Origin of the sequence: Pseudomonas sp. NPDC087342, from assembly GCF_044744265.1 — a bacterium.
GTDB classification, from domain to species: Bacteria; Pseudomonadota; Gammaproteobacteria; order Pseudomonadales; family Pseudomonadaceae; genus Aquipseudomonas; species Aquipseudomonas nunensis.
In genome coordinates, this window is record NZ_JBIUXZ010000002.1 from 40,832 (window position 1) to 156,174 (window position 115,343).

Here is a 115,343-nt window from a genome sequence, read left to right on the forward strand (position 1 = left end):
TTTGATCCAGGGTGACTTCGCCCGTGGCCCCCGTGAGGTGAACATTGCCTTCAAGCACCGATTGGTCTTGCAGCACGACATTGGCGGATGAGCCGTTATCTGCCAGTACGTCACCGGTCATGGTGCTTTGATCCAGGGTGACTTCGCCCGTGGCCCCCGTGAGGTGAACATTGCCTTCAAGCACCGATTGGTCTTGCAGCACGACATTGGCGGATGAGCCGCTGTCTGCCAATACGTCACCGGTCATGGTGCTTTGATCCAGGGTGACCTCCCCCGTGGCCCCCGTGAGGCGAACATTACCTTCAAGGACCGATTGGTTTTGCAGCACGACATTGGCGGATGAGCCGCTGCCTGCCAGTACGTCACCGGTTAGACGGGCCTGATCCAGGGTGAGGTTTACAGTGCTGTTACCAGCGACTTGAACGTTGCCTTCTAGGGTGCTGCTGGCCACGAACAGATTAGCGGTGGAGGCATCCAGCACATCGAGCAGGATGCCGTTGCCGCTGAGCAGGGTCGAGTTGTTCTGGACCTGAATCGTGGCCTCGATGCCTTGGTCGACAACAATCGCTGAGCCCGCCCGCCCTTCTACACTGGAAGCGTCCAGCACCAGACGACTGATGCCCAGTCGTGCGCTGTCTTCATCCATCCGTACACCGTTCTCACCGCCGCTGATAATCGTATTCTGGCTGGCGCGCAAATCCCCCCCGAAAAACTGGAGGCCGACGCTGTCCGCCAGATTCGCCGTGACCCGAGTATCGATCAGCTCGACGCTGCTCATCCCGCTAAGGGAGATACCCGCGCTGTCACCACTGACAATACTGCCCGTCACACGTCCCGTTGACCCCGTCACACTGGTGCCCTGTCGGTTGAATGTCAGGCCCGACACGCCACCGCTCACGATGATGTCGGTAAGAGTTGCCTGACTGTTGGTAACAGTGATGCCTCGCGCTCTATTGCGTCCGGCATAAGTACCGCCCACCGCTTCAAGGGTAGAACCCGATTCAACGGAGATTTCGAACGTTTGCGCGCTGTTGGCACGCAGCACTCCCCCGTTGCGAACCAGATAATTGTCCGGCGCGGTGGTTCCCGCGATGTTTAACGTTTGTCCTGGCCCCACAATTGTCACTGCCAGACCGGGCGAACTAATGACCAACACCGGAGACAATACCAGCCAGTGCGACCATCGATACTGATTAAAAAATAAAAATAAGCTTCGCATAATTACTGACTCCCAAACCTATCCATTAATGGCTTGACCGTAAAGGTGCGTATGCTAACGAGTTATACCGCCTCGTTATGTAGGAAAAATCCTGAAATGCGACTACAACTCCATAAAATCAATTCGAACAATTACCCCCTCTATACCGACACATAAAACACCGTAACAATCAACCCAAATAAAAAGGGGAAGACACCAGCCCTCCCCTTTTCAATTTTTCTCTTCTGACGTTTAAGTTATCGGGCAGGAGTTCCCGGCGCCGTCACGCACCACGACCTCCACATCATGGGAATCAGAGGGTTCATCTCGTCCGTTAACTTCCACGGTGTATTTAATACTGCCGCTACCGTCTCTGATTCGCTCAAGTATTAGCAGAGGTATATATACAATAAAACCTTCCAAATGCTCATTACCAATCAGTGTTTTTGTAAACTCATAAGGAGTAACAGGCATAGGACTACCAGAACTATCGTACGTATTCCCGGTCCATTCAAACGTCAGCACCATGTCCCTCTGCAACGGCCCCCCTCCGTTCACACTGACAACTGCCGCACGGCCCACATTGGGAATAGTCCTTAACGAAGAACAATTCAAAAACTCTGTACCTTGTATAGTTACCGTGTAATTGATGACGGGAGGAGGCAGATTTACCGGCAAAACGTACACATTAACTTTCTGACGCAAAGACGGATTGGGGTTGGACGGGAACGCCGGATTAGTTATTTCATAATGAACAGGTAACTCACTATTATTTCCTGCGTCCTCAACATCATCCCACGGTATTACAAATTCAATTTCATAATCATCCGGCTCAGAAAGATCATCAAGAAATGTTCCGTCAGGACCGCTGACAGGAATTCCATTCCAGAACAGGGTATAGAGATCCCCAGCATTACGGATTACATCAATCTCTACCTTGGCCGTGGCCGGTTGCCCCGCATCGTCTGGAAGGAGTGTATTGACTGGAGTTGTTGTTACGGCGCCATATACATTCACTGGTTTCAAGTTTGGGTTTCCCACTTCCGGATCCGTCGGATCAGGTGGTGGTGGTGTTCCAGGGCTGCGCAAGTCCACATTAACGGTTATCCCGGTTCCTTCGGGGTACTCAAGGCCGGAGCGCCAGACAGAATAGGTAACCGGCAAACCGTTAATAGGTCCTGGCCCGCCAAAACTCACCTCGGAATAGGGCACCTCAACAAACACCGGATCATTGTTGCCCACTTGTTTCGGCGACTGTTCCCGGGTCCCCCATGTCACAACAATAGTGTCTGTCGCCTGGTGATCGTCATACAAGGGAATGACAACCGTCGTCGTAGGAAATGCGTCTTTCACATCGATGACCGGGTCTGCAACAGGCACCTGCGGCGCCATCAGGTTACTCGGCTCCGCACGGTGTATAGATTTGACTTTCGTTTCGTAGGAGTGAGGCCCTATGTTACCGACACGATCGCGCCAAACGTAATAGATGATTTTGGCGCCCTCTCCTGCAAGAACAAACTCGGGATAAATCAACGTCACAAATATTTCCGGGTCCCGATCTACCGGAACTTTTACTGTATATCGTCCTATGTTTTTTGCGGGATCGCTGTCACCGTAGAAGACCTCCACTACGTCTCCCGTCTTCGTGTCCGTAGGAATGGGAATCTGGATCTTCAATCCATTGTTAGCCTGCACATATTCGGCGGTCACACGCCCATCGACTATGGCAGGTGGAAGTATTGCGGACGGACTTGGCAGCCCCCTATCCGGGGGTTCTTTGTCGATATAAATTGGAATGGGCGGATACCAATCGGTTTGATTTCCCCCATAGATCATCCGATAGCTCAGATTGGATCTTTTTTGTGTAAACGTCTCGGCGGCAGGCAATGTCAAGGAAACAGGTAGTGTTACTGGCGTTACAGTTTCCACAAGGTCCCCGACAAGTGCACCACCCCACAAAAGTTGAAAAGATATAGCCCTTCCGGTTGATGTATCTGGAAGGTCTGTTATCAAAACTTCGTTATCAACATTAGTCAGTTCCAATGGTAGCTTATTCGGTTCATCCCCATCTACATTAGATAGTAAGCCTTGCAGTTCGGGTGGCGAAAAAGCCGTCACCGACCTGGAAGACCGTATGGCCCTCAGTGCGGCACGGCCCGGATCATTATCCACAACTTTCTTATACCGAGTCATCTCGTCAATCTCCTAAGTAACAGAATACGATTTAATATTAAGTATTTTTTCAAACAAACACGCAGCCGCACACGTCAAGCTCACTTCAAACTCAAAAGCACTGCTTATATCTTAAAAACTGTCATCAGCTCCCGCCCCGTCGGCGTCACACCACACTTCATGAGTTGGCGAACATATTTCTCCGCTGGGCATCGTTCTATTGATAATCACATCATTATCAGGTGACGTTCCTATCCCTCCGTTCTTTTTAAACAGCTCATAATAAACAAGCGCAGAACCTCTATTTACCATTGGTGCAATCAACGTCTCGTAGTCGGTGATAACTAAATCAAATCCGTCGTTAACGTCGTCATCATTGAGTGTCCTGGGTATCGCTGCATATGTCCCGTCTATAGGATCACTTCCGTTCTCGCTTCTGCACCCCTGCCAATGCACGATCACCTCATCATCCGTTTCAAAGGCAGGATGGCTGGGGATACGCACGGTCACCCCATTCCATATTCTTGGCACCGAACAGCAATGAAGCACCCGCTGTACTCCAGCATGAGGAAACGTCGGCTCTTTGAGGTCATCGATAGTGACAATGGACACATCGACTTCGGTCCGCTGCGACTCCTGCAGGTTCACGCTATTGCTGGTGGTGTAGTACACCGGCACATGCGGGTTGGACTTGTCTTGATCAATGGCGCTCCACGGTATTTCGAACTCCAGCGGCTTTCCGGCTATATCCCCGAATTGAACTTCGTAGCTGTCCACCGCATCGACAACCCGCCCCCAGTACACTTTGATCTCGTCGTAAGGTTCTGGACCGTCAAAGAGCGTCAGCGTCGCCTTCGCCGGCAAGCCATAATCGATGCCGAGCAAGGTGTTGGGGATATCGGAGTTCTGGCCACGGATCTCCAGTTTCGCCAACCGATCATTGATCAACGCTGGGGCACCTGGGTGATCCGGCCCCGCAACAGTCAGGTTGACCGGTACCGAGATCGACGGTGACGGCGGCCCCAGGCCGGGAAAGCGGATCCGGTAGCTGACCAGTGCGCGCAATGGCCCGTCACCCAGGGCATGCAACGTCGACCACGGGACAGGAATTTTTAACGGGAAACCCGCCGGATCGACCGGGAAGTCAGGCAGTGTGGTGGCGTTCCAATCAACAACGATCGATTGCGCCGAGCTTGGAAAATCGTATGGATCGATTTCCACCCACACATCGTCCCGCGCATGTTGACGGTCAATCAAACCGCGAGGGGACAGTGGCACCCTGGGTGGCAGCAGCGCCCCCGGTAGCGGTGTACGGTCGACAGTAATCGGCGACATTCTCGATCTGGGCCCGATATTCCCCGCCCGATCCCTGAGAAAGTAATACATGAAGCACGGGCCCGGCGGCCAAGCGCGAATCTCATCGGCGTATACCGTGATGGCCAGAAAGTTGTTATCAATGTCTTGCTGGCTGAACTCCTGTTCACGAATCGGCGTTTCGGTGTCAGGGGGAATTGCTTTGTCGGTCCAGTAGTACAAAGCCCGGTCAGTGGCCGTGACATCGCCATAAAAAGGCACTTCGACGATCACTTGCCCGTGTGTGTTCAGGTAGTCTTCGGTGATAGTGCCGTTCAACTCCAGAGGAAATATCACGGCGTCGGGCATGTTGCCGAAGTTGGGTTTTGTCAGGTCGATGGTGATTTTTCTTCGACGTGACTCTTTAGGATTGACCATGCTGGGAGAAACCCTGAGCGACACTTCATACACCCCTCCCTGCAAAAGCCCACGCGGAACCGTGAGGGTTTGCGGTAATGGAACAGTGATCAGGGAGGGGTATAAGCGCTCATTGACCATAACGAAGGTTGAACCGAATGGAGTGAATCCCAGCTCCACGCGATCGATACGGTTAGGCACCGTAGTGAAGTCCCACCCCATGAACTCGACATTCAAATCACGCCCCAATGCCCTGATCGGCAGTAACCCTTCCGGATCACTCGGGTCCAAAACTGCCGGCACCTGCGGCGCGTCCATATCAGCACTGGGCGAGTCTTCAAGTGCCTGTGGATCGATGGGTTTTTTGGGCGTGGACATCTTGAGCCTTCCCTGATGAGGGTTGATACCAGTCGTATGGGCCTTATCGCGACACTGCGCGAAGGTTGAAGAACTGGGTTCATTTAAGGCTCTGAGAAGCGGTGTTGCCTACTGTCAGAAATTACAGGTTTTGCTACCGCTCGTCGGGATTCCCCGTTTGCGTCAGGTTGCTTTGAGGGAAACATAAACACGGCTGTTTAACCGGCATTTCCAGACACAGAAGTCGGCTACACATCCTTGCGTCGCTGCCTACAGCTGCGCCAGAATCCGCCGCTTGTGCGCCATGGGGTCGGACTTTATCGTTGCCGGGTCGCTGAAATCAGCGACCGGACTTGACCGTCCGACTCAATCAAGGCGCACAAGCGTCCGAACCTGGTTCAGGTTGCCTGAACTATCGTGTTGCGGTGGCTGTGCGTGGGACACCTTCGGGTGTGCCGGATCCCTTGATTTCCGGTCGGTCAACCCGCGTACAGCTGCCACCCTGACTCGTTTGACCGCGAACGGTGGCAGCTCCAGCAATCAAGGAGCTTCACATGTTCAAAGCCACGCCCAATCCCCCGCGTAAACCCAGTCCATTCTTCTTCGTCTCTCCCGATATCAAAACCGAATCCCTGTTGGCCCACGCCTGCGAATCACTGGCCTCGGCCAATGTCATGGCCAGTGACCTCTTGAAGGCCCACACAGCAACACACTGCTTGGCATCACGCAGATCATCATGCTGGGTGAGCTGACGGTTAATCGGGCGCTGGATAACCTCGACCCGCAAGGCTAGCGCGTTCCAGTGGTTTACCAGCGACACCGCGTTATCGTTCTTCGCGAGCAGGCTCGCTCCCACAGGGGGGAATGAGATCAACTGTGGGAGCGAGCCTGCTCGCGAAGGTGGTGGGTCAGCCGACATCTCTATCAACTGACATGGCCTCTTCGCGAGCAAGCCCGCTCCCACAGGGAAATGAGATCCACTGTGGGAGCGAGCCTGCTCGCGAAGGCATTCCTGCAGCCACCGCATGACTAAAAGCCAGACCACAAAAAACCCACCACTCCCTTTCGGGAATGGCGGGGTTGGTCGTTTCTGCCCTACTGCATCAAACCGTGTCCACCTTCAACGAGTGGTCATTGAGCATGCCGGTGATGATGGTCGCCGTGTCATGCCCGCCTGCGACCACCCCGCCCGCGCCCGGCGTGACGCCGTAGTGGCTGGCCAGGTTGACGCCGGCCAGGTCGATGGTCTGGGTTGGCGTGGCGCCGGCCATGGCGCTGACGTCGATGCTGGTGACCAGGCTCGCACCGCTGCCGGTAACGGTGAAGTGCAGGTAGTCATCCAGCGAGGCGGTGGTGCCGTTTTCGCCTTGCAGCAGTTGTGACAGGTCGAGTTTGTCGGTGCCTGGAGTGAAGTCGGTGACCACGTCGTGGCCGCTGTTGCCGGCCAGCCACTGGAAGGTGTCGGCACCCGCACCGCCGGTGAGGGTGTTGTTGCCCAGGCCGCCGATCAGCAGGTCGTCGCCGCCACCGCCATTGAGCGTGTCGTTGCCCAGGCCGCCGTTGATCACGTTGTTGTTACTGTCTCCGGTCAAGGTGTCGTTGAAGTTGGAACCCACCAGGTTTTCGATGCCGGTGAGGGTGTCGGTGCCCGCGCCGAGGGTGTTCTGCGCAGTGAGCAGGCCCAGGTTGACAGTGACGCCCGCCGTGGCATGGGCGTAGCTCGCGGTGTCGATGCCGCTGCCGCCGTCGAGCAGGTCGTTGCCCGGTCCGCTGTACAACAAGTCGTTGCCGGCGCCGCCGTGCAGTTCGTTGTTGCCGCTGCCGGCGGTGAGCACGTCGTTGCCGTCGCCCGCGTTGAGGATGTTGTTGCCGGTGCCGGCCACCAACACGTCATCGCCCGAAGTACCGGTGAGGGTGTGGCCGTCCTGGTAGCTGATGGTCACGTTCGCCGTGTCGCTGCCGCCATGGTTGTCGTTGGCGGTGTAGGTGCCGTGGTAATCCGGGGTGAGGTCGTGGGCCCCGGCGTAGTTGACGGTCATGGTCAGCTGATAGTTCTCGGACCCCGTGGTGTTGCTGCCACTGGTGTTGGTGATGTTGGTGACGTGGATCTGGTAGGTGCCATCGGACGTCGCCGTGATGGTCCCGCCGTCGGCGATGCTCACGAACGCACCGCCATTGAGCGAGTACTCCATGGTGACGTGACCGGCCGCCAGGTTGTGGTCCAGGTTGAGGGTCTCACCCTGTTTCAGCTTGACGGTGATGAGGTCTTCATCGTTGGCGTTGGACGTCGTCACCGCGCCCAGGTAGCCGCTGATCACCAGCACGGCGGTCATCGCTGCCGAGTTCGCCGCGAACAAATTACGCACATCCGCCAGCGCCTGGTTGGCGGCGTTGTTGCCGGTGCCAGTGAAGCTGATGGCGCCCGTGCCGGTGAAGTCCGCGCCCTTGGCCACCCAACCGGTGTTGAAGGTGGTCGGGGTTGCCGTCATCGGGTCGCCATTGGCGTCGGTGTCGTTGGCCAGCAGCAGCTCGCCCGGCACCACAATGTTGCTCGACAGCACGTTGGTGATGATGTGGTCATCGACCGCCACCGGTGGCGCGTTCGGGATGACTTTGACGGTCAGCGTCGAGCTGGCCAGGTCGCCGTCGTTGTCGCTGACGGTGAAGCCGATGTTTTCGGTGATCACCACCGCAGTGGTTTTCTGCGAGGTGTAGGTGTACTCGCCGGTGTCCAGGTTCACTACCAGCGTGCCACTGTTGTTGGTGGCGATGCTGATGGTGTTGTTCACCGTGTTGAACGTGCCGTGGTTGGTGCCACTGAACGTCAGCGCGCCCTGATTGCTGTTGCCTCTTGGGTCATAGGTGTACGTGGTGCCATCGACCACCAGGGTTTTGATGAAGCCGCCATCGGCGCCGAACGTACCGCCCTCCAGCAGCGTGCCGGTGACCGGTGCGCCCTGCACGGTGCCCGAGAGCACCGAGTTGAGTTGATTCAGATCGGTCACCACCACCGCGTTGGTGTTGGTGTGGGTGCTGCCGTCATAGGCCAGCGGGTCGAGGTTGGCGTTGCTGACGCCATTGCCCAGGCCGATTGCATAGTTCTTGATGCCATTGGCGTCGAGGAAGTTTTTCAGCGCGGCCTCGTCCGCCGTGCCAATGTCCCCTTCGTTAGGTTTGCCGTCAGAGAAGAAATACCCGACGTTCTGCGCCCCGGTGAGTTTGCCCGACGTATTGAACGCGGTTTGCATGGTCGCCACAGCCGCGTCGTAGTTGGTGCCACCGCCAGCGGTGAGTCCGGCGATGATCGACTTGGCCGTTGCGACATCAACCCACACGGTGGTTTTGTCGGTGGCGCTGCTGCTGAAAGTGACGATCTGCACTTTCACATCGCCCAGGTCGTCGTATTTGTCGAGCAAGGCACTGATCGCCTGCTTCGCCAGCGCCAGCCGCGACAGGCCTGGGACCCCGGAGGCGTCGGCCATACTGCCGGAGACGTCGATTACCAGCAGCAGGTTGGAATCGACTTCCACCGCGGTTACCGAACGGTCCGACGCCACGGCTTTTGGCACGTCATCGACGATGTTCACCACGATAGTGCTGGTGGTGCTATTGCCCAGCGCATCGGTGGCTTTGTAGGTGAAACTTTCGCTCAGGGTATTCGGCCCGTCGTTGGCACCCGGCGAGGTTTTCGGCGCCGAGGTCAGGGTGTAGGTGTAGCTGCCGTCCGGGTTGATCAGGATTTGCCCGTAGGTCCCGGTGGCACTGCCGACCAGGCTGTAGGTAAACGTGCCAGTACCGCCGGTGACCGAACCGACCAGCGTACCGGTGGCGGTTTCGCCCGTGCTGGTCGGGTCGCTGCCGGTGACCGTGCCGGGTGCCAGGTCCAGGCCATCCTTGCTCAGGTCGAGGGCTTTTTCGAAGACCGTCACGTCCTGATCGACCACCGCTTTGAGGGCGCTGTCGGTGACGTTGATGGTGATAGTGGTGGTGCTTTCATCGCCGTCGGAATCACGCACGGTGTAGACGAACGTGTCGGTGGCCCCCGCCACGCCAACCGAGTTCGGGTTGCTGTGGTAGACGGCGTTGCCCGCCGCATCCAGGGTCAAGTAACCGTAGGTGCCGTTGATATTGGTGCCCAGGCCGCCCACCGCCGAAGTGGCCGTGTTGCTGCCAGCGCGCACGCCGATCACTGCACCGCCGGCTGCCGCGCCGTCGGCACCGAGCACGTCGTTGCCGAGCACGCTGATGTTGATGGTCGAGCCTTCAATGGCGGTGCCGGTATCGGGTGCCGCCGTCGGCAAGTCATCGACGATGTTGACGTTGATCTGCCCCGACGCGGTGCTGCCGTCGGTGTCCGTCGCTACCACATTGAAGTTCTCGGTGAGGCTGTTGGCACCGTTGGCGGTCGGATGGGTTTCGTTGTCCACCAGGGTGTAGCTGTAGCTGATCACGCCGGTGCTCGCGTTGTAACCGGTGATGGTCAGCGTACTGCCCAACGGCGTCACGATCGATTGCGGGAAGCCAGCCGCCACGCCGCCCGCGACCACATGAATGCCGCCGACATCGAGGGTTTGCAAACCGTCCAGCGCGGTGACGGTGAAAGTGCCGCTCTGGGTCAGCGCCGGGGTGTTGGGGCTGGTGCCGTCACTGAGGTTTTTCTCGTAGACAGTCAGCTCGCCGCCATTGACGTTGAGGCCGTTGAGCACGACCGGATCGTCGTTGTTGTGGATGTTCAGCACCAGGTTGGCGGTGCTGGTGTCGCCGTCCGAATCGGTGATGGTGTAGGCGAAGGTTTCCGTGCCGTTGCCGCCGCCGTGCAGGTTTTTGAAGTCAGCATCATTGGCGTTGAGGGTGTAGGTGTAGGTGCCGTTGGCATTCAGGACCAGCGTGCCGTACGTCCCGGTGAAGGTGCCGGGGGTCACAGGACCGGCGTTCGGTCCGGTGGCGACAAGGTCCGCGCCCTGAATGTCGTTGGTCAGCACGTTGCCATTGAGCGTCAACGCGGTCTCCGACGCCGCACCGACGTTGCTGTCGTTCACGGCTTTTGGCACGTCATCGACGATCTGCACGACGATGGTGCTGGTGCTGATGTTGCCCAGCGAATCGGTGGCCTGGTAGGTGAAGCTTTCAGTCAGCGAGTTGGCGCCGTCATCGGCATGCGGCGTGGTACTCGCCGGCGAGGTCAGGGTGTAGGTGTAGGTGCCGTTGGGGTTGAGCTGGATCTGGCCATAGTTGCCATTCGCGCTGCCCACCAGGGTGTAAGTGATCGCGCCGATGGCCCCGGTGACCGAGCCGACCAGCGTGCCACTGGCGGTTTCGCCGGTGCTGGTCGGGTCGCTGCCGACCACGGTGCCGGCCGCCAGGTCCTGGCCATCTTTGCTCAGGTCCAAAGCTTTTTCGTAGACGGTGACGTCGGTATCGCTGACCGCTTTGATGCAGCTGTTCGAGACGTCGATGGTGATGGTGGTGGTGCTTTCATCGCCATCGGCATCGCGCACGGTGTAGACGAAGGTATCGGTGGCGCCCGGTGCGTTCACTGCGTTGGGATTGCTGTGATAGACCGCGTTGCCGTTGGCATCCAGCGTCAGGTAACCGTAGGTGCCATTGATGTTTGAGCCCAGGCCACCGATGGCCGAGGTCGAGGTGTCGCTGCCGGCACGGACGCCCACCACGGCACCGGTGACCGCCGGACCGTCGGCCCCGCCGATGTCGTTATCCAGCACGTTGCCCGAGACCGTCCCGCCTTCGGCCACCGACGCGCTGTCCGGATGAGCCGTCGGCAAGTCGTCGACGATGTTGACGTTGATCTGATTGGTTGCCGTGCTGCCATCGGTGTCCGTGGCCACCACGTTGAAGTTTTCAGTGATGCTGTTCGCACCGTTGGCGGTCGGGTGAGTTTCGTTATCCACCAGGGTGTAGCTGTAGCTGACCACGCCGGTCGTCGCGTCATAACCGGTGACGGTCAGCGTACTGCCCAGCGGCGTCACGATCGATTGCGGGAAGCCGGCCGCCACGCCGCCGACCACCACATGAATCCCGCCCACATCAAGGGTCTGCAAACCGTCCAGTGCGGTGACGGTGAAGGTGCCGCTCTGGGTCAGGGCTGGCGTGTTGGGGCTGGTGCCGTCACTGAGGTTTTTCTCGTAGACGGTCAGCTCGCCACCGTTGATGTCGAGGCCGTTGAGGGTCACCGGGTCGTCGTTGTTGTGGATGTTCAGCACCAGATTGGCGGTGCTGGTATCGCCGTCGGCATCGGTGATGGTGTAGGTGAAGGTTTCCGTGCCGTTGCCATTACCGTGCAACGCTTTGAAGTCGGCGTCGCTGGTGTTCAGGGTGTAGGTGTAGGTGCCGTTGGCATTCAGCACCAAGGTGCCGTAAGTGCCGGTGAAAGTGCCGGCGGTGATCGGGCCAGTGGTTGGTCCGGTGGTTACGCGGTCGGCACCTTGCACGTCGTTGGTCAACACGTTGCCATTGAGGGTCAACAGGCTTTCCGAGGCGGTGCCGGCGTTGCTGTCGTCCAGCGCTTTTGGCAGGTCGTCGATGACGTTGACGTCCAGGGTCGCGTTGGCGGTGGTGCCGTTGTCATCGACCACGGTGACGGCGAATTGCTCGGGCAGGTTGTTTGCACCGGCTGCGGTTGGATGCGCTTCGGTGCCGTTCAACGTGTAGCTGTAACTGACCACACCAGTGGTTGCGTCGAACCCGGTGATGGTCAGCGTGTTACCCAAACCAGTCGGAATCGATTGTGGGAAACCAGCGGCCACGCCGCCACTGACGACGGTGATGCCGCCTACTGTGAGGGTTTGCACGCCGTCCAGCGCGGTGATGGTGAAGGTGCCGCTTTGGGTCAACTGAGTGCTGTCCGGGGCGCTGCCGAGGCTGAGGTTTTTCTCGTAGACCGTGAGCTCGCCACCCTCGACGTTCAGGCCATTGATGATGACCGGATCGTCGTTGTTGTGGATTTGCAGGACGAGGGTGGCAGTGCTCGCATCGCCGTCAGAATCGGTGATGGTGTAGGTGAAGTTTTCAGTGCCGTTGCCGCCGCCGTGCAGGGCTTTGAAGTCTGCGTCGGTGGTGTTGAGCGTGTAGGTGTAAGTGCCGTTGGCGTTGAGCACCAGGGTGCCGTAAGTCCCGGCAAAAGTACCGGGCGTCACTGGCCCGGTGGCCACGCGATCCGCGCCTTGCACATCGTTGGTCAGCACATTGCCGTTCAGCGTCAGCAGGGTTTCCGAAGCCGTGTTGGCGTTGCTGTCGTCCACGGCTTTTGGCAGGTCGTCGATCACATTGACGTCCAGCGAACCGTTGGCGGTAGTGCCGTTGTCATCGACCACGGTGACGGCGAATTGCTCAGGCAGATTGTTCGTGCCACCCGCAGTCGGATGCGCGTCGTTGCCGTTCAGTGTGTAGCTGTAACTGACCACCCCCGTGGTCGCGTCGAACCCGGTGATGGTCAGCGTGTTACCCAAACCAGTCGGAATCGATTGTGGGAAACCGGCGGCCACACCGCCGCTGACCACGGTGATACCGCCGACCGTGAGGGTTTGCACGCCATCCAGCGCGGTGATGGTGAAGGTGCCACTTTGGGTCAGCTGAGTGCTGTCCGGGGCGCTGCCGAGGCTGAGGTTTTTCTCGTAGACCGTGAGCTCGCCGCCCTCGACGTTCAGGCCATTGATGATGACCGGATCGTCGTTGTTGTGGATTTCCAGGACGAGGTTGGCGGTGCTGGTGTCGCCGTCGGAATCGGTGATGGTGTAGGTGAAATTCTCGGTGCCATTACCGCCGCCGTGCAGGGCTTTGAAGTCTGCGTCGGTGGTGTTGAGCGTGTAGGTGTAAGTGCCGTTGGCGTTGAGCACCAGGGTGCCGTAAGTCCCGGCAAAAGTACCGGGCGTCACTGGCCCGGTGGCCACGCGATCCGCGCCTTGCACATCGTTGGTCAGCACATTGCCGTTCAGCGTCAGCAGGGTTTCCGAAGCCGTGTTGGCGTTGCTGTCGTCCACGGCTTTTGGCAGGTCGTCGATCACATTGACGTCCAGCGAACCGTTGGCGGTGGTGCCGTTGTCATCGACCACGGTGACGGCGAATTGCTCAGGCAGATTGTTGGCACCGCCCGCAGTCGGATGCGCGTCGTTGCCGTTCAGTGTGTAGCTGTAACTGACCACCCCCGTGGTCGCGTCGAACCCGGTGATGGTCAGGGTGTTGCCCAAACCAGTCTGAATCGATTGTGGGAAACCGGCGGCCACACCGCCGCTGACCACGGTGATACCGCCGACCGTGAGGGTTTGCACGCCATCCAGCGCGGTGATGGTGAAGGTGCCGCTTTGGGTCAGCTGAGTGCTGTCCGGGGCGCTGCCGAGGCTGAGGTTTTTCTCGTAGACCGTGAGCTCGCCACCCTCGACGTTCAGGCCATTGATGTTGACCGGGTCGTCGTTGTTGTGGATTTGCAGGACGAGGGTGGCAGTGCTCGCATCGCCGTCAGAATCGGTGATGGTGTAGGTGAAGTTTTCAGTGCCATTACCGCCGCCGTGCAGGGCTTTGAAGTCTGCATCAGTGGTGTTTAGCGTGTAGGTGTAAGTGCCGTTGGCGTTGAGCACCAGGGTGCCGTAAGTCCCGGCGAAAGTACCCGGAGTCACTGGCCCGGTAGCCACGCGATCGGCGCCTTGCACGTCGTTAGTCAGCACATTGCCGTTCAGTGTCAGCAGGGTTTCCGAAGCGGTGTTGGCGTTGCTGTCGTCCACGGCTTTTGGCACGTCGTCGATGATGTTGACGTCCAGCGAACCGTTGGCCGTGGTGCCGTTGTCATCGACCACGGTCACTGCAAATTGCTCAGGCAGATTGTTCGCGCCGCCAGCGGTTGGGTGCGCGTCATTGCCGTTCAAGGTGTAGCTGTAACTGACCACACCCGTGGTCGCATCGAACCCGGTGATGGTCAGCGTATTGCCCAACCCGGTCGAAATCGATTGTGGGAAACCAGCGGCCACGCCGCCACTGACGACGGTGATGCCGCCGACAGTGAGGGTTTGCACGCCATCCAGCGCGGTGATGGTAAACGTGCCGTTCTGGGTCAACGCCGTGGCATCGGGTGCACTGCCCTGGCTCAGGTTTTTCTCGAAAACGGTGAGCTCACCGCCCTCGACGTTCAGGCCGCCAATCGTCACCGGATCATCGTTGTTATGGATTTGCAGGACGAGGTTGGCGGTGCTTGTGTCGCCGTCGGAATCGGTGATGGTGTAGGTGAAATTCTCGGTGCCGTTGCCGCCACCGTGCAACGCTTTGAAATCCGCATCAGTGGTGTTCAGCGTGTAGGTGTAAGTGCCGTTGGCATTCAACACCAACGTGCCATAAGTACCGGCGAAGGTTCCCGGAGTCACCGGCCCGGTGGCCACGCGATCCGCGCCTTGCACGTCGTTGGTCAGCACATTGCCGTTCAGTGTCAGCAAGGTTTCCGAAGCCGTGTTGGCATTGCTGTCGTCCACCGCTTTTGGCACGTCGTCGACGATGTTGACGTCCAGCGAACCGTTGGCCGTGGTGCCGTTGTCATCGACCACGGTCACTGCAAATTGCTCAGGCAGATTGTTCGCGCCGCCAGCGGTTGGGTGCGCGTCATTGCCGTTCAAGGTGTAGCTGTAACTGACCACACCCGTGGTCGCATCGAACCCGGTGATGGTCAGCGTATTGCCCAACCCGGTGGAAATCGATTGCGGGAAGCCAGCCGCGACGCCGCCGCTGACAACGGTGATCCCGCCGACACTTAACGTCTGCACGCCATCCAGCGCGGTGATGGTGAACGTGCCGTTTTGGGTCAACGCCGTAGCATCCGGCGCACTGCCCTGGCTCAGGTTTTTTTCGAAGACAGTGAGTTCGCCGCCCTCGACATTCAGCCCGCCAATCGTCACCGGATCGTCGTTGTTGTGGATTTGCAGCACCAGGTTGGCGGTGCTGGAATCGCCGTCAGCGTCGGTGAGGGTGTAGGCGAACGTTTCCGTGCCGTTGCCACCGCCGTGCAGCGCTTTGAAATCCGCATCGTTGGTATTGAGCGTGTAGGTGTAGGTGCCGTTGGCGTTGAGCACCAGGGTGCCGTAAGTCCCCACGAAAGTACCGGGAGTGATCGGGCCGCTGGTTGGACCAGTCGGGACGCGATCCGCACCTTGCACATCGTTAGTCAGCACGTTGCCGGTCAACGTCAGCAGCGTTTCAGACGCGATGCCGTTGTTGTCATCCACAGCCTTGGGCACGTCATCGGTGATGTTGATGTCGAGCGAGCCGGTGGCGGTATCGCCATTGGTGTCCCCGGCGACCACGGTGAACTGTTCGCTGAGGTTGTTGGCGCCATCGCCAGCCGAATGGGTTTCGTTGCCGTTGAGGGTGTAGCTGTAACTCACCACGCCAGTGGCCGGGTTGTAGCCGGTAATGGTCAGGGTGTTGCCGAGTTGGGTAGTGATCGATTGCGGGAAGCCCGAAGCCGCCCCGCCACTGATCACGCTGATGCCGCCGATGTTGAGGCTCAGCAAACCGTCGGGCGCGCTCACGGTGAACGTGCCGGTCTGGGTCAGGGCCGCCGGATTGGCCGCCGAGCCGTCGGGCAGATTGGCTTCGTTGAAAGTCAGTTCACCGCCCACGGCATTCAGGCCGCCGAGGGTGACGAGATTGTTCACCGGCGGCACGACCACCGGGGTGTTGTCGTCTTGCTGAACATCGGCGTTATGCCGTTCTTCAGGAAACTCCGGGATGCCGCCAAAACCGGCAGTCGGGAAACCGATGGTCGGATCGACCCGCCCGCCGACTTCTTCCAGCAGCACGAAATTGTGACCGCCGCCCAAGGCACCGCCGGGGGCACCTGTGGAGGTCGGGCCGGCCGCGGTGGCTTCACCGGTTTGGGTCGGGTCAGCGCCGGCCGCGATGGCTTTTTGCAGCTGTTCGACATCGGTCAGTTGCGCCTGGCTCGGCGTCACGGCTTCAGCCGTGTCCACGTGGGGCGCCTGATGCGCGAGCAGTTGCGAAGTCATTTGCAGACTACTGCCACGCCCCAGTGTCAGTTCCTGGCCATTTTGCAGATGCACCGCCACCGCGCCTTCGGCCCCGGTGATCAGCTGATCGCCGGCAAACAACCGGTCGCCCTCGACCAGCGCGCGTCGAGTACCGTCGGCCGCAACCGCGAACACCTGACCAATAACCTTACTGACGATTCCGATGAGCGTAGCCATGTGCATCTCCTCCGCTGCCAACACCTGTCGGCACCTGTTTGCGCGAAGAGCGTGCTCATGGCGAAAAGCGGGCTGCCTGGCGGATCGTCTACCGGAATGCGTGTTTACCGGAGTAAACCGCATCCCTGGCGACGTTCACGCCAAGCATGTCACTCGCGGGCCATGTGTCCGGCTCGGCATAAAACCCTCTGCAATCAATGGCATCGGGCCTCTACTGCGGAACAATCTCCCTGCGAGCGATGCGTAACGGTTCTGAACCAACCGAGTGACAAAAAAATGTCGCTCTAAAACCGTCCCACTTCCCTCCCCTCCAGCACTTCTCCGCCCTATGTCGCTAAGTGGATGGAACTTTCCTCAAACCCTCTGGAGCTCCCTAAGGCTCATGAATCAAGGGCTTTCGCATTGAACAATGTGCTGGATTTTTCAGAGCGCATAAGTTTTTTTTGGCATAAACCTTATGAGAAATAGTTCTTAGGTTTTTCCCAGAATGTTCTTAGCTCTGTTGTTACAAGAGTGAAACGGTTTTACCTACAAATAGCGTCAAGTATTTGACGACAAGTAAGCACCATCAGGAAACAGGGAGAAGTACCCATGCGCCTTTTAACCCCCCTCTGCAGCGCGGTTTTGCTGGCCATGGCCTGCACTTCTCAGGCTCAGGCCATGTCGTTGACCGACGCGATCCAAAGCACCATTGCGACGCACCCCGAACTTGCGTCGCGCGTGGACGCGCGGCTGTCGGCGGATGAGCAAGTGAAAGTTGCCAAAGGGGGCTTCTATCCATCAGTCGATTTGAACGCCGCTTACGGACGCGGCTACAGCGATAACACCAACACCCGGGCCTTCGGCAATCACCACACCGAAATCCTCAATTACACCCAGTCGGAACTGCGCCTGCGGCAGATGCTGTTTGACGGTTTCAACACCGCCAACGAGGTCGAGCGCACCAAAGGCGTGTCCAACTCCCGGGCCTATTACGCCCAGGGCACCGCCCAGGATCTGGCCTTGCGCACCATCGAGGTCTACCTCGAAGTGCTCAAGCGCCGTGAACTGGTGACGCTGGCCACCAACAACCTGCAAGCGCACATGCGGGTCAACGACCAGATCGGCCTGCGCACCCAGCGCGGTGTCGGCAGCAACGCCGACTCCGATCAGTCCACCGCTCGCCGGGCACTGGCGCAGAACAACCTGGACACTGCGGAAGTGGATCTGGCGGACGCCGAGTCGAACTTCTACAGCGTCGTCGGGCGTATCCCCGACGAACTCGAAGCACCGCCGTCGACCCGTGGCGAGTTGCCGACCAGCCTGCCGGAAGCCCAGCAGAGCATGGTCGAAAACAACCCGTACCTGAAATCCGCCCAGGCTGACGTGCAATCGGCCGAGAGCCAGTACGAAGTCGCCAAGTCGCCGTTCTACCCACGCTTCGACGCTGAAGCCGCGGTGGGCGCGAACAACAACGTGCAGGGCGATGAAGGTCACGACAACGAATGGCGTGTCGGCGTGATCATGAACTACAACCTGTTCCGTGGCGGCAGCGACAAGGCGCGCCTGGCTTCCGATGCGCACCAGATCAACCAGGCGATGGACATCCGCAACAACGCCCTGCGCCAGCTCAACGAGAACATTCACCTGGCCTGGAACGCCATGGTCAACGCGAAGAAACAAACCCCGACCGCGCGTGAATACGCGGAAACCACCAAACGCGTGCGGGCGGCCTATCAGGATCAGTTCGGCCTTGGCCAACGGACCCTGCTCGACTTGCTCGACAGTGAAAACGAGCTCTACAACGCCAACCGCCGCTACACCGAAGTGCGCTACACCGAGGAGTACTCGATGTACCGCGTGCTGGCGAACATGGGTCAGTTGCTGAGCAAACAACGGGTGGTGCTGCCCGCCGATGCGATCGCCTCCTCGGAAGTGAAAAACGAAGCACGTTTGCCTGAACTGAAATGAAGTAGCTCGACATGACCAACTGTGGCGAGGGAGCTTGCTCCCGCTGGGTTGCGCAGCAACCCCAAACACCGATTGAGCATGAAGACAGTGTGGGTGCTGCGCACCCAAGCGGGAGCAAGCTCCCTCGCCACAGGCAATCAATATGACAAGCATGGAACCCGGCAACACGGGTGTCGATCCGCGCCTTAGCTTCGATGACCCGCTTCTGGACGGTCTGTTGATCCTCTGCAAACTCCACGGTGCGGCGGTCAGCCGCGCCAGCCTGAGTGCCGGCCTGCCCCTGAACAAGCAACGCATGAGCCTGGACCTGCTGCCCCGCGCAGCGGCCCGGGCGAGTTTGCAGGCGCGTTTGCTGCGTCGGGACCTGGCGGATATTTCTGCCCTCAACCTGCCGGTGTTACTGATCCTCAACGATGGCCGCACTGCTGTGCTGCGGCGCTTTGGCGATGACGGCCAGTTGCTGATTCTGCCCTGCGAAGCCGAGGGCGGTGAACAATGGGTCAGCCGTGAAGAACTGACCACCAATTACAGCGGCCAGGCGTTGTTCGCCCGGCCGCGCCATGAACTCGAAGACTTGCGCTCACCGCTCGTGCCGCGCGTCGAAGCGTGGTTTCGTGACACGCTGAAGCTGTCGAAATGGCTGTACAGCGATGCGATCCTCGCGAGTTTCCTGATCAACCTGCTGGGGCTGATGGTGCCCTTGTTCGTGATGCAGACCTACGACCGGGTGGTGCCGAACCAGGCCACCTCGACCTTGTGGGTGTTGGCCATCGGCTTACTGATCGGCACCGGGTTCGAACTGGTGCTACGGGTGGTCCGCGCGCACCTGCTGGACACCGCCGGCAAGAAAACCGACGTGATCCTTTCCGCGACCCTGTTCGAACGCATCACCGGCATGTCGATGAAAGCCCGGCCCGCGACCATCGGCGGTTTCGCCCAAAGCATCCATGACTTCCAGGGCCTGCGCGAGTTTCTCACCGCCGTGACCCTGACCAGCCTGATCGACCTGCCCTTCGCCGTGCTGATGCTGGTGGTGATCGGCCTGCTCGGCGGCTGGCTGGTGGTGATTCCGTTGCTGGCGTTCCCGATCACGATCATTTTCGCGATGGTGATCCAGGTACGTCTGCGCGACACCGTGCAAAAAAGCCTGAGCCTCGGTGCCGAACGCCAAGCGCTGCTGATCGAAACCCTCGGCGGCCTGGAAACCCTCAAGGCCTGCAGCGCCGAAAGCGAGCGCCAGCACAAATGGGAAAGCACCCACGGCGCCCTCACCCGCCTCGACAGCCATGCGCGCAACCTCTCGGCCCTGGCGACTAACGGCACGTTGTTCATCCAGCAATTTTCCGGCATGGCGACCATCGTCGCCGGGGTTTACAGCATCATCGCCGGCAACCTCAGCGTCGGCGCGCTGGTGGCGACTTACATGCTCGGCAGTCGAGTGCTGGCACCGCTGGGGCAGATCGCCGGTTTGATCACCCGCTACCAGCAAGCGCAATTGACCATGCGCAGCACCGATGCGCTGATGTCGCTGCCGCAAGAGCGCGATTCGAAACAACGGCCATTGGAGCGCACGCAACTGCAAGGCGCGATGGACGTCAGCGGCGTGACCTTCCACTACAACGGGCAGAACGCACCCGCGTTGGCCAACATCAGTTTCAGCGTCAAACCCGGCGAACGCATCGGCATCATCGGCCGCAGCGGTTCGGGCAAAAGCACCCTCGCCCGCTTGGTGATGGGTTTCTACGCACCGGAAGAAGGCCAGTTGCTGCTTGATGGCCTGGACCTGCGGCAACTCGACGTCGCCGACCTGCGCCAACAGATCGGTTACGTCGCCCATGACCTACCGCTGCTAGCCGGCAGCCTGCGCGACAACCTGACCCTCGGCGCCCGCTACGTCAGCGATTCGCGAATGCTCGAAGTCGCGGAATTGACCGGTGTCACTGAACTCGCGCGCCAACATCCCCAAGGCTTCGACCGGCCCGTGGGTGAGCGCGGGCAATTGCTCTCCGGCGGTCAGCGTCAGGCGGTTTTGCTGGCCCGGGCGTTGTTGCTCGACCCGCCGATCATGCTGCTAGACGAACCCACCAGCGCCATGGACAACAGCAGCGAAGACGTCCTGCGGCAAAAACTCCACAGCTGGGTCCAGGGCAAAACCTTGCTGCTGGTGACCCACCGCACCTCGATGCTCAGCCTGGTGGATCGGCTGGTGGTGCTGGACAACGGACGGATCGTCGCCGACGGTCCGAAAGAAGCGGTCATCGATGCACTGCGCAAGGGCCGTGTCGGCTCTGCGGCTGTCTAGGAGTTGCCCATGGCTCGTTCATCGTCCGATGTCTCAAAGGATCGCGGCTACTTCGGCAGCTTCAGCAAAAGTGCGGAAAGCGAATACATGCCGGAAACCGCCGGCGCCGCATTGCAGGACTCCCCGCGCCTGTCGCGGATCACCGTGTGGCTGGCCGCGGGGCTGCTGATTTCGGGGCTGGTCTGGGCCAAATTCGCAGTGCTACAGGAAGTGACCATGGGCGAAGGCAAGGCGATTCCGTCGAGCAAGGTCCAGGTGATCCAAAACCTTGAGGGCGGCATCGTCACCGAGATCTTCGTGCGTGAAGGGCAAATGGTGAATAAGGGCGACACCCTGCTGCGCCTGGATGACACGCGGTTTCTGTCGAACAAGGGCGAAAGCGAGGCGGATCGTTATGCGTTGACCGCGCAAGTCGAACGCTTGTCGGCGGAGGCTGAAGGGCGGCCGTTCAAGCTTTCACCCGAAGTGATCGCCAAGGCGCCGCAAGTGGCCGAAGACGAACGCTCGCTGTACGAACAACGGCAACGGCGGCTGGCCAGTGAACAACGCACCCTGAGTGAACAACTTCGGCAAAAAACCCAGGAACTGGCAGAGTTCCGCTCGAAACAGGGGCAATTCAGTTCGAGCCTGGCGTTGCTGAATCAAGAGATGAATATGTCCGCGCCGCTGGTGGGCACCGGAGCGGTGTCGCCAGTGGAAATCCTGCGGCTGAAACGCAGCGCGGTGGAAATTCGCGGCTCGTTGAATGCGACGACCCTGGCGATTCCTCGGGCGGAGTCGGCGATCAATGAGATCAAGAGCAAGATCGACGAATCGGAACAGTCCTTCCGTTCCGACGCGGCCAAAGAGTTGAATGAGAAACGCACCGACCTGTCGAAAATCACCGCGTCGAGCATTGCCATCGACGACCGCGTGACCCGCACCACGGTGGTATCGCCGGTGCACGGGATTATCAAGGTGCTGAAGGTCAACACTATTGGCGGCGTGGTTCAGCCCGGCAGCGACATGGTGGAAATCGTGCCGTTGGAGGACAACCTGCTGATCGAAGCCAAGGTCCGGCCACAGGACGTGGCGTTTCTGCATCCTGGCCAGAAAGCCATGGTCAAGTTCAGTGCCTACGACTACACGATTTATGGTGGGCTGAGCGCCAAGCTGGAATTGATCGGCGCGGACACGATTACCGATGACAAGGGCAACAGCTTTTACCTGATTCAGGTGCGCACCGATAAGAACCACTTGGGCGGGGATGTGAAACCGTTGCTGATTATTCCGGGGATGGTGGCGACGGTGGACATTATTACCGGGGAGAAAAGTGTGCTGGATTACCTGTTGAAACCGGTGCTGAAGGCGCGGACAGAGGCGATGCGCGAGCGCTAGGCATTTTCAAGGCTCGCGGTGATTGATCTGGCGCCTTCGCGGGCAAGCCTCGCTCCTACAGGAGCATGCGAAACCCTGTAGGAGCGAGGCTTGCCCGCGAAGAGGCCCTTAGTGACCCGACTATTTCGGCCCATGGTTACGCTGGAAGGTTTCCTCCCCCATCGCCGCAATCTGCCCCTCGATCAACGCCTCGAACGGTTTCAACAACGGCTCGAACGTGGTCGGCGCTTCGAGGGTCTGCAACGCCTGCACAATCGCCTCCACCGTCGACAACGCTCCCGGCCCCGGAGCCTTGCGCAACCGATAGCGCGACACACCGCCCTCCGCCAACGTCACCCGAGGCAACGCCGCCAGCAGCGGATTGAGGTGCAACATCTTGCGCGCCTTGCGCCAGGTGCCGTCCGGGACCACCAGCAGCAAGGGTTCATCGGTTGAGGTGTAAGCCTGCAACGGCTGCGCCTCTTCAGCGGGAAACAGTAATCGCGCCTGATACCCCGGTCGATTCAACAACACCGGCAAATCCTCGAACACTTCACCGACAATCAACTCGGCATTCTTCAGCCCCAACGCCGCCAGCCGCGCAGTGTTCAGCGCATGGTTCACTTCGCTGGGATGCTGCAACAGCAAGACCCGGGTGCGGCTGTCGAGGCTCGGGATCAGGGGGCACAGGCAATGGGTTTGTGGGCGCAGGCAGCGTGGGCACTGGATTCTAGACATAGTCTTAAGCCTGGTTGAGCTGTGCTTTGAGCAAATCACGGAAGGTCTGGATCAGCGGCTCGCGGCTGCGGCCACGGCGCACGATCATCGAGAACGGTGCCTGATAACCGAATGTCGCCGGCAGCAACACCCGCAAATCGCCCTTGTCGGCCCAGGCCTGGGCGTAGTGCTCCGGCAGGTAGCCGATGTAGGCGCCGGACAGCACCAGGATCAGTTGCGCTTCCATACTTTCCACGGTGGCGGCGCTGTGTTTGAAACCGTGACGCGCCAGTTCCGCCTGGCTCCAATAGCCGCGACCGACCATGCGTTGCTGGGTGATGACTTGTTCGGGAATGCGTCGTTCGGTGAACAGCGGATGCCGGCTGCTGCAATACAGCCAGTGCTGCTCGCGGTACAGCGGCATGTAGACCAACCCACTCATGCGCGTGGAAAACGCACCGATGGCCAGGTCGAGACGGTTGTCCTGTACGCCGAGTTGCAGTTCGTAGGGGCTCATCACCGACAAGTGCAAATGCACGGCCGGGTGTTCCTGGCTGTAGGCGCCGATGGCTTCGGCGAAGGGCAAGGCCTTGTCGCTGACGGTGGAGTCGATGACCCCGAGGTTCAGCGTGCCGCGCAGTTCGCCTTTGAGCGCTGCCGCGTATTGCTCGAAGCCTTCGAGTTCGCCTAATAGCCGCAAGGTTTCCTGATGGAACAACTCGCCCTTGCTGGTCAGGCTGAAACCGCCGCGCCCGCGATGGCAGAGCACCAGGCCCAGCGCGGCTTCGAGCTGGCTCATGTAGGTGCTGATCGCCGACGTCGAGAGGTTGAGTTCTTGCTGGGCGTTGGCGAACCCCTGATGGCGGACCACGCTGACGAAGATGCGCAAAAGTTTCAAGTCGGGTAAAGCGTTGGCCATGGGGCGTACTCCAGCAGAAACCGTCCGTAGCAGCTGTGGAGCACCGCGAGGCTGCGTTCGGCGGCGCAGCCGTCGTTAAATCAAACAACGCGGTGATTCAGGAGAACCTCGCGCTCAGGTTTCACGACGGCTGCGCCGCCGGACGCAGCCTCGCGGTGCTCGACAGCTGCTACGGGGAATGTCAGTTGCGAACAAAACGTCGTCAGTCTATCGCCACACTTTCCATTAGTTTAGAAAAATCTGAACTAAGTATTTGCCCGTAGCGATTCTTCTCGCCCACTACATTTCGCATGATCGGCCCACAGCGGTGCCCGTACCTTCCGTGAACGGCGTGCCGACATAAATAAAACAACGACGATGAGGCCTTACCCGTGGACAAGATTCTTCACCAACCACTGGGCGGCAACGAAATGCCGCGCTTCGGCGGCATCGCCACCATGATGCGACTCCCCCATTTGACTACTGCTGCCGGCCTGGACGCTGCCTTTATTGGCGTGCCGCTGGACATCGGTACTTCCCTGCGCCCCGGCACCCGTTTCGGACCTCGCGAAATCCGCGCTGAATCGGTAATGATCCGCCCGTACAACATGGCCACCGGCGCTGCACCGTTCGATTCGCTGTCGGTTGCCGACATCGGCGACGTGGCGATCAACACCTTCAACCTGCTCGACGCCGTGCGGATCATCGAAGAGTCCTACCACAGCATCCTCGAACACGACGTGATCCCGCTGACCTTGGGCGGCGACCACACCATCACCCTGCCGATCCTGCGTGCCATCCATAAAAAGCACGGCAAGGTCGGCCTGGTGCACATCGACGCTCACGCCGATGTGAACGATCACATGTTCGGCGAGAAAATCGCCCACGGCACCACGTTCCGTCGCGCCGTCGAAGAAGGTCTTCTGGACCCCGACCGCGTAGTGCAAATCGGCCTGCGCGCCCAGGGCTACACCTCCGAAGACTTCAACTGGAGCCGCAAACAAGGCTTCCGTGTGGTTCAAGCCGAAGAGTGCTGGCACAAATCCCTGGCACCGCTGATGGCCGAGGTTCGCGAGAAAGTCGGCGGCGGTCCGGTGTACCTGAGTTTTGACATCGACGGCATCGACCCGGCCTGGGCACCTGGCACCGGCACCCCGGAAATCGGTGGTCTGACGACCATTCAGGCGATTGAAATCGTGCGTGGCTGCCAAGGCCTCGACCTGGTCGGTTGCGATCTGGTAGAAGTCTCGCCCGCTTATGACACCACCGGTAATACCTCGCTGCTGGCCGCCAACCTGCTGTACGAAATGCTCTGCGTACTGCCTGGCGTGGCCCACCGCTGAGGATTGGTCATGAACGAACGCGATCAGGTTTTGAAAGCCGCCGCCGATCTGGTGACTGCTTTCGCCCGTAACGATCGCGAAGCCTACTTCGGCGCCTTCAGCGCCGATGCCAGCTTCGTGTTCTACACCCTCGAACAGCCCCTGCTGTCGCGTGATGCCTACCAGGCATTGTGGGACAACTGGCGCGCCGAGGATGGCTTCGAAGTGCTTTCGTGCGCTTCAAGCAACGCCTTTGTCAGCCTGCAAGGTGACGTGGCGATTTTCATCCATGACGTGGCCACCGAGCTGCGCATGCAAGGGGAGCAACACTTCAGCCAGGAGCGCGAGACGATTGTTTTCAAGAAACAAGCGTCTGGCCAAGAACAACAAGGCCTATGGCTGGCCTGTCATGAACATTTGTCCGCAATGCCGGAAGGGCTGCCATCCCCTTAGCCAAACAGGTGACGCTCACACACGATGAGCGCGCCTTTATGATCGGAGCTGATCATGAATAACAACAACAAAGACAAAGACCAAAGCCTTACGCAAATTGAAACCTACGGGGTCGAACAGATCCCGGACAGCGAACGCACCGCAGGCCCGACGGACTTGTTCCGGATGATCTTCGGCGGCTCCAACACCTTTGCCACCGCCGTGCTCGGCAGTTTCCCGGTGCTGTTCGGCCTCTCGTTCCAGGCCGGTGTCTGGGCGATCGTGCTGGGTGTGTTGCTGGGTTCGCTGATCCTCGCGCCGATGGGCCTGTTCGGCCCGATCAACGGCACCAACAACGCCGTGTCTTCCGGTGCACACTTCGGCGTGCATGGGCGGATCGTCGGTTCGTTCCTGTCGCTGTTGACCGCCATCGCCTTCTTCTCGCTCTCGGTGTGGAGTTCGGGTGATGCGTTGATTGGTGGCGCCAAACGCCTGATCGGCCTGCCGGAAACCGACCTGACCCTGGGCCTGGCCTACGGTTTGTTCGCGATTCTGGTGCTGACCGTGTGCATTTACGGCTTCCGCTTCCTGTTGTGGGTCAACAAGATCGCGGTGTGGAGCGCCAGCCTGCTGTTCTTGCTGGGCATCTTCGCGTTCGCCGGTCCCTTCGATGTGAACTACGCCGGCACCGTCAGCATGGGTCAACCAGGGTTCTGGGCCGCGTTCATCGGTGCTGCTTTGGTGGCGATGAGCAACCCGATTTCCTTCGGTGCGTTCCTCGGTGACTGGTCGCGCTACATCCCGCGCGACACGCCAAAAGGCCGGATCATGGCGGCGGTGGTCATTTCGCAGATCGCGACCTTCATCCCGTTCCTGTTCGGCCTGGCCACCGCGACCATCGTGGCGATCAAGGCACCGGATTACATTGCGGCCAACAACTACGTCGGCGGTCTGCTGGCCGTTTCGCCGAGTTGGTTCTTCCTGCCGGTGTGCCTGATCGCGGTGATCGGCGGCATGTCCACCGGCACCACGTCGCTGTATGGCACCGGGCTGGACATGTCCAGCGTGTTCCCTCGGGTGCTGTCGCGGGTCAAGGCCACTTTGCTGATTGGCGTGATGTCGATTGCCTTCATCTTCATCGGGCGCTTTGCGGCGAACCTGGTGCAGAGCGTGTCGACCTTCGCCGTGCTGATCATCACCTGCACCACCCCATGGATGGTGATCATGATCATCGGCCTGGTGGTGCGTCGCGGCTTCTACTGCCCGGATGACCTTCAAGTGTTCACCCGTGGCGAGAAAGGTGGCCGCTACTGGTTCACCCACGGCTGGAACTGGCGTGGCCTGGGTGCATGGATCCCGAGCGCACTGGTCGGCCTGTGCTTCGTGAACCTGCCGGGGCAGTTCGTTGGTGTGCTGGGTGATCTGGCCGGTGGCATCGACATCAGCCTGCCGGTGACGTTGGGCCTGGCTTCGCTGGTGTACCTGACCTTGCTCAGCCTGTTCCCGGAGCCACGGGAAGTGTTTGGGCCGCAGGATGCGCGTAGCAAGGGCACCAACGCCGTCGCAAAGCCTGAACTCCGTCAGCCCGCCTGACACAGATCCACCTGTGGGAGCGGGCTTGCTCGCGAAGACGGCGGCACATCCAACATCGATGTGACTGAAAAACCGCATTCGCGAGCAAGCCCGCTCCCACAGAGAAGCGCCCCACAGAAACACCTTTGTTTCACCATAAAAAAGACAATCGGAGACACGCCATCATGGCATTGGATTTATTCGTCGTACTCATCTACGCCGCCGCGATGCTGATACTCGGCTATTACGGCATGCGCAAAGCCAAGACCAACGAAGACTTTTTGGTCGCCGGTCGTAACCTCGGCCCGAGCCTGTACATGGGCACCATGGCCGCCACCGTACTGGGCGGCGCGTCCACCGTCGGCACCGTGCGTTTGGGCTACGTGCATGGCATCTCCGGCTTCTGGCTGTGTGCCGCACTCGGTTGCGGGATCGTGGCGCTGAACCTGTTCCTCGCCAAGCCGCTGCTGAAATTGAAGATCTACACCGTTACCCAGGTCCTGGAAAAACGCTACAACCCGATGGCCCGCTCGGCGAGCGCGGTGATCATGCTGGCGTATGCGCTGATGATCGGCGTGACCTCGATCCTGGCGATCGGCACCGTGTTGCAAGTGCTGTTCGGCCTGCCGTTCTGGGTCTCGGTATTGCTCGGCGGTGGCGTGGTGGTGATCTACTCGGCGATCGGCGGCATGTGGTCGCTGACCCTGACCGACATCGTCCAGTTCGTGATCAAGACCGTGGGCCTGATGTTCATCCTGTTGCCGATCTGCATGTATCGCGTCGGCGGCTGGGATGAGTTGGTGCTGAAACTGCCGGCAGCCGCCTTCAGCTTCACCACCATCGGCTGGGACACCATCATCACCTACTTCATGATCTACTTCTTCGGGATCCTGATCGGCCAGGACATCTGGCAGCGAGTGTTCACCGTCAAGTCCGCCAAAGTCGCGCAGTACGCCGGTACGTTCGCCGGTTTCTACTGCATCCTCTACGGACTGGCCTGCGCCCTGATCGGCATGGCCGCTCACGTGCTGATCCCGGACCTGGACAACGTCAACAACGCCTTCGCCGCCATCGTCAAACTGTCCCTGCCGGACGGTATCCGTGGCCTGGTGATCGCTGCGGCACTGGCCGCCATGATGTCCACCGCCAGCGCCGGCCTGCTCGCCGCCGCCACCACACTGACCGAAGACCTGCTGCCGAAACTGCGCGGCGGTAAACAGTCGAGCCTGCGCATCAACCGCCTGTTCACCTTGTTCACCGGCATCGTGGTGCTCGGCATCGCACTGGTCGTGAATGACGTGATCAGCGCCCTGACCCTGGCCTACAACCTGTTGGTGGGCGGCATGCTGATCCCGCTGATGGGCGCGATCTTCTGGAAACGCGCAACCACCGCCGGCGCTATCGCCAGCATGGGCATGGGCTTCGCCACCGCGCTGGTATTCATGTTCAAGGACGGTCTGGATGCCAACACCCCGATCTACTACAGCCTGGGTGTGGGCCTGGTGAGCTTTGTGCTGGTGAGCTTGCTGTCCCGTCGCCCGGCCGTGATGGCGAGTGCCGTCTAAGCTTTCTATAAAGAACTGATGCTTTCTTCGACGGGTGTGGCGTCGGTTGCCACACCCGTTTTTTTTCGTCTGAAGGAATCTGCTTATGAAGATCGTCAGCCGCGACCAGTGGTTCGAGGTCAAACAGCTCAGTGATGGCATTCGCCTGATTCACGAGCCTTACATCCGACCGTTCTACCGCTGCAACCTCTGGCACATCCAGGGTCGCGACAAGGACCTGCTGCTGGACAGTGGCTCGGGGCTGGTGAGCCTGCGCGAGCAACTGCCGTGGATCACTGAGCGGCCGCTGGTGGCGGTGGCCAGTCATTGCCATTTCGACCACATCGCCGGGCATCACGAATTTCCCGAACGGCTGGTGCACCCGGCTGAAGCGCAGATCCTCGCCGAGCCCGATGGCGAAAACACTTTGAGCACGGCGTTTGTCGGCGACGAGATGTTCGAAGCGCACCCCGACTGCCCGTTGTGTTACGCCGAATACCGGGTCAAAGCCGCGCCAGCCACCGGGATGATTGAAGAAGGCGACGTGCTGGACCTGGGTGATCGCGTGCTTCAAGTGCTGCACACGCCGGGGCATTCACCGGGCGGCATCAGCCTGTATGAAGCGGCGACCGAGACCTTGTTCAGCGGCGACATCATCTACGACGGGCCGCTGATCGAAGATGCCTACCACTCCAACCTCGACGACTACGCCCGCAGTTTGCAGCGCTTGCACGCGTTGCCGATCCGCACCGTGCATGGCGGGCATTTCGGCAGTTTCTCCGGGGAACATTTGCGCACGATGATTGACGAGTGGCAGCGCTCCCACGGCTGAAGCCTGCTGTACTCAGCCAGGGACAACAACAATAACGCCCTCGAAGAACGACCATGAAAAGAGCCGCCGTGCGTGCTGCCGTGCACCGTTTCATCAGCCGCCTGCTGGAACGTCAGGATGACTTCGACGACAACGCCAGCCTGGCGCAGTTGGGCCTGGATAAAGAAGATATCGAGGAATTGATCTTCCATCTGGAAGATGAGTTGGGGTTGACGGCGTTTACGGCGGAAGAAGACCGGATGCTCAAGGACGCCAGGACGGCGGAGGATTTGAGTCGGTTTTTAGTGAGGATCGGGCGGCATTGAATTAGCGCGGCCCTTGTACTTGTAGCACCGCGAGGCTGCGTTCGGTTGTAGCAGCTGCCGAGCCTGCGAGGCTGCGATCGGTTGTAGCAGCTGCCGAGCCTGCGAGGCTGCGTTCGGCGACGAAGTCGTCGTGAGATCAGGCGGTGCGGTGTGTCAGGGAAATAATGCATACAGGTTTTACGACTGCTTCGCAGCCGAACGCTGCCTCGCGGTGCTCGACAGCTGCTACAGGCAGCGCTCGGCAGTTGCGACAGGCGTTGCTCGGCAGTTGCGACACGCGTTGCTCGGCAGAACTTACCGGCGGCGCGGCTGGCGTCGGCGCTGTTCGTCGTCAGTGCGAATAGGCACAGGTTGCAGAGGCGGTTCGATCAAACCGAGTGCGACACCCAAGTCGTGCAGCCAGTTTTGGATTTTCTCTTTCATGGTGCCCCCTTCAGGGTAGTGCCGAGTGGCCGGAATTCTGTAGCCACTTCGCACTGATAATAGTCCGAAGTCCTACGCAATGCTCGCCCAAGATCGCAATGATCTGTTACTGAATTGATCAAAATAGCTGACCAATAGTTCAAGCCGTCGCCAACACCTGGCTCGGCACTGTCGGATAGGCCTGTTGTTGCTGCTCAAGCCAGGCATTCAGATTCGCCCCGACCATGCCTTTGCGCCACATCAGCCACGTGGTCGCGCTGGCAAATGGCTCGGCCAACGGGTGCACCGCCACGCTTTCGCGCCCCGGAAGACTAGCGAGCATCGACTCCGACATCAGCGCCACGCCAGAGCCGGCGACCACACAGGCCAACATCCCCGGATAAGACTCGATCTCTATCGCCCGCCCCATCGCCGCATGGTAATGGGCGAACCAGGCTTCCAGGCGCATCCGGTACGAACAGCCCTGGCGAAAGGTGAACACCGAGCGCCCCTGCACATCCATCGCGTTGAGAATCGGCGGGTGATCGGCCTCGCTGATCAGCACCAGCCGTTCGTCGCAAAACGGCACGCCGTCGAGGCCCGCCAGTTCCAGCGGACCGTCCACCAGCGCCGCATCGAGCCGCCCGGTGAGCAAACCTTCGAGCAATTCGCCGCTGGGGCCGGACTGCACTTGCAGGTTCACCGCCGGATAAGTGCGGTGATAACGCGCCAATAGCCCTGGAAGATGGATAGCAGCCGTGCTGTACATGGTGCCGAGCACGAAGTCACCGGCCGGTTGCCCGCCCTGCACCGCCGCACTGGCTTCGTCGTGCAGGGCAAACAGCTTGGCGGTGTAGTCCAACAGGACTTTTCCTGCAGGTGATAACTGCAAGCGCTGACGTTCACGCAGGAAAAGTTCGACGCCCAGTTGCTCTTCCAGTTGTTTAAGCCGGGTCGACAGGTTCGACGGCACCCGGTGCAGGCGTTCGGCCGCACGGGTGATGGAACCTTCCTGTGCGACTGCCTGGAAAATCCGCAATTGGCTGAATTCCACGACCTTCTCCAAATCAGAACAAGTTACTCACTATTATTCATTTTAAAAGAAAGTCAATCAGTCCTAGCCTGACGGTCATTGATCCATTGCAGGAACTCAGACCATGTCCCCTCTGATTCGCTTAACCGCCAGCTTCATCGCCTTGATGATGGCCATGGGCATCGGGCGTTTCGCCCTGACGCCGCAACTGCCGCACTTGCTCAGCGAAGGTCAGATCGACCTGACCGCCGCCGGTCTGATTGCTGCGGCCAACTACCTCGGCTACTTCGTCGGCGCGGTGGACGCGATGTTCGCTCGCCGCCATCACCACGTTCGCCTGCGCTTGCTCGGTGGTTTGTGGCTGTGCGTGCTGCTGACCCTGGCGTCGTTCTGGGCCAACGGCTTTTGGTCCCATCTGCTGCTGCGCTTCGGCACCGGCGTGGCCAGCGCCTGGGTATTGGTGATGATCACCGCGCTGAGCCAACCATTGGCTGCGGCGGCCGGTCGCCCACGGTTGGGCGCCCTTGTATTTGCCGGACCGGGTTTGGGGATTTTTCTGACGGGGTTGTTGGCCTTGGGCTCACACCTGCAGGGGCAAACTTCCGCAACCTTGTGGCTGGTGTATGCCGCCGTCGCGCTGGTGATGCTGCTGGGGATTTTGCCCTTCCTGCCGCAACCGGCCACCGCAGTTGCTGCACCGACTGTTAATACTTCAGGCAACTCGGGCATCGGTCGTTTAGGGCTGATCTACGGTTTATATGGCTTGGGCTACATCATCCCGGCCACGTTCCTCTCGCAGATGGCCAACGCGCAGTTCCACGGGCAATGGATGGCGGATCTGTTCTGGCCGTGCTTCGGCCTCGCGGCAGCGATTGGTGTGGTGTTGGTGAGTTTGCGTCGGCACAACCCCAACGCCACACGGCATTGGCTGATGGCGACGTTGTGGTTGCAAGCCGCCGGGGTCTTCGCCTGCTTGCTGGGCAGCGGCCCGGGCCTGGCGTTGGGCGTCATCCTCTGCGGCACGCCGTTCCTGGCCTGTATGCAATTGGTGATGCAACGCTCCCGGGAGCTGGCGCCCCACGCCACCCAGCGCAACGCCGGATTGCTGACCGCGTGCTTTGCCGTGGGACAACTCGCCGGGCCATTGCTGGCCGCAACCAGCAGCCATTTCAGTGGAGGTCTGCAACCCGCGCTGATCGTCGCCGGCAGCGGCTTGCTGATCGCCGGCGGTTTGCTGCTGGGTCCACTCAGTGCTGGCCGAGAGCTCTGCGCAAACGACGGCGCACCCACTGCTCAGCGCTGACAAAAGTGATGCCGAGCAACACCAGCACCGCGCCGATCACGAAGTTGAGGCTCAGGTCTTCACCCAGCAACACCACGCCAAACGTGACGCCGAACAGAGGCGTCATGAACGAAAACACCGCCAGGTTCGCCGCCAGATAGCGGCGCAGCAGCCAGAACCAGGTCAGGTAACTGAAAAACGACACCACCAGACCCTGGAACAGTACGCTGGCCACCGCCACGGTGGTCAGGCTGACGTGGGTGACCTGGCCACTGAGGACCGCGATCAACAACAGGCCGACAAAACCGACGATCAATTGATAAAACAACGTCAGGGTCACTGGTGCTTCCGACAGGCGTGAGGCGCGCACCACCACCGTGGTCGCGCCCCACGAAGCGCCGGCCAGTACGCCCAACGCATCGCCCATCAACATTCGGTGGTCGAGGTTATCCCAAGACACGCCACCAGCAAACGCGACGGCGATCCCGACAAACGCGAGAAAAATCCCCAGCCATTGCACCGGTCTCAAACGCTCGCTCGGCAACAACCAATGCACGCCCAGCGCGGTGAAGATTGGCGCGGTGTAGAGGAATACCGACATGTGCGCGGCGGTGGTCAGTTGCAAGCCTTCGGAAATGAAGAAGAACTCCAGGCCAAACAACGCGCCGGCCAGTAGTCCACCGCGCCACGTATGACTGACCTGATCCCAACCGCCCTTCCAGCAGATGAGAAGTCCTACAAGCAAAGCAGAAATGCCCGAGCGTCCGGCGGCTTGCATGACTGGCGCGATATCGGGCGCAGCCCATTTGATCATCACCTGCTGCACGCCCCAGATCAGGCACAGCCCGAGCATCACTTGCAGGGCAAACCCATCGGCGCTACGCCGGGTGGCGCTCACCGGAACACCTCGAAAATACAATCCATGGCAGTAACTCGACAGTAAAAAGCAAAGCCCCCGACTCAAGGTCGGGGGCGAAAAATTATGCTGTCGATTATTAACCAGCTGTCCAGAAAATGCCGCCTGCCAGAGACCTTTAAATTCCCGGTTGCGTCATCAGCGTCGTCGGTTGCTGGGCCTGTTCGCGCTTGGCCAGGATGAAGAACAACACGCCGCCGAGGAAGCACCCTGTAAACCAGGCAAAGTTGGCCATCGGTTGCAGCAATGGCGTGAAGGTGATCGCCACGCCCATCAGCGTTGCAGGAATCAACGCCTTGACCGCCGTCCAGTTGACCCCGCCGCTGTAGTAATACTTACCGTCCGGCCCGTCATTGAATAGCGCATCCACATCGATCTGCTGCTTTTTGATCAGGTAGTAATCCACCAGCAGAATCCCGAACAACGGACCGATAAACGCCGCGAGTACATCCAGTGTGTAATGGATCACTTCGGGGTTGTTAAACAGGTTCCACGGCGTGATGAAGATTGACGCCACGGCGGCAATCATGCCTCCGGCACGCCAGCTGATTTTGCTCGGGGCGACGTTGGCGAAGTCGAACGCCGGGGACACGAAGTTGGCGACGATGTTAATGCCGATGGTCGCGGTGACGAAGGCGAATGCACCGAGCAGCACTGCCACGCTGTTATCGATGCGCGCCACGGTGGCGATCGGGTCGTGGAGCATTTCACCGAACACCGGCAAGGTGCCGGAGACAATCACCACCGTGACCAGGGAGAAGGCCAGAAAATTTACCGGCAAGCCCCAGAAATTGCCCCGGCGCACGTCCGCCATGCTGCGGCAGTAGCGACTGAAATCGCCGAAATTCAGGGTCGGTCCGGAAAAGTACGACACCACCAGCGCTGTCGCGACGATCACTTGTCCGAAAGCTTCCCAGCCAGAGAGGGATTTTTCCGCGAGGGTGAAGCTGATATTACTCCAGCCAGCCTGCCAGACGATCCAGCCGGCGAGCACGAACATCACGCCATACACCACGGGACCGGCCCAATCGATGAAACGGCGGATCGACTCCATACCAGTCCAGAACACCAGCGCCTGGACGAACCACAGACTGAGGAATCCGAACCAGCCCAAGTAGGACAAACCGGCGAAATGCGGTTCGGCGTAGACCGCCATCGTCGGAAAAAACCGCAGCACCACGATGATCAGCGCACTGGACGCCAGGTACGTCTGAATCCCATACCAAGCGACTGCGATAAGGCCGCGAATGACCGCAGGAATATTCGCTCCGAATACGCCGAACGCCAATCGGCAGATCACCGGGTACGGCACCGCCGCTTGCTGGCTCGGCTTGGCCACCAGGTTGGCGATCAACTGCACGATGCAGATCCCGCCGAGCAAAGCGATCAACACCTGCCAACTTGCCAGCCCGAGGGCGAACAGGCTGGCGGCGAACACGTAACCGCCGACGCTGTGCACGTCGCTCATCCAGAAAGCGAAGATGTTGTACCAATTCCATTTTTGCGGCAGCGGCCCCAGGTCCTGGTTATACAGGCGGGGGCTATAGCCGTTGGGCATTTGCTCGGTCATCGCGGGCTCCTCGTTAGAACCGGAGCGCCGCACTGCGTACGGGAACCGGCGTTATTTGTATACGAGTTTCTACGCAGAATGCGTGCCATGCGGGTGAAAGGTGTGACATTTCGGGCTTTCAGGCGCGAACAGACCGAAGCGCGAACGTCATCAAGGAAGAGATATTGCCCACGAACAGGGCATCTACGCCTGCAAACAGTGCAGGCTTATCTGTATACAACTGGAATATGGGAATGCTACGCAGTCAATCGCGAGCAAGCTCGCTCCCACAGGGGACTCGCGTGAAATGAAGATCTTCAGCCAAACATAAAACCACTGTGGGAGCGAGCCTGCTCGCGAAAGCATTCGTCCAGCCAGCGAAAATCACGGCTTGGTATTGGCCACTCTGTTCGCCACAAAAAAACCAACCAAACAAGCCACACAAGTCGCAAAAGCCCCCCACGCCATATCCATCAACGCCAACCGCGCCGACCATCCATTCAGCGTCGCCCAGTTGCTCAGGTCATAAGTGCCATAAGCCACCAACCCCAACAACGCGCCCAGGCGTGCGGCCCGTTGCCAGCTCTGCGCCGGCAACACCACAAACACCACACAACCGAAGACATAAAGGAGATAGAACACCGCTGCCGGGGCCAGCAGCGGTTGGTCGAGCATCAGCGAGCCGAGCAGCGCGCGGTAGGTTGGCGCCATCAGCACGCCGAGCCAGAGGCCGTCGAGCACGAGAAACGCCAGCAAGGTGCCGACGTAAGCCAGAAGAGCCTTTTTCATCGCAGTCCAACCCCATGTCATCGATTTACATGGGGCCGGCGCGAGGTCAGCTTAGTTCAATGCGATCCGCATGAATGACGATCTGCCCGTTCTTGTACAACGCGCCGATGGCCTTCTTGAAGTTGCCTTTACTGACGCCGAACATGCTGCTGATCAGGGTCGGATCGCTCTTGTCGCTGATCGGCAGAGTGCCGTTGTTGTCGCGCAACTTGGCGAGGATCTTCGAGTTCAGGCTGGTGGCCGCTTCTTCGCCGACTGGTTGCAGGCTCAGGCTGATCTTGCCGTCGGTGCGGACTTCTTTGATAAAGCCCTTCTCTTCTTTACCGGCGCGCATGAACTTGAAGATTTCGTTCTTGTGGATCAAGCCCCAATGCTTGTTGTTGATGATTGCCTTGAAGCCCATATCGGTCGCTTCGGCCACCAGCAAGTCAACTTCCTGGCCCGGGGTGTAGTTGGCCGGGGTTTTGTCCAGGTAACGGTCCAGGCGCGCGGTCGCGGTGATGCGGCGGGTGTGCTTGTCGAGGTAGACGTGCACCACCACATACTCGCCGGCAGTCATCTGGCGCTTTTCTTCGGAGTACGGCAGCAACAGATCCTTCGGCAGACCCCAATCCAGGAACACGCCGATGCTGTTGACTTCAACGACTTTCAAACTGGCGAATTCACCGACCTGAACTTTCGGCGTTTCGGTAGTTGCGATGAGTTTGTCATCGCTGTCCAGATAAACAAAAACGTTGAGCCAATCTTCATCTTCGCTGGGAATATCTTTAGGGATATAACGATTAGGCAGAAGGATTTCCCCGTCCGCGCCACCGTCCAGATATAAACCGAAGTTAGTGTGTTTAACCACTTGCAAACTGTTGTAACGCCCGACTAAAGCCATTTCCAATACCCTCATTGCGTGGGCGGCATTCTACCCGGTTTTGCGGGCCGCGTTCGCCAGCCAGCCCGGTGGCGCGAGAAATTCCTCTGGAAGCCTTAATTTTCCTGGGCTCGTGGACGGGCCTGAGGCCGCTCGTCTGACGGATCCTGCGCCCTCTTCCAGTCCCAGCCGAGAAGAATGAGCTTTTTGACAGCCTGTCTTCTTATTTAAAACAGCAGCTTAGCCGGGCAATTCGCACAATAACTTGTGAATAATCGAGTGATGCCCTTGGTTATTTCAGGGGGATATTTACCAAGCAATTGTCAAGTATTTCCTGTACGATGCCTGGCCAAGTTAATTTTCTACAGGTTAATGGCCGCCATGCGTGTAAAAGCATCCAATAGCAAAGCAAAGCCAGCTCCAGCCGTTGAAACCAGCGAATCTATCAACAACCAGATTGCTGCTTTCCTCAAGTCCGGTGGCGAGATCCAGCAAATTGCCAAAGGCGTCAGCGGCCAGACATTCGGCCCGTCGAAGCAAATCACGCTCGGCAAAAAGTAACACCCTGCTTTAACTGGTCCGTAAGCGCTTTGAGCTTCGAAGCGCTTGGACTGGAACCTCCGCAATACCCCGCAAAATCCAATCAATATTCCAGAAATCGACGAACGGCCCTCAATGCCGAGCATTCGCCGGTATGCTTGCACACGTCTAGATTAAGCGTTTCAGCAGATTCGGTTACTGCTCCTCGCGGTCATGGAGTGACGCATGCTCAAACCCTCCTATCTATTGCTCGGCACCCTCCTCTTGTCGTGCTCGAGTGCCAACGCGCAAATTTTCCAGCGTGAATTGGGTGACTTCGACCTCAAGCTCGGCACCACCCCCAGCCGCAGCATGGCCCAAGGGCTGGTCAAGCCCGCCAGTACCGGCTCGTTCCACGGTGGTCTCGACCTGAGTCATGACAGCGGCTTCTACGTCGGCCAATGGTCGCCGAGCATGGGTTTGAGTCCAGGCAGTAACCTTGAAGTCGATTCCTACATGGGCTTTAAACAACCCTTCGATAAAACCCTCGGCTACGAAGTCGGCATGATCCATTACAGCTATCCGAAAGTGGACACCCTCGACAGCCAGGAGCTGTTCGGTGGCCTGACCTTTCTCGGCAGCCGTTTTGGCGCCGCCTTCAGCAACGACCCGGATAAACAGAACAGCACCGTGTTCGCCGACCTGGGTGGCAATCAGCCGTTCGGCATCGGTATCAGCATGAAATACACCACCCACCAGCTCAACACCCCGGTGTCCGTCGACGGCGGCGCGATCGGCAGTTTCACCGACTGGTCGCTGCAACTGTCCCGAGCGTTCATGGGCGTCGACCTGGACCTGATCTACAGCGACTCCAACCTCAGCGGCAGCGATTGCTCCGCGTACTCCGGGCACAACAGCCAATGCGACGGGCTGGTCACGCTGAAGGCCGAACGCTCCTTCTATTGATTGGCTTGAACTGCCGGGCTTATCTTGCGTTCACATAGAGACACCTTCAAAGAAGCCAGGCTTCGCAAGGACTCGCCCATGTCGCGCTGGTTTAAACGCATTGCCCTCCTCGTCACCATCACCTTGGCCCTCGGCGCTTGCAGCCGCGTGGGACTGGCTTACCGCAACCTCGACGTAATCATCCCGTGGACGCTCAGCGACTACCTGGACATGAACGGCGAGCAAAAAGGCTGGTTCAACGAACGCCTCAAGGAACACCTGAGCTGGCACTGCACCACCCAACTGCCGGGTTACCTGGACTGGCTGGACCGGTTGCAGGCGATGGTCGAGACCAATCAGGTCACCGATGAAGCGCTCAAGGCCCGCACCCAGGAAGCCAAGCAAGCCATCGCCCAGACCGCCAAGGAAATCACCCCGTCGGCCATTGAGTTGCTGCAAGGACTGAATGACCAGCAAGTGGCGGAGATGAACGACGCCTTCGCCAAGGACCAGCGCAAACGTCAGGAGGATTACCTCAAGCCGTCCCTTGATCAGCAAATCAAGGACCGTGGCGAGCGCATGGACAAACGCCTGAATGACTGGCTCGGCCCGCTCAGCCCCACTCAGCAGCAACGTGTGACGGCGTGGTCGAAGGCCTTGGGCGACCAGAATCAACAGTGGATCGCCAACCGTGTGCATTGGCAGAAGCAATTCAGCGCGGCGGTGGCTCAGCGCCAGAGTGCAGAATTCCCACAGCGGATCGAGATGCTTCTGGTCAATCGCGAGAGTTTATGGACACCGGCTTACCGCCAGGCCTACGCCAACACCGAGGATCAGGCCCGAGGGTTGCTCGTGGATTTGATGGCAGAAAGCACGCCGGAACAGCGGCAGCGGTTGTTGAAGAAGATCGATGGGGTGCGGAAGGATTTCAATGATTTGAAATGTTTGAAGGCTGTGAAGCAAGGCTAAGCCAAACACCAATCCAAATGTGGGAGCGAGCCTGCTCGCGAATGGGCCATTACATTCAACATAGATGTTGAATGTAAGACCGAATTCGCGAGCAGGCTCGCTCCCACATTAGTTTTGCAGTGTTCTTCAGGCGATCTGCGCTTTCGACGCCACCTGATCAAACGTCACTTCATCCAGCGCATCCTGCTGCTCATCCAACACCTGCCGAGGATGATCATTGCCCGGAATGCTGCTGTCGATCAGGCTCAATAAACTCGAGCCACGCGGCGTCAGAATGTAGTTCGAACCGCTGCCGCCCTGCTCTTCCGGCCGGGGCTCGATATAACCGCGTTCCAGCAGCAACTTTTCGTACTCGCCGGCCACCGCTTTCAGGTGATCCAGGTTTTCAGTCTGCTCGCCTTCCGATGCTTTCTCCGCCGCGTACTGCTCGGCATAGGCCCGAGGCGTGTAACTGCCTTCACCGTGCTGCACTTCGTGCAGTAAGCGTTCAATCAAATCCCAGTTATAAGTCGTCATCCTTTCAACCTCCAAGCCAGAGTGTGTGATGGCCTTCATAGGTTGTGACAGGCAGGTTGGGTAGCCGTTCAGCCGGGGTTTTGAACGGCACCGACCGGTGGTATGTCGAATTTCCCACAGACCAAACGACTAGGCTGTGTAAGCCAACTCCCAGCATCGCGCAGGAGAAAACCCATGAACATTCAGAATCATCCCGTCGTCTCGCGAGAAGAATGGCTCGCCGCCCGCAAGCAACACCTGGTCCACGAAAAAGCCTTCACCAAGGAACGTGACAGACTCAGCGCCGAACGCCGCGCCCTGCCTTGGGTGAGGATCGACAAGGATTACCGCTTCCAGGGTCCGAATGGCGAATTGAAACTGGCCGACCTGTTCGGCGACAACAGCCAACTGATCATCTATCACTTCATGTTCGCCAAAGGCTGGGACGCAGGCTGCACCGGCTGCTCGTTTCTGTCCGACCATATCGACGGCGCCAACCTGCACCTGGCTCACCATGACGTGGCGGTGGTGGCGGTTTCCCACGCTCCATTCGCCGAATTCCAGGCCTTCAAGCGGCGCATGGGCTGGAAATTCGACTGGGTGTCGTCAGACGGTTGCGATTTCAACTACGACTTTGGCGTCTCCGCCCGCGCCGAAGACATCGACGCAGGAACGGCGACCTACAACTACGAAAAAAATCCATGGACCGAAGAAGAACTCCCCGGCCTCAGCGTGTTTTATCGCAACCCAGCCGGCGATATCTTCCACACCTATTCCAGCTATGAACGGGGCCTGGACCTGCTGGTCGGCGCCTACAACTACCTCGACCTGACGCCCAAGGGGCGCAATGAAGAGGAGATCATGGAGTGGGTGAAGCACCACGACCAATACGACGACAAGGGGGCGTCCAGTTGCTGTCATGGGGGGTAATTCCGGGGAGTCCGGGGCGCGGCAGCCATTCGCGAGCAGGCTCGCTCCCACATTGGAATGCACTCTCCTGTGGGAGCGGGCTTGCTCGCGAAAGCGGTGTGTCAAACAACATCGATGGTGACTGACACGACGCCTTCGCGAGCAAGCCCGCTCCCACACTAGAATCAGGAATCCGGAGGCATTGGCTTCTTCACGAAATCCACAAACGCCCGCAATGCCGGGGCCATCTGCCGCTGATTCGGGTAATAAAGGTAAAAACCGGGAAAGGCCGGCGTCCACTCTGGCAGCAGATGCACCAGCCGCCCGGAAGTGATGTGCTCGCGAACCTGATGCTCAAACAGGTACGCAATGCCCGCCCCTTCAAGCGCCACTCGGGTGAGCATTTCCGGCTCGGTAACCACCAGCGGACCATTCACCGAAATCGCCAGCCGTTCACCCGCGCGCTCAAACTCCCAGCGATACAGACTGCCGTCCGTGGGCCAGCGATAGGACAGGCATTGATGCTCGCTCAAATCATGCGGCGTGTGCGGCGTACCGAACTGCTCGATATACGCCGGTGACGCCACGACCATCATTTCCAGATGCCCGCTCAACTCCACGGCGATCATGTCCTGATCGAGGCTTTCACCGAGTCGGATCCCGACATCAAAACCACCCGCGACCATGTCCACCAAACGCTCATCAGTCACGATGTCGAGACTCACGCCGGGATAAGTGTTCAGGAACGGACCAATCAAAGGCGCCAGATAATGAATCGCCGCAATCCGTGGCGCATTGATGCGCAGTCGACCACTGGGCGGCGTGCCCGGTGTTTGCGTGACCCCGGCCAGCGCTGCGTCGACCTCGTTGAGCGCCGGTTGCAAGCGCAACAACAACCGCGCGCCGGCATCGCTGGGCGACACGCTGCGAGTGGTGCGGTTGAGCAGACGCACGTCCAGCCGCTCTTCCAGTTGGCGGATGGTCTGGCTCAGCGCGGAGGCCGACATGCCCAAATGAGCCGCCGCCCGCACGAAACTGCCATGCTCGACCACCGCGACAAAGGCCCTCAGCTGGGCGTATTCACTGCCTCGCATTATGTATGGGTTCCTTAATAAGTCGGACCGATACTAACGCATTATCAAAGTAATGCCCCTTCGTGATTTTCAACCCACACACCGCCAGGGGCTCGACAGGCTGAACTTTTGACGCAATCAACCCCTCAACCGGGTAACCCGCCTTAACCGGAACTGAGGCCTGTCCTATGAAAACCCTGATGAAGCTGACCCTCGCTGCCGCTCTAGTCTGTGCCCTGCCTGCGTGGGCGTGTACCCCCGAAGAAGCCACCGCCAAGCGCGAGCAACTGGCCAAGGAAGTGACCAGGCTCACGCAACAGAATCCGCAGAAAGCCAAGGAAATAAACGACGAACTGCAGAAGATGGATCTGGGCACGGCCAGTGCCGATCTGCCGGACAAGTGCCAGTTGATTGATCAGCGGTTGAAGGAACTGGATACGGCGGATAAGAAGGCCGAAGGTTAAGAGCAAAGTCAAAAGATCGCAGCCTTCGGCGACTCCTACAGGCGTGTAAGAGCCGCCGACGGATGTGATTTTTCGCTTTGGAATTTGCATTAGTGCATTTATTTATTTGCATAAACGCATATCCACACCTAAGGTTACCTCGAGCCCGGATCGGAGCGGCCATCAAACATGGCAAACCGCATACGCCGATCGCTCGGCAACACCGCTGTACACCCACTAGCTGGACGCTAGTTTTCATTCATGGAGGATTGAAAAATGTTAACCACTGAAGCAACACGATTCACCGGCGAAACACTGCCAAGGTGCCTGGCAAATCATCTGCTCGACCCGCATCTGGTCGAGGTCGAATCGGCTGCACCACTCAGCGCACTCGCCGCTGGCAGCCTCAATTTCACGATGCAGCAACAAACCCAGACCAACTGGTGCTGGGCGGCGGCCTCCGCCTCGGTCGGCAACTATTACGGCACCGGGTCCTGGACCCAATGCGGCGTGGCCAGCGCTGCGCTGGACCGTAACTGCTGCAATCAGGCGGGGCCGTGCAACGTGTACGGCTATCTGGATACCGCCCTGCGGATCACCCGCAGTTTCAACGGGATGAATCAGGGTTCGCTGCAAATGTCGGCGATTCAGAACCAGATCAACATGGGCCGCCCGGTCTGTCTGCGTTGCGCCTGGTACGGCGGCGGTGCGCACTTCCTGGCGATCTATGGCACCAACGGCAACTACGTGCTGGTCGCGGATTCGATCTACGGCTACTCGACCCGCGCGCTGAACTCGTTCCCCGGTTCTTACAACGGCGGCGGCAACTGGACCAACACTTACTTCACCGTAAAAAACTAGGAGGGCGACATCATGCAACTGACTTATCCAAAGGCGCCTTCCAACGGCGTGCAAACCTTGCGTCCGGCGCTGCAAGCGGCGCTGCAAACCCAAGGCTTCGGCATCAATCGCCAGTTTGCCAATGCTACACCGAGCAAAATCAGTCTCAGCGAAGCCTATCGCGGTTACTCGCTCAGCCTGGAGGATTTGAGCCAGGGCAAAGGCCTGAAAGCCGCCAAGGTTGGCGACTGGCATTACCTGGTGTTTTCCGATGGCGTGACGATTGCCGATGCGCAATTGGCTGATGTGCGCGGGCATGTCGAGTTTTCCTCGCTGAACCACGGGGCCATGGCGGCCGCCACGGTCGGTGCGTTGAAACTGGCGGAACAGTCGCCGCAACTGCAGGGTAAAACCGTTGAACTGCGGTTGCTGTTTGTCTCGGCCATTCACCTAGTCGCGATCTGGCTGCATGCCGACACGGAAGACGTGCTGATTCCGATCGAGCCGACGCCCAAGGAACTGGCGGTCACTCAGCTGTACAGCGAAGCCGCCCTGCTCGCCCTGCTGAAACCGGCGGCGAATCAGGCCAAGCAACGCTTTGATGCGGACACCAGTGGGCTGTTGGGGAGCTGACAAACGCTGGACATAAAAAAACCCGGACATTGTCCGGGTTTTTTATTGGAAGACTACGGCGCTTTATTCAGCAGCCGGCGCTTCCGGCTTGCGGCGCTTGAGCGGCGCCATGCCGTCCTTGCTGACCAGCGACAGGGCGTCGGTCTTCGGGCGGTTGGCGATTTTGCGCTTGGTCGGTGCCTTGGCGCCGGTTTTCTTCTTGTCGCCTTTGGCGTCGACTTTTTTCTTCTTCACGCCAACGGCTTTCCCCGAGGCCTTGACCTTTTTCGGTCCGCCGTAGGTGCCTTTGACTTCCTTGATGGTGCGGCGCTCGAAGCTCTGCTTGAGGTAGCGCTCGACGCTCGACATCAGGTTCCAGTCGCCGTGGCAGATCAGCGAGATGGCCAGGCCATCGTTGCCGGCACGCCCGGTACGACCGATACGGTGAACATATTCGTCGCCGCTGCGCGGCATGTCGAAGTTGATCACCAGATCCAGGCCTTCCACGTCAAGACCGCGAGCGGCAACGTCGGTAGCAACCAGGATTTTCACGCCGCCCTGCTTCAGACGGTCGATCGCCAGTTTACGATCCTTCTGGTCCTTGTCACCGTGCAGCACGAACGCTTTGTATTCCTGCGCCACCAGGCGGCCGTAGATACGGTCGGCCATGGCCCGGGTGTTGGTGAACACGATGGCCTTCTGGTAGGTCTCGTTGGCCAGCAGCCAGTTCACGATCTGTTCTTTGTGCTGATTGTGGTCAGCGGTAATGATCTGCTGACGGGTGGTCGCGTTCAGGTCGCTGACGTTGTTGAGCTGCAAGTGCTCAGGGTTGTTCAGGACTTTGGCGACCATCTCGCGCAGGCCCGAACCACCGGTGGTGGCGGAGAACAGCATGGTCTGCTGGCGGTTGGTGCACTCTTCCACCAGACGCTGCACGTCTTCGGCAAAGCCCATGTCGAGCATGCGGTCGGCTTCGTCGAGCACCAGTACTTCAACTTCTTTCAAGTCGAGGTTGCCGGCGTTCAGTTGCTCGATCATCCGGCCCGGCGTACCGATCAGGATGTCCGGCACCTTGCGCAGCATGGCGGCCTGGACCTTGAAGTCTTCACCGCCGGTGATCAGGCCGGACTTGATGAACGTGAACTGGGCGAAGCGCTCGACTTCCTTGATGGTCTGCTGTGCCAACTCGCGGGTCGGCAGCAGGATCAGGGTCTTGATGCTGACGCGGACTTTGGCCGGGCCGATCAGACGGTTGAGGATCGGCAAAACGAATGCAGCGGTTTTGCCGCTGCCGGTTTGCGCAGTCACCCGCAGGTCACGCCCTTGGAGCGCCAGCGGAATAGCCGCTGCTTGCACTGGCGTTGGCTCGACAAATTTAAGCTCGGCCACGGCTTTGAGCAGGCGTTCGTGCAGGGCGAATTGGGAAAACACGGGTGCTACCTCGAAGAAATACAAAAAAACAGCTGCATAGGGTAACGGTTTCGAGCGCGAAGGCCGAGTTTCTTTATGCAAACGACAGTAAACAGTGGCTTTTTTGTTGCCTGATTTGTCTCCAAACGTCATCCGCAGCGTCTTAAATGCTCTAATCGCCCCGACGCAACCTACAGAAGAATCGTTTTCGCCCATGGATATCAAACAGCTCTGGCTCAATGCCCAAGACCTTTGGGGCGCCCTCGACCAGCATCCGCTCCTGCATTCCAGCCTGGCGCTGATCCTGCTATTAGTCGTGGCGCTGGTCCTCGGACGAGTGGCGCGCTACCTGATCCTGCACGCCACCAAGATGCTCGGCCGCCAACCGGCGCTGCACTGGGTCAACGACCTGCGGCACAACAAGGTCTTCCACCGGCTGGCGCAAATGACGCCGTCGCTGGTGATCCAGTTTGGCCTGTACCTGGTGCCGGAACTGAGCAAGACCAGCCGGATCTTCCTCGGTAACGTGGCCCTGTCGTTCACCATTCTGTTCCTGCTGCTGGCGGCCAGCGCCCTGCTCAGTGCCCTGCTGGACATCTACGCCCGCACCGAACACGCCCGCACGCGCTCGATCAAAGGCTACGTACAGCTGACGAAAATGGTCTTGTACGTGCTCGGCGCGATCATCATCGTCGCCACGTTGATCGACCGTTCGCCGTTGTTGCTGCTCTCGGGTCTGGGCGCGATGTCGGCGGTAATTCTGTTGGTCTACAAGGACACCCTGCTGTCGTTCGTTGCCAGCGTGCAACTGACCAGCAACGACATGCTGCGGGTCGGCGACTGGATCGAAATGCCGCAAGTCGGCGCCGACGGTGATGTGGTCGACATCACCCTGCACACGGTCAAAGTGCAGAATTTCGACAAGACCATTGTGTCGATCCCGACCTGGCGCCTGATGTCCGAATCATTCAAGAACTGGCGCGGCATGCAGCAGTCCGGTGGACGTCGGATCAAGCGCAGCCTGTTTATCGACGCCAGCGGCGTGCGGTTTGTGCGCGATGACGAAGAATCGAAACTGGCCCAGGTGCACCTGCTGACCGACTACATCAGCCGCAAGCAAGCCGAACTCAAAGCCTGGAACGAAGCCCAGGGCAACGTCGCGGCAATGTCGGCCAACCGCCGGCGCATGACCAACATCGGCACCTTCCGCGCCTATGCGTTGGCGTATCTGAAGAGCCACCCGGAGATTCAGCCGAACATGACCTGCATGGTCCGCCAGATGCAGACCACCGCCCAGGGCATACCGCTGGAAATCTACTGCTTCACCCGCACTACCGCTTGGGCGGATTACGAACGGATCCAGGGTGATATTTTTGATTATTTGCTGGCAGTGCTGCCGGAGTTTGGCTTGAGCCTGTATCAGCAGCCGAGTGGCGGGGATCTACGATCCGGGTTGCTGCCAGCAGTGCTCGGCGCGAGCCACATTCCCGAGCCGGAAAAACACGTCATGTAATCCTGTTCGATCCTCAACTGATCACCGCGCCCTTTGGGCCACTGGCAATCAGCGCGGCACCGCACGCGGTTTTCATCCCGTCCAGCGCCACTGCAATGCCACCGACGGTGTAAGTGCTGCTGCCCTCGGCAATCGGAAAAATCCCTTTGCACAGTGGGCAACTGACCTTGTGGCCGACACCGGCAATCGGCTTGCCGTTGAGGTCGGTCTGGAAGAAGGCCTCCAGCACCACGCCGCCGTGGCTGGTGGAGTCGCCTAATCGAATGATGTCTTTCATGATCTGATCATCCCTGTAAAAGCCGAATATCCCCTGAAAACGCTCGCGAGCAAGCGAGCGTCTTTCAGTCTAGGGAATCATATTGGCATGTGCAGCCAACGCATTCACAAACCGACTGACTTCAACCCCTCACGCACGCCCTCATCGGCGCCCTTGCACCAGGCTGCAACACCCTGAGGTGCGGCGCTTTCCACGCTCTCGTACTTTCCGTCCGGCCCCTTGCCCTTACCCTCTCGACCATAGGCTTCGTTCTTATCCCCGTCACGGGTGTCCAGATCGCCAGGCATACCCGCCGCGTACGCCACCATCTTCTTGGCGTTTTCAGTACTGTCCGACTTCAGAAAGCCTTTATCGACACAGTAAGTAATGAGACCGGAAATGTTGCGTGTGGAATCGTAGACATTCTTCAGCACTGCGGGATCAACTTCCTCTGCCTGCGCGAGGTTAAAGGTTGAAAAAGTGCTTGCGAGTACGAAGATCAATGCTGTGTTTTTCATATTCATCCTTAAATTAATAGTGCTCGGTCTACTGGACTTACTTGAACAATTTCAAAATGGCATCCGAATACAGATCAGGTACATCTTTAGCTGACTTCAGTACATTTTGACGCACCGTTTGGCCTTTCGCACTTGGATATTCGGCCACATATTCCGGTGGGAAAGCGAGAGCATCCTTATCAGCACCTGCTGCCATCAAGGCCTTGGTGCAGTCAGGATTGTGGTGGATTGCGCTTTCCAGCAAAGGTGTTCCAACAGGCCATGCCTGCTGCTGTGGCTGAAATGCATCAATCGAAGTGCCGGCCTTGTGCAGCAGGGCAATCCGTTGTGCAGCTTGCGGATCAGGTTGATCGCTCAGCCCATAGGCGCGCTCGCAAACAAAATGCAAAGCAGTTGAACCTACCTTGGTGACACCATAAGGATCGGTGCCAGCGGCAATCAATACCTTGATAACATCAAGATCAGACGCCGACTTCATGAGTGGCGAGAACCCCTGCGGGGTCACCATCTTGGCATCAGCGCCAAACTGTAAAAGTAACTTAATCAGCTCCGGCGCCGATGAGTTCTCTAGCTTCGCCGCCGCAATAAGTGGGGTATTAGTCCCGCCCTGAGCAATCACATTAGCATCGGCACCAGCCTTGAGCAGACTATGCACAATGTGCGTTGTATCTTTGAGCTCTTCTGGATCGCCCATATGCCCCAGCATGGACAACAGTACTGTTTCACCGTTATCACTAATGGGTTGATTGACATCAACCGGAAATTCAAGAAAACGATCGACCAGGTCAGGACTCTTGTAATAAGCGGCATGCCACAAAATCTGAATATCAGGTTTGGCGCCACTCTTGAGTAACCGGTTCACGGCATCAAGATCTTTCTGCTCTTTGGAATAAGCGTATTGAAGCACCGCATTATCCAGTTGCTTGGACACGTCCGCTGACTGAGCTTGCACCAGGCTCGGACCGCAGAGGAGAACCGAAGTGACGATACAGGCAGTGCGGAAACGGTTAAAGACAGGGGTTAATTGCAGCATACAGAAATCTCATATTGGGATCCCTAAACATGTCAAACGTTGTTCGACAACATAAAACCCTATAGTGCTTCACGCTACATCGTTCCTGGACACGTGAACACTTTAGCTTCTCCCTTTGGTTCTTCGCACGAGTATGAGAGAAAAAAAATAAGTTGGTCTACTTTTTTCCATCCGCTCTCCTTTTACTGAAACAATCACCAGCAGAAAATCTAGCGAGTATATCCCCGCCGCTCTAAGTTATTTTTTGCCGCACTCACTACATCTTCATCTGCATCCATTAACAGGCTCTCCAAGACCGTCCTTGGCGCCTTATTATTCGCTGCAATTTCGACCCTTACATCAGCATCCAAATCATTGGAAAGAAGCTCGAAAAGCTTAAGCGATAGCTTTCTTTTTGAGGCAATAAATCGTCTCACATCCGACGAAAAAACGCATAACTCCTCAAGAATCTCAAGAGGAACCGTCTTGTTATGCGCAACCCACTTCCTATAGTCAGGATACTCACTTATAACTTCGCGCCACACAGATATAGGAGCTTCTTCCATTGCAGCTCTATCGTATTCGTCTTTTATTTGACTACTGCGTAACGCAACAAACTCCTCCGCTGTCTCAATCATTTCGCACCTTTACATTTCATGAAACGAAAAGGGGACAGATTTATTTTTCTTATTTCCAGAGCTGATGTTTTTACCGACTGTGTAGAAAATAAATCCGTTCCCTTTCCCATTCAGGGATGACCTTCTCGTCCATTCGGAACTTCAGGTTCGTACCTTTCAAATTCGTCAAATTGGCCTGATAGCCGACCAGAGCACGCTTTCTAAAGGAGTAAACTCCACCCCTTTGATCCCTTTCGCAAGCTCTTTGAATGCGCCTGAGCAAATAAGAGTATTACTTCCTGAAATCAACCCTTTGAACTTAAAAAAATCACGTTTGAAGTCGGGAGGCAATACCAATTTCTTGAACCTAAAAATCAACCCATCCTCATCTATGAAAGTTGAAGCCGGATCAGTTTCCGAGCGTGCATCCAGCTCTTCAAAAAGAACAGCATTATAGCTTTTAGATGAGATAATCTCGCCATTTTTTGAAAGCACTTGAATTGCAACAGCGTCAGCAATACCTACATCCAATTCTTTGCAAAAAGACATAAAATCATTACTAACAATGTAGAATCTCGCCACACTGCGTATATCGAAATCATAGAACTTATCTTTAGAAATAAGCACCATACCTTCTGGATAGGGCGTATGTGTTTTGTAATGGCTCTTCTCCGCATACCACGGAAAAAACCCATACTCGACACCTTTGGTATCTGAGTAAAATTTATCGTAAAGACTTGCCTGCAAGAAGCCAGCCGGGCAACCAGATTCTTCCTTCTGAGAAAGCACGTAATGTTCCATTCCGCTCACAACCGTCGATAATGGTTGATGGCTCAGTCGCCTCAGCCTTTAATATCCCACGTCAAACTTTTATAAGCTGCCTCATGTGCAGAAAAACACATCAGCGTCTATTGGGCAGCTTCTTTATCAATATTTAACATGGCTGATTTTTTCATCCAATTTGCAACCTGGTTTTGTGCCTTTCAAACTCGTCGAATCCCAGACCAGACAACTGTTTCCAAAGGGGTAAATTCAATGCCCTTGAAATCGGTCGCCAAATCCTTGAACGACTGAGAGCAGATCAGGCTATCACTACCTGAAACAAGTCTCTTGTATTTGAAAACATCTAGCTTCCAATCATCAGGGAGAATTAATTTCTTGAATCTGATGGGCCTACCATTTTCTTCTACAAACGTGGAGGCCGGATCGCAATTTGTCCGAACATCCATCTCATCGAACAATACAGCGTTGTAATTTTTTGAAGATATACGCTTGCCCGCCTCGGAAACGACCTCAATTGCAACGCTGTCAACCATTTTCACATTAAGGCTATTACAAGCAGCCAAAAACTCATCACTTACTACATAAAAAAACCGGGAAACACTACGAATATCAAAATCATAGTGCTTATCCTTGGAGATCAAAACCATGCCTTCGGGGAACGGTGTACGTGGCCCGGGCTTCCCTTTTTGCGCATACCATGGAAAAAACCCAAACTCAACGCCCGTTGTATTGGGATAAAACTTATCAAAAAGATCGGCATAGATAATACCTATAGGACAGCCAGAGTCTTCCTTTTGAGAAAGCACAAAATAATTCATGACGTACAACTCCTTATTCATCGAACTCGACGTTGTTTTGTTCCAGGCACAGACAAACTCGCTCTTAGTCTGGATTGGATTGCTGAAATCTGGGAGCGAGCCTGTGCCTTATCGATATCGCCAGAATCATAGTCATCACGAACTTTTTCAACCATATTTTCAACCATTGGCGTATAGACCTTACCATGCGACCCACAATGGTAAAAAACACGCTTGGTTTTCTTGGCCTGATCAGCACTATCAGGCATCAACAGACCGTTTTCCTTTTTATCGCGCTCTCCACCCATCCCGATATCCGAGAAGAAGCTGGCTTGCCGTCCCCACACTTCCTCGGGGATGAGGTGATGCGCCTGCATTTTGTCATGGGCTGTGCCGCCCAATGCCCGATTGAGCGTGCTACTGCACAGTCCATTCGGATCGACCCACTGAGTCGGGCTGATCGCATACTGATAGAAGTTGATACCGCCAGCGTATCCGATTGGATCGCGAGACACGAAGCGACCGACGCCAGGGTCGTAGTACCGATGGCGGTTGTAATGCAGCCCAGTCTCATGATCGTGATACTGGCCTTGGAAGCGGATCGGGTTATTCAACCCTTGTCGCTGGGCCGAGGATGAGCGTTGTTCAATTGCTTGTCCCCACACCTTGTACTGCGCGCGCCATGCCATTTCACCCTGCTGGTCGGTCAGTTCCTGTGGCGTGCCGAGGTGATCGCACTGGTACCAAGCAATTGCACCAAACGGTTGAGGAACAGGCGCGTGATTCCACAGTGGATCCTCGTCCGGTGTGTAAACATCACCGTAAATGGGTTGAGGCAACAAACGAATAGGCTGGTGACTTAGCGCCTGTACCACTGGATTGAATGTACCGGGCTCAAAAACGTAATGAACAGTGCGTCCGGTATCACCATCCAACTGAGCGGGGCTGCTCTCCCACGCAAGATTGTCACCGTCCCAACCGAACATCGTGAAGCCGCAACCATACTCACGTTGTTTGCGTGCATGTTCATTACGATTCCACAGAGATCCGGCCTCTGGACGATGCTTGTAGTGCGCTCGGGAGTTTTTGTGTAGGCGACGACCGAGTGGGTCGTAGGCATAATCCACCGCCAGACGGTCATCTTCGAAATGCACTAGGCGATCAAACAGATCCCATCGCATCTCGCACACACTGCCATTACTCCAACGCTTGATCTGATTTCCGCGCTTGTCGTACTCGTAGTGCGTGCCTGCATACTCACGCAACAAGTTATCGAGAAGTTTGCTGCGCACGGGTTCCTGATCCAGTGGCCTGCGGATATCAAAGGCTTTTTCATCCAGAAGGTTGCCCGCTGGATCGAAAGCAAAGGTTTCGACCCCAAGCCGCGTAACGGCACTGATTAAACGACCTACAGGATCATAGCGATAGGACAGTGGGCCTCGACGACTATCATTGATATCCGTCAGTTGACCGGCTGCATCGTATTTGTAGTCGCGCTTGAGCAGCACGGACTTGTCATCGCCATGTACCAGCATCTGCTCTTGCAGTCGTCCGGCGGGATCCCATTTCTGCGTTTGCAGCAGGCGGTTACCCTGATGACGGGCGACTTCACGATGTAAGTCATCGCGCTCGAAACCGGCCAACTCATGATCGTCCAGACGCAAGCCCAGTAAGTGTCCGCTACCGTAAGTCAGCCAGCTGACACGATGTCCATCGGGGCGAACAGTGGCAACCCGTTGATTGAGTGCATCGTACTCGTGCTGCCATACGGCGACCACCGGGCTTTCCAGGCTCAGATAATGTTGGTGTTCACGCAATATGTTGCCCGCCGGATCATGAAACCACTGCAGGCGGCTGTCGGCATTGCAAGCCATGATCAGTTTGCTATTGCCGTCGTAATTGAAAGTTTCGCTCTGTTGCTGTTCACCCAAAATGGCTCGACGTTCAACCAAACGATTCATTGAGTCAAAACGAACCTCGACGCAATGCTCTCCTCTGTAGATTTTCGCAAGTCGACCGGTTTCGGGTTCATACAAGTACCGGGTTGAGTGCCCGTCAAAAGCTGTTTCTTCCAGCAAGCGACCGACCGGGTCATAGTTGAAGTGGGCGCGCCGCTGGTTCTCGTTTTCCAGTGCAACCAGACGACCGAGCTTGTCCCAGCGATAACGAACGGAATGCTCCAGCGCGTCGACACGTTCGGCAATCAATCCTGCCGCGCTGTACTTCCATGTCGTGCAACGATCTAGACCATCGACATAAGCTAGCAAACGGCCTTCCGCATCGCGCTCGAAACGCTCTTCGGTCTTGTCTGGATGTTTGATCAACATCAGTTGCCCGGCTTTGTACTCGTACTCGGTACTCTGGCCGGCAGCATCTGTAAAGCAAACCATTTGCCCGCGTTCGTTGTACTCCCAAGCACTTGTCTTGCCTGAACAGTCGACGTACTCCACCAGTTGCCCGGAAGTGTTATAGGAAAGTTTCTTTTCATTGCCGTTGGCATCTTTGACTGCAGTTGGCATCCCGACCGGGTTGTAAGCGTATTCAGTCTTGTTACCCAGTGGATCGACGCTCTCAACAAGATTGCCTGAGTCGTCATAGGCTCTTGTCCACTGCCCCCCCTCGGCATCGCTGATCTTGATCAGTTGATCGAGATCGTCGTAGGCAAAGTGCACTACCGTGTCATCTGTACGGATATGCTCAAGAAGGTTGCTTCGTTCGTCATAGCTGTAGCGATCCGAGCGACCATCGGCCCGAACGTGACGGATCACGTTCTTGGCGTCATCACGGAAGAACCAATCGGAGCGATCATCTGCGTGCCGGATGCGGTAGGTATATCCAAGGCTGTCAAAGTAGTGCCAAGTTTCGTGACCGAGCGCGTCAGTGACATACACCAGGCGAATGTTTTCATCCCATTCCAGACGCGTATCGAAACTGCCGTCGTCAGCCCACTCGCGAACAGCCTTGGCGTCGACACCGTAGCCTTGCCATTGCAAATTCATACCTCGGCCAGTGCGGTCGGTGTAACGGGTGATCAGGTGATGTTGATACTGATAACTCCAAGCAGCGCCATTTTCATCTTGTGCCTGTATGAGGTCACTCGCGCTATCGTATCGATAGGCGCAGAGTTGGCGCTGTGGCACACCGTCGCGAATTTCCCAGAGACCGGTCAAACGACCTTTCTCATCAATCATCGTGCCGAGATGAGATTGTACTTTAGTCAGATTCCCCTCATAGGTAATCAGGTCGGAGAGCACTGTTCGATCACCATGACGGTGTTCGTAATGCAGCATGATTCCGGCACCGCTGCGTAACTCGACACCAATGAGCACGAATTGCTGACCACGACGCAGGTAGGTTTCCTTGCGTTCAAAACCTCGGCAGAGCATCAATTTGTCGTCGCTGAGCCGTACTACGGTGAGATTTTCAATGGCGTCGTAATGGAACTGGTCGACCTTGGGCAGCGGGTATTCGTGACTGCGGGCGTCAGCGTCGTGGAAGAGCAAAGCGCCTTCGACCAGATCGAATCGGGTGGTGAACGCCGTGATCCAGCGCGCGCCCAACACCCCCTCATCGTAGGCTTGCAGATCTGAACTGTAGATACGGCTCCATTCGATTGGAAATACCCCGGGCAGACTGAAATCAGTGTGCACGATACTCTCCGAGCCCATTGCAAAGCTGATGCTGTCACACGTACCTGGGCAGGTGCCGTTTTTCTCGGCGTTAGGTTTTTTCTTGGCAGGTACTTCAGTCTTTCTGACCTCAACTCTGCCCTCTCCCAACTGATGTTGGGCTTTACTGGTTGCACCGACTCTGACGTTACCCGCTACGCCCCGCTTATTGCGCAGGTACCAAGCCTCAACAGCTTTGGTCAATACCGCCAGCAAAGCGCCGATTGAGAACGGCATTGCGGGGTTACTGAGTTTTTTCAGTTGAGTCCGCAGTTCAGGACCCATCGCAGTCAGCACCTTAGTCTGATCATGCACCAGCTTCTGGGCTTCTTTAGGCAACAGATACTTTGCCGCGTTATTGACCACACCCTTGCCAGCGGCTTTGTAAACATCACAAACCGCACCAAAGACGTTGTCGATTACCTTGGTGGGGTCATGCCAACCTTTGCCTCTCAGGCTACTGAGCTTCTTCTCCGCGCTACCAAGGCTGACGGCAACATCGAGGTCGCCATCGACAACGGCATTCAAACCGATTGCGATTTCCTTCAGTATCTCTTCACCCTTTTTTCCAGCGGCGTCGAGAATATCCGGCAGCGAAGCTTGAGCCGTTTTCACGAAGTCGTCGATTTCACCCACGATGGTGGCATTGAGGTGACCCGCAATCACATTAATCAAGGCATCGCCCAGTAATGTCTTGCCGGCGACCTTCATTTCCTGCCGCACCAAATAAAGCGTCGGACGCAAGCTCATGCGCGCAGCAGCCATGTTCGCCGGAATGGGGATCACGCCAATCAGGTCGATGCCCAGACTGACCCAGTCGAGCGGATCACGTACCTCGCTCTTAGACAGAACGGCGATGTCGTTCAAGACATCGACCAACGCCATGATGTTGCCCACCACGGGCAACGCCCCAGCGAAATTCTTGATTCGGTCCAGGGTCACATAACCGCCACTGACCTCCTGCAACCAGGCATCGAATTTGGCGGCATCGCGCCCTACATCTGCCACCTGAATCAAGTTGAGCGGTACGACCGTCGCTTGAGGCTCACGTTTTACAACAACAGTTTCAGTGGTCATGACAGCATCTCCCCCGCCAATAGGCCCGGGGTTTTAAAAGAAGTTTTTGATGGAATAACGGCTGGCAAAGTCGGCAACTTGCCGCTCCTGCTCGCCGCGCCGAGCAGGCTCGAGGCGCTCGGCATGGCCGCACTGGCGAGTTTCGGCAACCCGGCCACCCCGCCCTGCACTGCGCCTTTGACTTGCTGTGCGGTTTGCATGGCACCTTGGGCGGTCTGCACGGCGCTCATGCCGGTCTGCGCCAGGGCTTTGCCTTTCTCCAGCACGTCCCAGTTCTTGCTCGGCAAAACTTGGGCGACCATCGCTTGCACCGGGCCTGGGATGTCCTCGGCACTCGGCGGACTGAGCGGCCATTCCGATTTGCCGATGTAACTGCCCTCACTCCAGGTGTCCGCCGGGTCCTTGCCAAACAGCACGCGCGCCGGCCCCGGAGCCGCGCCCGCGACACTGGCGAAGCCCTTGCCGTCGAGCTTGCCCTTGATGCTTTTGCCCAAGGCATCAACCACTTCAAAGTCGCCGCCCTTGATCCCTTGAAGCCCGGCGTACTGGTTGAACAATTCCAGATTGCCCTTGCCCGGTTTCGGCGGTTCGGGAAACACGCCCGCGAGACTTTTCGCCCCGGTGTAGGCGAAGTTCGCCGCGTGCGCGGTGTACGGCCCGGTGGTGGCGTGGGTGATGCCGCCGGCGTTGTAGGTCGTGGCGCTGCCGCCGCCCTGGATCACCAGTTCGGTTTTGGCGGTGATGGTGATGCGGTCGGCGTTGGCGGTGATGTTGAGTTTGGCCAGCAGGTTGATGCTGTCCTTGAGCGCGCGGATGTCGATGTCACCGGAGGCCGCGACCAGCCGCCAACCGAGGTTTTGCACAAACAGGCGCATGCCCTGACTGGCGCTGGCGAGCAAGCGTTTGCCTATCGACAGGCTGGTGTGACCGGTGCTGCTCAACGCCAGGTGTTCGCCGGTGGCGATGTGGCTGGAGCGCGGGGTGCTCAGGGCGATGCCGGCCGGGCTGGCGAGCACCAGATGCGCTTCGGTGAATTCGGGGAATTCGTTGGCGCTCATGTTCGCTGGGCCGCTGCCCAGAATGCCTTGGTGCTGGGCGTGCAGGGCTTTGGCCACGTCGTCCTGATCGCCGGGTTCCTGGGCTTGCAACTCTTTAGCCTGAATCGCAAAACCGTCCTGCTGTTCGCTGGCCGTGGCCAAACGCTCGGCGGTTTCCGGCAGGTCTTTGTGGTGTTTGGATTCATTCGGCCGCGGCTCGGTGGTGATCAGCAAACCGGCCGCCGCACGCACCGCGCCGTGGCGGTCGGTGCGCAGTTCAAAGCCTTCGCCACGCGGTTGACCGCCGGAGGGACGCGGATGGGTCAGGTAGCCGAGGTTGATCGCACTGGCGCCGTGGTCGCTGCGCAGCGCGATGCTGATCTCACTGGTGGTGTCATCGATGCGCAGTTCGTTGGCGCGGCTGCCTTTGTATTCCTTGCTCTTGACCGTGGCCAGGGTCTTGAAATCGGGCAGTTTGTACGGCGGCAGGTTGGCGCCGTGGTACAGGCACCCGGTGATCAGCGGCTGATCGGGATCGCCTTCCAGGAAGCTGATCAGCACTTCCATGCCGACGCGTGGCAGGTTGATCGAACCGAACGTCTGCGCGGCCCAGTTCGAGGCGACACGCATCCAGCAGCTGGTTTTATCGTCGTGCTGGCCTTCGCGGTCCCAGAAGAACTGCACCTTCACCCGGCCGTACTGGTCGCAGAAAATCTCTTCGCCTTCGGGGCCGGTGACCACCGCGCTCTGGGTGCCGAGGACTTTTGGTTTCGGGTGATCAAGCGGTGGGCGGTACGGCACGTCCCACGGGGTCGCGCTGAAACGGTTGCGATAACCCTGGTGGAAATCGTCCTTGTGATCGGTGAGGTCGCTGCTGATCACCTCTTCCAGCACTTGCGGCTGTTTGCCTTCGTGGAAGATTTCGGTGAGCAGCCACAGGTCGTTCCACGCCGGGTTGGCGTGCGCGGCCAGGGCGAGGAAATGCCCGGTGACCAGCAGCGGTTGATCGCTGCTGCCTTCGGCCAACCGGTAGTCGCTTCGGTGCCTTTCGAGAGCACGATTAGCCAGGTGTTTGCCGCGTTCGCGGTCCACAAATCGGCCGGGGTAATCGTAATCCTCGAGGTCTGGTTTGGCCGCGCTTTTGGCGTCGCTTTCCAGTTCGATTTTCGGTTTGGTGAAGTCGTAATCACGCCGTGTGGTGCGGCTGGTGCGGGTGATCATGCGCAGACCGAAACGCTTGATCACCGGCTGATCGGCGACCAGCCCGGTGTCCTGCTGATAGGTCACCGGCGCGAGTTTCGGGAACACCGTCTGGTCATCGCCGAACACCAGCAGATGGCCGCTGGCACTGTGTTGGAAGTGGTAGTGAATGCCCTCTTCTTCGCACAGGCGCTGAACGAAGTGCAGGTCGGATTCGTCGTACTGCACACAGTAGATGCGCTCGGGGTACACCGCGCTGAGCTGGAACTTGTGTTCGCTGGCGAGAATGCCGTGTTCCTCCAGCACCTGACTGATGATCTGCGGCACGCTCATTTGCTGGAAGATCCGCTGATTGACCCGGTGCGCCAGGTACGCCAGTTGCGGGCGCAGCGAGATTTTATAGCGGGTCAAACGCTTGCCGGCCTCGCCCTGCGCGATGCTGTAGACCAGCCCGTGGATGCCGGAGCCGTTTTGCGTGAGCTGCAAAAACGCCAGTTTGTGCAGCAGGCTTTCGAGGTTCAGAGAAGCCTTTTCGCTGACCAGTTCCAGTTCGAACTCGAACGGCTGGTTGAGCGCTTCCCGGCCAGTAAACGACAGCACCTGGAATGGGCTGTCAGCCCCGTCGATAGTCAGGGCAAAGTGAGTCTGATTGGCCGGTGCGAACATTCCCTGTTCCTCATGCGATGTGGCGGCAGGCGTCAACGCTCGACGACTGCAAAAAATTCTTTAGGGACAACAAACCGCCTCGGCCGCTCGGGCCGAGGCGGTGCAACAGTAGACCTGAATCAGGCGACCGGCAGACGCCAGTCATCGGAACCCGAAGTACCGGATACTTCGTGGGTCCAGGTGATTTTGCGGTAGGTGAACTGCACTTCTTCCAGGTGCGTGAAGTGCGAGTTCGACGGATCCTGGCAGTTGTGCATTTTGTTGTTGATGGCGACGATGATCGCGTCTTCCAGTTTGGTGGTGTAGTAGTGCTCTTGGGTCCCTTGGGCCGAAGTGCGGTACCACTGGATAACGATTTCGCTCAGGCGCTCGCCGGAAGTCAGCGCCGCTTGCAGCAGTGGCGAAGCCTTGTCGTAGACCTTGGTGATCGCAACTGGCTTGTGCACGCGCTGGCCGGTCGGCTGGCCGGACTGTGGGTCACGCGGGATGATCACGTCGTGGCTGAACGCCTGAACCATGACCTGGTCTTCGTGACCTTCTTGATAGGTGTTGCCAACCGAGTCGGCAGTGAAGGCGCCGGCAGTGATCAGACCTTGTTTCTCGCCAGTGACGGACATGTAGGCAGGTGTTGCCATGGGGTGCTCTCCTTGCTTGAAAGACAGGACCGGACGGCGTGATTGCCTGTCCAGCTGTCGAAGGAGATATCAAAAGTTGTGCCAGCCATCATGTGGCTATTACGAAACAAAGGTTTGCGGCGCATACGGGGGCATTTTGTCTATTTTGGCCGTAGGAAACGGCGTCAAAGTGCGCAAGAAGTTGCGCAGTACTGTGCAACTTCTTGCGCACTTGCCTGTAGGCCTTTAACGGCGTGGCTTGCAGCGATTTTTCAGGCTGATTTCGCCAACTAACTGCGCAACTTCTTGCGCACTCGTCTCTACGAAGCCAGCGCAGTCCGGCGTACGCCCAACCGACTGATCCACACCGCCATCAAAATCACCGACCCACCGAGGAACAAGCGCCCCAGTTCTTCATGCTGATTCCAGATCAGCAAATTGATCAGCAACCCCACCGGCACATGCAGATTGTTCATCACCGCCAGCGTGCCGCCATTCACCAGGCATGCGCCTTTGTTCCACCAATACAGCCCCAACGCCGTCGAGACCAGGCCGAGGAATACCAGCACGCCCCATTGCAGCGGCGCTTCAGGCAGGAAGTTCTGTTTGCCGAACAGCAGGAACGCCGGTAATGCGACCGCCAGTGCGCCGAGGTAGAAGTAGCCGAAACGCCGATAGTGCGGAAGATCGCTCGGGTGCCGCGCCACCAGATGTTTATAAAGTACTTGCCCGGCGGCGTAGGTGAAGTTGGCCAGTTGCAGCAACAGGAAGCCCATGAAGAAATCCGGATTGATCCGGTCATAGCGAATCACTGCCGCGCCCGCCACCGCCACCAATGCCGCGACCAACGCCCACGGATTGAAGCGCCGGTTCAGCGCATCCTCGATCAGCGTGACGTGCAGCGGTGTAAGAATGGTGAACAGCAAGACTTCCGGCACCGTCAGCACCCGGAAGCTCAGGTACAGGCAGACGTAAGTCACGCCGAACTGTAACGCGCCGATCAGCAACATGCCGCGCATGAATGCGGGCTCCACCGAACGCCAGCGCGTCAGTGGAATAAACACCAGTCCCGCCAACAGCACCCGCACCAGCACCGCGAAGTAACTGTCGACATGCCCGGCCAGGTATTCGCCGATCAAACTGAAGGAAAACGCCTGGATCAGCGTGACAAAAAGTAGATAGCCCATGCTCGCCTCGTTTTGAATGGCGGCGACGATAGCGGGTTTTGCTGTTTATCGCGAACACTCGGCCTCACACAAAACCTTGTAGGAGCGAAGCTTGCTCGCGAAGGCGGTTGCACATCCAACATCAATGTCGACTGGCATGCCGCTTTCGCGAGCAAGCTTCGCTCCTACAGGTCCGTGTAAATCGCAGGCAAAAAAAAGCCCGATCTCGCTTAAGCGTTCAATCGGGCTACAGCACTCAGGAGCAACAAGTGCAAAGGGAGGTTCGATGCGCATGCAAACTTGAAGGGTTGCGCCAGGTCACTTGAACATCAAGGGATTATCTGGCGATTAAAGCCTCAAGCCACTTGGGAAAGCTTGGCGTTGGCCTGGTTCAGGCCCTTCTCCTGGAAGTCACCGCCCAGGTTCATGCCTTCGGCGTGGATGAAGGTCACGTCGTGGATGCCGATGAAGGCCATCACTTGGCGCAGGTACGGTTCCTGGTGATCCGCCGGGCCACCGGCGTAGATCCCGCCGCGAGCGGTCAGCACGTAAGCACGCTTGCCGCTGAGCAGGCCTTGCGGGCCGGTGTCGGTGTACTTGAAGGTCACGCCGGCACGCAGCACATGGTCGAGCCAGGCCTTGAGGGTGCTCGGGATCGCGAAGTTGTACATCGGTGCGGCCATGACCAGCACATCGGCAGCGAGCAATTCATCGGTCAACTGGTTGGAGCGGTCCAGGGAAGCCTGTTCGATGTCGTTGCGTTGTTCGGCAGGTTTCATCCAGCCGCCCAGCAAGTTGATGTCCAGGTGCGGCACCGGGTTGACGGCGAGGTCACGGACGGTGATCTGGTCGGCCGGGTGTGCAGTTTTCCATTGGCTGATGAAGGTCTGGGTCAACTGACGGGATACCGAGTCTTGCTGACGGGCGCTGCTTTCGATGATCAGAACGCGGGACATGGGATGTAGCCTCCATCTGAGAATGCTGTAAGTCGATGGAGTGGAGATTAAACAGAGTTATATCGATGAAAAAGCGCAAATAACTGCTATAAAGCATCGATAAATTCGTTTATAAGCTGAGCGAACGCTGTATTTGTAGGAGCGAGGCTTGTGTGGCGAGGGGGCTTGCCCCCGTTGGGACGCGAAGCGTTCCTAAAACCAATCACTGCAATCTTTAGTCAGAATCGCGGTGTCTGGTTTGCGACTGCTTCGCAGCCGAACGGGGGCAAGCCCCCTCGCCACACAAGCCTCGCTCCTACAGGGCTTCATTTCATTTAGGCGAGCAGCTCAGGTTAATGCGCATCTTGATAATGGTACGGGTGAATTTGGCCGTGGCGTTTTTGTGTTTGCCGGCGGGCACTTCGATGGTGCGGGTACGCGGGGATTCCGGGCCGTTGTTGAACACCACCTTGCAGACCGCATCCGTGGCGCCGTAGTTGTTCACCTGAATTGACGCGATGTCGTTATCCGTGTCGTAGGCGTTGTAGTCGATGCTCAGGCCATTAAGCTGTTTTTGAACATCGATCGGATAGGCAAACGCAGTCAGCGGCAGCATCGCCAACACTACACAACAGAATTTTCTCATTCGGCAGTCTCCAATATGGACCGCCAGCTTAGGACAAGAGGAGCTCATCATGAAAGCGCCCCGCGTGACCCTTGATCAATGGCGAACGTTGCAGGCCGTGGTCGACCACGGCGGTTTCGCCCAGGCCGCCGAAGCGCTGCATCGCTCGCAATCGTCGGTCAGCTACACCGTGGCCCGTATGCAGGACCAGCTCGGCGTGCCGTTATTGCGCATCGATGGCCGCAAAGCGGTGCTGACCGAGGCCGGCGGCGTGTTGCTGCGCCGCTCGCGGCAACTGGTCAAACAGGCCAGCCAACTGGAAGACCTGGCCCACCACATGGAGCAAGGTTGGGAAGCAGAAGTACGGCTGGTGGTCGATGCCGCTTACCCGAGCGCCCGTCTCGTGCGCGCCTTGACCGCGTTCATGCCGCAAAGCCGTGGCTGCCGGGTGCGGCTGCGCGAAGAAGTGTTGTCGGGCGTCGAAGAGGTTCTGCTTGAAGGCGTGGCCGACCTGGCCATCACCGGTTTCAGCATTCCCGGCTACCTTGGCGCGGAATTGAGCGACGTCGAATTTGTCGCCGTCGCGCACCCCGATCACGCGCTGCACCGCATGAACCGTGAACTGAACTTCCAGGACCTGGAAACCCAGATGCAAGTGGTGATCCGCGACTCCGGCCGCCAGCAACCACGGGACGTCGGCTGGCTCGGTGCCGAACAGCGCTGGACCGTCGGCAGCCTGGCCACCGCCGCGACATTCGTCAGCAGCGGCCTGGGTTTCGCCTGGTTGCCCCGGCACATGATTGAACGGGAATTGAAGGAAGGTACGCTCAAGCTGCTACCGTTGGACCAGGGTGGCAGTCGCAACCCGAGCTTCTATCTGTACTCGAACAAGGACAAACCCTTGGGCCCGGCGACGCAAATCCTCATCGAACTGCTGCGCACCTTCGACACCGCGCCGCTGGATGCGCCCTTCGCCGCCCCAGAACAAGCCTGACACGGAGTAAACGAATGGCCTATTTCGAACATGAAGGTTGCAACCTGCACTATGAGGAATATGGCCACGGCGCTCCCTTGCTGCTGGTCCACGGGCTGGGTTCCAGCACCCTGGACTGGGAAATGCAGATCCCGGCGCTGTCCGCCCGCTATCGGGTGATCGTGCCGGACGTACGCGGTCACGGTCGCTCGGACAAACCTCGCGAGCGCTACAGCATCGCCGGGTTCAGCGCCGACCTGATCGCCTTGATGGAACACCTGAAACTCGGCCCGACCCATTACGTGGGCCTGTCCATGGGCGGCATGATCGGCTTTCAATTGGCCACCGATCAGCCGCAATTGCTCAAGAGCCTGTGCATCGTCAACAGTTCGCCCGAGGTCAAATTGCGCAGCCGCGACGATTACTGGCAGTGGTTCAAGCGCTGGAGCCTGATGCGTGCGCTTAGCCTTGGCGCCATCGGCAAAGCCCTGGGTGCCAAGCTGTTCCCCAAACCGGAGCAGGCGGATTTACGACAAAAAATGGCCGAGCGCTGGGCAAAAAACGACAAACATGCTTATCTCGCCAGCTTCGATGCCATCGTTGGCTGGGGTGTTCAGGAACGACTTTCCAAGGTCACCTGTCCAACCCTCATCATCAGCGCCGACCGTGACTACACACCGGTCGCACTGAAAGAAACCTATGTAAAACTGCTGCCCGATGCGCGGCTGGTGGTGATCGCCGATTCGCGCCACGCCACCCCGCTGGATCAACCCGAACGCTTTAACCAAACCCTGCTCGAGTTTCTCACCGCAGTCGACACCACTACTCAGGATCACTGACCCATGCTGAAAAAAATCGCCCTCGTCGCCGGCTCCGTACTGTTCGCCGCCAACCTGATGGCCGCCACGCCCGCCAAGGCGCCGCATGTGCTGCTGGACACCACCAATGGCCAGATCGAAATCGAACTGGACCCGGTCAAGGCACCAATCAGTACCAAAAACTTTCTGGATTACGTCAACAGCGGCTTTTACAACAACACGATTTTCCACCGTGTGATCCCCGGGTTCATGATCCAGGGCGGTGGCTTCACGCAACAGATGCAGCAGAAAGAAACCAAGGCGCCAATCAAGAACGAATCCAAAAACGGTCTGCATAACGTGCGTGGCACGCTGTCCATGGCCCGCACCTCTGTGCCGGATTCGGCCACCAGCCAGTTCTTCGTCAACGTCAAGGACAACGACTTCCTCGACCAGGGCGACGGTTACGCGGTGTTTGGCAAAGTCGTCAAAGGCATGGACGTGGTTGATGTCATCGTCAACTCGCAGACCACCACCAAAAGCGGCATGAAAGACGTGCCTGCCGATCCTGTGTTCATCAAGTCGGCCAAAGTCATCGACTAAGCTGCACAAGGAATGTTGAGCGGTCGCCGGTGCTTTACGGCACCGCTCATCGTGCTCAAAGGAAAGCCCCTGCGCGGGCGGAGAACCAATGCTTTATCGCCGTTTTGAAAAACTGATCGACATCTTCCGCGACGCACCGACGGCAGCCCCGCCGGATCGGGTTTTCCCCTTCTATACCTATTACTTGAAGCAGGTCTGGCCGAGTTTCGCCGCCCTGCTGATCGTCGGCCTGTGTGCCTCGTTGATCGAAGTCGCGCTGTTCAATTATTTGAGCCGCATCATCGACCTGGCCCAAGGCACGCCGAACCCGAATTTCTTCCAGGATCACGCCCTCGAACTGACCTGGATGGTGGTGGTCACCCTGATCCTGCGCCCGATTTTCTTCGCGCTGCACGATCTGCTGGTGCACCAGACCCTGACCCCGGGCATGACCAGCCTGATCCTGTGGCAGAACCATCGCTACGTGCTCAAGCAGAGCCTGAATTTCTTCCAGAACGACTTCGCCGGGCGCATCGCCCAACGCATCATGCAGACCGGCAACGCCTTGCGTGATTCGGCCGTGCAAGCCGTGGACGCGCTGTGGCATGTGTTGATCTACGCGATCAGCGCGCTGGTGCTGTTTGCCGAAGCCGACTGGCGCCTGATGATCCCGCTGATGACCTGGATCGCAGGTTTTATCGGCGCGCTCTATTACTTCGTGCCACGGGTCAAGGATCGCTCGGTGCAGTCTTCCGATGCGCGCTCCAAACTCATGGGACGGATCGTCGACGGCTACACCAACATCACCACCCTGAAGCTGTTCGCCCACACCAATTTCGAACAGCATTATGCCAAGGAGGCGATCAAGGAGCAGACCGAAAAAGCCCAGATGGCCGGCCGTGTGGTCACCAGCATGGACGTGGCCATCACCAGCATGAACGGCTTGCTGATCGTCACCACCACTGGCCTGGCCCTGTGGCTGTGGACCCAGTCGCTGATCTCGGTGGGCGCGATTGCCTTGGCTACCGGCCTGGTGATCCGCATCGTCAACATGTCCGGCTGGATCATGTGGGTGGTCACCGGCATCTTCGAAAACATCGGCATGGTCCAGGACGGTTTGCGCACCATCGCCCAACCGGTCAGCGTCACCGACCGCGAGCACGCCAAGCCACTGGCGGTGGCCAACGGCGAAGTGCGCTTCGAGCACGTCGATTTCCACTACGGCAAGAAGAGCGGGATCATCGGCGGCCTCAACCTGACCATCAAACCAGGCGAGAAAATCGGCCTGATCGGCCCGTCGGGCGCCGGCAAATCGACCCTGGTCAACCTGCTGCTGCGCCTCTACGACGTGGAAGGCGGACGCATCCTGATCGATGGCCAGAACATTGCCGAAGTCGGCCAGGAAAGCCTGCGCGAGCGCATCGGCATGATCACCCAGGACACCTCGCTGCTGCACCGTTCGATCCGCGACAATCTGCTTTACGGCCGGCCCGACGCCACCGACGCCGAACTCTGGGAAGCCGTGCACAAGGCCCGAGCGGATCAATTTATCCCGTTGCTCTCGGACGCCGAAGGCCGCACCGGTTTTGATGCTCACGTGGGTGAGCGCGGGGTGAAACTCTCCGGCGGCCAGCGTCAGCGGATCGCCATCGCCCGGGTGCTGCTCAAGGACGCGCCGATCCTGATCATGGACGAAGCCACTTCGGCGCTGGACTCGGAAGTCGAGGCGGCGATCCAGGAAAGCCTGGAAACCCTGATGCAAGGTAAAACCGTGATCGCCATCGCCCACCGGCTCTCGACCATCGCCCGCATGGACAGGTTGGTTGTGCTGGAAAACGGCAAGATCGCCGAGACCGGCAGCCACGCCGAACTGCTGGCCCATGGCGGGTTGTATGCAAGGTTGTGGGCGCACCAGACGGGTGGGTTTGTCGGTATCGACTAGGTTGTGGGATCCCTTGTAGCAGCTGGCGAAGCCTGCGTTCGGCTGCGCAGCAGTCGTCATCGGTCTGCCTGAAACACTGCGCTGCCTGATTTACGACTGCTTCGCAGCCGAACGCAGCCTTCGGCAGCTGCTACAAAAACGTCGCTGATTCAACAAAAAACCGCCACAGCCCTTTAACCACGGGCTCTGGCGTTTTTTTATGCCTGCTGGATTTCCGCAGGAACCCTGCTGTACTCAGCCAAGGTTCTGGAGATGAACCTGTCGTAAATCTGCAGGAAGCATCACGCGATACAGTCTCGATAGGTCGCCTATCAAGGACGCTCTCATGTCTCTGTTCAAACGTTCAGTCACTGAGTTGTTAGGTACGTTCTGGCTAGTGTTGGGTGGGTGCGGCAGTGCGGTGTTGGCCGCGTCTTCGCCGTTGGGTATCGGGGTGTTGGGGGTGGCCCTGGCATTTGGTCTTACCGTGCTGACCATGGCGTTCGCCATTGGCCATATTTCTGGATGTCACCTCAACCCTGCCGTGTCGGTGGGATTGTTCGTCGGCGGTCGATTCCCTGCCAAAGAGTTGCCCGCCTACATCATCGCCCAGGTGATCGGCGGGATCATCGCGGCGGCGCTGCTCTACTACATCGCCAGCGGCAAGGAAGGCTTCGATCTGTCGGCAGGGCTGGCCTCCAATGGCTACGCCGAGCACTCCCCCGGCAAATACTCGATGGCCGCAGGCTTTGTCTGTGAGCTGGTGATGACGGCGATGTTCGTGCTGATCATCCTCGGCGCCACCGACAAACGCGCCCCGGCGGGACTCGCACCGATCGCCATCGGCCTGGCCCTGACGCTGATCCACCTGATCTCGATTCCCGTCACCAACACCTCGGTCAACCCGGCCCGCAGCACGGGGCCGGCGCTGATGGTTGGCGGCTGGGCGATCGCACAGTTGTGGATGTTCTGGGTCGCGCCGTTGTTGGGCGCGGTGGTTGGCGGGGTGACTTATCGCTGGCTGGGCAAGGAAGGCACCTGAGCGCTTGGACGAGGATTTGTCATGTCTCTGGGCATGGCAATCCTCGCTTCCTCGACATGTTTCAGTCACTCGGCGCAACTACTAACTACTAAGTGCGCGGCACTTTATCAATCAACTTTCATTCAAAAAACACAACTTGCAAAGCCCTCACACAAGCAGAAGCAAACATCTCTTAGGCCTTATTTAAAGCCATTGTTAATATCCCGCCCCCTTGAACCATTGTTCAATCCATCAGATAAACAACCGGAAAATATTCATGATCAAAAAGATTTTTGCCTTCAGCGTATTGCTGAACATCGGGCTGTTTCAAAGTGCGGCCTTCGCTGATCCCATTGCTACCGCTATTGAGTCTGGCCCGCTGCATCATATGGCCATCGCGCTGCCCATAAAATGCCCGCCCGGATATGACGAGACTTTCTACCAACACATCTGCATCAAATGAAAGAATGTTTATATTCTTGCTACAGCTAAATACCCAACACACCCACGACCTAAAACAACTTCAATAAAGCCAGCAAATCTATAACCTTAAAACACCGCCCCCTATCAATAGAGGGGCGGTTCATTTATATGACGAGCCAAACAATCTCAGAGATGAATTAAAACGCATTTTAATGGCTCAAACCTGCCGATAAGGCAACGCCGTTTTCGCCTCTTCCGCATACGCCAAAACCCCAACTCGCTCCTGCTGCAAGAAGTCTTTGACCGCCGCTTTCAACCCCGGATGACGCAAGTAGTGCCAGGAATGAGTGATCACCGGTTCAAACCCGCGAATCAACTTGTGCTCGCCCTGAGCGCCGGCGTCAAAGCGCTGGAAGCCGTTGGCGATGGCGTAATCCATGCCTTGGTAGAAACACGTCTCGAAATGCAAACGGTCGTACTCCGCCTGGCAGCCCCAGTAGCGACCATAAAAGCTGTCGCCACCCACCAGGCTGAACGCCATGGCCACCGGGCGTGAGCCTTGCTTCGCCAGCACCAAACGAATCGATTCCGGCATGCGCTCGGCCAACAGGCTGAAGAATTCCCGCGTCAGGTACGGCGTTTGTCGACGTACCGCGTAGGTGTTGGCGTAGCAGGCGTAGACGAAATCCCACTGCGCCTGGGTCAGCTGCGCGCCCTCAAGCCATTCGAACTCAATGCCCTGCCCCGCCACTTGCTCGCGCTCCTTGCGCATCTGCTTGCGCTTGCGCGAACTGAGCGCGTCGAGGAAGTCTTGGAAGTCCCGATAGCCGCGGTTTTGCCAGTGATACTGACAACCGATGCGCTGCAACCAGCCAGGTTGTTCGGCCAGCGCAGCGTCGGTGAACGGGTCAGTGAAATTGATGTGCGCGCTGGAAAGCCCTTCGATTTCCAGATAGCCCGGCAGGCTGTTCAGCAACTCAAAACCATCCTCCACGTTGGCCGCCAACAAGCGCGGGCCGCTGACCGGGCTGAACGGCACGGCAGTCAACAGCTTGGGGTAATACTCGATACCGGCACGGGCACAAGCGTCGGCCCAACCGTGATCAAACACGTACTCGCCGTAGGAATGCCATTTGCGGTAGCTGGGCAATGCCGCAATCAAACGATCGCCTTCGATGTGCAGCAAATGCTCGGGCTGCCAGCCGGAATGCGGGCCGACGCTGCCACTGTCTTCCAGAGCGCTGAGGAACGCGTGGCGCAGAAACGGCTGACTTTCGGGTACCAGCGCGTCCCACGTCTGGGGCGCGATTTCGGACAGATTTTCCAGACATTGCAGCGGCATCGGCATTCTCACAGTTCGTTGCGTGACAGCTTCGCGAGTATCGCCTATCGCCGCGCATCCCACACCTTTCATCCGCCGACAGCGCTCTAGAACGATGGTTCATGAAAGATTTGTATCGTCATCGAGACGCCATCACTTTGCCACTGCACTGTCATAAACCATCGCGATACTGGCGCCTGTTTTTAGAGCGCCGGGTTCTTACCCGGTCACTGTTTTCCGTCCGACAACGGTCGGTTGTGTCCTGGATGGCTCAGTCATCCCTTTCATCTTCGGAGATTGATATGCGTCTTGCTTCCACGAAAACTGCGGCGGCCCTGTGTGGCGGCCTGCTGCTGGCCATGAGTGTTCCAGCGAGCGCCGCAGTCGACGCCAAACTGCTCGACATGCTCAAGGCAAATGGCTCGATTTCCCAGGCGCAATACGCCGAACTGCAAGCCGAACTGGCACGGGATCAGAAAGACCAGCAAATCGCCCGCCAGGCTCAGCAAGAGACCAACGAACAGATCGCGGCAACCGCGAAGAAAACCAATGAACTGAGCACCTTCGACCAGAAACTGGCGTGGGCCGCCAAGACCCAGTTCAAGGGTGACGTGCGCTTCCGTGAAGAAACCGTGCACAACGATGGTGTTTCGAACAACAAAGACCAGGATCGCCAGCGCATTCGTGTACGCCTGGGTGCCTACAGCGAAATCAACCCGCAAGTCGACACCGGTATCCGTATCGCCACCGGCAACAACGACGACGCTCGCTCCACCAACCAGAGCCTGGACGGTTACTTCGACAAGAAGTCGATTTGGCTGGATCAGGGCTACGTGGACTACCACCCCGATTTCCTGAAGAACCTGCACGTGGTTGGCGGCAAGATGCCACAACAATGGGTGAGCATGGGCGACATCATCTGGGATAGCGACATCAGCCCTGAAGGTCTGGCACTCACTTATAAATACCCGTTGGGCGGCAGCACCGAGCTGTTCGGCAGCGCCGGTCACTACACCCTCAAGGACAACGTCGACGGCGACGGCGTGCAGTTCAAGCACGACCTGCGTCTGTACGCCGGCCAGTTGGGCGCGCGTTTCGCCATCACCGACAACCTGAAACTGACCCTGGGTGGCAGCGTCTACGGCTACGACAACGACGACGACATCACCGCCGGCGGCACCACCACGCCATCCATCCTGGCCACCAACGGCAACACGCCGAACGAACAATTCAAACTGTACGAAGGTTTTGGCCAGTTGGACGTCGCCGGCCTGCCACTGCCGCTCTCGGTATACGGTCAGTACGTCACCAACAAAGACGCCAGCAACGATCAGGACGCTGCCTGGTTGGCCGGTGTGAAGACCAAGCTTTACGGCTTCGCCGTGGACTACAACTATCGCGACGTACAGCGTAACGCGGTGGTCGGTGCCTTCACCGACTCCGACTTCGCCAACGGTTTCACCGGTTCGCGCGGCAGCAAGTTGAAAGTCAGCTATGAAATCGACAAGAACTTCGCCCTTGGCGCGACGTACTTCCTGGCCAAATCCGACTTCACCAACGCCACCATCCGCGATTCGGACATCAAAACCCTGCAACTGGATGCCGAAGCCAAGTTCTGATACCCCGCAATACGACCCGGGCAAGGAAGCCCGGGCGCTTCTTTACAGCCTCGCGTTGGTCTATCGGTCCCCATCATCCGTCCGATAGACCCACGCGGGGCTGTTTTCATTTCCTCGTAACACACCGCCCATTGTGGCGAGCGAGCTTGCCTGTGGTGAGGGGGCTTGCCCCCGTTGGAGTGCGAAGCGCTCCCCTACATTCTTCCAGTCAGACAGCGTCAGCAGCTTTTGCGACTGCTTCGCAGCCGAGCGGGAGCAAGCTCCCTCGCCACAAGTAATTCCCTGGCCACAAAAAATCCGGCACAAAAAAAGATCGCAGCCTACGGCAGCGCCTACAACGATCGGGTTCAACTTCACTATTGAGTTGAAATCCGATCCTGTAGAGCTGCCGCAGGTTGCGATCTTTTATGCGTTAACTCAGCGCTTGCGCAGAATCACGCTACCAATCGAATACCCGGCGCCAAACGAGCTGAGCACCGCCAGCGAGCCAGCGGCCAGATCATCCTGATTCTTGTGAAACGAAATCACCGAACCCGCGGAGCTGGTGTTGGCGTAGGTGTCGAGGATCACCGGCGCTTCTTCTTCGGTGGCTTCGCGGCCCAGCAGTTTCTTGACGATCAAGTGGTTCATGCTGAGGTTGGCCTGGTGCAGCCAGAAGCGCTTCACGTCGCTGATGTTCAGCTTGTTTTCTTCAAGGTGCGTGGCGATCAGCTCGGCGACCATTGGGCACACGTCGCGGAACACCTTGCGGCCTTCCTGCACGAACAGTTTGTCCTTGGTGCCGATGCCCTCTTCCGCCGCGCGGTTGAGGAAACCGAAGTTGTTGCGGATGTTGTTGGAGAACTTGGTCAGCAGTTTGGTGCTGACGATGTCGAACTGGTACTTGGAGGTCGCCAGGTCGGCACGTTCGATGATCACCGCAGTGGCGGCGTCGCCGAAGATGAAGTGGCTGTCGCGGTCGCGGAAGTTCAGGTGACCGGTGCAGACTTCCGGGTTGACCATCAGGATCGCGCGGGCCTGGCCCAGTTGCACGCTGTTGGCGGCGGCCTGGATGCCGAAGGTCGCCGAGGAGCACGCGACGTTCATGTCGAAACCGAAACCTTGAATGCCCAGGGCTTCCTGGACTTCGATGGCGATGGCCGGGTAGGCGCGTTGCAGGTTGGAACAGGCGACGATCACACCGTCGATGTCCGCTGCGGTCTTGCCGGCACGCTGCAAGGCTTGCTCGGCAGCGCCGATGGCCATCTGGCAGAGCACCGACCATTCGTCGTTGGAGCGCTCCGGCAGGCGTGGCGCCATGCGTTGCGGGTCGAGGATGCCTTCCTTGTCCATGACAAAACGGCTTTTGATGCCGGAGGCTTTTTCGATAAACGCTGCACTGGACTCGGTCAACGCTTCGATCTCGCCGCGCGCGATGGCGTCGGCATTGTCGGCGTTGAATTGCGCGACGTAAGCGTTGAAAGACTGCACCAGCTCTTCGTTGGAGATGCTGTTGGCCGGGGTGTACAGGCCGGTGCCGCTGATGACGACGTTATGCATGGTCGTTTCTCTAATCTGTTCAGGCAGAAAGTGCTGGCACCGACGTACCAACACACAAAGGGTCTTTTCCCATTCCGTGGAGTCCAACCTGGCATCGCTTTATTCCGATCCGCGACGCCTGCGAAGGCTCAAAATCGCGGTGACGGCGTTTATAGGCGCGAAGTTTGCCATAAACGCTGGGGTTTGGCCCTATTTGAGAGATCAAACGCCAGCCAACTGCCCTCCTCTCATCTGTAGGAGCCAGGCTTGCCGGCGAAGGCGTCCTCACTGGCGCCTCCGCCGGCAAGCCTGGCTCCTACAGAAAAGCAGTCCGCCGCTAAGGTTCGACCTGGGTCCACTGTTTGTTCAGGCGCTTATCGGAGATCGGCACCTTGGTCCCCAATTGCTGGGCGAACAGCGAAACCCGGTATTCCTCCAGCCACCAGCGATACAGTTCCAGTTGTGGATCGCGCTTGCCTTCCTGGGCGTGTTTGTTGGCGCGGGTCTGGTATTGCGTCCACAAACCGGACAACTCGCCGGCCCAGACCCGATCGCGCTGCACTTGCGCGCCAATCTTCTCGAAGCGCTGCTCGACCGCTTTCAGATAACGCGGCAGCTCCTTGAGCCACTGCATCGGGGTTTCCCGAACAAACCCCGGATACACCAGGTGACTGAGCTGCTGCTTGATGTCATTCAACGCCACCGCTTGGGCCAGGTCGATCTTGCCTTTGAAACGCTTTTGCAGACCGTGCCAGAGCTTGAGAATCTCCAACGTCAATTTGGCCAGACGCTCGGCGTGCTCGGTCCAGCCGCCGCGCTTGCGCTCCGCCAGTGAGGCCAACCCGGCACCGTCGCGTGGCAACGGGTCTTCGCCTTCGAGAATGCAGCTGTCGAGGCTGGCCAGCAGAATGTCTTCGACTAAGGCATCGATGCGCCCCAGTTCGCGGTACATCAGGCCCAGTTCAGTCAGCCCCGGCAACTTACCGCGCAAGAACTTCGCCGGCTCGGCCAATTGCTGCATCAGCAAACGCTGCAACGCACGGCGATGCTGGAACTCGGCTTCGGCGGGGGTCGAGAAACGCCCTTCCTTGACCGTACCGCTCTCTTCCACCAACGCCGGGTACACAGTCATCGACAGCCCGGCGATCTTCTGCTGGGTTTTTTCGGCCACTGCGGCGAAGACTTTTGGCTCCACCGGTTGCTGGTTTTTCGCGGTTTGCGGCACCGCCAATGCGGCTTGGCTGGCTTCGGCAAAACGCGCGGTCAGCTCGGCCAGATCCCGCCCTTCGCCAAGGAACTTGCCTTGGCCGTCGACGATTTCCAGGTTCATCCGCAAATGACTGTCGACCTGCTGCGAGGCTTCCGCCCAGGCTTCATCGCTGACCCGCGCACCGGTCATGCGCAACAGTTCGCGGCCCAACGCCAAGGGCAATGAGCCCTCGGCGAAGGTCATGCGCTGCAACGCGGCTTTGACGAAGTCCGGCACCGGCACGAAATTCTTGCGCAGGGCTTTGGGCAGGTTGCGCACCAGCGCCACGCATTTGGCTTCGATGACGCCGGGCACCAGCCATTCCAGACGTTCCGGCGGCAGCATCGGCAACAGCGGCGCCGGCACGCGCAGAGTCACGCCGTCACGCGGGTGGTTCGGTTCGAAGTGATAACTCAGGGCCAGTTCCAGATCACCGATGTGCAAGGTATCCGGGTAATGCAGCGCGGTGACTTCACTGGCCTCGCGGGCCAGCACGTCTTCTTCGCGCATGATCAGCAGTTGCGGGTCTTTCTGGCTGTTGACCCGATACCAGCTGTCGAAGGTCGCGGTCTGGTGAATCTCCGCCGGCAGGCGCGCGTCGTAGAAGGCGAACAGGGTTTCTTCGTCGGCCAGGATATCGCGCCGACGAGCCTTGGCTTCCAGTTCGTCGAGCTGTTCAAGCAACTGCGCATTGGCGGTCAGGCATTTGGCCTTGGACTGAATCTCGCCGCGCACCAAACCTTCGCGAATGAAAAACTCGCGGGACACCACTGGATCGATCGGCCCGTAATGCACCGGCCGGCGACCGACAATGATCAGCCCGAACAAGGTGATCTGTTCGAACGCCACGACCTGACCGCGCTTCTTCTCCCAATGGGGTTCGAAGTGGTTTTTCTTGATCAGGTGCCCGGCCAACGGCTCGATCCAGTCGGCGTCGATCTTGGCGACCATCCGCGCATAGAGCTTGGTGGTTTCCACCAGCTCGGCGGTCATCAGCCATTGCGGACGTTTCTTGCCCAAGCCCGACGACGGGTGAATCCAGAAACGCCGCTGACGCGCGCCGAGGTAGTCGCCGTCCTCGGTTTTCTGGCCGATCTGGCTCAGCAGCCCCGAGAGCACGGCTTTGTGCAGTTTCGGGTAGTCCGCCGGTTCTTTATTGAGGCTGAGCTGCATGTCGCGGCAGATCAGGCTCAACTGGCGATGGGAGTCGCGCCACTCGCGCAGGCGCAAGTAGTTGAGGAAATTCTTGCGGCACCAGTTGCGCAACGGACTGGCGGTCAACGCCTGGCGCTGTTCTTCAAAACCGCGCCACAGATTGACCAGCCCGGCGAAGTCCGAGTCCACGTCTTTCCATTGCGCGTGAGCCTGATCCGCCGCTTGCTGGCGTTCTGGCGGACGCTCGCGCGGGTCCTGGATCGACATGGCGCTGGCGACAATCAGCACTTCCTGCAAGCTACCGAGTTTCGCCGCTTCCAGCAGCATGCGGCCCATTCGCGGGTCCACCGGCAAGCGCGCCAGATTGCGGCCCAGCGGCGTCAGTTGGCTGTTGCGGTCGACTGCCGAGAGTTCTTGCAGCAGGTTGAAACCGTCGCTGATGGCTTTGCCATCTGGCGGTTCGATAAACGGGAAATCGGTGATCTCGCCGAGGCGCAGGTGCAGCATCTGCAGGATGACGGCGGCGAGGTTGGTACGCAGGATTTCCGGGTCGGTAAATTCCGGCCGTCCGATGAAATCTTCTTCGCTGAAGAGGCGAATACAAATGCCCGGCTCGACCCGTCCGCATCGACCTTTACGCTGATTGGCGCTGGCCTGGGAAATCGCTTCGATGGGCAGGCGCTGGACCTTGGCGCGATAGCTATAACGACTGATGCGCGCGGTGCCGCTGTCGATCACGTAACGAATGCCCGGCACGGTCAGCGAGGTTTCCGCGACGTTGGTCGCCAGCACCACGCGTCGGCCTGGATGCGACTGGAAAATCCGCTGCTGCTCGGCCGGCGATAACCGCGCGTACAGCGGCAGGATTTCAGTGTGCTTGAGCTGGGCCTTGCGCAGCACGTCGGCGGCGTCACGAATCTCGCGCTCGCCGGGCAGGAACACCAGCACATCGCCGGGACTCTTGCGCTCGCTGCGTTCAAACGCGGCGATTTCGTCGAGGGTGGCGAGAATCGCCTGATCCACGGTCAAGTCGTCCTCGACGCGGTTGCCCTCTTCGTCCTGCTCAAGCGTCAGCGGGCGATACCAGGTTTCCACCGGGAAGGTGCGGCCGGAGACTTCGACAATCGGCGCGTCATCGAAATGCTTGGAGAAACGCTCCAGGTCGATGGTCGCCGAAGTGATGATGACTTTCAGGTCCGGACGACGCGGCAGCAGGGTTTTCAGGTAACCGAGCAGGAAGTCGATGTTGAGGCTGCGTTCGTGGGCTTCGTCGACGATGATCGTGTCGTAGCGTTCGAGGTAGCGGTCGTTCTGGGTTTCCGCCAGCAGGATGCCGTCGGTCATCAGCTTGATCAGGGTGTTGGAATCGCTCTGATCCTCGAACCGCACCTGATAGCCGACCAGCGCGCCCAGCGGCGTTGCCAATTCCTCGGCCACCCGGCTCGCCACACTGCGCGCCGCAATCCGGCGCGGCTGGGTGTGGCCGATCAGGCCATGCTGGCCACGGCCGATTTCCAGGCAGATCTTCGGCAACTGGGTGGTTTTACCCGAACCGGTTTCGCCGGCAATAATCAGCACCTGATGCTTGAGCAGCGCCTCTTTGATTTCGTCGCGCTTGGCGGCAATCGGCAAACTGTCGTCGTAACGAATCACCGGCAGGCTGGCACGCCGCGCCAATACCTGGTCACAAGACGCCTGCATGCGCGTCACCCACTGGGCCAGCTTGGCCTCGTCAGGTTTCTTGCGCAGCTCAAGCAACTGCCGCCGCAGCCGGTGGCGGTCGGCAAGCATGGCGTGATCGAGGTTTTTCAGCAGTTTGTCGATGGAAGGCGATTCGTCAGTCATCAGGTACGCAATAAGTCGTCTAGTGGCGCAGGGTGCGGATTGTCGCAGATTTAGCGGATGAACGAGATCCCTTGTAGCAGCTGTCGAGCCCCAGCGAGGCTGCGTTGGCCCCGACGGGAGCTGCGTTGACCCCGACGGAGCTGCGTTGGCCCCGACGGGGGCTGCGTTGACCCCGACGCAGTCTCGCTGGGGCTCGACAGCTGCTACAAGGGCGTGGGGTTATTCGTTGTCCATGCCTTTGCGCCGATAGGGGAACACGTCGATGACTTTGCCGGCGCGAATGGCTTCTTGCAGGCTCTTCCAGTAATCGGCGTTGTACAACTCGCCATGCAACTGATCGAACAACTTGCGTTGCCCGGAATCGGCAAACAAAAACGGCGGAAACTCCTCGGGAAACACATCCAGCGGCCCGATCGAGTACCACGGCTCGGACGCCATCTCATCCTCCGGCGTGCGCGGTTGCGGGATATGCCGGAAATTCGCCTCAGTCAAAAAGCAAATCTCGTCGTAGTCATAAAACACCACGCGCCCGTGCCGGGTGACGCCGAAGTTCTTCAGCAGCATGTCGCCGGGAAAGATGTTCGCCGCCGCCAGTTGTTTGATCGCCAGGCCGTAATCTTCCAGCGCCTCGCGCACCTGCGCCTCGTTGGCGTGTTCCAGGTACAGGTTCAGCGGGGTCATGCGCCGTTCGGTCCAGCAGTGGCGGATCAGCACCGTGTCGCCTTCGACTGACACCGTGGACGGCGCCACGTCGAGCAGTTCTTCCAGGCATGCCGGTTCGAACTTGCTCAGCGGGAAACGGAAGTCGGCGAATTCCTGGGTATCGGCCATGCGCCCGACGCGGTCGACGCTTTTCACCAAGCGATACTTCTCGATCACCGTGGCGCGGTCGACGTTTTTCGACGGCGAGAAACGGTCTTTGATGATTTTGAATACGGTGTTGAACCCCGGCAGGGTGAACACGCTCATGACCATGCCGCGCACACCGGGCGCCATGATGAACTGGTCGTCGGTGTTGGCCAGGTGGTTGATCAGCGCCCGGTAGAACTCGGACTTGCCGTGTTTATAGAAACCGATCGAGGTGTACAGCTCGGCGATGTGCTTGCCCGGCAGGATGCGCTTGAGGAAGCCGATAAACTCCGCCGGCACCGGCACATCCACCATGAAATACGAGCGTGTGAAGGAGAAGATGATCGAGACGTCCGCTTCATCGGTGATCAGCGCGTCAATCTGGATGCCACGCCCTTCGCGGTGCAGCAACGGAATTACCAGCGGCCATTGTTCGTCTTGGGTGTAAATCCGTCCGACCAGATACGCGCCTTTGTTGCGGTAGAGCACCGAAGAGAACAGTTCGACGGACAGCTCCGGGTCCTTGCAGACCCAGTCCGGCAGGTTCTCGCGCAGTTGCGCTTCGAGGCGGCGCAGGTCGCCGGACAGGTCGGCGTAATCCTCGCTGAAGCGGTAGTCGGCAAAGATGCTCGCCAACATTTCCGACAAATGCCCCTGGGGCTTGTAGGTGCGGGTTTGCGCGGCACGGGCTCGGCGCAGGCTCGGCCGGGTGGTGTGGATGAACATGCAGCCGTCGCTGATCAGGTCGTGGCTGAACAGCCCGCAGAAGATCGAGTTGTACCAGGTCTCGGACAGCTCATCGTCGAAACGCAGGTCGATCAACGTGATGTAGGCGCTCTTGACCAGCGGCCAGCAGGTCACATCCATCAGCGTATCGGTCTCGAAGGCGCCCCGCAGCCGCTCGACCGTTTCGCCGACTTTTTCTTCGTACAGATTGATCCGCGCTGCCGACGCCGATTGCGTCTCCTGCCACTGGGCCTGCTCGAAACGGGCCCGGGCACCGTCGGTGATCTGCCGGAAATGTTCGCGGTAGTCATCAAAGCCATCGAGGATCAATCGGGCGATATCGGCGGCGGGCCATTGCTGCGGCATGGTGAGACCTCTGCGAAAGTGCGGAAGCCTGAGCTTAGCCAGTGAACCGGGTGCAGGAGAAGCGTAATTTTTGCCATTGATGTCGAGAGTCGAGCGAACCTCATGCTGGATTTTTTTCAGGTTATTTAATCGACCGATTGGTCAATAAACACTCCACTCGGTCATACCGACCGCGCTTAATCGATTCCGCTGAACACCCCCAATCCTCTGCGTTACGCACGCAAACAGCCCTGCGAAATACCCTTCTGAATAGGCGTTTTGGCTTCTTCTGCCCTGCAGCGCCCGGAACAGAGCCTTCAAGATTGGTCTTACCAAAATGATGGCACTTTGATATATAGCCCGCCATCACCCGCCTAAAAACAAGATCCTCGGTCCACGAGGGCTACCTCCCAAAACGCCCAAGGAGCACATTCGATGTCTATCAGAAACATGCGTATAGGTTTGCGTGCCGGTCTGAGTTTTGCCGTTTTGGCCAGTCTGCTGGTAGTGGTTGGTCTGTTCGGTCTGGTGCAAATGGCGACCCTACGCCAAAGCGCCACGGTGATTGAAGAGTCGTGGATGCCGAGCATCGAAAGCATTCATGACAGCGCGGCGAACATTGCGACTATTCGCCTGGAATCCCTGCGTTTGATCGCCAACAGCCAACCGGCCGTGCGGGAAAAGAGCAAAGGCATCCTCATCGTCCAGCGTCAGGAGTTGCTCAAGCGCCTGAACGATCACAAGACATTGGTCTCCAGTGACCAGGAACGGGGCATGCTCGCCAGCCTGAACGCGGACGTGACCAAGTACATGGCGATTCTCGACCAGATCCTCGCCCTGATCGACGCCGGCCAGTCGGAGCAGGCCTACGCCCGCCTCAATACGGAACTGGCGCCTCAAGGCAGCGTGCTGGATAAATCCCTGGAAGCCATGATCAGTTTCAACCAGCAAGGTGCCGATGCGGCGTCCGACGACGCCGCGCGGATGTATCAGCGGGCGCAGTGGATTGTCGGCACGATTATCGTGATTGCGCTGATCGCCACCCTGCTGCTGGCGTGGCTGCTGACGCGCAGTATCACCACGCCGATCAATCAGGCCCTGAACGTGGCCCGGCGGATCGCTTCGGGTGACTTGAGCGGTAAAGTGCTGAGCGAGGGCGACGACGAAGCGGCACACCTGCTCGATGCCCTGGCCGACATGCAAAGCAATTTGCGCACGACCATTCGTGGCATCAGTGACTCGGCGCAGCAGCTCGCTTCCGCGGCCGAGGAAATGAGCTCGGTGATGGAAGAAAGCACCCGTGGCCTGCAACAGCAGAATGATCAGATCGAACAAGCCGCGACTGCCGTTACCGAGATGAGCACGGCGGTGGATGAAGTGGCCGCGAATGCGGTGTCCAGCGCCGAAGCGTCCCAGGCGTCGAACGAGGACAGCAAGCACGGGCATGTTCAGGTCAGCGAAACCATTACCTCGATTCAGGGGCTGGTGAGCGAAGTGCTCGGCGCCTCGCAACAGGCGGAAGGCCTGGCCACTCAGGCCCAGGACATCAGCAAGGTGCTGGAAGTGATTCGCGGGATCGCCGGGCAAACCAACCTGCTGGCGCTCAACGCCGCCATCGAAGCGGCCCGGGCCGGTGAGGCCGGGCGCGGGTTCGCCGTGGTGGCCGACGAGGTGCGTTCGCTGGCCCAGCGCACGCAGAATTCCACCGAAGAAATCGAGCTAATGATCAGCAATATCCAGCACGGCACCGGGGCCACGGTCAGCGCGTTGCAAAGCAGCGCCGAGCAAGCCAGCCAGACCTTGCGCCGGGCCAACAGCGCCGGGCATGCGCTGGAAAAAATCACTGCGTCGATCTCGCAGATCAACCAGCGCAACCTGGTGATCGCCAGTGCTGCCGAACAACAGGCATTGGTGGCGCGCGAGGTTGATCAGAACCTGGTGAACATCCGCGACCTCTCGACCCAGACCGCCGCTGGCGCCACCCAGACCTCCGCCGCCAGCCAGGAACTGTCGCGTTTGGCTGTGGACCTGAATGGGCTGGTGACGCGCTTCATTATTTAAATCTGGTGAAGGTGCTGGATGCAGCAAGATTTACTGTGGCGAGGGGGCTTGCCCCCGTTGGGTCGCGCAGCGGCCCTGAAATTTTGTGAGCGCTGCGCACTCAAGCGGGGGCAAGCCCCCTCGCCACAGGCAAGCCCCTCCCCACAAGTAAGCTCCCTCCCCCCAGGCAAGCTCGCGCGCCACAGAAATTTAATGCCCGATTTACGGTTGCGATCCTCAGGGCTCTCGGCAACACTTCCGTCCCCATAAAGGAAGGAGTGCACCGTGAGCCCTGTCGATATTTTCCGTTTACTGTCGCTGGCGGCGATCTGGGGCGCGAGTTTCCTGTTTATGCGCGTGATCGCCCCGGTGATCGGCACCATTCCCACGGCGTTTTTCCGGGTGTCGATTGCCGCTGTCGGCTTGCTGGTGATCCTCGGACTGATGCGCATCAGCTGGGATTTCAAAGGCAAACTCAAGACCGTGATGCTGCTCGGGGTGATCAACTCCGGGATCCCGGCGACCCTGTATTCCGTGGCCGCGCAAGTGCTGCCAGCGGGTTACTCGGCGATCTTCAACGCCACCACGCCGTTGATGGGCGTGCTGATCGGCGGGCTGTTCTTCCATGAAAAACTCACGGCCGCCAAACTCGGCGGGGTATTCCTCGGCCTGTTCGGCGTCGGCGTGCTGACCCGCGCAGGCCCGGTGGCGTTCGACATGCAATTGCTGATGGGCGCCCTCGCCTGCCTGCTCGCGACCACCTGCTACGGCTTCGCCGGATTCCTCGCCCGCCGCTGGCTGGATCATGCCGGTGGCCTCGACAGTCGGCTCTCGGCATTGGGCAGCATGCTCGGCGCGACCTTGTTCCTGTTGCCACTGTTCGGCTACAGCGTGATCAGCAATCCACCCGCAAGCTGGGGCGGCTGGAGCGTCTGGTTGTCGCTGCTGGGTCTGGGCCTGGTGTGCACCGCGTTTGCCTACATCGTTTACTTCCGCCTGCTCAGCTCGATCGGCCCGGTGAAGTCGATGACCGTGACCTTCATGATCCCGCCGTTCGGTGTGCTGTGGGGCGCGTTGCTGCTGGATGAGCCGTTGTCGATGGCGCACATCTATGGCGGGGTGTTGATTGCGGCGGCGCTGTGGCTGGTGTTGAAGCCGGCGGTGGTGAAACCGGTGGAAGTGGCTACGCGCTAGTGCTGCGGTGTGGCGGATGATGCCTTCGCGGGCAAGCCTCGCTCCTACGGGTTGATCATATTCCCCTGTAGGAGCGAGGCTTGCCCGCGAAGGCGATAGAACAGCCGCCGCGGACCTAAAAGCTAGTCCGCTTTACGAAAAACAAACACCAACCCGACGATGATCAGCAGCATCCCCAGCACGCTCAACAGCGCCAGCCGATTACCAAAAATCAGATAATCCATCACCGCCGTCACCGCTGGCACCAGGTAAAACAGACTGGTGACGTTCACCAGATTGCCCCGGGCGATCAGCCGATACAGCAGCAGCGTCGCCAACACCGACACCACCAATCCCATCCACAACACCGGCACGATAAAACCCGCGCTGTGTTCAAAATGAAACGGTTGGAACGGCACGAAGATCCCGCAGACCAGCAGCCCGGCCAGGTACTGCACCGGCAACGTGCCGAGGGGATTGTCGGTGATTTGCTTCTGCATGATCGAACCGAAGGTCATGCTCGCCAGCGCCAGCAGGCCAAACAGCATCCCGGCCAGCGACATCCCGGCCAGGCCGATGCCTTGGTAAACCACCATGATCAACCCGGCCAGCCCCAGCGCCAGGCCGAACAGACGGCTGAGCGAGCGCTGACGTTCCATGATCACCACGGTGAGGATCGGCTGCACGCCCATGATCGTCGCCATCACGCCGGGCGTGACCTTCAGGTCCAGGGCCAGCAGATAGAAAATCTGATAAGCCCCCAGCAACACCACGCCCGTGGCCATCGCATACAACATCGGCCGGCCGCCCTTGGGCAGTTTCAGCTTGAGCAACGGCACCAGCAGCACCAACCCGCACAGGGCGATGACAAAGCGAAACAGCAGAAAGGCAAAGGGTGACGCGTGGGCCAGGCCCCATTTGGAGAAAATCGCCCCGCTGCTCCACAGCAGGACGAACAGGCTCGTGGACGCCGCCGCGAGCGCGGATTTTTTCGAAAGGACAAACATGAAATACCACCTGTCATCAGGCAAAAAAGCCAACTCAGCCAAAGCTGAAGTTCAGTAGTTTTTTTCCGACGGGCATGGGGCTACAGCAGGAAAGCTGATCAGCCCGAAATGCCAACGCCTGGCGGTGATACGACTGCGCACACCGGCGTGCTACTGACAGGAGGGGGGTAATGACTGATCTGCGCAGGCTGCTGAATCCCGCACGGCACGACGCCAGCGTTGACCGCTGAATCGACTACCGCGTTGATGTGGGATGCAGGCATTGGCTGATCTTTTTTTGAGGGCCGTGCTGGGAAGCAGGCGAGCGCCGACTATAACCAGCGCCCGGAGTGGATTGCAATGTGCGCTATGTCACGCCGCGCACGAAACTTTCAAAGTAGACATGTCGCAAATTGTGATTAAATACCAAAATCCATCTGCGCTGGCGAGCAATGCAGCGAATATTCATGTAAGCAAACAAAAATCACATATTGCGACAAGGAAAGCGGCTCATGCTCAACCCGGACCTTCTTGGATTGGACGCACCGGTGGTGTGGGACACACAGCTGGCATTCATTCACCTTAACCAACTCGAACACGCGGATACCAAGCGTACAGCCGAACGTCGCCTGCACGAGCTCGACCTCCTTCCCCCCGAGCTGACCGCACCCGATCTGCGCGATGAGTCCGGCCGCCAGCCGACGCCTTCGGTTCTGGCGTCAGATATTGAAAAGGCGCGTACCAAGCGTAAATTGATACTGTTCGCTCAATTGCTGCGCTCCGCTGACGGCACCGATTTTTTACATGCCAACGATGCCCGTGGCGCTCGGTACTGGCTGCCGCTGAGCACCGACCTGGTAGATGAGCAGCAGCTCACCGCTGCGCTGCAACTCCTGCAAGCACACATCGCCAAACAAATCGTCATCTTCCCGAGCGGCCGCCTGGTTGCGATATGCCGTCACGTCAGCGCACCGGACGATGTCGAGTTGGGATTATTGAGCTACCCGGCTGCGCAGAATGAAAACCTTCGAACCGGGACTGTCGGTTCATTGCGGGTGCGCACACCCCACCTCAAGCGCCTTGAAGCTGAAAGCCTGCAGATCATCCGCGAGGCTGTCGCCGAAGCCGAAAACCCCGCCATGCTCTATTCCATGGGGAAAGACAGCGCGGTGATGCTGCACCTCGCCCGCAAGGCGTTTTTCCCATCGCCACCGCCCTTCCCTCTGCTGCACGTCGATACGCGCTGGAAATTTCAAGAGATGTACAGGTTTCGCGACATCGTGGCTCGGGAAAGCGGCATGGACCTGCTCGTGCACATCAATCCGGACGCCATCAGCAAAGACATCAATCCATTCGATCATGGCTCGGCGTTGCACACCGACATCACCAAGACCGAAGGGCTCAAGCAGGCGCTGGATCAGTACCAGTTCGACGTCGTATTTGGCGGCGCGCGCCGGGATGAAGAAAAATCCCGGGCCAAGGAGCGGATTTTTTCGTTTCGCAATCAAAGCCATCACTGGGACCCGAAACAGCAACGCCCCGAGTTATGGAACCTATACAACGCCCGCAAGCGCCAGGGCGAGAGCATCCGCGTGTTCCCGCTTTCCAACTGGACAGAACTCGATATCTGGCAATACATCTACCAGGAAAACATCCCGGTAGTGCCGCTGTACTTTGCCAAAGAGCGGCCCGTGGTCGTGCGCAACGGCATGACTCTTATGGTTGACGATGAGCGCATGCCCCTGTTGCCCGGCGAAAAGATTGAAGCCAGGCACATCCGTTTTCGCACACTGGGATGCTATCCCCTGACCGGGGCCGTGGAATCGACAGCCACTACCGTGTCCGACATTCTGCTGGAGCTGCTCGGTTCCGGCAGTTCCGAGCGCCAAGGGCGAGCCATCGACAGTGACATTTCAGCCAGCATGGAAAAGAAAAAGAAGGAGGGCTATTTCTGATGGCACCTAAAGCACACACACCCGCCACCGCCATGCCCTCGACCATTGAGGCTTACCTGGAACAACAACAAGGCCAGGACCTGCTGCGTTTTATCACCTGCGGCAGCGTCGACGATGGCAAAAGCACCCTGATCGGACGTTTGCTGTGGGACGCCCGGCAACTCACGGACGATCAACTAGCCACCCTGAAAAACGAATCAAAAAAATACGGCACCCAAGGGGCCGAGATCGACTTCGCCTTGCTGGTCGACGGCTTGTCGGCTGAGCGCGAACAGGGCATTACCATCGACGTGGCTTATCGTTATTTCGCCACGGCCAAACGCAACTTCATCGTTGCGGATACGCCGGGCCATGAGCAATACACGCGTAACATGGTGACCGGTGCTTCAACCGCGGATGCCGCCGTCATCCTGATCGATGCCAGGCAAGGTGTGCTGACACAGACCCGGCGGCACGCTTACCTCGCATCGCTGATGGGCATTCGCCAAGTTGTACTCGCCGTCAACAAAATGGATCTGGTGGGCTTTGACGCTGGCACCTTTCAACACACCGTCGAGGCGTTCCAGACATTTGCCCAAACACTGGGCTTTGAAAAAATCACCCCGATACCTGTCAGCGCACTCAAGGGCGACAACATCGCACAGCGCTCGGCTAATACACCGTGGTATTCGGGCCCGACGCTGATGGGCTGTCTGGAAACAATCGAAGTCAACGCGGCCGACTCCGAGCGCCTGGTATTTCCCGTGCAATGGGTCAATCGACCGGATGCTTCGTTCCGTGGGTTCAGCGGCTATGTCGCAGAAGGGAAAGTCAGTGTTGGCGACGAGGTGCGCGTTACTCTCTCCGGCCAGTGCGCGACGGTGACCGACATCGTCAGCATGGATGGCCCGATGCAGGAAGCGCTGTGCGGCGATGCGGTGACCTTGAAGCTCAGCCAGGAAATCGACGCCTCCCGGGGCGACATCCTTGCTCTGAGCCAACGCCCACTGGAGACCACCGACCAGTTCGAAGCAATACTCGTCTGGATGGATAACGAGGCAGGCCTGCACGGTCGCAACTACGACATCAAACTGGCCACGCAATGGGCATCGGCCTCGATCACCAACATCAAGTATCGCGTCGATATCAACACCCTCGCCCATGAAGCCAGCACCCAGTTGCTGCTCAACGACATCAGCATGTGCACGCTCGCGCTCAGCAAACCGCTGGTTTACGACAGCTACCAACAGTCCAGGACCCTCGGCAGCTTTATCCTCGTCGATCGCATCAGCAACGCGACGGTAGCGGCCGGCATGATCACCCACAGCTTGCGACGTGCACAAAACGTGCACACACAAGTGCTGTCGATCACCCGCCCAAACCGCGAAAAACTTAACGGCCACAAGGGCAAAGTCATCTGGTTTACTGGCCTCTCCGGCTCAGGCAAATCGACACTGGCCAACGCGCTGGAGGTTGAACTGCACGCTAAAGGCTTCCGAACCTACCTGCTCGACGGCGACAACGTCCGCCAGGGACTCAACAAAGACCTGGGCTTTACCGACGCTGACCGCGTGGAAAATATTCGACGCATCGCTGAAGTCGCAAAGCTGATGATGGATGCCGGGCTGATCGTCATGACCGCGTTTATTTCACCGTTTCGCCGGGAACGGAAAATGGCACGCGAGCTGATTGGGGAAGAGAACTTTGTCGAGGTGTTTGTCAGCACGCCGCTGGAGGTGTGCGAGCAGCGGGATGTGAAGGGGCTGTACAAGAAGGCGAGATTAGGACATTTGCCCAATCTGTCAGGTGTCGGTAGCCCTTACGAAGCTCCGGACGCCGCAGAATTCGAAATCAACGCAGGGCAAACTGATCTCAATACTGCGATTGCTCAATTAATGCGGAGCATCCAACAATAATCTGCACCTGACCACTACCCGGTCGTGACCTCGTACCTATCGCAGGGTGGGTATGATAAACTTTTGCAAAATTATAACCAGGCCAGTATCACACATGCCCCCCTTATATATAGCCCATACACCTGAGCTTCTAGCATTACTTTCTTTTATATTTGTATGCGCCATTGCGCCCATGTTTTTCATACAAAAAGCCATTCCAACCCTGGTACCACAACACCATCCCCAGACACGCTGGATGGATGGTTTACGCGGGATTGCAGCCGTATTAGTTTCGTTGAACCATGCGCCTCTTGTTTTAATAAACCTGGCAATAGTACCTAAAGTTTTTTACTTCGACTTGGTTGATAGTTCGATACTAAAGTTCTTTGGCGCAGTGGGCGTACAGATCTTTTTTTGCATAACCGGGCTTCTCTTTGCTGGAAAAATACTTTCCGCCAAACCGATCGACTGGACTGACTTTTACGCAAAACGAGTTCGTCGTATTGTGCCAGCGTTTTTTACCGCCGCCCTCTTGGCTATTTTAATTGCTTCGTGGTTCTCTTGGCCGATTGTCCAAAGAACTGAAGACATCATTCCGTCTCTGCCGTCAATTTTCGGTTTTGGCCTGCTACCCATGCCAACAATCAATGGCTTTAACTTTGGCAGACTCCTGGGTGTCGCCTGGACGCTAGCCATTGAGTGGAAGTTTTATTTCGTATTGCCTATTGTCTATATCGCCGTGCAGAGAAACCGAAAACTAACCTTCGCGGCTATCATTCTGTTCGCAGTTATCGACCTGTTTCTCAATGGTCTGAGCGCTTGGGCTTTCTTTATTCCAGGTGCTCTCTGCTCTCTCATCAGCACACGGAAATTCAGCGACAATATTCGCAGGGTGTCGACGTTGGCCGTGGTGGTGATAGTGACTTTCATGTTCTATCGCGCCGGAGCAAAAGGCGACTATGGCCTGGAGCAATGGCTGACCATCTCAGCTCTCTTTGCAGCCCTCACTGTTTCACGTCCGGGCCTACTCGCAGTACACGCTTTCGTAGCCTTGGGAACGGTGAGCTATAGCTTCTACTTACTGCACGTAATGACTATTTTTGCGATCTTTGCACTCGTCGACCAATATGTAATCGGTGTTGGAGAACTCAGCATGATGCAGTTTGCGCTCCTCTCTGGTGCAGCGCTGGCTTTTGCTTCGATGATTTCGACGGTCTCATATATTTTTGTTGAAAGACGCTTCATGCATAAAGCGGCATCTGCCAAGCCGAACGTCTCGGTGTCCAGCCCCCTGCAGTCGGCTGTTTGATTCAGTTTTAAAATATCGCTGTACCTGAACAGTTGGAATAGCTGACTTATAAAAAAACACCTCGAATCAGTCGAGGTGTTTTTTTTTGCTAACGGGTTAGCCTTTAGCAGAATACAGATTCAGCTTTACCGGGCTGGAGCATACGTATTTCTTTGTACCTTCCTGCTGGATAATCTTCACCGTGTAAGTACCGGAAGGCACGGCGCTGACATCGACTTTCCCGACAAAGCCGGACATTTCCAGTTCAGGTTTGGAAAACGCCTTAGCGACGTCAGGTCTCGACGAACGGCTGAGCGGCGCGGTAGCAACAGCATCACCTTTCGAAGAGACGATTTGAATCGATACGTCTTTTGGTATAGCGCCAGAGGAAACGTTATAAGCCCAACCCCAGGTTTCCAGCGGCGCACTGGTCGGAATTTTTGCCTGAACGACTGGACTGTCGAAAGAGCAATAATCATTTGCAGCAACGTAGGTAAATTTGTCCCCATCGCAACCGGCCAGCAAACCCAGTACAGCCACAACAGGAACATATAGATAACGCATAAAATCTCCTTTACATTTTTCCATTTGCAAAACTGCTTAAGTCCTGAAAAGCCTTTTGAGGACGTTTCTCCAAACAATTGTTTTCTTGCCAATTATCGCGACAATTTTCGGGCGTAGTATATCGATATTGCCCGTTTGCGCTTGAAACCAGCGCCCATCAATTCCGTACTCTTCTTCAAGGACTTGGCGGTGCTTGGCACTGCCAAGCAGCCGACTGAGCTGAAGAATGCCAATCATTCTGTAAGCCTTGCCGAGCGCCTTGCTCGGCACAAAAAACAGCAGCGCCTTTTCAATATCCAAGTGGATGTCGCTTGGTATTTCAGGATATCTCAACCACTGAGCGAATCCATCCTTTAGCTGCTGCTGATTGACGTACTGAAAGAACGTATCGGCGATCAGGTAGTGTTCGTTCATGGTGCGCACAGCATTGGAAACCGTGTGACTGCTGGCACTCGCCCCCGGTAATACCCGGAAGCTTATCAGTTCCCGCTCGGAGACATGAATCGGATACCTTTTCACTAACCTGATCCACATTTCGAAATCCGGCAGCTGCCGAAGGCTGTTGCTATAGGCTCCCAGCTCCTCGTAGCATTTACGCCGGATCAACACTGTCGGATGGCAGAGGCAATTTCCGTTGAAAAAAAAGTGTCGCAGCCATTCTCCCTGGGTACGATTTTCCTGATCGAACACACGGCCGAACGACAGACGCTTCTTATTGATGCCCTCACCGCGGTTGTCCACAAATCGAGCCCGACCAAAACTGGCGGCCACCCCCGGATTCTCGCGCAGAATATTCAATTGGAACGACAGCTTGTCTTCATCGTCCCAGCAGTCATCCGAATTGATAAGCGCGATGAACTCGCCTTGGGCACGCTCAATCAATTCATTAGTGACAATGCATGCACCGCGATTGATACGATGGGGAAAAAAGCTAATTCTGGGATCATTGATCGACTCCACGACAGAGCTGGTAGCGTCGGTTGATCCATCATCCGCGATCAGAAACTCGAAATGAACATCGCTTTGCTTCAATACGCTGGCGATAGCTTGAGCCACATAACTGGCATGGTTGTAAGTTGCCATCACCACGCTGATAACAGGTGGCTTCATGGCCTTCGCATCCGGCGGGCAATCCTGGACAACACCCTCATCATCACCGGTGGCATCAGAGCACGAATGATCATCGTCACTACCGGAGGCAAGCAATCACTGACCCGCGACAGACTTGATAAAGCCAATCGCCCACCGCCTGCCGCGAAGCGCTCCCCTTGCGCCAGAATAATCGACTTGCGCAGAGCAGCTTCCAGCCGGGAAAACTCGGCCTGGAACTGTTGCAGGGTAATGCGATCGTAAGTGGGGATCAGGCTTAATTGCAGCTGGAGCTTTTCAAGCTGCTGGTAGTTCGACCAAGCCCCCGAAGAGTGAACGCGATAGACCGACATCGGCTCCTCGATAAAGCCAATCATGCTGGTTCTGGCCACACAAATATTCACGATCCAGTCATAGGACCGAACATCGAACAACTCTGCCGGTAAACTCTCCAGGGCCGCCCTCCTGTACATACAGGTAGAGAAATTGCCCACGAGGTTATCTGCAATAAGGTCACGAGCGGTCAAGAGTCGGTACCCCGTTCCGATCGTCGTACGTTCGGTGAACATGGCACTTTCTTCATAGAAAACGAGGTAATTTACGGAGCAGAGATCACACTCCCAGTGCTCGCTCAGAAAACTGGCCTGTCGCGACAGCTTCTTCGGGCTTATCCAATAATCATCGCCCTCCAAAACCGCAACATAAGGCCCCGTGCAAGCGGCAAAACCTCGTTGATAGTTCTTGGTGATGCCGTGATTCGTAACACTCGATAGATAACTGAAAACGAAACGTGTATCTCTTCCTTCGTAAGCACGGATCAGTTCCAGTGTGCCGTCTGTCGAAGCATCATCGGCGATGACCAGCTCAATAAGACCGGGATAGTCTTGATTAAAAATCGACTCCAGCGCTCGTGTGATATACGCTTCGTGATTATAAGTAACCAACAAGATCGACATGCCGAAGCCTGGATTGATATCAGACATCACTTCACCATCGGTCTGGCGGGATTACCCACTACGATGGTATTGGGCGCAACGTCCTTGGTAACCACCGCCCCCATTCCTACAACCGCCCCCGCTCCGATCATCAATGGTTTCCCGTACTGACCCTGCTTGATTAACGCGCCAGCGCCTATGTAAGCGTGATCGCCAATGGTTACATTACCATTGCATTTGACCCCGGGTGCAAAGGTTACGTAGTCACCAATCACACAATCATGTGAGATGTTGCATTGGCAATTAGCCTGAAAGAAACGGCCGATCCTGACATTGGAAGTGATGATCGTTTGCTCGGAAATCATGCAAGCGTCACCAATCTCGTTGTTATCCAACAAGATGACGCTATTTGCGATCAACGCGAAAGGCTCGATTTCCTGCGCGAGGCACACCTCTGCAATTCTTTGGCGAACGCTTGAATTACCGATCGCTATATTGAATCGCTTGGTGCCTTCCAGATCAAAAAATGCCTTGAGGCTTATCGCTCGATAGCCATTGATCTCAGTCTCTTGTTCCAGGTTCTCCACCACGAACAACAATTCGCAGTCCAGACCCGCGTTCTTTCCTTCGATCATCTTGCGCAGCATCGGCATGACCTCTCTGCCGTGGCCTCCAGCACCAATCAGACCAAAAAAGGTTTTCATAATACTCTCTGATTAATTATCAGCATTTGGGGTACGAGGGTCGACACAGTACACAGACGGAGCCGCTCACAAGATACTCTTTACCGCCCGCTTTATCCGACCGCGAGACCGGTGGGGCGAATCAAATCCGCCGGATAATTTGCCGCAAGCGGCGGACAACGCGCTTGAGTAAACGGACAAAACGGCAATCTGGCGCCGAAGGTATCTGGCTTGAATGATCCGGAGTCACAGAAGACCCTGAGGTGTTGTGAGCCGCTATCAGATAGTGGCCGAACCCTGTTTGCCCCGTCAGCCTGTAGAAATCGAACACGCTGAATATGTACTCGTCACGGAGCACCCGTTCGAACTCCGGATCAGAAAAATGCTTGATAAATGCCGAGAGGGCCGCGGACCTGCCAGACGCCTGAACAAAGGCGCTGTCGAGCAACAGGAACATCTTTTCACACTTAATACGAGTGGCTGTGGCGGGAACACCCTTGACCCTGAACTCCGAAGCGAATCCTTCAATAAAGGTCTCGTCGGATACATCGTCAAAGTACGATCCAAATATCTCTACCAGTTCAGTCAGGTTTCGAGCCGAGTTTTCTGGCGAAACAGCACTGGTGTTGTTCCCGTCCCGAAGATGCCCGACAAGGTTCTCCTGAATGATATGGATGGGAAACTTTTTCACCAGTCGGATCCACATGTCGAAATCCGGTAGCTGCTTAAGCGCCGGATTATAGAAACCCAGTTCGTCGTAGATTTCTTTGCGCGCCAATATGCTCGGGTGACACAAGCAATTGCCCTTGAAGAAGAAATACTTGAGCCATTCACCCTGGCTGCGGTTAGGCTGCCTGAACACGTCACTCCAGATGGACTCGGCGTCGGAAATTTCCTTGCCGTTCGCATCGACCATGTCGGCCCAGGTGAAGCAGGCGCCCAACTCTGGCCGCGCCTCTAAAACCCCCACCTGTTGGGTTAGCTTTGACGGATACCAGACATCATCCGAATTCAAAAGCGCAATATATTTCCCACGCGCCTGTTGAATAAGAAATACCAGGTTCCCGACGGGCCCCAGGTTTCTCTCTTGCTTAAAAGAACGTATGCGCGGGTCATTGAAGCTGGAAATAACATCCCAACTATTATCCGGCGACTTGTCATCCGAAATAAGCAGCTCAAAGTCAACGAAGTCCTGCGCCAGAACGCTATCTATCGCTTTGCTGATGTACTTGGCGTGGTTGTAGGACGGCACGACAACGCTGACTAACTTCCTCTCAGCCATATTGATCGAGACGCCAAAATCATCGGGAAACATAGTTTGACTTCCAAGTACGGTAGATTTTTTTCAATAGTGTTGGGGAAATTTTCCTCAATACCTTCCATGCAACTGAAGTCTGCTCAACCGGCGTTTCAGCAATAACTTCAGCAATTTCAACCGTTGCAGGCAGCGATGTTTCAGCCTTAAGGGGAAAGGTACCTGTAGCGGATGAGGAAACATCCAGGTTCGCGATGACGTTGAGCAACAACTTAATTCGAGGGTTGATTTGGGCATCGGCGCTGTACAGCTCACGGAGCCGGCGGAGCGTTTGCTCGCCCAACGACTTCAACTCACCAGGGGCTTCATAATAGTGCTCAATCTTGCCGACAATATCCGACAGATCATACTTAAGCAGTACGATATCTTCGCCATCAGTAAAACGCCCATTGGCCGAACCGAATTCGTCAATTACAAAAAGGGCTGTACCCCGCAAGCCGGCCGCTGTGCAACCAAACGTCGGGAAGCCTTCGAACAGCCCTTCGCCGGACTTGCCACAGATGTTCGGAGCCAGGATAAAGTCCATATTATCAAAAAAGTCATCAAATTCTTCGGACTTAATAGAACCATAGAATTTGACGCGATCACTGAATGAGCTGACGTCTAAAGCACTTTGATCAAACGGCCCCACCACGTGAAAATAAATATCATCATGTCGCTGGCGCAGTAGGCTGGCAACGTTAACAAAAACGTCATATCCGGCGTTCATGGCAGAGTACTTATCTGCCATGAAACAAATGTCTAGACGTTTTTTACCAAAGCCCCATCTGCTTTTTTCAGTGACGGGCTCCCCAGAAATTTTCGGCGTCACGGCACCAAAAATCATTTCAATTTTTTCCGACGGACACAACTGCTGACTAGTAATGTAGTTGTAGATCAACGGCTGGGTAACTATAACTTTCTGGAAGCAAGGCGAATTAAAAATACGCTTCAGCTTTGCATCGCACTCTGGATTATTCAGAACAAACCCAGCTCCCGGGTAGAGCGTAAATACAAACGGCACTCCAAACGCCTCGGCTTGCGAAAGCAAAGCATATGCGTTGGAAAGAAAATTGGCGTACAGCAATTTTCCCAGGCCTAGGGGAAACTGATCATTGCAGACTGTTAAACGATTACCCAGCGCAGGATAATTACGTTGATAAGCCCGTACTGAGTTCTTTGTCGAAGCGTTTTCTAGAGTATGTAACGCTGCGCTGCTAGTTAGAACCAGGGACCGCTTGAATTCGCCCAAGTACGAGGTGAACTCCAGATGATTGGCGTCGCTCGAAGGAAACACATCATCCACAACTATCAAATCGAACTTTTCAAAGCTATCGGAATGAACAGCATTCAGCCAAGAATACAGTCTCCAGCGATACTTCTGAAAACCTTCATCGTAGCTAAAGTCAACGAATGCATTATAAAGATCAATAAGCCCGAGCAGTGCAGTGGCTTTATCCAGCCCCTTGCGAGCGCTCCACTCGCCGCCTTCATGCTGACGATAAACCGAAAGTGGTTTATTTAAATGCGCGACGCTGCCGAATTGTGCGCAATAGATATTAAAGAACCAATCCACCGTGTAGATGCTGAATATTTCCTGGGGAATGACGTCAAGCAACGCGCCACGGTAGAAACAAGCGGTAAAGTTACCAATAACATTATCTTCAGCTAGCTGGTTACCTTCGATGGTCTCAGTGACCAGGCTGGCATGCTTTACCAGCTCACGTGATGAGCCCTCAGCATCACAGAGCTCGATAGAGTTGAAGGACATGGAGGATTGCGGGTGGCCAGCAAGAAAATCAATGTGCTCCTGAATGCGGAAGTCCGAACTCCAGAAATCATCCCCTTCGCAGAAGGTCAGGTAATCACTTCCCTTCGCCAGACGCAATGCTGTCGCCAAGTTAGCGACGACCCCTGCGTTTGTCTGGTTCGCATGGAACTCGACTTCGATACGATCGCTTTGACAACCTTCAATGACTGACCTTACAACCTGTGCAGTGCCATCGGGTGAAGTATCATCAATGATGATGATTCGCATCCGGAACTGCCCTTGCTGACGCAACACTGATTGCAAACAATCAGTAATATACGTTTCGTGCTTATACGTGAGGACAACAATTGTAACCAACGGAAGCTCGATATTCGCTGCACGAAAATCCTGGCACTTTTTGTTGAAAAACAATTTCCTGCGGAATAGGTCAATCTGGTAGCAGGTACTACGAATGGATCGCTCGCCATGGGTTCGGGCAAATACCGACAATGTCGAAGTATTGAGTACCGGTTCAAACTCCCCTCCCGGAAACAACTCCGGAACGAGCGCCGCACCACGGGTTTCAATACAAATCAATCCCTTGCGTGAAAGCAGGCCATAGAGCTTCGTAATAGACGACGTACTGTCGCCAAGGGCGGCCTCGTCCAAGAAAAGGAGGTCTATTTTGCTGTCATGAAGAGTGTACTGTTCCAATAGAAACGATGCCGAAGCACTCGCTTCCGAACCCTTCAGTATAAGAGGTTGTTTTAGACCAAACTCACGCATAAGAAAGCTGAGAATAGCAAGATTCTCTTTTTCTTCGAAACCCCCACTTTCAAAGAGTTCTATGTTCCCTACACGACCACTCAAAGCCCCGCTTTCCACAACCGACTCCCTACTCATTGAAGACCACCCCAAACTTCCCTATTAAAAAACCTATCCAACCGTCAGTTCTTGCCTGATAAAGCGACAAATCATATCCACCTCTTCCATTGAGAGCGTGTGATAGAGAGGCAGGCAAAGAATGCGCCGGGAAACATCCTCGGCAATAGGTGCACTTTGGCCTTCTACATACGGAAGGTTAGTCAGTGATGGATAGAAATAACGACGCGGGAATATATTATGTAGATTGAGCTTGTCCACAAGGTTCAGCAAAACAGTTTCGCTCTCTAGAATGACCGGAAAATAAGCATAGTTATATTCGGTTTTCGGCAAAATCTGCTGAAACTTGATTGGCAACGCTTCGAAGTTGATCAGATAACGCTCTGACAGTTTTCGGCGGACTGACAAAATGTCAGGAACGTGCTTTAGATTGCACAACCCCATTGCTGCATGAAACTCGGAGTTTTTTCCATTAATCCCTACGTCACCAAAATCGGTAGCCGAGGAATGACCGAAGTTTCTCATCATCGCCACGCGCTTCGAAAGCTCAGCGTCCTGGCACACCACGGCTCCTCCTTCGACGGTGTGAAAAAGCTTGGTCGCATGAAAGCTGCAGGTCGAGGCATCGCCGTAAGACAGTAGGGACTTGCCCTTGTACTCTGTGCCGAAGGCGTGCGCTGCATCGTAGATGACTTTCAGATTATGCTTCTGGGCAATCACACTGATAGCTTCCACGTCGCACGGATTACCAAATACGTGAGTCGCGAGAATAGCCGTCGTTTTCTCGGTGATTGCCTTTTCGATTTTGGCTGGGTCTATATTCAGCGAGTCCGGGCAGATATCTACCATCACTGGCTTACAGCGCTCCCAGACGATGCTTGAAGTCGTGGCAACATAGCTAAACGGTGTGGTGATAATCTCACCTTCCAGATCAAGCGCTCGAATGGCGATTTGAATGGCGATCGTTCCATTGGTCAGGAACAACAGATTATCGACCTCGAGGTGCTCTTTGAGTTTTATTTCCAACTCATTTAAAAGAGGACCGTTATTTGTTAACCACTCTCGCGACCAGATGCCTTCCAGATAGTTCTGAAAATCGGAGTACGGCGGCATAAATGGTTTAGTGACTGTAATATTCATAATTACTCAAACTACAATTTATAAAATCTCATTTACCGAGATATTCTTTTAGGATCCCATACCAAGAGCGCTTGTATTCATCAAGGTGCTCTTCCAACCGTTCAATCAATGCCTTCTGATCTGCAACATCCTGGTCAAGTTGGGAGTTTTTACTCGCGCTCTTAATATTTTCCGCCGAAAGAATTTCGATTTTTTCCGCTTGGGTGTTGACCTCTGACTTCAAGGCATCGATGGTCGTTGTTAACTGACTGATCAAAACTCCGCGCGCTGTCCAATCCTTCTCTAAAACTTCGGTTTGTTGCGTTTGTATCGCGAGTGCTTGCTCAAGCGTGCGTATATGCTCGGCTCGAGACTCACTCTCGAGGTTCAACGTATCGATGGTGTGACCGAGTTGCTCGAGTAATTCCCCTCGCGCTTGCCAGTCTTTTCCAACCATACCTGCCTGCTCGGCTTGTTCGGCAAGTGCTTTCTCAAGCGTATGAATATGCTCGACCCGCAACTCACCTTCCTGTGTCAATGCACCGATAGTTTTGCCGAACTGGTCGAGTAATTCCCCTCGCGCTTGCCAGTCTTTCCCAACCATGCCTGCCTGCTCGGCTTGTTCGGCCATTGCTTGCTCAAGCGTATGTATATGCTCTGCCCGCGTTTCGCTTTCATGTGTCAGCGCAACGATGGTCTCGCCGAGTTGATCGAGCAGATCCCCTCGTGCTTTCCATTCTTTTCCGACAACATCGGCTTGCTCGATTTGTTCGGCAAGTGCTTTCTCAAGCGTATGTATATGCTCGACCCGCAACTCACCTTCCTGTGTCAATGCACCGATAGTTTTGCCGAATTGATCGAGTAATTCCCCTCGCGCTTGCCACTCTTTCTCCACAGCACCGGTTTGCTCGGCCTGTCTGGCAAGTACTTGCTCAACCGCTTGTATTTGCTCGGCACGCTTATCGCTCTCTTGCGTCACCGCCTTGATCGTATTGCCAAGTTGATCAAGCAGATTCCCTCGTGCCGTCCAATCCGCCTTTAAATCCTCTGTTTGCTGCGTCTGGATGGCGAGAGCCTGCTCAAGCGCGTGTATGTGCCCGGCTCGCATCTCGCTCTCGTGCCTAAGGGTTTCAATGACACTGGTGAGTTGAATAATTAACTGACCTCGCGCTTCCCACTCACTCTCGACGTCCCCTGCTTGCCCGTTCGTGCTCACAAGTGCTTGCTCAAGCGTGTGTATATGCTCGGCACGCATCTCGCTTTCTTGCACTAACTTTGCAATCGTTCTGCCAAGTTCGTCGATCAACTCTCCACGGGCCAGCCATTCTTCCTGGACAGCATCCACATGCTCGATTTCTTTAGCCAGAGCCTGTTCAAGCGTAAGGATCTGCTCAACATAGGCAAGATTGTCCAGTTCCAGCGCATTGAAGTTATAGCCCGGCAGGTATTTAGGCGTTTGCGCTTCATCCGATACCGACTCACGAACCTCGTAGCCATAGTGGGACAACCAACAGGCAATTTCATCGGGCAAGACGTCATCGAAGCGGTTGTCAGCCCTGCGCCAGGCCTCAACGTTTTCCGAAAAAACTGCCTTATCCTTGCGCTCACGCCAAGCGGAATAAGCCTTTGAAGAAACCAGACTCATATCGAACTTACAGAACTTGTCATAATCGATGAATGTCTTTGGATCAAGCATCACCGGGTCGAAATCAATACCGAGAAAACCGCATACTCTTCTTAATTCGAACTCTGTATTAGCCACCAGATTTTCGTATCTGACTTCAAGGTAAGAATCCGAATCAAGAAAATACCCTGCATCAACGGCAATTTTCTTAATTTCGCGCTGCCATCTCGCCAAGTTCAAGCGCGCAGATCTGTGCCACCATGTTGTCCTGGCAAAAGACAAGGCGACATCGCGTCCGTCACGCACGACGTGAATAAACTTAGCCTGTGGGAACAACTGCGTAACAAGATCAAGGCGCTGCCCATACCACGGAGTTTGTTCAATTAACCAACTCTTTCCATGCTTCATGGCGATGGCGGAGTACAGTGACTGCACGAACTCACCCAACGATCTCTTTGGTGTATCGGGCCGACGGCAGAATTCGTAATAATCAAAGAAGGCGTCGAGGTTATGGGGGCAACCTCGCTCAATAACCGAAGCCAAGCGATCCCCGGTCAGCGCCTGCTGATCAGAAAGAAAAAACTCTTCGAATAACCTATTACCGTTTCCGGAGTATTCAAACAACAGCTGAATTTCCGGTGGCACGCATAATTCGGCATGGCTATTCAGCATCTGCCCAAGCCAGGTGGTACCACAACGTCCGGTACCAATGATGAATGCATTATTCATAGGGACATCCAGGAAGCATTCCAGGGATATTCTTTGCCGATGAGTGCAAAAAGTTTTTTATTAGGTTCACGATAGAGATCGTACAGCTTCAAAAATACATCGGCATGCGCGTCTAGCACCACGCCGTCATAATCTCCCTTATTGCTTGTTTTCTCAATTTGAGTACTATCAAACGAAGATTCAACGCCAAGAAATTCGCAGACTCGCGCTATGTTAACTATCGCATTCCGGGCGAAATCATCTTGTTCCAGAAACAAGAAATCCTGAAGATTAAAAAATTCCAGGTAACGCATGATCTGCTCATAATAAAAGCCGCGCCGAACAAAGCTAGGTTCTTCGACAACATCACTTTCCCGACGCCGAAGCAGGTCATCATTGACACATTGCTCGAAGGTTGGATAATTCGCAGAAAACAATAGCTCCCGCAGCCTTTCCTTCGCCCCTACATTCATATCTTTTATAAAGGTTTCGTAGATATTCTGCGCAACAAGCTGATTACTATTAAAAACCCTGAACATATTCCACGCAGAGAAACACCGCTTTACCGGATCTCTGAGCATGACAATAAACTTCATCGACCCAAAACTTTTAAATATCCGCCCGGGCGCTTCACACGAATAGATATAAGAAGGCGTCGCTTCAAATCTAAGTGATGTTTTGTCTGCACCAAAGAATCCAGAATAATGAGCCATGCCTTTCTGGTAATTATGATCATTATCAAAAAAATGAAGCTCTTTGTGCGACGAACCCGAAAAACCATCCAAATTATTCAGTACGTCGAACAACGTTGTCGTCGCTGACTTTTGAACGCCCAGGATCAAAAATTCAGGGCGATTCTGTGTTGATAAATAATTCAGATCAGGCACGTCATGCATCTCACACCTCGAACTCATGTAGCTTCAACTCGGAAAAAACATGAACTTTCGACCAAACTCTAGACTTACTCCAACGCCCCACCCTGAACACCAGAGCATCACTTACCAAATCCACAAATTCAGCAGATTCATTCTCAATGATCGCAGATGAAATATTAATCCGCAGGGAATACACGCCTTCCTGCAGAGGCAACCTAAGCGAGTATTCAGCCAGGTACTTAGCCCCGACTCTCGTTGAAAGATACGGTTGATCGACATGTGGGAAGCCGCAACCAACGATATTGTTCTTTTTATCATCAAACACGCTAAAGTTAACTGAAACTTTTTTCTCAGCGTACGCCTCAAAATACACTTTAACTTTAACATCCTGATCAAAGTCAACGAACGTTATGTCCTCTCCGTGAGCATTCAGCAGCTCCACAGCGACAACCTTTACTTCACCGCTTCCATAACGAAACTGCGCAACCCTGTTTTCAAACTCGTCTGATCGCTTAAAACCAAGTTCCTCAGGGCGGTTTGATGGTGCTACGGGAGCGACAGGGGCAGCTGGCTTTTCGTCAAAAGCAGCAGACACCCGGGCAAACTTTCTATGTTCGTCGTTCATTTCCTCGCGCATTGTACGGATATAGCGCTCCGCCACGCTGGCTGCCGGACCTACCTCAACTACTTGGCCGCGTTCAAGGTATACGCCGCGTGAGCACAAACTTTTGACCGAGCCAACATCATGACTGACGAATAATATGGTTGCGCCATTGTCCTGAATGCGCGTAAGCGCTGTCATGCACTTGGCTTGAAAGTTCATATCTCCGACAGCGAGCGCCTCATCAACAATCATGATTTCCGGCCGGGACATAATATTCGACGCAAATGCCAAGCGAACAAACATGCCACTCGAGTAAGTTTTAACAGGCTGCTCCATAAAGTCGCCAATATCGGCGAACGAAGCAATTTCTTCGAAGCGCGAATCGACTTGATCTCGAGTCAACCCCAAAATCGCCCCGTTCATGTAGACGTTTTCGCGCCCGGTAAACTCCGGGTTAAAACCCGCACCCAACTCAAGTAGCGCTGCAATTCGGCCGTGTGTCTCTATGTTGCCACTGCTGGGATTGAGCGTGCCGCAAATCATCTGCAGCAAAGTCGATTTGCCACTTCCATTACGGCCAATGATCCCGACGGTCTCGCCTTTCTTGATTTCAAAGGAAACGTCGCGCAGCGCCCAAAACTCTTTGAAATATTGGCGCCGGCCGCGCATCAACATCTGTTTCAGCCGGTCGTGCGGCTTATCGTAGATTTGATAACACTTATTTAAGTTTTCGACTTTGATAGCAAGATCAGAGGACATCTGCAAACCCCTTACGTGTCTTTTGAAACCATGCAAAGCCAAGCCACGCAAACAACGTCGAGCCTAGAAGATAACCAGACAAGACTTCCATGTCGGGTAACCGCCCCCAGTACAAAATGTCTCTGACACCTTCAACAACAGGCGTCAGAGGATTAAATAAAAGCAGATGACTGTATTCCGGAGGCAATGAGCTTGCCGGATAGAAAATGGGCGACAAGAACATTAAAACGGTTGTCAGAATTCCGATGAACTGGCTGACATCTCGTAAATAGACACCCAATGAGGCCAATCCCCATGACAACCCCAAAATTAGAAACACCAAAGGCAATACAACGATCGGCAGTAAAAGCGCGGTCACGTGGGGAAGGCCAAACAGGCACAGGTAAGCCGCAAACCAGACAGCCAGGCTTACCAGCGCATGGAACATTGCAGAGCCGAGACTTACCCACGGAAGTATTTCCAGTGGAAATACAACTTTTTTAACGTAGTTGGCGTTTGCTAATATCAAGCCCGGCGAACGATTTACACACTCTGCAAACAAGTTGAACACCATCAAGCCGGCAAACAGCACCAGTGCAAACTCGGTTTTGGAGTCGCTTCCGCCACTCCAACGCGCCTTGAAAACCACGCTAAAGACAAAAGTGTAGACAGCCAGCATAAGAACCGGGGTAAAGAAAGACCAAAAAATACCAAGTATCGAACCTTTATAGCGTCCGATAACTTCGCGCTTGATCATTGCCTTAATCAGGCTGCGATTAATCCAAAGACTGCTAATCAGCTCTTTAGGGGAAATAGAGTGAACCTGCATCAGGCAGAAACCTTTGGCTCAAACAGCGCGATGTTGGACATGGCTAATGGTGTCGTTTTCATCAGAAAATCGTCTCGTGAAGGATATGTTTGAGAGAGTGGCCGTGATCATTTTTGGAGAGTGGTACTGCAAGTCTCTCCAATCGGTCGGCGGCTATCCATGTGCGACTGACACAACCACGACGAGAGTCAGTAGGAGGCAGGCAGGCAGGCGGGATTGACCAGACGCACAAAAACGACATAAGCAACAGGGATAGAGAAGGATGATGATCGCAATACAGTGCTACAGACGAGCCCGCAGACTACGCTGTCATGCATGGGCGGAATAGTACTACAAAGAAGGAGGAAAGTTCCTACACCGCAAAAAAAAAGACCGTCTAAATACGGTCTTTTTTTCACATTTTGTTGGAGGAAGGCGCAATCAGCCGAACAACCAATACCCCAACAACGTCAACACAACCACCGCCAACACCGGCCGCAGCACGCGATACGCCTTGGGATGCCGACGCTTCCACCGTTTCACCACGCCGCTGAACTTGTCGCTGGAATTCTTGCTCCAGGCGTAGGCCTGGTTGATGCCGCCAACGCGCTCATCGTCGAGGTTTTGCGGGGCGGTGGCGCGACCGAGCAGACCACTGACCCAGCGGTTGATGCGGGTCATGATGCGGTTGCTCAGCGGTCGTTCGATGTCGCAGAACAGGATGACCCGGGTTTTCTCGGTTTCATTCTTGACCCAGTGCACGTAGGTCTCGTCGAACATCACGTCTTCGCCGTCACGCCAGGCGTAGACCTGACCGTCGACAAAAATGCGGCAATCGTCGGAGTTGGGTGTCGATAGCCCGAGGTGATAACGCAGGGAACCGGCGAACGGGTCGCGGTGCGGGTTGAGATGGCTGCCGCCCGGCAACAAGGCAAACATGGCGCCTTTGACGTTGGGGATGCTGCTGACCAGCGCCACGGTTTTCGGGCACAAGGCTTCAGCCGATGGCAAGGGTTTGTCGTACCACTTGAGGTAGAAACGCTTCCAGCCCTTCTTGAAGAACGAGCCAAAACCGGCGTCGTTGTTCTTTTCGGCGGCGCGAATATAGCCTTCGTCGAACAGGTGCATGGCTTCGTCGCGGATGACTTCCCAGTTGTCCCGAAGCACGTCCAGTTCCGGGAACTTGCTGCGGTCCAGGTACGGTTTGGACGGAACGCCGGAGAACAGGTACATCAACGCGTTATAGGGCGCGAACAGCGCTGAATGGTTGACGAACTGCCGCAGGACCGGCAGGCGTGCCTTGCCGCGCAAATGCACATAGAGCGTACTGCCGAGGAATAACAGCAACACCGACGCTTTCGCGGCCAGGGAAAAGGTCATCAACGACTCCTTGAGAATAAGCAACTTTGCACCGCGCCATTTACCCGACGTGGCAGCCGGCCATGATAACCACTACCGGCCCGGGGAAAAACCCACATAACTGAAGATTCAGTGTTAAGGATTGCGCAACAAAGCACTTATTAACATAAGGTTCCTGAACGAATGCTGACCCGCGTCAGCCTTCATCTCTGTGGCGAGGGGGCTTGCCCCCGTTCGGCTGCGAAGCAGTCGCAAAATCGGTAAACGCAATTTATCTGATATACCGAAGTGCCTGATTGGGGCCGCTCCGCGACCCAACGGGGGCAAGCCCCTCGCCACAATGGTCATCTGGTTACTGCTGGGTTTCTGCCTCCGTAAACAGATCACTGAACAACATGCTCGACAGATAACGCTCGCCAGAGTCAGGCAGAATCACAACTATAGTCTTGCCCTGCATTTCCGGGGTTTCGGCCAGGCGCACCGCCACTGCCATCGCCGCACCGCACGAGATACCGCACAAGATCCCTTCTTCCTGCATCAGGCGCAGGGCCATGGCCTTGGATTCGTCATCGGTCACCAACTCAACCCGGTCGACGATCGACAAATCGAGGTTTTTCGGCACAAAACCGGCACCGATGCCCTGGATCTTGTGCGGGCTCGGCTTGATCTCTTCACCGGCCAGCTTCTGGGTAATCACCGGCGACGACACCGGTTCCACGGCTACCGAGAGAATCGGTTTGCCCTGGGTATTCTTGATATACCGCGAAACTCCAGTAATGGTTCCACCCGTTCCGACGCCTGCTACCAACACATCAACCGCGCCGTCGGTGTCGTTCCAGATTTCCGGGCCGGTGGTTTTTTCGTGGATGGCCGGGTTGGCCGGGTTGTCGAACTGCGCCGGCATGAAGTATTTGGCCGGGTCGCTGGCGAGAATTTCCGCAGCCTTTTCGATAGCACCCTTCATGCCCTTGGCCGGCTCGGTCAGTACGAGTTCAGCCCCCAGGGCCTTGAGCACCTTGCGCCGTTCGATACTCATGGACGCCGGCATGGTCAGCATCAGCTTGTAACCTCGGGCGGCGGCGACAAACGCCAGGCCGATGCCGGTGTTGCCCGAAGTCGGCTCCACAATGGTCATGCCAGGCTTGAGTTTGCCGGTGCTTTCGGCGTCCCAGATCATGTTCGCGCCGATCCGGCATTTGACCGAATAACCGGGGTTGCGCCCCTCGATCTTGGCCAGGATGGTCACGCCGCGCGGCGCGATACGGTTGATCTGTACCAGTGGCGTATTGCCGATGGAATGGGCGTTGTCAGCAAAAATACGACTCATGGCTGGGTCCTTATGCAGCGTTGAATAAGCGCTCCAAGGTATGCCTGTTGCCGATGGTCGTCCAGTCAGGTCGAACGTCCGGTAACGCCCGTAGTCAATGGCTGTACACCGCCAAGGAATTGCCATCATGAAGCGTCGATACAGTTGGCCCCTATGGACCGTTGCCGGCCTCGTTGTATTGCTGGTTGCCCTGGACATTGCCCTGCCCTACCTGGTGCGCAATTATCTCAACGACAAGCTGGCCGACATGGGCGATTACCGTGGCCAGGTCACCGACGTGGACCTCGCCCTGTGGCGCGGAGCCTACAAAATCAACGGGCTGAAGATCGTCAAGGTCGACGGCAAAGTCCCCGTCCCCTTCGTTACCGCGCCGCTGATCGACCTTTCGGTCAGTTGGCATTCGCTCTGGTACGACCATGCTGTGGTGGCCGAGGTGCAGTTCATCCAGCCCGAAGTGAACTTCGTCGATGGCGGTGCCAACAAGCAGAACTCCCAGACCGGTCGCGGCACCGACTGGCGCGCTCAATTGAGCAAACTGCTGCCGATCACCCTGAACGAAGTGCGGATCGACGACGGCAAAATCAGCTTTCGAAACTTCAGCTCCAGCCCACCGGTAAACATGAACGCCACCCAGGTCAACGCCACCCTCTATAACCTGACTAACGTAGTCGACACCGAAGGCAAGCGCGACGCCCGCTTCGAGGGCAAGGCCCTGCTACTGGGCCACGCCCCGCTGGAATCCACCGCGACCTTCGATCCCTTGAGCAACTTCGAAGACTTCGAATTCCGCCTGCGGGCCAAGGACATCGAACTCAAACGCATGAACGACTTCGCCTCGGCCTACGGAAAATTCGACTTCAATGCCGGTCACGGCGATGTGGTGATCGAAGCCGAAGCCAACAAAGGCCAACTCAAGGGCTACATCAAACCACTGCTGCGCGACGTCGAAGTGTTCAATTGGCAGCAGGACGTCGAGAACAAGAACAAAGGCATCTTGCGCTCGGTCTGGGAAGCCATCGTCGGCAGCACCGAAACCGTATTGAAAAACCAGCGCAAGAACCAGTTCGCCACCAAAGTCGAACTCAGCGGCAACGTACACCAGCAAGATATCAGCGCGTTCCAGGCGTTTTTGCAGATTTTGCGCAATGGTTTCGTCCAGGCGTTCAATGCGCGGTATGAACAGCCGAAGCCGGATGCGGGTTAAGGTTTACGCGTGACGGTATAGCGGCCCGTTTCCTCCGCCGCCATCGTTGAAGGTTGTCGTTGCAAGGAATCCCAGCCCAGGCAGGCCAGGGCCAATGACTTTGGCACCGCTTCGCGTCCGCTGCTGTAGCGACTGATACTTCGAGCACTGACACCCAGCGCTTCGGCTGCTTGATTCAAAGGCAACCCCGTGCGGGCACGCCAGTCGATGAAAATGCGGGTGTTTTCGTCAGCCGAGTTCTGCGCGAGGGCGTCCAGATACAAAGAATCCGCGCCAATCTGAATATCCGGCTGAACCCATTCCACCGTCCAGCCATCATCGCCAAGCGCTGCACCCTCAAATACGCGAACCTCAAGCAACGGTTGCAACCCTGGATAGGCATGTAAATCGCGGCTCAAATTCAGCGTCAACTGTTGCCCATCGATAAAGGTCAACGCCAAGCGGTACTCCGGCAAAGCCTTTACAGCCTTCAACCGTGGTCGCTTCATGGGTAACATCGTTTCTGGCCTTCCGATAATCGTCATGCCACAAAGCCTATCGCCAAATCGGCGATACCTGAATGCTGGCCTTGCGCCGAGACTGAGTCAAGATGTGACGCCCCATTCAGAGACTGAATAACCCGTCTGCGTTCACAGTCGACCGGGCAGCGCGTTATAGTCGGGCATCACATTTATTCCGTCCCGCCCTGCCCGTTCAGGTCGGCGCTACCGTTCGAGGATTAGCAGATGAAGTTCGAAGGCACCCAGGCCTACGTCGCCACCGATGACCTGAAGCTGGCGGTCAACGCCGCCATCACCCTGGAGCGTCCGCTGCTGGTCAAGGGCGAGCCGGGCACTGGCAAGACGATGCTGGCCGAGCAACTGGCCGAGTCCTTTGGCGCCAAGTTGATTACTTGGCACATCAAGTCCACGACCAAGGCGCATCAAGGCCTGTACGAGTACGACGCGGTCAGCCGTCTGCGCGACTCGCAGCTGGGCACGGAGAAGGTCCACGACGTTCGCAATTACCTGAAAAAGGGCAAGCTGTGGGAAGCCTTCGAGTCCGACGAGCGGGTGATCCTGCTGATCGACGAAATCGACAAGGCTGACATCGAGTTCCCGAACGACTTGCTGCAAGAACTCGACAAGATGGAGTTCTACGTTTACGAGATCGACGAGACCATCAAGGCGAAGAAACGCCCGATCATCATCATTACCTCCAACAATGAGAAAGAGCTGCCGGACGCTTTCCTGCGCCGCTGCTTCTTCCACTACATCGCCTTCCCGGATCGCGTGACGATGCAGCGGATCGTCGATGTGCACTACCCGGACATCAAGAAAGACCTGGTCAGCGAAGCGCTGGACGTGTTCTTCGACGTGCGCAAAGTGCCGGGCCTGAAGAAGAAGCCTTCGACCTCCGAACTGGTGGATTGGCTGAAACTGCTGATGGCCGACAATATCGGCGAAGCGGTGCTGCGCGAACGCGATCCGACCAAGGCTATCCCGCCGCTGGCCGGGGCCCTGGTGAAGAACGAACAGGACGTGCAACTGCTTGAGCGTCTGGCGTTCATGAGCCGTCGCGGCTCCCGCTAAGTCTCGCTTTTTTAACAAAAGCGGAGGCGATCGCCATGCTGCTCAACCTGTTCAATGAAATGCGCGCAGCCAAGGTGCCGGTCTCGGTGCGCGAGCTGCTGGACCTGATCAACGCGCTGAAACAGCGCGTGGTCTTCGCCGACATGGACGAGTTTTATTACTTGGCCCGGGCGATCCTGGTGAAGGACGAAAAGCATTTCGACAAGTTCGACCGGGCCTTCGGTGCCTACTTCAACGGCCTGGAAAAACTCGACGACCATCTTCAGGCGTTGATTCCCGAAGACTGGCTGCGCAAGGAATTCGAGCGTTCCCTGAGCGATGAAGAGCGGGCGCAGATACAGTCCCTCGGCGGCCTCGACAAGCTGATCGAAGAGTTCAAGAAACGCCTCGAAGAACAGAAAGAACGCCACGCCGGCGGCAACAAGTGGATCGGCACCGGTGGCACCAGCCCATTTGGCTCCGGCGGCTTCAACCCGGAAGGCATCCGGGTCGGCGATGCCGGCAAGCGCCAGGGCAAAGCGGTCAAGGTCTGGGACCAGCGCGAGTACAAGAACCTCGACGATTCGGTGGAACTCGGCACGCGCAACATCAAGGTCGCCCTGCGCCGTCTGCGTAAGTTTGCTCGCCAGGGTGCGGCGGAAGAGTTGGATATCGATGGCACCATCGACCACACCGCCCGCGATGCCGGCTTGCTGAACATCCAGATGCGGCCGGAACGACGCAACACCGTCAAGTTGCTGCTGCTGTTCGACATCGGCGGCTCGATGGACGCCCACGTGAAGATCTGCGAAGAACTGTTCTCGGCCTGCAAGACCGAGTTCAAGCATTTGGAGTATTTCTACTTCCACAACTTCGTGTACGAGTCGGTGTGGAAGAACAACATGCGCCGCACCTCCGAGCGTTTTTCGACCCAGGATCTGCTGCACAAGTACGGCGCTGACTACAAAGTGATCTTCATCGGCGACGCGGCCATGGCGCCCTATGAAATTACCCAGGCTGGCGGCAGCGTCGAGCACTGGAACGAAGAGCCGGGCTACCTGTGGATGCAGCGTTTCATGGAGAAGTACAAGAAGCTCATCTGGATTAACCCGTATCCGAAAGATACCTGGGGCTATACCTCGTCAACCAACATCGTGCGGGATTTGATTGAAGACCGGATGTATCCGCTGACGTTGCGGGGGTTGGAGGAAGGGATGCGGTTTTTGTCCAAGTAGAGCGAGGACCTTGTGGCGAGGGGGCTTGCCCCCGTTCGGCTGCGCAGCAGTCGCAAAACCAGTGCATGCGGTATTTCTGAAATACCGCGGCTGCAGATTTTGGGGCTGCTGCGCAACCCAACGGGGGCAAGCCCCCTCGCCACATTAAAACCGCTGCAGATAGGCGACCTGCTCCCGATGCGCCACATCCTGCACCACCGGCCGCAACCTGACCTTCGCCCCTGGCAAACATTGCGCCAGCCGTGCCAGCGCCAACGGCGTCAACGCGCCCAATCGCGGATAGCCGCCAATGGTCTGCCGATCATTGAGCAACACAATCGGCTGCCCGTCCGGCGGCACCTGCACCGCGCCGAGCGGGATGCCTTCGGAGATCATCGGTTTGCCCTGATATTCCAGCGCCGTGCCCAGCAGGCGAATGCCCATGCGGTCGGCACGACTGTCCAGCACCCATACGCTGTTGAACGCATCGAACAGGCTTTGCCCGCTGAATGCGCCGATCTGCGCACCGAGCACCAGGTCCAGCGGCGTATCGAGCTTGAAGTCCGGGACATGCTCCTGCGGTAACTCCCGCAACAGGATTAACCCACTGCCGGAATAGCTCAACTGCGCATCCTTGGCCAACGGCCGACCCATGCCATCGAGCCCGCCGAGTTCCTCGCGGACCACCGTCGCACTGCTGCCCAACACTTTCGGCGCATCAAACCCGCCCGGTGCGGCGAGATAGGCCCGCGCGCCCAGTAACGGCTGAGTGAACTGCAAGCGCTGACCTTTTTGCAGCCGGAAGCTGCGCCACGGCGCCAATGCCTCGCCATTCACTTGCGCGCCCAGGTCCGCCCCGGCCAGCGCCAGCACGCAATCCTCCTCGGCCACCACGCTGAATCCGCCAAGGGTGATTTCGATCACCGGCGCATCCAGCCCATTGCCCAGCAACCAATTGGCCCACGACATCGAGCGCCAATCCAGCCCGCCACCCTGGGTCACGCCCAGATGCCGCACGCCGAATCGTCCCGCATCCTGCAACAGGCATAGCGGCGTACTCGCTTCAATTCTCAGTCGGCTCATGCCTGGGACTCCAGTGGCGTGTCGTCGCCGCCCAGGTTGATGAACTCGGCATGGCTGACGGCTTCGAAGCGCACCGTGTCACCGGGTTGCATCAGGCTGTAGCCGTCGCGTTCGCGGTCGAACAGTTTGGCCGGGGTGCGGCCGATCAAGTTCCAGCCGCCGGGGGACACCACCGGGTAAGCGGCGGTTTGCCGCTCGGCAATGCCCACACTCCCCGCCGCCACTTTCTTGCGCGGCGTGTTCAAACGCGGCGCGGCGAGGATTTCTTCTACCAGGCCCATAAAGGCAAATCCCGGCGCGAAGCCCAACGCGAACACCTGATACTCGCGCTCGCTGTGACGACGAATCAACTCGTCCACCGCCAAGCCGCTGCGTTGCGACAACAGGCTCAATTCCGGGCCGACGCTCAAGTCGTACCAGACCGGCAACACATGGCATTTGCCCGTGGTGCTGGCGTTAGGCGACAGATCGATCAACGCTTCAGCAATCAATTCGCGAGCCTGGGCCGGACTCAACGCGGTCAGGTCGTAATGCACCATCAACGTCGTGTAAGACGGCACCAGATCGATCAAATGCCCGGCAAACGCGGCGCGCAGACTTTCGCTAGCGGCGAGCATCCACGGCATGTTGGCTTCGGCGATTTCATCGAACAGGCGCACCATCAGGCAGTCCAGCGCCACCACTTCTACCCTTGGTTTCATGACGCGCTCTGCTGATTCAAGGCTTGGCGAATACGCTGCACAGCGGCCACCGAACTGGCGTTGTCGCCATGCACGCACAGGGTGTTGGCCTGCAAATGCAAGGCGCTGCCGTCATTGGCCGTGAGGTGATCGCCACGGGCAATGATCAGCGCCTGCTCGATGATTTTTTCCGGATCGTGATGCACCGCGCCCGGTAATTGCCGCGAAACCAGCATCCCGGCGCTGTCGTAAGCGCGGTCGGCGAAGGCTTCGAACCACAGGGTCACGCCATATTCATCGCCCAATTGCTGCGCGGCGCTGTTGTCGCGGGTGGCCATCAGCATCAGCGGTAGCGTGCGGTCGTAAGCCGCCACAGCCTGGATCACCGCACGCAATTGCGCCGGGTTGGCCATCATGTCGTTGTACATCGCGCCGTGGGGTTTGACGTAGCTGACTTTGCCGCCCTGGGCCCGGCAGATGCCGTCGAGGGCGCCGATCTGGTAATGCAGGATGTCTTGCAGTTCCTGGGCGGTGTACGCCATGGAACGCCGGCCGAAGCCGACCAGATCCTGATAAGCCGGGTGCGCGCCGATCTGGACGCCGTGGCTCAAGGCCAGGCTGACGGTCTTGCGCATGATGCTCGGGTCGCCGGCGTGGAAGCCGCAGGCGATGTTGGCGCAATCAATGAAGGGCATGACCTCGGCGTCCAGACCCATGGTCCAGTTGCCGAAGCTCTCGCCGATGTCGCAGTTCAATAGCAGGCGGCTCACGGTGAACACTCCTGTAGGCATATTCTTTTTTTACTGCCAGATAGATACGCAGCAGATTATCAGTTACTCGGCGTCCAGTTGCTTGCCACGGGTTTCCGGCAGGCTCAAGGCTGCGAGGATCACTACCCCGTAGGACACCGCCGCAAACGCCCCGATGCCGACGCTCAGCGGTACTTTCTGGCTGAGCAAACCGATCAACAGGGGAAACAACGCGGCCAGCGCCCGACCAATGTTGTAGCAAAAACCCTGGCCCGAACCGCGAATCCGCGTTGGGAATAATTCAGTCAGAAATGCGCCCATGCCACTGAAAATTCCCGAGGCAAAGAAGCCCAGCGGGAAGCCCAGCCACAGCATCACCGCGTTACTGACCGGCAATTGGGTGTAGAGCAAAACGATGGTGAACGAGCCGACGGCGAACAGGATGAAGTTCTTCTTGCGGCCGAGGATGTCGGTCAAATAGGCGCTGATGACGTAGCCGATGTAGGAGCCGACGATCACCATCGCCAGATAACCGCTGGTGTTGAGGACGCTCAAGCCGCGCTCGTTTTTCAGGAAGGTTGGCAGCCACGAGGTAATTGCGTAGTAACCGCCGAGTGCGCCGGTGGTCAGCACCGAAGCGCGGATGGTGGTGAATAGGATGCCGGGGGCGAAGATCTCGTAGAACTTCGCCGGGTTGCTCGGTTCTTGCTTGGCCTTGGCTTCGCGATAGATTTCCGGGTCCTTGACCAGGCGGCGGACGAAAATCACGAAAATCGCCGGGACGATGCCGAGGATGAATAGCGCACGCCAGGCGTCTTCCGGCGGCAACACCGAGAACAGCAGCGCATACAGAATCGCCGTCAGGCCCCAACCCAGCGCCCAGCCCGATTGCACCATGCCCACCGCTTTGCCGCGGTCCTTGGCGCGAATCACTTCGCCCATCAGCACCGCGCCGGCGGTCCATTCGCCGCCGAAACCGAAGCCCATCAAGGTGCGGCTGATCAACAGTTGTTCGTAGTTTTGCGCGAAGCCGCAGAGGAAGGTGAAGAAGGCGAACCACAGCACGGTCAGTTGCAAGGTGCGCACGCGACCGATGCGGTCGGAGAGAATCCCCGCCACCCAGCCGCCGATGGCCGAGGCGATCAAGGTGCTGGTGTGAATCAGGCCCGCTTCACCGGTGGTAATGCCCCACATGGCAATCAGGGTCGGCACCACGAAGCTGAGCATCTGGGTGTCCATGCCGTCCAGGCCATAGCCGATCTTGCAGCTCCAGAAGGTGCGGCGTTCCTGCTTGTTGATGTTGCGATACCAGTCGAAAGGTCCCGGGCGAGTCGTAGCCTTGGGGATGTCGAGGGTGTCGGGCGCACTCATGGCAAGTCTCCGTACATATTTTATTGGTATTGTTCTGAGCCCCGACGACGCCTATCGTGGGAACCGGATGGCCTGATTTTTGGGCGCCCGGCCCTGCGGCGTCCAACTAATAAAAACCCGCCCTAGACATAAGAATTCTTTATCCCCGAGCAAATCCCATGAATTTGAAGTTCCTCGAGACCTTTGTCTGGGTCGCCCGACTCAAGAGTTTTCGCCTGACTGCGGACAAGCTCTTCACCACCCAGGCGTCGATTTCCAGCCGCATCGCGGTGCTCGAAAGCGAGCTCGGGGTGAAGCTGTTCCTGCGCGATTCACGCGGTGTGAGCCTGACGCCGGAAGGCCTGAAAGTGCTCGAGTACGCCGAGCAGATGATGGACACCATGCAGGCGCTCAAGCAGTCAATCGAGACCCGCTCGAGCAAGGTCGGGCGGGTGCGCATCGGGGTGATGGACACGGTGATTCACACCTGGCTGAGCCCGTTGGTGGCGCAGATGATGGATCATTATCCGCTGGTGGAAATCGAGCTGGTGGCCGATACGTCGCTTAACCTCTGCGATCAGCTGCAAAAAGGCTTTCTCGACCTGATCCTGCAAACCGACCTGCTGCGCCAGGAATCCGTGCGCAGCCTGGAACTGGCCAGCCACCCGATGGGCTGGATCGTCGCCAGCAATTCCATCTACAACCGCGAGTATTCAGGTGTGGCCGACCTGGCCCGCGAGCGGATCATCACCTATTCGAAAAACTCCCATCCGCATCAGGATGTTTTGGCGTTGATGCAGGCAAACGGCGTGATGACGCCACGGCTGAACTGCGTGAACTCGGTGTCGGCGATTACCCGGCTGCTGCGGGACGGTTTTGGCATTGGCGCATTGCCGCCGGTTTTGGTGGCCGAGGAACTGGCGCGGGGAGAATTGACCTTGCTGGCGATCGACCAACGGCCACCGAATTTGCAGGTGGTGGTGTCGTGGCGGGTCGGCGTGGAATGGGTCGAGGAGATTGTGACGTTGTGTCAGCAGGTGCTGGAGGGGTATGCGCGGAAGGTGGGTGAAAGCTACATCGTCCTGGCCTGATACACCGCCACCCCTTGTAGGAGCGAGGCTTGCCCGCGAAGGCGGTGTGTCAGTCAATTCAATGTTGCATGACACGCCGCCTTCGCGGGCAAGCCTCGCTCCTACAGGGGGCCGCGCGCGTGGGAGGGATCACTTACAACCCGCGCACATCCCGATCTTCGATCGGCCGGCTCTGGCGCAGGCGTTTGCCGCCCAGCACCACCCAGTCGATCAACCGGAACAGGCATTCAATCCCGAACGACAGCAGCAACGCGCCGCTCATGCCCCAGATCATCGCTTCCGGAGTCAGCAAAATCTGATAGCTGTAGCCGTTCCAGGTTTCCTTGCGAATGTCCGGATCAGCGGCCAAGGCCACTTGCAGGAAGCGGATGTACCACGGGCCTTGCATCGCCTGGAACTGTTTATCGAGGGCAATCTGGCGGGTCAGCAGGTTGCTCAGGCTGTCGGCATCGCTGCGAAAGATCGGGTCTTCACTCGCCCGGTAATGCGCGACCAAGGCCTGCATATCGCCCTTGAAGAATTGATTGGCGGTGCCCTGGAAACCACTCAAACCGGTCTGCGCCTCAATCAGATGCGCTTCGACCCGCTTGGCGTAATCGCTGATGAAGCCCGGCACCTGGACACCGATCAACAGGCCCGCCGCAAACAACACCAGCCGTAGATAACTGAGCAACATGGGGGTAAGTCCTTATTCGGTCTTGCCCTGGCTGACGCATTCACCGCGTCGCCAGAGGCTCCATTGGCCCGGTTCGTAGCGGGTCCAGGTTTCGTTTTCGGTCAAAGGCTCGGTGGCGATCACCGTGACCACATCGTTGGGCGTGGTTTCGGCCTGGAAGTCGACGATTACATCGACGTCCTTAAGGCGCGCCGGGCCGAACGGTGCGCGGCGGGTGATCTGCGCCAGTTTGGTCGAGCAATAGCAGAACAGCCAGTCGCCGTCGCTGAGCAGGCAGTTGAACACGCCTTTGCTGCGGTATTCGGCGCAGGCAGCCACCAGGTCCGGCAGCAGTTCTTCGATTTCCACCGGTTCCGGGAACGCCGCACGCACGCGGTTGAGCAAGTCGCAGAACGCCGCTTCGCTGTCGGTATCGCCGACCGGGCGGTAAAAACTCTTGATCGGTTCGAAGTCCGCGAGCTGGCCGTTATGGGCGAAACACCAGTTACGGCCCCACAACTCGCGCACGAACGGGTGGGTGTTGGACAGGCAGACTTTGCCGACGTTGGCCTGGCGGATATGCCCGATCACCACTTCGCTCTTGATCGGGTAACGCTGCACCAGATTCGCGACTTCGGACTCGCAACTCGCCGCCGGGTCCTGGAACAGGCGCAGGCCACGGCCCTCATAGAAGGCGATGCCCCAGCCGTCACGGTGCGGCCCGGTACGCCCGCCGCGCTGCATCAGCCCGGTGAAGCTGAACACGATATCGGTCGGGACATTGGCGCTCATGCCCAATAACTCACACATGCTCGGACTCTCGCTGAAAGGCAGGGGCAAAGTTACAAACGCGGTTCGATTCGCGAACGCTGGGGGTTGTTCGGGATCGGTGGACGGCCATAGCGATCATCGCCGGCCACGCCGAACGGTTGCTCGTCTTCATAGTCGTCAGGCTTGATCGCGGCCTTGGCGGCGGCAGCCTGTTCCTTGCGGGCGTTGGTGGCGCGCTCGATGGGAAAGCGGATCAGCACGAAAATCAGGTACAGGCCAAAGGCAATCATGCCGTACATGAGCAGGTCGGAAATCGCCCGCCAGGCGTTGTTGCCCACTTTGAACGCGAGGTCCAGGGCAGTGATGGCGATGGCCGGGGCGACTTTTTCCTTCACCTGGTCGATGATGGTCGGGCTGAACAGCAACACCGCCATGAGCAGCCGCAGCGGCTCACGCAGGTAGCGCCACATCCAGCGGGTCAGGCGCATCCACACCAACAGGCAGCCTAAAGCGGCAAAGGCGTAGAGGCCCCAAGCGATCAGATAGTCGTTCTCGGTCATGGTGTCCATGGCAAGGCAGGCAAAGAGGCGCTTATAGTAACGACTTTTCGCCTGTCCGGCTTGTCCCAATACCAGTCGGTCAAGACACCAACCCTGTGGGAGCGAGCTTGCTCGCGATGAGGCCAGTACACTCAACATCACTGTTGTCAGGCAATCCGCCATCGCGAGCAAGCTCGCTCCCACAGGGATTTGCACAGGCATCAAGATTTGCCGGCAGCCCGCGAAACCCTTTTTCCGTATATCGTCCGAGAGCCCTTCATGCCCTTATCCGCTAACGTCACCAGCGCCCCGATTGCCCGCAAGGCCGATGGGGTCGACCCGTATGCCTGGCTCCAGGAGCGCGACACCGACGCGGTGCTCGACTACCTGAAGGCTGAAAACAGCTACCAAGAGGCGCAGACCGCCGATCAGGCCGCGTTGCGCGAAACCCTGTTCGAAGAGATCAAGGGCCGGATTCTCGAAACCGACCTGTCCCTGCCCTCCCCATGGGGCCCGTACCTGTATTACACGCGCACCACGGCGGGTGACGAATACGCCCGCCACTACCGCTGCCCGCGCCCGGCGGACGACAGCCTGGTCATCGACGAAAGTCAGGAACAACTGCTGCTGGACCCGAACGAACTGGCCAATGGCGGATTTTTCTCCCTCGGTGCCTTCAGCATCAGCCCGGACCACCAGCGCCTGGCCTACAGCCTCGACACCACGGGCGACGAGATTTACACGCTGTTCGTGAAGGAATTGTCCAACGGCCGTGTCAGCGAACTGGAATTCCAGGACTGCGACGGCAGCATGACCTGGGCCAACGACAGCGTGACGCTGTTCTTCGGCGAACTCGACGACACCCATCGCCCACACAAGCTGATGCGCTATCGCCTCGACGGCACGGCGGCCGAAGAAGTGTTCCATGAGCCGGACGGCCGCTTCTTCCTGCATTGCTATCGTTCCAGTTCCGAACAGCAATTGCTGCTGTCCCTGGGCAGCAAGACCACCAGTGAAGTCTGGGTGCTCGATGCTTTC

The 115,343-nt window shown here is 57.3% G+C and carries 87 protein-coding genes and 2 pseudogenes (1 of these 89 cut by a window edge); 36 read left to right on the forward strand and 53 right to left on the reverse strand.

Annotated elements, in window-relative coordinates; genetic code table 11:
* The 3 genes and pseudogenes from ACIOYV_RS08145 to ACIOYV_RS08155 form a co-directional block, all read right to left on the reverse strand.
* Window positions 1-1,219 (reverse strand): annotated as a pseudogene (locus tag ACIOYV_RS08145) (autotransporter outer membrane beta-barrel domain-containing protein); the annotation flags it as partial.
* 231 nt (window positions 1,220-1,450) lie between these two features.
* A complete protein-coding gene (locus ACIOYV_RS08150) occupies window positions 1,451-3,391 on the reverse strand; it encodes a hypothetical protein (RefSeq protein ID WP_401322707.1) in 1,941 nt (646 codons plus the stop codon).
* 111 nt (window positions 3,392-3,502) lie between these two features.
* On the reverse strand, window positions 3,503-5,458 hold the full coding sequence (locus tag ACIOYV_RS08155) for a hypothetical protein (RefSeq protein ID WP_401322709.1): 1,956 nt from the start codon (window positions 5,456-5,458) through the stop codon (window positions 3,503-3,505).
* Window positions 5,459-5,991: 533 nt separating this feature from the next.
* Here ACIOYV_RS08155 and ACIOYV_RS08160 point away from each other — a divergent pair.
* A pseudogene (locus ACIOYV_RS08160) lies at window positions 5,992-6,230 on the forward strand (DUF6124 family protein).
* A gap of 310 nt (window positions 6,231-6,540) precedes the next feature.
* On the opposite strand, the gene ACIOYV_RS08165 reads toward ACIOYV_RS08160, so the two are convergent.
* Window positions 6,541-16,638, reverse strand: coding sequence for a retention module-containing protein (locus ACIOYV_RS08165; RefSeq protein ID WP_401322712.1), 10,098 nt, complete (start codon window positions 16,636-16,638; stop codon window positions 6,541-6,543).
* Between the two features lie 591 nt (window positions 16,639-17,229).
* On the opposite strand from ACIOYV_RS08165, the gene ACIOYV_RS08170 reads away from it, so the two are divergent.
* From ACIOYV_RS08170 to ACIOYV_RS08180, 3 genes are all read left to right on the forward strand, one after another.
* The gene (locus ACIOYV_RS08170) at window positions 17,230-18,588 is read left to right on the forward strand and encodes a TolC family outer membrane protein (RefSeq protein ID WP_123509062.1); all 1,359 of its coding nucleotides are present in this window, start codon (window positions 17,230-17,232) and stop codon (window positions 18,586-18,588) included.
* Window positions 18,589-18,730: 142 nt separating this feature from the next.
* A complete protein-coding gene (locus ACIOYV_RS08175; RefSeq protein ID WP_401322715.1) occupies window positions 18,731-20,890 on the forward strand; it encodes a type I secretion system permease/ATPase in 2,160 nt (719 codons plus the stop codon).
* 9 nt (window positions 20,891-20,899) lie between these two features.
* Entirely contained in the window at window positions 20,900-22,267 is a 1,368-nt protein-coding gene (locus ACIOYV_RS08180; RefSeq protein WP_401322718.1) for an HlyD family type I secretion periplasmic adaptor subunit, read from the forward strand.
* Window positions 22,268-22,387: 120 nt separating this feature from the next.
* Here ACIOYV_RS08180 and ACIOYV_RS08185 read toward each other — a convergent pair whose 3' ends face one another.
* Window positions 22,388-22,984, reverse strand: coding sequence for a tRNA-uridine aminocarboxypropyltransferase (locus ACIOYV_RS08185; protein WP_163909016.1), 597 nt, complete (start codon window positions 22,982-22,984; stop codon window positions 22,388-22,390).
* A 4-nt stretch (window positions 22,985-22,988) separates the two neighbouring features.
* A complete protein-coding gene (locus ACIOYV_RS08190) occupies window positions 22,989-23,882 on the reverse strand; it encodes a LysR family transcriptional regulator (protein WP_007945995.1) in 894 nt (297 codons plus the stop codon).
* Window positions 23,883-24,253: 371 nt separating this feature from the next.
* On the opposite strand from ACIOYV_RS08190, the gene speB reads away from it, so the two are divergent.
* The 6 genes from speB (at window position 24,254) to ACIOYV_RS08220 (ending at window position 29,868) form a co-directional block, all read left to right on the forward strand.
* On the forward strand, window positions 24,254-25,204 hold the full coding sequence (speB, locus tag ACIOYV_RS08195) for an agmatinase (protein WP_054049162.1): 951 nt from the start codon (window positions 24,254-24,256) through the stop codon (window positions 25,202-25,204).
* 9 nt (window positions 25,205-25,213) lie between these two features.
* On the forward strand, window positions 25,214-25,636 hold the full coding sequence (locus ACIOYV_RS08200) for a YybH family protein (protein WP_401322722.1): 423 nt from the start codon (window positions 25,214-25,216) through the stop codon (window positions 25,634-25,636).
* 54 nt (window positions 25,637-25,690) lie between these two features.
* The gene (locus ACIOYV_RS08205) at window positions 25,691-27,208 is read left to right on the forward strand and encodes a purine-cytosine permease family protein (RefSeq protein WP_401322725.1); all 1,518 of its coding nucleotides are present in this window, start codon (window positions 25,691-25,693) and stop codon (window positions 27,206-27,208) included.
* A gap of 164 nt (window positions 27,209-27,372) precedes the next feature.
* A complete protein-coding gene (locus ACIOYV_RS08210; protein WP_163909014.1) occupies window positions 27,373-28,752 on the forward strand; it encodes a sodium:solute symporter in 1,380 nt (459 codons plus the stop codon).
* Between the two features lie 85 nt (window positions 28,753-28,837).
* Window positions 28,838-29,563 (forward strand): MBL fold metallo-hydrolase, encoded by a 726-nt coding sequence (locus tag ACIOYV_RS08215; RefSeq protein WP_054049153.1) that lies wholly within the window; start codon window positions 28,838-28,840, stop codon window positions 29,561-29,563.
* Between the two features lie 53 nt (window positions 29,564-29,616).
* On the forward strand, window positions 29,617-29,868 hold the full coding sequence (locus ACIOYV_RS08220; RefSeq protein WP_054049151.1) for a phosphopantetheine-containing protein: 252 nt from the start codon (window positions 29,617-29,619) through the stop codon (window positions 29,866-29,868).
* 294 nt (window positions 29,869-30,162) lie between these two features.
* On the opposite strand, the gene ACIOYV_RS08225 is transcribed toward ACIOYV_RS08220, so the two are convergent.
* On the reverse strand, window positions 30,163-30,291 hold the full coding sequence (locus ACIOYV_RS08225) for a PA1414 family protein (RefSeq protein WP_003184145.1): 129 nt from the start codon (window positions 30,289-30,291) through the stop codon (window positions 30,163-30,165).
* A gap of 139 nt (window positions 30,292-30,430) precedes the next feature.
* Window positions 30,431-31,324, reverse strand: coding sequence for a LysR substrate-binding domain-containing protein (locus ACIOYV_RS08230; protein ID WP_401322728.1), 894 nt, complete (start codon window positions 31,322-31,324; stop codon window positions 30,431-30,433).
* Window positions 31,325-31,427: 103 nt separating this feature from the next.
* Between ACIOYV_RS08230 and ACIOYV_RS08235 the strand changes: the two genes are divergently transcribed.
* On the forward strand, window positions 31,428-32,606 hold the full coding sequence (locus ACIOYV_RS08235; RefSeq protein WP_401322731.1) for an MFS transporter: 1,179 nt from the start codon (window positions 31,428-31,430) through the stop codon (window positions 32,604-32,606).
* On the opposite strand, the gene ACIOYV_RS08240 is transcribed toward ACIOYV_RS08235, so the two are convergent.
* The 4 genes from ACIOYV_RS08240 to ACIOYV_RS08255 all read right to left on the reverse strand — a co-directional run bounded on the left by ACIOYV_RS08240 (window position 32,551) and on the right by ACIOYV_RS08255 (window position 36,722).
* Complete coding sequence (locus tag ACIOYV_RS08240) at window positions 32,551-33,483, reverse strand: DMT family transporter (protein WP_054615797.1); 933 nt, start codon at window positions 33,481-33,483, stop codon at window positions 32,551-32,553. The two genes, ACIOYV_RS08235 and ACIOYV_RS08240, sit on opposite strands and share 56 nt — an antisense overlap.
* 136 nt (window positions 33,484-33,619) lie before the next feature.
* Window positions 33,620-35,071 (reverse strand): NCS1 family nucleobase:cation symporter-1, encoded by a 1,452-nt coding sequence (locus tag ACIOYV_RS08245; protein ID WP_401322734.1) that lies wholly within the window; start codon window positions 35,069-35,071, stop codon window positions 33,620-33,622.
* Window positions 35,072-35,434: 363 nt separating this feature from the next.
* Window positions 35,435-35,839 (reverse strand): DUF2177 family protein, encoded by a 405-nt coding sequence (locus ACIOYV_RS08250; protein ID WP_401322736.1) that lies wholly within the window; start codon window positions 35,837-35,839, stop codon window positions 35,435-35,437.
* Window positions 35,840-35,885: 46 nt separating this feature from the next.
* Window positions 35,886-36,722: a S1 RNA-binding domain-containing protein gene (locus tag ACIOYV_RS08255; protein ID WP_054049140.1), complete on the reverse strand. Its 837-nt coding sequence runs from the start codon at window positions 36,720-36,722 to the stop codon at window positions 35,886-35,888.
* A gap of 351 nt (window positions 36,723-37,073) precedes the next feature.
* Between ACIOYV_RS08255 and ACIOYV_RS08260 the strand changes: the two genes are divergently transcribed.
* From ACIOYV_RS08260 to ACIOYV_RS08270, 3 genes are all read left to right on the forward strand, one after another.
* Entirely contained in the window at window positions 37,074-37,262 is a 189-nt protein-coding gene (locus ACIOYV_RS08260; protein ID WP_017337097.1) for a hypothetical protein, read from the forward strand.
* Window positions 37,263-37,466: 204 nt separating this feature from the next.
* A complete protein-coding gene (locus tag ACIOYV_RS08265) occupies window positions 37,467-38,186 on the forward strand; it encodes a TorF family putative porin (RefSeq protein ID WP_163909007.1) in 720 nt (239 codons plus the stop codon).
* 78 nt (window positions 38,187-38,264) lie between these two features.
* Complete coding sequence (locus tag ACIOYV_RS08270; RefSeq protein WP_163909006.1) at window positions 38,265-39,134, forward strand: DUF6279 family lipoprotein; 870 nt, start codon at window positions 38,265-38,267, stop codon at window positions 39,132-39,134.
* Window positions 39,135-39,260: 126 nt separating this feature from the next.
* Here the strand turns inward: ACIOYV_RS08270 and ACIOYV_RS08275 are convergent, their stop codons facing one another.
* Window positions 39,261-39,650 (reverse strand): hypothetical protein, encoded by a 390-nt coding sequence (locus ACIOYV_RS08275; RefSeq protein ID WP_054049134.1) that lies wholly within the window; start codon window positions 39,648-39,650, stop codon window positions 39,261-39,263.
* A 174-nt stretch (window positions 39,651-39,824) separates the two neighbouring features.
* On the opposite strand from ACIOYV_RS08275, the gene ACIOYV_RS08280 reads away from it, so the two are divergent.
* Window positions 39,825-40,559, forward strand: coding sequence for a DUF899 domain-containing protein (locus ACIOYV_RS08280; RefSeq protein WP_401322740.1), 735 nt, complete (start codon window positions 39,825-39,827; stop codon window positions 40,557-40,559).
* A 164-nt stretch (window positions 40,560-40,723) separates the two neighbouring features.
* Here ACIOYV_RS08280 and ACIOYV_RS08285 read toward each other — a convergent pair whose 3' ends face one another.
* The gene (locus tag ACIOYV_RS08285) at window positions 40,724-41,632 is read right to left on the reverse strand and encodes a LysR family transcriptional regulator (protein WP_401322742.1); all 909 of its coding nucleotides are present in this window, start codon (window positions 41,630-41,632) and stop codon (window positions 40,724-40,726) included.
* 167 nt (window positions 41,633-41,799) lie between these two features.
* Here ACIOYV_RS08285 and ACIOYV_RS08290 point away from each other — a divergent pair, with 167 nt between their 5' ends.
* The 3 genes from ACIOYV_RS08290 (at window position 41,800) to ACIOYV_RS08300 (ending at window position 43,527) form a co-directional block, all read left to right on the forward strand.
* The gene (locus ACIOYV_RS08290) at window positions 41,800-42,075 is read left to right on the forward strand and encodes a hypothetical protein (protein ID WP_054049128.1); all 276 of its coding nucleotides are present in this window, start codon (window positions 41,800-41,802) and stop codon (window positions 42,073-42,075) included.
* A gap of 255 nt (window positions 42,076-42,330) precedes the next feature.
* On the forward strand, window positions 42,331-42,915 hold the full coding sequence (locus tag ACIOYV_RS08295; RefSeq protein WP_401322746.1) for a papain-like cysteine protease family protein: 585 nt from the start codon (window positions 42,331-42,333) through the stop codon (window positions 42,913-42,915).
* A 12-nt stretch (window positions 42,916-42,927) separates the two neighbouring features.
* Window positions 42,928-43,527, forward strand: a complete 600-nt coding sequence (locus ACIOYV_RS08300; protein WP_401322749.1) for a hypothetical protein — start codon at window positions 42,928-42,930, stop codon at window positions 43,525-43,527.
* A gap of 63 nt (window positions 43,528-43,590) precedes the next feature.
* On the opposite strand, the gene ACIOYV_RS08305 is transcribed toward ACIOYV_RS08300, so the two are convergent.
* Complete coding sequence (locus tag ACIOYV_RS08305; protein WP_008153197.1) at window positions 43,591-44,937, reverse strand: DEAD/DEAH box helicase; 1,347 nt, start codon at window positions 44,935-44,937, stop codon at window positions 43,591-43,593.
* Window positions 44,938-45,130: 193 nt separating this feature from the next.
* Between ACIOYV_RS08305 and ACIOYV_RS08310 the strand changes: the two genes are divergently transcribed.
* On the forward strand, window positions 45,131-46,429 hold the full coding sequence (locus ACIOYV_RS08310) for a mechanosensitive ion channel family protein (RefSeq protein WP_290027325.1): 1,299 nt from the start codon (window positions 45,131-45,133) through the stop codon (window positions 46,427-46,429).
* A gap of 13 nt (window positions 46,430-46,442) precedes the next feature.
* Here the strand turns inward: ACIOYV_RS08310 and ACIOYV_RS08315 are convergent, their stop codons facing one another.
* From ACIOYV_RS08315 to ACIOYV_RS08370, 12 genes are all read right to left on the reverse strand, one after another.
* Window positions 46,443-46,706 carry a PAAR domain-containing protein gene (locus tag ACIOYV_RS08315; protein ID WP_401322752.1) on the reverse strand — a complete coding sequence of 88 codons (264 nt, stop codon included), beginning with the start codon at window positions 46,704-46,706 and terminating at the stop codon, window positions 46,443-46,445.
* A gap of 104 nt (window positions 46,707-46,810) precedes the next feature.
* Entirely contained in the window at window positions 46,811-47,203 is a 393-nt protein-coding gene (locus ACIOYV_RS08320) for a hypothetical protein (RefSeq protein ID WP_401322755.1), read from the reverse strand.
* Between the two features lie 37 nt (window positions 47,204-47,240).
* Complete coding sequence (locus ACIOYV_RS08325; RefSeq protein ID WP_401322758.1) at window positions 47,241-48,236, reverse strand: ankyrin repeat domain-containing protein; 996 nt, start codon at window positions 48,234-48,236, stop codon at window positions 47,241-47,243.
* Between the two features lie 209 nt (window positions 48,237-48,445).
* Window positions 48,446-48,853 carry a hypothetical protein gene (locus ACIOYV_RS08330; RefSeq protein ID WP_401322760.1) on the reverse strand — a complete coding sequence of 136 codons (408 nt, stop codon included), beginning with the start codon at window positions 48,851-48,853 and terminating at the stop codon, window positions 48,446-48,448.
* Between the two features lie 165 nt (window positions 48,854-49,018).
* Complete coding sequence (locus ACIOYV_RS08335) at window positions 49,019-49,621, reverse strand: Imm43 family immunity protein (protein WP_401322763.1); 603 nt, start codon at window positions 49,619-49,621, stop codon at window positions 49,019-49,021.
* A gap of 194 nt (window positions 49,622-49,815) precedes the next feature.
* Window positions 49,816-50,433, reverse strand: a complete 618-nt coding sequence (locus tag ACIOYV_RS08340) for an Imm43 family immunity protein (RefSeq protein ID WP_401322766.1) — start codon at window positions 50,431-50,433, stop codon at window positions 49,816-49,818.
* A 17-nt stretch (window positions 50,434-50,450) separates the two neighbouring features.
* Window positions 50,451-55,157, reverse strand: a complete 4,707-nt coding sequence (locus ACIOYV_RS08345) for an RHS repeat-associated core domain-containing protein (RefSeq protein WP_401322769.1) — start codon at window positions 55,155-55,157, stop codon at window positions 50,451-50,453.
* The gene (locus ACIOYV_RS08350) at window positions 55,154-58,060 is read right to left on the reverse strand and encodes a type VI secretion system tip protein VgrG (protein WP_401322772.1); all 2,907 of its coding nucleotides are present in this window, start codon (window positions 58,058-58,060) and stop codon (window positions 55,154-55,156) included. Before ACIOYV_RS08350 ends, ACIOYV_RS08345 begins: the two co-directional genes overlap by 4 nt.
* 119 nt (window positions 58,061-58,179) lie before the next feature.
* Entirely contained in the window at window positions 58,180-58,695 is a 516-nt protein-coding gene (locus tag ACIOYV_RS08355; protein ID WP_163908996.1) for an Hcp family type VI secretion system effector, read from the reverse strand.
* Between the two features lie 299 nt (window positions 58,696-58,994).
* Window positions 58,995-59,861, reverse strand: a complete 867-nt coding sequence (locus ACIOYV_RS08360; protein WP_163908995.1) for a carboxylate/amino acid/amine transporter — start codon at window positions 59,859-59,861, stop codon at window positions 58,995-58,997.
* Between the two features lie 335 nt (window positions 59,862-60,196).
* Entirely contained in the window at window positions 60,197-60,796 is a 600-nt protein-coding gene (locus ACIOYV_RS08365) for an FMN-dependent NADH-azoreductase (RefSeq protein ID WP_054049113.1), read from the reverse strand.
* Between the two features lie 310 nt (window positions 60,797-61,106).
* Window positions 61,107-61,421, reverse strand: a complete 315-nt coding sequence (locus tag ACIOYV_RS08370) for a hypothetical protein (RefSeq protein ID WP_054049111.1) — start codon at window positions 61,419-61,421, stop codon at window positions 61,107-61,109.
* A 49-nt stretch (window positions 61,422-61,470) separates the two neighbouring features.
* Here ACIOYV_RS08370 and ACIOYV_RS08375 point away from each other — a divergent pair, with 49 nt between their 5' ends.
* The 6 genes from ACIOYV_RS08375 to ACIOYV_RS08400 all read left to right on the forward strand — a co-directional run bounded on the left by ACIOYV_RS08375 (window position 61,471) and on the right by ACIOYV_RS08400 (window position 67,157).
* Window positions 61,471-62,394: a LysR family transcriptional regulator gene (locus ACIOYV_RS08375; protein WP_054049109.1), complete on the forward strand. Its 924-nt coding sequence runs from the start codon at window positions 61,471-61,473 to the stop codon at window positions 62,392-62,394.
* Window positions 62,395-62,408: 14 nt separating this feature from the next.
* On the forward strand, window positions 62,409-63,212 hold the full coding sequence (locus tag ACIOYV_RS08380; RefSeq protein WP_401322776.1) for an alpha/beta fold hydrolase: 804 nt from the start codon (window positions 62,409-62,411) through the stop codon (window positions 63,210-63,212).
* 3 nt (window positions 63,213-63,215) lie between these two features.
* On the forward strand, window positions 63,216-63,773 hold the full coding sequence (locus tag ACIOYV_RS08385) for a peptidylprolyl isomerase (RefSeq protein WP_054049104.1): 558 nt from the start codon (window positions 63,216-63,218) through the stop codon (window positions 63,771-63,773).
* Window positions 63,774-63,861: 88 nt separating this feature from the next.
* Window positions 63,862-65,694, forward strand: a complete 1,833-nt coding sequence (locus ACIOYV_RS08390) for an ABC transporter ATP-binding protein (protein ID WP_265043971.1) — start codon at window positions 63,862-63,864, stop codon at window positions 65,692-65,694.
* A gap of 325 nt (window positions 65,695-66,019) precedes the next feature.
* Window positions 66,020-66,715: an aquaporin Z gene (aqpZ, locus tag ACIOYV_RS08395; protein WP_054615808.1), complete on the forward strand. Its 696-nt coding sequence runs from the start codon at window positions 66,020-66,022 to the stop codon at window positions 66,713-66,715.
* Between the two features lie 256 nt (window positions 66,716-66,971).
* Window positions 66,972-67,157: a hypothetical protein gene (locus ACIOYV_RS08400; RefSeq protein WP_401322781.1), complete on the forward strand. Its 186-nt coding sequence runs from the start codon at window positions 66,972-66,974 to the stop codon at window positions 67,155-67,157.
* A gap of 177 nt (window positions 67,158-67,334) precedes the next feature.
* Here the strand turns inward: ACIOYV_RS08400 and ACIOYV_RS08405 are convergent, their stop codons facing one another.
* Window positions 67,335-68,459 (reverse strand): GNAT family N-acetyltransferase, encoded by a 1,125-nt coding sequence (locus tag ACIOYV_RS08405; RefSeq protein ID WP_401323439.1) that lies wholly within the window; start codon window positions 68,457-68,459, stop codon window positions 67,335-67,337.
* 281 nt (window positions 68,460-68,740) lie between these two features.
* On the opposite strand from ACIOYV_RS08405, the gene ACIOYV_RS08410 reads away from it, so the two are divergent.
* Window positions 68,741-70,057, forward strand: coding sequence for a putative porin (locus ACIOYV_RS08410; protein ID WP_054049092.1), 1,317 nt, complete (start codon window positions 68,741-68,743; stop codon window positions 70,055-70,057).
* 417 nt (window positions 70,058-70,474) lie between these two features.
* On the opposite strand, the gene ACIOYV_RS08415 is transcribed toward ACIOYV_RS08410, so the two are convergent.
* The 3 genes from ACIOYV_RS08415 to aceK all read right to left on the reverse strand — a co-directional run bounded on the left by ACIOYV_RS08415 (window position 70,475) and on the right by aceK (window position 77,765).
* Window positions 70,475-71,596, reverse strand: a complete 1,122-nt coding sequence (locus tag ACIOYV_RS08415) for a beta-ketoacyl-ACP synthase III (RefSeq protein WP_401322784.1) — start codon at window positions 71,594-71,596, stop codon at window positions 70,475-70,477.
* Window positions 71,597-71,912: 316 nt separating this feature from the next.
* Complete coding sequence (gene hrpA, locus ACIOYV_RS08420; protein ID WP_401322787.1) at window positions 71,913-75,824, reverse strand: ATP-dependent RNA helicase HrpA; 3,912 nt, start codon at window positions 75,822-75,824, stop codon at window positions 71,913-71,915.
* Window positions 75,825-76,043: 219 nt separating this feature from the next.
* Window positions 76,044-77,765, reverse strand: coding sequence for a bifunctional isocitrate dehydrogenase kinase/phosphatase (gene aceK / locus ACIOYV_RS08425; RefSeq protein ID WP_265043964.1), 1,722 nt, complete (start codon window positions 77,763-77,765; stop codon window positions 76,044-76,046).
* A gap of 429 nt (window positions 77,766-78,194) precedes the next feature.
* Here aceK and ACIOYV_RS08430 point away from each other — a divergent pair, with 429 nt between their 5' ends.
* Both ACIOYV_RS08430 and ACIOYV_RS08435 read left to right on the forward strand, forming a co-directional pair.
* Window positions 78,195-79,805, forward strand: coding sequence for a methyl-accepting chemotaxis protein (locus ACIOYV_RS08430; protein WP_401323441.1), 1,611 nt, complete (start codon window positions 78,195-78,197; stop codon window positions 79,803-79,805).
* 264 nt (window positions 79,806-80,069) lie between these two features.
* On the forward strand, window positions 80,070-80,978 hold the full coding sequence (locus ACIOYV_RS08435; RefSeq protein WP_290027339.1) for a DMT family transporter: 909 nt from the start codon (window positions 80,070-80,072) through the stop codon (window positions 80,976-80,978).
* 122 nt (window positions 80,979-81,100) lie between these two features.
* Here the strand turns inward: ACIOYV_RS08435 and ACIOYV_RS08440 are convergent, their stop codons facing one another.
* A complete protein-coding gene (locus ACIOYV_RS08440) occupies window positions 81,101-81,964 on the reverse strand; it encodes a DMT family transporter (protein ID WP_401322791.1) in 864 nt (287 codons plus the stop codon).
* A gap of 491 nt (window positions 81,965-82,455) precedes the next feature.
* On the opposite strand from ACIOYV_RS08440, the gene cysD reads away from it, so the two are divergent.
* The 3 genes from cysD to ACIOYV_RS08455 all read left to right on the forward strand — a co-directional run bounded on the left by cysD (window position 82,456) and on the right by ACIOYV_RS08455 (window position 87,081).
* Window positions 82,456-83,898, forward strand: coding sequence for a sulfate adenylyltransferase subunit CysD (gene cysD / locus ACIOYV_RS08445; protein ID WP_401322793.1), 1,443 nt, complete (start codon window positions 82,456-82,458; stop codon window positions 83,896-83,898).
* Window positions 83,898-85,793, forward strand: coding sequence for a sulfate adenylyltransferase subunit CysN (gene cysN, locus ACIOYV_RS08450; RefSeq protein WP_401322795.1), 1,896 nt, complete (start codon window positions 83,898-83,900; stop codon window positions 85,791-85,793). Before cysD ends, cysN begins: the two co-directional genes overlap by 1 nt.
* A 235-nt stretch (window positions 85,794-86,028) precedes the next feature.
* On the forward strand, window positions 86,029-87,081 hold the full coding sequence (locus tag ACIOYV_RS08455; RefSeq protein ID WP_401322798.1) for an acyltransferase family protein: 1,053 nt from the start codon (window positions 86,029-86,031) through the stop codon (window positions 87,079-87,081).
* Window positions 87,082-87,177: 96 nt separating this feature from the next.
* Here the strand turns inward: ACIOYV_RS08455 and ACIOYV_RS08460 are convergent, their stop codons facing one another.
* The 13 genes from ACIOYV_RS08460 to cysK all read right to left on the reverse strand — a co-directional run bounded on the left by ACIOYV_RS08460 (window position 87,178) and on the right by cysK (window position 103,419).
* On the reverse strand, window positions 87,178-87,624 hold the full coding sequence (locus tag ACIOYV_RS08460; protein ID WP_401322800.1) for a hypothetical protein: 447 nt from the start codon (window positions 87,622-87,624) through the stop codon (window positions 87,178-87,180).
* A 36-nt stretch (window positions 87,625-87,660) separates the two neighbouring features.
* Entirely contained in the window at window positions 87,661-88,734 is a 1,074-nt protein-coding gene (locus tag ACIOYV_RS08465; protein WP_401322803.1) for a glycosyltransferase, read from the reverse strand.
* On the reverse strand, window positions 88,731-89,696 hold the full coding sequence (locus ACIOYV_RS08470; RefSeq protein ID WP_401322805.1) for a glycosyltransferase: 966 nt from the start codon (window positions 89,694-89,696) through the stop codon (window positions 88,731-88,733). Before ACIOYV_RS08470 ends, ACIOYV_RS08465 begins: the two co-directional genes overlap by 4 nt.
* Window positions 89,696-90,352 (reverse strand): acetyltransferase, encoded by a 657-nt coding sequence (locus ACIOYV_RS08475; RefSeq protein ID WP_401322808.1) that lies wholly within the window; start codon window positions 90,350-90,352, stop codon window positions 89,696-89,698. Before ACIOYV_RS08475 ends, ACIOYV_RS08470 begins: the two co-directional genes overlap by 1 nt.
* Before the next feature lie 121 nt (window positions 90,353-90,473).
* Entirely contained in the window at window positions 90,474-91,646 is a 1,173-nt protein-coding gene (locus ACIOYV_RS08480) for a glycosyltransferase (RefSeq protein ID WP_401322811.1), read from the reverse strand.
* On the reverse strand, window positions 91,633-94,260 hold the full coding sequence (locus ACIOYV_RS08485; protein WP_401322814.1) for a glycosyltransferase: 2,628 nt from the start codon (window positions 94,258-94,260) through the stop codon (window positions 91,633-91,635). The genes ACIOYV_RS08480 and ACIOYV_RS08485 overlap by 14 nt, the downstream gene beginning before the upstream one ends.
* Before the next feature lie 51 nt (window positions 94,261-94,311).
* Window positions 94,312-95,397 (reverse strand): DegT/DnrJ/EryC1/StrS family aminotransferase, encoded by a 1,086-nt coding sequence (locus ACIOYV_RS08490; RefSeq protein ID WP_401322817.1) that lies wholly within the window; start codon window positions 95,395-95,397, stop codon window positions 94,312-94,314.
* A gap of 28 nt (window positions 95,398-95,425) precedes the next feature.
* Window positions 95,426-97,729: a sulfotransferase gene (locus tag ACIOYV_RS08495; protein ID WP_401322820.1), complete on the reverse strand. Its 2,304-nt coding sequence runs from the start codon at window positions 97,727-97,729 to the stop codon at window positions 95,426-95,428.
* Window positions 97,726-98,595, reverse strand: coding sequence for a sulfotransferase domain-containing protein (locus ACIOYV_RS08500; RefSeq protein ID WP_401322823.1), 870 nt, complete (start codon window positions 98,593-98,595; stop codon window positions 97,726-97,728). Before ACIOYV_RS08500 ends, ACIOYV_RS08495 begins: the two co-directional genes overlap by 4 nt.
* 10 nt (window positions 98,596-98,605) lie before the next feature.
* Window positions 98,606-99,946 carry an ABC transporter ATP-binding protein gene (locus ACIOYV_RS08505; protein ID WP_401322825.1) on the reverse strand — a complete coding sequence of 447 codons (1,341 nt, stop codon included), beginning with the start codon at window positions 99,944-99,946 and terminating at the stop codon, window positions 98,606-98,608.
* Window positions 99,936-100,754, reverse strand: coding sequence for an ABC transporter permease (locus ACIOYV_RS08510; protein WP_401322828.1), 819 nt, complete (start codon window positions 100,752-100,754; stop codon window positions 99,936-99,938). Before ACIOYV_RS08510 ends, ACIOYV_RS08505 begins: the two co-directional genes overlap by 11 nt.
* A 420-nt stretch (window positions 100,755-101,174) precedes the next feature.
* Window positions 101,175-102,113: an aspartyl/asparaginyl beta-hydroxylase domain-containing protein gene (locus ACIOYV_RS08515; protein WP_401322831.1), complete on the reverse strand. Its 939-nt coding sequence runs from the start codon at window positions 102,111-102,113 to the stop codon at window positions 101,175-101,177.
* Between the two features lie 331 nt (window positions 102,114-102,444).
* On the reverse strand, window positions 102,445-103,419 hold the full coding sequence (gene cysK / locus ACIOYV_RS08520) for a cysteine synthase A (protein ID WP_265043941.1): 975 nt from the start codon (window positions 103,417-103,419) through the stop codon (window positions 102,445-102,447).
* Window positions 103,420-103,546: 127 nt separating this feature from the next.
* Here cysK and ACIOYV_RS08525 point away from each other — a divergent pair, with 127 nt between their 5' ends.
* Complete coding sequence (locus ACIOYV_RS08525) at window positions 103,547-104,623, forward strand: DUF748 domain-containing protein (protein WP_290027342.1); 1,077 nt, start codon at window positions 103,547-103,549, stop codon at window positions 104,621-104,623.
* On the opposite strand, the gene ACIOYV_RS08530 is transcribed toward ACIOYV_RS08525, so the two are convergent.
* Window positions 104,620-105,120, reverse strand: coding sequence for a DUF2442 domain-containing protein (locus ACIOYV_RS08530; RefSeq protein ID WP_401323443.1), 501 nt, complete (start codon window positions 105,118-105,120; stop codon window positions 104,620-104,622). The genes ACIOYV_RS08525 and ACIOYV_RS08530 overlap by 4 nt on opposite strands.
* Before the next feature lie 228 nt (window positions 105,121-105,348).
* Here ACIOYV_RS08530 and ACIOYV_RS08535 point away from each other — a divergent pair, with 228 nt between their 5' ends.
* Window positions 105,349-106,194 (forward strand): MoxR family ATPase, encoded by an 846-nt coding sequence (locus ACIOYV_RS08535; protein WP_163908972.1) that lies wholly within the window; start codon window positions 105,349-105,351, stop codon window positions 106,192-106,194.
* Window positions 106,195-106,229: 35 nt separating this feature from the next.
* Window positions 106,230-107,408: a VWA domain-containing protein gene (locus tag ACIOYV_RS08540; protein ID WP_054049045.1), complete on the forward strand. Its 1,179-nt coding sequence runs from the start codon at window positions 106,230-106,232 to the stop codon at window positions 107,406-107,408.
* 144 nt (window positions 107,409-107,552) lie between these two features.
* Here ACIOYV_RS08540 and ACIOYV_RS08545 read toward each other — a convergent pair whose 3' ends face one another.
* The 4 genes from ACIOYV_RS08545 to ACIOYV_RS08560 form a co-directional block, all read right to left on the reverse strand.
* Window positions 107,553-108,470, reverse strand: coding sequence for a biotin-dependent carboxyltransferase family protein (locus ACIOYV_RS08545; RefSeq protein ID WP_401322837.1), 918 nt, complete (start codon window positions 108,468-108,470; stop codon window positions 107,553-107,555).
* Complete coding sequence (locus tag ACIOYV_RS08550) at window positions 108,467-109,171, reverse strand: allophanate hydrolase subunit 1 (protein WP_401322839.1); 705 nt, start codon at window positions 109,169-109,171, stop codon at window positions 108,467-108,469. The genes ACIOYV_RS08545 and ACIOYV_RS08550 overlap by 4 nt, the downstream gene beginning before the upstream one ends.
* Window positions 109,168-109,920, reverse strand: coding sequence for a 5-oxoprolinase subunit PxpA (locus ACIOYV_RS08555; protein WP_401322842.1), 753 nt, complete (start codon window positions 109,918-109,920; stop codon window positions 109,168-109,170). Before ACIOYV_RS08555 ends, ACIOYV_RS08550 begins: the two co-directional genes overlap by 4 nt.
* 63 nt (window positions 109,921-109,983) lie before the next feature.
* On the reverse strand, window positions 109,984-111,270 hold the full coding sequence (locus ACIOYV_RS08560) for an MFS transporter (protein ID WP_054049036.1): 1,287 nt from the start codon (window positions 111,268-111,270) through the stop codon (window positions 109,984-109,986).
* Window positions 111,271-111,428: 158 nt separating this feature from the next.
* Between ACIOYV_RS08560 and ACIOYV_RS08565 the strand changes: the two genes are divergently transcribed.
* Complete coding sequence (locus ACIOYV_RS08565; RefSeq protein WP_290027347.1) at window positions 111,429-112,340, forward strand: LysR family transcriptional regulator; 912 nt, start codon at window positions 111,429-111,431, stop codon at window positions 112,338-112,340.
* Between the two features lie 133 nt (window positions 112,341-112,473).
* On the opposite strand, the gene ACIOYV_RS08570 is transcribed toward ACIOYV_RS08565, so the two are convergent.
* The 3 genes from ACIOYV_RS08570 to ACIOYV_RS08580 are packed head-to-tail and all read right to left on the reverse strand — an operon-like array spanning window position 112,474 to window position 114,335.
* Entirely contained in the window at window positions 112,474-113,016 is a 543-nt protein-coding gene (locus ACIOYV_RS08570; RefSeq protein WP_054049029.1) for a DUF2937 family protein, read from the reverse strand.
* Window positions 113,017-113,028: 12 nt separating this feature from the next.
* Window positions 113,029-113,805 carry a class II glutamine amidotransferase gene (locus tag ACIOYV_RS08575; protein WP_054049027.1) on the reverse strand — a complete coding sequence of 259 codons (777 nt, stop codon included), beginning with the start codon at window positions 113,803-113,805 and terminating at the stop codon, window positions 113,029-113,031.
* Between the two features lie 32 nt (window positions 113,806-113,837).
* A complete protein-coding gene (locus ACIOYV_RS08580; protein WP_401322847.1) occupies window positions 113,838-114,335 on the reverse strand; it encodes an MFS transporter in 498 nt (165 codons plus the stop codon).
* A 249-nt stretch (window positions 114,336-114,584) separates the two neighbouring features.
* On the opposite strand from ACIOYV_RS08580, the gene ACIOYV_RS08585 reads away from it, so the two are divergent.
* Window positions 114,585-115,343: the start of a S9 family peptidase gene (locus tag ACIOYV_RS08585; protein WP_401322850.1), read on the forward strand. Its footprint extends 1,296 nt past the window's final position; 759 of the gene's 2,055 nt are visible here — the first part of the coding sequence; its start codon is at window positions 114,585-114,587; the stop codon falls past the right edge of the window.

What these genes read in the sequence shown, in the direction of transcription:
- ACIOYV_RS08150 (WP_401322707.1), bottom strand. Translation starts at nt 3,391, where the DNA reads ATGACTCGGTATAAGAAAGTTGTGGATAATGATCCGGGCCGTGCCGCA.
- ACIOYV_RS08155 (WP_401322709.1), bottom strand. Translation starts at nt 5,458, where the DNA reads ATGTCCACGCCCAAAAAACCCATCGATCCACAGGCACTTGAAGACTCG.
- ACIOYV_RS08165 (WP_401322712.1), bottom strand. Translation starts at nt 16,638, where the DNA reads ATGGCTACGCTCATCGGAATCGTCAGTAAGGTTATTGGTCAGGTGTTC.
- ACIOYV_RS08170 (WP_123509062.1), top strand. Translation starts at nt 17,230, where the DNA reads ATGCGCCTTTTAACCCCCCTCTGCAGCGCGGTTTTGCTGGCCATGGCC.
- ACIOYV_RS08175 (WP_401322715.1), top strand. Translation starts at nt 18,731, where the DNA reads ATGACAAGCATGGAACCCGGCAACACGGGTGTCGATCCGCGCCTTAGC.
- ACIOYV_RS08180 (WP_401322718.1), top strand. Translation starts at nt 20,900, where the DNA reads ATGGCTCGTTCATCGTCCGATGTCTCAAAGGATCGCGGCTACTTCGGC.
- ACIOYV_RS08185 (WP_163909016.1), bottom strand. Translation starts at nt 22,984, where the DNA reads ATGTCTAGAATCCAGTGCCCACGCTGCCTGCGCCCACAAACCCATTGC.
- ACIOYV_RS08190 (WP_007945995.1), bottom strand. Translation starts at nt 23,882, where the DNA reads ATGGCCAACGCTTTACCCGACTTGAAACTTTTGCGCATCTTCGTCAGC.
- ACIOYV_RS08200 (WP_401322722.1), top strand. Translation starts at nt 25,214, where the DNA reads ATGAACGAACGCGATCAGGTTTTGAAAGCCGCCGCCGATCTGGTGACT.
- ACIOYV_RS08205 (WP_401322725.1), top strand. Translation starts at nt 25,691, where the DNA reads ATGAATAACAACAACAAAGACAAAGACCAAAGCCTTACGCAAATTGAA.
- ACIOYV_RS08210 (WP_163909014.1), top strand. Translation starts at nt 27,373, where the DNA reads ATGGCATTGGATTTATTCGTCGTACTCATCTACGCCGCCGCGATGCTG.
- ACIOYV_RS08215 (WP_054049153.1), top strand. Translation starts at nt 28,838, where the DNA reads ATGAAGATCGTCAGCCGCGACCAGTGGTTCGAGGTCAAACAGCTCAGT.
- ACIOYV_RS08220 (WP_054049151.1), top strand. Translation starts at nt 29,617, where the DNA reads ATGAAAAGAGCCGCCGTGCGTGCTGCCGTGCACCGTTTCATCAGCCGC.
- ACIOYV_RS08225 (WP_003184145.1), bottom strand. Translation starts at nt 30,291, where the DNA reads ATGAAAGAGAAAATCCAAAACTGGCTGCACGACTTGGGTGTCGCACTC.
- ACIOYV_RS08235 (WP_401322731.1), top strand. Translation starts at nt 31,428, where the DNA reads ATGTCCCCTCTGATTCGCTTAACCGCCAGCTTCATCGCCTTGATGATG.
- ACIOYV_RS08245 (WP_401322734.1), bottom strand. Translation starts at nt 35,071, where the DNA reads ATGACCGAGCAAATGCCCAACGGCTATAGCCCCCGCCTGTATAACCAG.
- ACIOYV_RS08250 (WP_401322736.1), bottom strand. Translation starts at nt 35,839, where the DNA reads ATGAAAAAGGCTCTTCTGGCTTACGTCGGCACCTTGCTGGCGTTTCTC.
- ACIOYV_RS08255 (WP_054049140.1), bottom strand. Translation starts at nt 36,722, where the DNA reads ATGGCTTTAGTCGGGCGTTACAACAGTTTGCAAGTGGTTAAACACACT.
- ACIOYV_RS08260 (WP_017337097.1), top strand. Translation starts at nt 37,074, where the DNA reads ATGGCCGCCATGCGTGTAAAAGCATCCAATAGCAAAGCAAAGCCAGCT.
- ACIOYV_RS08265 (WP_163909007.1), top strand. Translation starts at nt 37,467, where the DNA reads ATGCTCAAACCCTCCTATCTATTGCTCGGCACCCTCCTCTTGTCGTGC.
- ACIOYV_RS08270 (WP_163909006.1), top strand. Translation starts at nt 38,265, where the DNA reads ATGTCGCGCTGGTTTAAACGCATTGCCCTCCTCGTCACCATCACCTTG.
- ACIOYV_RS08275 (WP_054049134.1), bottom strand. Translation starts at nt 39,650, where the DNA reads ATGACGACTTATAACTGGGATTTGATTGAACGCTTACTGCACGAAGTG.
- ACIOYV_RS08280 (WP_401322740.1), top strand. Translation starts at nt 39,825, where the DNA reads ATGAACATTCAGAATCATCCCGTCGTCTCGCGAGAAGAATGGCTCGCC.
- ACIOYV_RS08285 (WP_401322742.1), bottom strand. Translation starts at nt 41,632, where the DNA reads ATGCGAGGCAGTGAATACGCCCAGCTGAGGGCCTTTGTCGCGGTGGTC.
- ACIOYV_RS08290 (WP_054049128.1), top strand. Translation starts at nt 41,800, where the DNA reads ATGAAAACCCTGATGAAGCTGACCCTCGCTGCCGCTCTAGTCTGTGCC.
- ACIOYV_RS08295 (WP_401322746.1), top strand. Translation starts at nt 42,331, where the DNA reads ATGTTAACCACTGAAGCAACACGATTCACCGGCGAAACACTGCCAAGG.
- ACIOYV_RS08300 (WP_401322749.1), top strand. Translation starts at nt 42,928, where the DNA reads ATGCAACTGACTTATCCAAAGGCGCCTTCCAACGGCGTGCAAACCTTG.
- ACIOYV_RS08310 (WP_290027325.1), top strand. Translation starts at nt 45,131, where the DNA reads ATGGATATCAAACAGCTCTGGCTCAATGCCCAAGACCTTTGGGGCGCC.
- ACIOYV_RS08315 (WP_401322752.1), bottom strand. Translation starts at nt 46,706, where the DNA reads ATGAAAGACATCATTCGATTAGGCGACTCCACCAGCCACGGCGGCGTG.
- ACIOYV_RS08320 (WP_401322755.1), bottom strand. Translation starts at nt 47,203, where the DNA reads ATGAAAAACACAGCATTGATCTTCGTACTCGCAAGCACTTTTTCAACC.
- ACIOYV_RS08325 (WP_401322758.1), bottom strand. Translation starts at nt 48,236, where the DNA reads ATGCTGCAATTAACCCCTGTCTTTAACCGTTTCCGCACTGCCTGTATC.
- ACIOYV_RS08330 (WP_401322760.1), bottom strand. Translation starts at nt 48,853, where the DNA reads ATGATTGAGACAGCGGAGGAGTTTGTTGCGTTACGCAGTAGTCAAATA.
- ACIOYV_RS08340 (WP_401322766.1), bottom strand. Translation starts at nt 50,433, where the DNA reads ATGAATTATTTTGTGCTTTCTCAAAAGGAAGACTCTGGCTGTCCTATA.
- ACIOYV_RS08345 (WP_401322769.1), bottom strand. Translation starts at nt 55,157, where the DNA reads ATGACCACTGAAACTGTTGTTGTAAAACGTGAGCCTCAAGCGACGGTC.
- ACIOYV_RS08350 (WP_401322772.1), bottom strand. Translation starts at nt 58,060, where the DNA reads ATGTTCGCACCGGCCAATCAGACTCACTTTGCCCTGACTATCGACGGG.
- ACIOYV_RS08355 (WP_163908996.1), bottom strand. Translation starts at nt 58,695, where the DNA reads ATGGCAACACCTGCCTACATGTCCGTCACTGGCGAGAAACAAGGTCTG.
- ACIOYV_RS08360 (WP_163908995.1), bottom strand. Translation starts at nt 59,861, where the DNA reads ATGGGCTATCTACTTTTTGTCACGCTGATCCAGGCGTTTTCCTTCAGT.
- ACIOYV_RS08365 (WP_054049113.1), bottom strand. Translation starts at nt 60,796, where the DNA reads ATGTCCCGCGTTCTGATCATCGAAAGCAGCGCCCGTCAGCAAGACTCG.
- ACIOYV_RS08370 (WP_054049111.1), bottom strand. Translation starts at nt 61,421, where the DNA reads ATGAGAAAATTCTGTTGTGTAGTGTTGGCGATGCTGCCGCTGACTGCG.
- ACIOYV_RS08375 (WP_054049109.1), top strand. Translation starts at nt 61,471, where the DNA reads ATGAAAGCGCCCCGCGTGACCCTTGATCAATGGCGAACGTTGCAGGCC.
- ACIOYV_RS08380 (WP_401322776.1), top strand. Translation starts at nt 62,409, where the DNA reads ATGGCCTATTTCGAACATGAAGGTTGCAACCTGCACTATGAGGAATAT.
- ACIOYV_RS08385 (WP_054049104.1), top strand. Translation starts at nt 63,216, where the DNA reads ATGCTGAAAAAAATCGCCCTCGTCGCCGGCTCCGTACTGTTCGCCGCC.
- ACIOYV_RS08390 (WP_265043971.1), top strand. Translation starts at nt 63,862, where the DNA reads ATGCTTTATCGCCGTTTTGAAAAACTGATCGACATCTTCCGCGACGCA.
- aqpZ (WP_054615808.1), top strand. Translation starts at nt 66,020, where the DNA reads ATGTCTCTGTTCAAACGTTCAGTCACTGAGTTGTTAGGTACGTTCTGG.
- ACIOYV_RS08400 (WP_401322781.1), top strand. Translation starts at nt 66,972, where the DNA reads ATGATCAAAAAGATTTTTGCCTTCAGCGTATTGCTGAACATCGGGCTG.
- ACIOYV_RS08405 (WP_401323439.1), bottom strand. Translation starts at nt 68,459, where the DNA reads ATGCCGCTGCAATGTCTGGAAAATCTGTCCGAAATCGCGCCCCAGACG.
- ACIOYV_RS08410 (WP_054049092.1), top strand. Translation starts at nt 68,741, where the DNA reads ATGCGTCTTGCTTCCACGAAAACTGCGGCGGCCCTGTGTGGCGGCCTG.
- ACIOYV_RS08415 (WP_401322784.1), bottom strand. Translation starts at nt 71,596, where the DNA reads ATGCATAACGTCGTCATCAGCGGCACCGGCCTGTACACCCCGGCCAAC.
- hrpA (WP_401322787.1), bottom strand. Translation starts at nt 75,824, where the DNA reads ATGACTGACGAATCGCCTTCCATCGACAAACTGCTGAAAAACCTCGAT.
- aceK (WP_265043964.1), bottom strand. Translation starts at nt 77,765, where the DNA reads ATGCCGCAGCAATGGCCCGCCGCCGATATCGCCCGATTGATCCTCGAT.
- ACIOYV_RS08430 (WP_401323441.1), top strand. Translation starts at nt 78,195, where the DNA reads ATGCGTATAGGTTTGCGTGCCGGTCTGAGTTTTGCCGTTTTGGCCAGT.
- ACIOYV_RS08440 (WP_401322791.1), bottom strand. Translation starts at nt 81,964, where the DNA reads ATGTTTGTCCTTTCGAAAAAATCCGCGCTCGCGGCGGCGTCCACGAGC.
- cysD (WP_401322793.1), top strand. Translation starts at nt 82,456, where the DNA reads ATGCTCAACCCGGACCTTCTTGGATTGGACGCACCGGTGGTGTGGGAC.
- cysN (WP_401322795.1), top strand. Translation starts at nt 83,898, where the DNA reads ATGGCACCTAAAGCACACACACCCGCCACCGCCATGCCCTCGACCATT.
- ACIOYV_RS08455 (WP_401322798.1), top strand. Translation starts at nt 86,029, where the DNA reads ATGGATGGTTTACGCGGGATTGCAGCCGTATTAGTTTCGTTGAACCAT.
- ACIOYV_RS08460 (WP_401322800.1), bottom strand. Translation starts at nt 87,624, where the DNA reads ATGCGTTATCTATATGTTCCTGTTGTGGCTGTACTGGGTTTGCTGGCC.
- ACIOYV_RS08465 (WP_401322803.1), bottom strand. Translation starts at nt 88,734, where the DNA reads ATGAAGCCACCTGTTATCAGCGTGGTGATGGCAACTTACAACCATGCC.
- ACIOYV_RS08470 (WP_401322805.1), bottom strand. Translation starts at nt 89,696, where the DNA reads ATGTCTGATATCAATCCAGGCTTCGGCATGTCGATCTTGTTGGTTACT.
- ACIOYV_RS08475 (WP_401322808.1), bottom strand. Translation starts at nt 90,352, where the DNA reads ATGAAAACCTTTTTTGGTCTGATTGGTGCTGGAGGCCACGGCAGAGAG.
- ACIOYV_RS08480 (WP_401322811.1), bottom strand. Translation starts at nt 91,646, where the DNA reads ATGTTTCCCGATGATTTTGGCGTCTCGATCAATATGGCTGAGAGGAAG.
- ACIOYV_RS08490 (WP_401322817.1), bottom strand. Translation starts at nt 95,397, where the DNA reads ATGAATATTACAGTCACTAAACCATTTATGCCGCCGTACTCCGATTTT.
- ACIOYV_RS08495 (WP_401322820.1), bottom strand. Translation starts at nt 97,729, where the DNA reads ATGAATAATGCATTCATCATTGGTACCGGACGTTGTGGTACCACCTGG.
- ACIOYV_RS08505 (WP_401322825.1), bottom strand. Translation starts at nt 99,946, where the DNA reads ATGTCCTCTGATCTTGCTATCAAAGTCGAAAACTTAAATAAGTGTTAT.
- ACIOYV_RS08510 (WP_401322828.1), bottom strand. Translation starts at nt 100,754, where the DNA reads ATGCAGGTTCACTCTATTTCCCCTAAAGAGCTGATTAGCAGTCTTTGG.
- ACIOYV_RS08515 (WP_401322831.1), bottom strand. Translation starts at nt 102,113, where the DNA reads ATGACCTTTTCCCTGGCCGCGAAAGCGTCGGTGTTGCTGTTATTCCTC.
- cysK (WP_265043941.1), bottom strand. Translation starts at nt 103,419, where the DNA reads ATGAGTCGTATTTTTGCTGACAACGCCCATTCCATCGGCAATACGCCA.
- ACIOYV_RS08525 (WP_290027342.1), top strand. Translation starts at nt 103,547, where the DNA reads ATGAAGCGTCGATACAGTTGGCCCCTATGGACCGTTGCCGGCCTCGTT.
- ACIOYV_RS08530 (WP_401323443.1), bottom strand. Translation starts at nt 105,120, where the DNA reads ATGTTACCCATGAAGCGACCACGGTTGAAGGCTGTAAAGGCTTTGCCG.
- ACIOYV_RS08535 (WP_163908972.1), top strand. Translation starts at nt 105,349, where the DNA reads ATGAAGTTCGAAGGCACCCAGGCCTACGTCGCCACCGATGACCTGAAG.
- ACIOYV_RS08540 (WP_054049045.1), top strand. Translation starts at nt 106,230, where the DNA reads ATGCTGCTCAACCTGTTCAATGAAATGCGCGCAGCCAAGGTGCCGGTC.
- ACIOYV_RS08545 (WP_401322837.1), bottom strand. Translation starts at nt 108,470, where the DNA reads ATGAGCCGACTGAGAATTGAAGCGAGTACGCCGCTATGCCTGTTGCAG.
- ACIOYV_RS08550 (WP_401322839.1), bottom strand. Translation starts at nt 109,171, where the DNA reads ATGAAACCAAGGGTAGAAGTGGTGGCGCTGGACTGCCTGATGGTGCGC.
- ACIOYV_RS08560 (WP_054049036.1), bottom strand. Translation starts at nt 111,270, where the DNA reads ATGAGTGCGCCCGACACCCTCGACATCCCCAAGGCTACGACTCGCCCG.
- ACIOYV_RS08565 (WP_290027347.1), top strand. Translation starts at nt 111,429, where the DNA reads ATGAATTTGAAGTTCCTCGAGACCTTTGTCTGGGTCGCCCGACTCAAG.
- ACIOYV_RS08570 (WP_054049029.1), bottom strand. Translation starts at nt 113,016, where the DNA reads ATGTTGCTCAGTTATCTACGGCTGGTGTTGTTTGCGGCGGGCCTGTTG.
- ACIOYV_RS08575 (WP_054049027.1), bottom strand. Translation starts at nt 113,805, where the DNA reads ATGTGTGAGTTATTGGGCATGAGCGCCAATGTCCCGACCGATATCGTG.
- ACIOYV_RS08580 (WP_401322847.1), bottom strand. Translation starts at nt 114,335, where the DNA reads ATGGACACCATGACCGAGAACGACTATCTGATCGCTTGGGGCCTCTAC.